The organism is Sphingomonas hengshuiensis (assembly GCF_000935025.1).
Classification (GTDB): Bacteria; Pseudomonadota; Alphaproteobacteria; order Sphingomonadales; family Sphingomonadaceae; genus Sphingomonas; species Sphingomonas hengshuiensis.
Map to the genome: position 1 here is coordinate 1482974 of NZ_CP010836.1, position 111474 is coordinate 1594447.

111 protein-coding genes and 2 tRNA genes (2 of these 113 only partly in view) are annotated in these 111474 nt (G+C 67.5%); 50 read left to right on the top strand and 63 right to left on the bottom strand.

Features of this window, described 5'->3' with window-relative positions; genetic code table 11:
- The 3 genes from TS85_RS06520 to TS85_RS06530 all read left to right on the top strand — a co-directional run.
- Positions 1–162 carry the 3' portion of an FtsB family cell division protein gene (locus TS85_RS06520; RefSeq protein ID WP_044331156.1) on the top strand. The gene continues 156 nt to the left of window position 1, outside the view, so the window shows 162 of its 318 coding nt (coding positions 157–318); its start codon lies off the left edge, out of view; the stop codon is at positions 160–162.
- A gap of 180 nt (positions 163–342) precedes the next feature.
- A complete protein-coding gene (pdhA, locus tag TS85_RS06525; protein WP_044331157.1) occupies positions 343–1392 on the top strand; it encodes a pyruvate dehydrogenase (acetyl-transferring) E1 component subunit alpha in 1050 nt (349 codons plus the stop codon).
- A gap of 1 nt (position 1393) precedes the next feature.
- Complete coding sequence (locus TS85_RS06530) at positions 1394–2788, top strand: pyruvate dehydrogenase complex E1 component subunit beta (protein WP_044331159.1); 1395 nt, start codon at positions 1394–1396, stop codon at positions 2786–2788.
- Between the two features lie 37 nt (positions 2789–2825).
- Here the strand turns inward: TS85_RS06530 and TS85_RS06535 are convergent, their stop codons facing one another.
- Genes TS85_RS06535 through TS85_RS06545 form a run of 3 tightly spaced genes read right to left on the bottom strand, consistent with a single transcriptional unit; the run spans position 2826 to position 5937 of the window.
- A complete protein-coding gene (locus TS85_RS06535; RefSeq protein WP_044331160.1) occupies positions 2826–3533 on the bottom strand; it encodes a TadE/TadG family type IV pilus assembly protein in 708 nt (235 codons plus the stop codon).
- Positions 3524–4105 (bottom strand): TadE/TadG family type IV pilus assembly protein, encoded by a 582-nt coding sequence (locus TS85_RS06540; RefSeq protein ID WP_044331161.1) that lies wholly within the window; start codon positions 4103–4105, stop codon positions 3524–3526. The genes TS85_RS06535 and TS85_RS06540 overlap by 10 nt, the downstream gene beginning before the upstream one ends.
- The gene (locus TS85_RS06545) at positions 4102–5937 is read right to left on the bottom strand and encodes a TadE/TadG family type IV pilus assembly protein (protein ID WP_052507789.1); all 1836 of its coding nucleotides are present in this window, start codon (positions 5935–5937) and stop codon (positions 4102–4104) included. The genes TS85_RS06540 and TS85_RS06545 overlap by 4 nt, the downstream gene beginning before the upstream one ends.
- Positions 5938–6050: 113 nt before the next feature.
- Here TS85_RS06545 and TS85_RS06550 point away from each other — a divergent pair, with 113 nt between their 5' ends.
- Both TS85_RS06550 and TS85_RS06555 read left to right on the top strand, forming a co-directional pair.
- On the top strand, positions 6051–6713 hold the full coding sequence (locus tag TS85_RS06550; protein WP_044331163.1) for a squalene/phytoene synthase family protein: 663 nt from the start codon (positions 6051–6053) through the stop codon (positions 6711–6713).
- A gap of 63 nt (positions 6714–6776) precedes the next feature.
- Positions 6777–7256 carry an EF-hand domain-containing protein gene (locus TS85_RS06555; protein ID WP_044331164.1) on the top strand — a complete coding sequence of 160 codons (480 nt, stop codon included), beginning with the start codon at positions 6777–6779 and terminating at the stop codon, positions 7254–7256.
- A gap of 327 nt (positions 7257–7583) precedes the next feature.
- On the opposite strand, the gene trmFO is transcribed toward TS85_RS06555, so the two are convergent.
- The 4 genes from trmFO to TS85_RS06575 all read right to left on the bottom strand — a co-directional run bounded on the left by trmFO (position 7584) and on the right by TS85_RS06575 (position 10353).
- The gene (gene trmFO / locus TS85_RS06560; RefSeq protein ID WP_044331165.1) at positions 7584–8912 is read right to left on the bottom strand and encodes a methylenetetrahydrofolate--tRNA-(uracil(54)-C(5))-methyltransferase (FADH(2)-oxidizing) TrmFO; all 1329 of its coding nucleotides are present in this window, start codon (positions 8910–8912) and stop codon (positions 7584–7586) included.
- Between the two features lie 7 nt (positions 8913–8919).
- Positions 8920–9357 (bottom strand): hypothetical protein, encoded by a 438-nt coding sequence (locus tag TS85_RS06565; protein ID WP_044331167.1) that lies wholly within the window; start codon positions 9355–9357, stop codon positions 8920–8922.
- 3 nt (positions 9358–9360) lie between these two features.
- A complete protein-coding gene (locus TS85_RS06570; RefSeq protein WP_044331169.1) occupies positions 9361–9741 on the bottom strand; it encodes a hypothetical protein in 381 nt (126 codons plus the stop codon).
- A 66-nt stretch (positions 9742–9807) separates the two neighbouring features.
- Positions 9808–10353 (bottom strand): GbsR/MarR family transcriptional regulator, encoded by a 546-nt coding sequence (locus TS85_RS06575; RefSeq protein ID WP_044331170.1) that lies wholly within the window; start codon positions 10351–10353, stop codon positions 9808–9810.
- Between the two features lie 113 nt (positions 10354–10466).
- On the opposite strand from TS85_RS06575, the gene TS85_RS06580 reads away from it, so the two are divergent.
- Both TS85_RS06580 and TS85_RS06585 read left to right on the top strand, forming a co-directional pair.
- Positions 10467–11102, top strand: a complete 636-nt coding sequence (locus tag TS85_RS06580) for a lysoplasmalogenase family protein (protein ID WP_044331171.1) — start codon at positions 10467–10469, stop codon at positions 11100–11102.
- On the top strand, positions 11099–11530 hold the full coding sequence (locus TS85_RS06585) for a DUF488 domain-containing protein (RefSeq protein WP_044331172.1): 432 nt from the start codon (positions 11099–11101) through the stop codon (positions 11528–11530). The genes TS85_RS06580 and TS85_RS06585 overlap by 4 nt, the downstream gene beginning before the upstream one ends.
- 180 nt (positions 11531–11710) lie before the next feature.
- Here TS85_RS06585 and TS85_RS06590 read toward each other — a convergent pair whose 3' ends face one another.
- Positions 11711–13297, bottom strand: a complete 1587-nt coding sequence (locus TS85_RS06590) for a class II 3-deoxy-7-phosphoheptulonate synthase (protein WP_044331173.1) — start codon at positions 13295–13297, stop codon at positions 11711–11713.
- Positions 13298–13657: 360 nt separating this feature from the next.
- Between TS85_RS06590 and TS85_RS06595 the strand changes: the two genes are divergently transcribed.
- Entirely contained in the window at positions 13658–14446 is a 789-nt protein-coding gene (locus TS85_RS06595; RefSeq protein WP_044335995.1) for a sulfite exporter TauE/SafE family protein, read from the top strand.
- Positions 14447–14840: 394 nt separating this feature from the next.
- Here TS85_RS06595 and TS85_RS06600 read toward each other — a convergent pair whose 3' ends face one another.
- The 4 genes from TS85_RS06600 to TS85_RS06615 form a co-directional block, all read right to left on the bottom strand.
- The gene (locus tag TS85_RS06600; RefSeq protein ID WP_044331174.1) at positions 14841–15776 is read right to left on the bottom strand and encodes a D-2-hydroxyacid dehydrogenase; all 936 of its coding nucleotides are present in this window, start codon (positions 15774–15776) and stop codon (positions 14841–14843) included.
- Between the two features lie 60 nt (positions 15777–15836).
- Positions 15837–16589 carry a hypothetical protein gene (locus TS85_RS06605; protein ID WP_044331175.1) on the bottom strand — a complete coding sequence of 251 codons (753 nt, stop codon included), beginning with the start codon at positions 16587–16589 and terminating at the stop codon, positions 15837–15839.
- A 77-nt stretch (positions 16590–16666) separates the two neighbouring features.
- Positions 16667–18097, bottom strand: coding sequence for a cysteine--tRNA ligase (gene cysS / locus TS85_RS06610; RefSeq protein WP_044331176.1), 1431 nt, complete (start codon positions 18095–18097; stop codon positions 16667–16669).
- Positions 18098–18175: 78 nt separating this feature from the next.
- Positions 18176–18391 (bottom strand): hypothetical protein, encoded by a 216-nt coding sequence (locus tag TS85_RS06615; RefSeq protein ID WP_044331178.1) that lies wholly within the window; start codon positions 18389–18391, stop codon positions 18176–18178.
- A gap of 244 nt (positions 18392–18635) precedes the next feature.
- Between TS85_RS06615 and TS85_RS06620 the strand changes: the two genes are divergently transcribed.
- Entirely contained in the window at positions 18636–19043 is a 408-nt protein-coding gene (locus tag TS85_RS06620; protein WP_044331180.1) for a glycine zipper 2TM domain-containing protein, read from the top strand.
- An 89-nt stretch (positions 19044–19132) separates the two neighbouring features.
- Here TS85_RS06620 and TS85_RS06625 read toward each other — a convergent pair.
- Positions 19133–19206 (bottom strand) — tRNA-Cys (locus TS85_RS06625).
- 165 nt (positions 19207–19371) lie between these two features.
- Here TS85_RS06625 and TS85_RS06630 point away from each other — a divergent pair.
- The 6 genes from TS85_RS06630 to TS85_RS06655 all read left to right on the top strand — a co-directional run bounded on the left by TS85_RS06630 (position 19372) and on the right by TS85_RS06655 (position 28570).
- Positions 19372–20055 carry a protein-L-isoaspartate O-methyltransferase family protein gene (locus TS85_RS06630; RefSeq protein WP_155006324.1) on the top strand — a complete coding sequence of 228 codons (684 nt, stop codon included), beginning with the start codon at positions 19372–19374 and terminating at the stop codon, positions 20053–20055.
- Positions 20056–20071: 16 nt separating this feature from the next.
- On the top strand, positions 20072–21646 hold the full coding sequence (locus TS85_RS06635) for a TolC family outer membrane protein (protein WP_044331181.1): 1575 nt from the start codon (positions 20072–20074) through the stop codon (positions 21644–21646).
- 37 nt (positions 21647–21683) lie between these two features.
- Complete coding sequence (locus tag TS85_RS06640; RefSeq protein ID WP_044331182.1) at positions 21684–22178, top strand: DUF2497 domain-containing protein; 495 nt, start codon at positions 21684–21686, stop codon at positions 22176–22178.
- Positions 22179–22234: 56 nt separating this feature from the next.
- Positions 22235–24265 (top strand): alpha/beta hydrolase family protein, encoded by a 2031-nt coding sequence (locus tag TS85_RS06645; protein ID WP_044331183.1) that lies wholly within the window; start codon positions 22235–22237, stop codon positions 24263–24265.
- Positions 24266–24508: 243 nt separating this feature from the next.
- Positions 24509–27439, top strand: a complete 2931-nt coding sequence (locus TS85_RS06650) for a valine--tRNA ligase (RefSeq protein ID WP_044331184.1) — start codon at positions 24509–24511, stop codon at positions 27437–27439.
- 84 nt (positions 27440–27523) lie between these two features.
- Positions 27524–28570, top strand: coding sequence for a choice-of-anchor A family protein (locus tag TS85_RS06655; protein ID WP_044331185.1), 1047 nt, complete (start codon positions 27524–27526; stop codon positions 28568–28570).
- Positions 28571–28729: 159 nt separating this feature from the next.
- Here TS85_RS06655 and TS85_RS06660 read toward each other — a convergent pair whose 3' ends face one another.
- On the bottom strand, positions 28730–29605 hold the full coding sequence (locus TS85_RS06660) for a diacylglycerol/lipid kinase family protein (protein WP_044331187.1): 876 nt from the start codon (positions 29603–29605) through the stop codon (positions 28730–28732).
- A gap of 96 nt (positions 29606–29701) precedes the next feature.
- On the opposite strand from TS85_RS06660, the gene TS85_RS06665 reads away from it, so the two are divergent.
- The 5 genes from TS85_RS06665 (at position 29702) to TS85_RS06685 (ending at position 35572) form a co-directional block, all read left to right on the top strand.
- Entirely contained in the window at positions 29702–31141 is a 1440-nt protein-coding gene (locus TS85_RS06665; RefSeq protein ID WP_044331188.1) for an MATE family efflux transporter, read from the top strand.
- 18 nt (positions 31142–31159) lie between these two features.
- Positions 31160–32146, top strand: a complete 987-nt coding sequence (hemB, locus tag TS85_RS06670; RefSeq protein WP_044331190.1) for a porphobilinogen synthase — start codon at positions 31160–31162, stop codon at positions 32144–32146.
- 11 nt (positions 32147–32157) lie between these two features.
- Positions 32158–32697, top strand: a complete 540-nt coding sequence (locus tag TS85_RS06675) for a GNAT family N-acetyltransferase (protein ID WP_044331191.1) — start codon at positions 32158–32160, stop codon at positions 32695–32697.
- On the top strand, positions 32694–33230 hold the full coding sequence (locus TS85_RS06680; protein WP_044331192.1) for a GNAT family N-acetyltransferase: 537 nt from the start codon (positions 32694–32696) through the stop codon (positions 33228–33230). Before TS85_RS06675 ends, TS85_RS06680 begins: the two co-directional genes overlap by 4 nt.
- 89 nt (positions 33231–33319) lie before the next feature.
- Positions 33320–35572: a spermidine synthase gene (locus TS85_RS06685; protein WP_044331193.1), complete on the top strand. Its 2253-nt coding sequence runs from the start codon at positions 33320–33322 to the stop codon at positions 35570–35572.
- Positions 35573–35597: 25 nt separating this feature from the next.
- Here the strand turns inward: TS85_RS06685 and TS85_RS06690 are convergent, their stop codons facing one another.
- Positions 35598–36089 carry a hypothetical protein gene (locus TS85_RS06690; RefSeq protein WP_044331194.1) on the bottom strand — a complete coding sequence of 164 codons (492 nt, stop codon included), beginning with the start codon at positions 36087–36089 and terminating at the stop codon, positions 35598–35600.
- A gap of 81 nt (positions 36090–36170) precedes the next feature.
- Here TS85_RS06690 and TS85_RS06695 point away from each other — a divergent pair.
- Positions 36171–36247 (top strand) — tRNA-Arg (locus TS85_RS06695).
- 72 nt (positions 36248–36319) lie between these two features.
- Here TS85_RS06695 and TS85_RS24030 read toward each other — a convergent pair.
- From TS85_RS24030 to TS85_RS06735, 8 genes are all read right to left on the bottom strand, one after another.
- Positions 36320–37639, bottom strand: coding sequence for a sensor histidine kinase (locus TS85_RS24030; RefSeq protein WP_155006325.1), 1320 nt, complete (start codon positions 37637–37639; stop codon positions 36320–36322).
- A gap of 67 nt (positions 37640–37706) precedes the next feature.
- On the bottom strand, positions 37707–37916 hold the full coding sequence (locus tag TS85_RS06705) for a hypothetical protein (protein ID WP_044331195.1): 210 nt from the start codon (positions 37914–37916) through the stop codon (positions 37707–37709).
- A 128-nt stretch (positions 37917–38044) separates the two neighbouring features.
- Entirely contained in the window at positions 38045–38497 is a 453-nt protein-coding gene (locus tag TS85_RS06710; protein WP_155006326.1) for a hypothetical protein, read from the bottom strand.
- 109 nt (positions 38498–38606) lie between these two features.
- Complete coding sequence (locus tag TS85_RS06715; RefSeq protein ID WP_044331198.1) at positions 38607–39854, bottom strand: N-succinylarginine dihydrolase; 1248 nt, start codon at positions 39852–39854, stop codon at positions 38607–38609.
- Complete coding sequence (locus TS85_RS06720; RefSeq protein WP_044331200.1) at positions 39854–40867, bottom strand: arginine N-succinyltransferase; 1014 nt, start codon at positions 40865–40867, stop codon at positions 39854–39856. The genes TS85_RS06715 and TS85_RS06720 overlap by 1 nt, the downstream gene beginning before the upstream one ends.
- Positions 40864–42072, bottom strand: a complete 1209-nt coding sequence (locus TS85_RS06725) for a hydrolase (RefSeq protein ID WP_077228501.1) — start codon at positions 42070–42072, stop codon at positions 40864–40866. Before TS85_RS06725 ends, TS85_RS06720 begins: the two co-directional genes overlap by 4 nt.
- Before the next feature lie 464 nt (positions 42073–42536).
- On the bottom strand, positions 42537–43424 hold the full coding sequence (locus tag TS85_RS06730; protein ID WP_044331201.1) for a DUF481 domain-containing protein: 888 nt from the start codon (positions 43422–43424) through the stop codon (positions 42537–42539).
- A 43-nt stretch (positions 43425–43467) separates the two neighbouring features.
- On the bottom strand, positions 43468–43947 hold the full coding sequence (locus TS85_RS06735) for an RNA pyrophosphohydrolase (protein ID WP_044331202.1): 480 nt from the start codon (positions 43945–43947) through the stop codon (positions 43468–43470).
- Positions 43948–44000: 53 nt separating this feature from the next.
- On the opposite strand from TS85_RS06735, the gene TS85_RS06740 reads away from it, so the two are divergent.
- The 6 genes from TS85_RS06740 (at position 44001) to TS85_RS06765 (ending at position 51280) form a co-directional block, all read left to right on the top strand.
- Positions 44001–44915 carry a histone deacetylase family protein gene (locus tag TS85_RS06740; protein WP_044331203.1) on the top strand — a complete coding sequence of 305 codons (915 nt, stop codon included), beginning with the start codon at positions 44001–44003 and terminating at the stop codon, positions 44913–44915.
- A 79-nt stretch (positions 44916–44994) separates the two neighbouring features.
- Positions 44995–46938 (top strand): 2-oxoacid:acceptor oxidoreductase subunit alpha, encoded by a 1944-nt coding sequence (locus TS85_RS06745; RefSeq protein ID WP_044331204.1) that lies wholly within the window; start codon positions 44995–44997, stop codon positions 46936–46938.
- A 136-nt stretch (positions 46939–47074) separates the two neighbouring features.
- Positions 47075–48103, top strand: a complete 1029-nt coding sequence (locus TS85_RS06750) for a 2-oxoacid:ferredoxin oxidoreductase subunit beta (protein ID WP_044331205.1) — start codon at positions 47075–47077, stop codon at positions 48101–48103.
- Positions 48104–48164: 61 nt separating this feature from the next.
- Positions 48165–48560: a GxxExxY protein gene (locus TS85_RS06755; protein ID WP_044331206.1), complete on the top strand. Its 396-nt coding sequence runs from the start codon at positions 48165–48167 to the stop codon at positions 48558–48560.
- A gap of 54 nt (positions 48561–48614) precedes the next feature.
- Positions 48615–49979 (top strand): cryptochrome/photolyase family protein, encoded by a 1365-nt coding sequence (locus TS85_RS06760; protein ID WP_044331207.1) that lies wholly within the window; start codon positions 48615–48617, stop codon positions 49977–49979.
- A 95-nt stretch (positions 49980–50074) separates the two neighbouring features.
- Entirely contained in the window at positions 50075–51280 is a 1206-nt protein-coding gene (locus TS85_RS06765) for a serine hydrolase domain-containing protein (RefSeq protein WP_227698702.1), read from the top strand.
- On the opposite strand, the gene TS85_RS06770 is transcribed toward TS85_RS06765, so the two are convergent.
- Both TS85_RS06770 and purF read right to left on the bottom strand, forming a co-directional pair.
- Positions 51277–51987 (bottom strand): SDR family NAD(P)-dependent oxidoreductase, encoded by a 711-nt coding sequence (locus tag TS85_RS06770; protein WP_044331208.1) that lies wholly within the window; start codon positions 51985–51987, stop codon positions 51277–51279. The two genes, TS85_RS06765 and TS85_RS06770, sit on opposite strands and share 4 nt — an antisense overlap.
- A gap of 22 nt (positions 51988–52009) precedes the next feature.
- Positions 52010–53467 carry an amidophosphoribosyltransferase gene (gene purF, locus TS85_RS06775; RefSeq protein ID WP_044331209.1) on the bottom strand — a complete coding sequence of 486 codons (1458 nt, stop codon included), beginning with the start codon at positions 53465–53467 and terminating at the stop codon, positions 52010–52012.
- 128 nt (positions 53468–53595) lie between these two features.
- On the opposite strand from purF, the gene TS85_RS06780 reads away from it, so the two are divergent.
- Positions 53596–53841 carry a Rho termination factor N-terminal domain-containing protein gene (locus tag TS85_RS06780; RefSeq protein WP_044331210.1) on the top strand — a complete coding sequence of 82 codons (246 nt, stop codon included), beginning with the start codon at positions 53596–53598 and terminating at the stop codon, positions 53839–53841.
- A gap of 46 nt (positions 53842–53887) precedes the next feature.
- Here TS85_RS06780 and TS85_RS06785 read toward each other — a convergent pair whose 3' ends face one another.
- From TS85_RS06785 to TS85_RS06825, 9 genes are all read right to left on the bottom strand, one after another.
- Positions 53888–55690: an acyl-CoA dehydrogenase C-terminal domain-containing protein gene (locus TS85_RS06785; protein ID WP_044331212.1), complete on the bottom strand. Its 1803-nt coding sequence runs from the start codon at positions 55688–55690 to the stop codon at positions 53888–53890.
- Between the two features lie 11 nt (positions 55691–55701).
- On the bottom strand, positions 55702–56124 hold the full coding sequence (locus TS85_RS06790) for a MerR family transcriptional regulator (RefSeq protein ID WP_044331214.1): 423 nt from the start codon (positions 56122–56124) through the stop codon (positions 55702–55704).
- Between the two features lie 40 nt (positions 56125–56164).
- The gene (locus tag TS85_RS06795; protein WP_227698703.1) at positions 56165–56656 is read right to left on the bottom strand and encodes a hypothetical protein; all 492 of its coding nucleotides are present in this window, start codon (positions 56654–56656) and stop codon (positions 56165–56167) included.
- Entirely contained in the window at positions 56653–57012 is a 360-nt protein-coding gene (gene hisI, locus TS85_RS06800; RefSeq protein WP_044331215.1) for a phosphoribosyl-AMP cyclohydrolase, read from the bottom strand. Before hisI ends, TS85_RS06795 begins: the two co-directional genes overlap by 4 nt.
- 42 nt (positions 57013–57054) lie before the next feature.
- Positions 57055–58464 (bottom strand): cell wall hydrolase, encoded by a 1410-nt coding sequence (locus TS85_RS06805; RefSeq protein WP_173426218.1) that lies wholly within the window; start codon positions 58462–58464, stop codon positions 57055–57057.
- A gap of 179 nt (positions 58465–58643) precedes the next feature.
- On the bottom strand, positions 58644–58955 hold the full coding sequence (locus TS85_RS06810) for a hypothetical protein (protein ID WP_155006327.1): 312 nt from the start codon (positions 58953–58955) through the stop codon (positions 58644–58646).
- An 87-nt stretch (positions 58956–59042) separates the two neighbouring features.
- Entirely contained in the window at positions 59043–59963 is a 921-nt protein-coding gene (cysK, locus tag TS85_RS06815) for a cysteine synthase A (RefSeq protein WP_044331217.1), read from the bottom strand.
- Complete coding sequence (locus tag TS85_RS06820) at positions 59960–61282, bottom strand: MFS transporter (protein WP_044331218.1); 1323 nt, start codon at positions 61280–61282, stop codon at positions 59960–59962. The genes cysK and TS85_RS06820 overlap by 4 nt, the downstream gene beginning before the upstream one ends.
- Before the next feature lie 83 nt (positions 61283–61365).
- A complete protein-coding gene (locus TS85_RS06825; protein ID WP_044331219.1) occupies positions 61366–62763 on the bottom strand; it encodes an MFS transporter in 1398 nt (465 codons plus the stop codon).
- Here TS85_RS06825 and TS85_RS25280 point away from each other — a divergent pair.
- From TS85_RS25280 to TS85_RS06835, 3 genes are all read left to right on the top strand, one after another.
- The gene (locus tag TS85_RS25280) at positions 62753–62944 is read left to right on the top strand and encodes a hypothetical protein (protein WP_155006328.1); all 192 of its coding nucleotides are present in this window, start codon (positions 62753–62755) and stop codon (positions 62942–62944) included. The two genes, TS85_RS06825 and TS85_RS25280, sit on opposite strands and share 11 nt — an antisense overlap.
- A 78-nt stretch (positions 62945–63022) precedes the next feature.
- The gene (locus tag TS85_RS06830; protein ID WP_044331220.1) at positions 63023–63385 is read left to right on the top strand and encodes a WYL domain-containing protein; all 363 of its coding nucleotides are present in this window, start codon (positions 63023–63025) and stop codon (positions 63383–63385) included.
- Positions 63386–63446: 61 nt separating this feature from the next.
- Positions 63447–63956 carry a hemerythrin domain-containing protein gene (locus TS85_RS06835; protein ID WP_044331222.1) on the top strand — a complete coding sequence of 170 codons (510 nt, stop codon included), beginning with the start codon at positions 63447–63449 and terminating at the stop codon, positions 63954–63956.
- A gap of 114 nt (positions 63957–64070) precedes the next feature.
- On the opposite strand, the gene TS85_RS06840 is transcribed toward TS85_RS06835, so the two are convergent.
- Positions 64071–64616 carry a glycine zipper 2TM domain-containing protein gene (locus tag TS85_RS06840; RefSeq protein ID WP_044331230.1) on the bottom strand — a complete coding sequence of 182 codons (546 nt, stop codon included), beginning with the start codon at positions 64614–64616 and terminating at the stop codon, positions 64071–64073.
- Positions 64617–64713: 97 nt separating this feature from the next.
- Positions 64714–66801, bottom strand: a complete 2088-nt coding sequence (locus TS85_RS06845; protein ID WP_227698704.1) for a TonB-dependent siderophore receptor — start codon at positions 66799–66801, stop codon at positions 64714–64716.
- A gap of 53 nt (positions 66802–66854) precedes the next feature.
- Between TS85_RS06845 and TS85_RS06850 the strand changes: the two genes are divergently transcribed.
- The gene (locus TS85_RS06850; RefSeq protein WP_155006329.1) at positions 66855–68012 is read left to right on the top strand and encodes a DUF1624 domain-containing protein; all 1158 of its coding nucleotides are present in this window, start codon (positions 66855–66857) and stop codon (positions 68010–68012) included.
- Between the two features lie 35 nt (positions 68013–68047).
- Here the strand turns inward: TS85_RS06850 and TS85_RS06855 are convergent, their stop codons facing one another.
- Positions 68048–68533 carry a hypothetical protein gene (locus TS85_RS06855; RefSeq protein ID WP_044331236.1) on the bottom strand — a complete coding sequence of 162 codons (486 nt, stop codon included), beginning with the start codon at positions 68531–68533 and terminating at the stop codon, positions 68048–68050.
- Positions 68530–70839 carry an ATP-dependent helicase gene (locus TS85_RS06860; protein WP_044331237.1) on the bottom strand — a complete coding sequence of 770 codons (2310 nt, stop codon included), beginning with the start codon at positions 70837–70839 and terminating at the stop codon, positions 68530–68532. Before TS85_RS06860 ends, TS85_RS06855 begins: the two co-directional genes overlap by 4 nt.
- An 87-nt stretch (positions 70840–70926) precedes the next feature.
- On the opposite strand from TS85_RS06860, the gene TS85_RS25285 reads away from it, so the two are divergent.
- From TS85_RS25285 to TS85_RS06870, 3 genes are all read left to right on the top strand, one after another.
- Complete coding sequence (locus tag TS85_RS25285) at positions 70927–71106, top strand: hypothetical protein (protein ID WP_155006330.1); 180 nt, start codon at positions 70927–70929, stop codon at positions 71104–71106.
- Between the two features lie 21 nt (positions 71107–71127).
- The gene (locus tag TS85_RS06865) at positions 71128–71790 is read left to right on the top strand and encodes a hypothetical protein (RefSeq protein ID WP_044331240.1); all 663 of its coding nucleotides are present in this window, start codon (positions 71128–71130) and stop codon (positions 71788–71790) included.
- Between the two features lie 69 nt (positions 71791–71859).
- Positions 71860–73494, top strand: a complete 1635-nt coding sequence (locus TS85_RS06870) for an inorganic phosphate transporter (RefSeq protein ID WP_044331242.1) — start codon at positions 71860–71862, stop codon at positions 73492–73494.
- 168 nt (positions 73495–73662) lie between these two features.
- Here TS85_RS06870 and TS85_RS06875 read toward each other — a convergent pair whose 3' ends face one another.
- Positions 73663–73848, bottom strand: a complete 186-nt coding sequence (locus tag TS85_RS06875) for a hypothetical protein (RefSeq protein WP_044331245.1) — start codon at positions 73846–73848, stop codon at positions 73663–73665.
- A gap of 137 nt (positions 73849–73985) precedes the next feature.
- On the opposite strand from TS85_RS06875, the gene TS85_RS06880 reads away from it, so the two are divergent.
- Entirely contained in the window at positions 73986–75251 is a 1266-nt protein-coding gene (locus TS85_RS06880) for an MFS transporter (protein ID WP_044331248.1), read from the top strand.
- Between the two features lie 57 nt (positions 75252–75308).
- Entirely contained in the window at positions 75309–76460 is a 1152-nt protein-coding gene (locus TS85_RS06885; RefSeq protein ID WP_044331250.1) for an aspartyl protease family protein, read from the top strand.
- A 160-nt stretch (positions 76461–76620) separates the two neighbouring features.
- Here TS85_RS06885 and rsmD read toward each other — a convergent pair whose 3' ends face one another.
- Positions 76621–77160, bottom strand: a complete 540-nt coding sequence (gene rsmD, locus TS85_RS06890; RefSeq protein ID WP_044331254.1) for a 16S rRNA (guanine(966)-N(2))-methyltransferase RsmD — start codon at positions 77158–77160, stop codon at positions 76621–76623.
- Positions 77160–78680: a pseudouridine synthase gene (locus tag TS85_RS25840; protein ID WP_044331255.1), complete on the bottom strand. Its 1521-nt coding sequence runs from the start codon at positions 78678–78680 to the stop codon at positions 77160–77162. The genes rsmD and TS85_RS25840 overlap by 1 nt, the downstream gene beginning before the upstream one ends.
- A gap of 120 nt (positions 78681–78800) precedes the next feature.
- Between TS85_RS25840 and TS85_RS06900 the strand changes: the two genes are divergently transcribed.
- Entirely contained in the window at positions 78801–79232 is a 432-nt protein-coding gene (locus TS85_RS06900; RefSeq protein ID WP_044331256.1) for a response regulator, read from the top strand.
- A 3-nt stretch (positions 79233–79235) separates the two neighbouring features.
- On the opposite strand, the gene TS85_RS25295 is transcribed toward TS85_RS06900, so the two are convergent.
- Positions 79236–79385, bottom strand: coding sequence for a hypothetical protein (locus TS85_RS25295; protein ID WP_155006331.1), 150 nt, complete (start codon positions 79383–79385; stop codon positions 79236–79238).
- Between the two features lie 228 nt (positions 79386–79613).
- Between TS85_RS25295 and TS85_RS06905 the strand changes: the two genes are divergently transcribed.
- The 3 genes from TS85_RS06905 to TS85_RS24035 are packed head-to-tail and all read left to right on the top strand — an operon-like array spanning position 79614 to position 82518.
- Positions 79614–81272, top strand: coding sequence for an AmpG family muropeptide MFS transporter (locus TS85_RS06905; RefSeq protein WP_044331257.1), 1659 nt, complete (start codon positions 79614–79616; stop codon positions 81270–81272).
- On the top strand, positions 81272–82033 hold the full coding sequence (locus tag TS85_RS06910; RefSeq protein ID WP_155006332.1) for a tetratricopeptide repeat protein: 762 nt from the start codon (positions 81272–81274) through the stop codon (positions 82031–82033). The genes TS85_RS06905 and TS85_RS06910 overlap by 1 nt, the downstream gene beginning before the upstream one ends.
- Positions 82030–82518 (top strand): DUF2939 domain-containing protein, encoded by a 489-nt coding sequence (locus TS85_RS24035; RefSeq protein ID WP_052507792.1) that lies wholly within the window; start codon positions 82030–82032, stop codon positions 82516–82518. The genes TS85_RS06910 and TS85_RS24035 overlap by 4 nt, the downstream gene beginning before the upstream one ends.
- Here TS85_RS24035 and TS85_RS06920 read toward each other — a convergent pair.
- The 14 genes from TS85_RS06920 to purM form a co-directional block, all read right to left on the bottom strand.
- On the bottom strand, positions 82515–82955 hold the full coding sequence (locus TS85_RS06920) for a DUF6628 family protein (protein WP_044331258.1): 441 nt from the start codon (positions 82953–82955) through the stop codon (positions 82515–82517). The genes TS85_RS24035 and TS85_RS06920 overlap by 4 nt on opposite strands.
- A 73-nt stretch (positions 82956–83028) precedes the next feature.
- Complete coding sequence (locus tag TS85_RS06925; RefSeq protein WP_044331260.1) at positions 83029–84354, bottom strand: bifunctional folylpolyglutamate synthase/dihydrofolate synthase; 1326 nt, start codon at positions 84352–84354, stop codon at positions 83029–83031.
- 112 nt (positions 84355–84466) lie between these two features.
- Positions 84467–85321, bottom strand: a complete 855-nt coding sequence (gene accD / locus TS85_RS06930; RefSeq protein WP_044331261.1) for an acetyl-CoA carboxylase, carboxyltransferase subunit beta — start codon at positions 85319–85321, stop codon at positions 84467–84469.
- The gene (trpA, locus tag TS85_RS06935; protein WP_044331262.1) at positions 85318–86115 is read right to left on the bottom strand and encodes a tryptophan synthase subunit alpha; all 798 of its coding nucleotides are present in this window, start codon (positions 86113–86115) and stop codon (positions 85318–85320) included. The genes accD and trpA overlap by 4 nt, the downstream gene beginning before the upstream one ends.
- A 130-nt stretch (positions 86116–86245) precedes the next feature.
- Positions 86246–87487, bottom strand: coding sequence for a tryptophan synthase subunit beta (trpB, locus tag TS85_RS06940; protein ID WP_044331263.1), 1242 nt, complete (start codon positions 87485–87487; stop codon positions 86246–86248).
- 101 nt (positions 87488–87588) lie between these two features.
- Positions 87589–88221: a phosphoribosylanthranilate isomerase gene (locus tag TS85_RS06945; RefSeq protein WP_044336010.1), complete on the bottom strand. Its 633-nt coding sequence runs from the start codon at positions 88219–88221 to the stop codon at positions 87589–87591.
- A gap of 17 nt (positions 88222–88238) precedes the next feature.
- Entirely contained in the window at positions 88239–88745 is a 507-nt protein-coding gene (locus TS85_RS06950) for a GNAT family N-acetyltransferase (protein ID WP_044331264.1), read from the bottom strand.
- Between the two features lie 131 nt (positions 88746–88876).
- Complete coding sequence (gene pyrF / locus TS85_RS06955) at positions 88877–89551, bottom strand: orotidine-5'-phosphate decarboxylase (protein WP_044331266.1); 675 nt, start codon at positions 89549–89551, stop codon at positions 88877–88879.
- Complete coding sequence (locus TS85_RS06960) at positions 89548–89868, bottom strand: lipopolysaccharide assembly protein LapA domain-containing protein (protein ID WP_044331267.1); 321 nt, start codon at positions 89866–89868, stop codon at positions 89548–89550. Before TS85_RS06960 ends, pyrF begins: the two co-directional genes overlap by 4 nt.
- A 217-nt stretch (positions 89869–90085) precedes the next feature.
- Positions 90086–92386: a patatin-like protein gene (locus TS85_RS06965; RefSeq protein ID WP_044331268.1), complete on the bottom strand. Its 2301-nt coding sequence runs from the start codon at positions 92384–92386 to the stop codon at positions 90086–90088.
- Positions 92383–93081 (bottom strand): endonuclease/exonuclease/phosphatase family protein, encoded by a 699-nt coding sequence (locus TS85_RS06970; protein ID WP_044331269.1) that lies wholly within the window; start codon positions 93079–93081, stop codon positions 92383–92385. Before TS85_RS06970 ends, TS85_RS06965 begins: the two co-directional genes overlap by 4 nt.
- 79 nt (positions 93082–93160) lie before the next feature.
- On the bottom strand, positions 93161–93529 hold the full coding sequence (locus TS85_RS06975) for an MmcQ/YjbR family DNA-binding protein (RefSeq protein WP_044331270.1): 369 nt from the start codon (positions 93527–93529) through the stop codon (positions 93161–93163).
- The gene (gene purN, locus TS85_RS06980) at positions 93514–94080 is read right to left on the bottom strand and encodes a phosphoribosylglycinamide formyltransferase (protein WP_044331272.1); all 567 of its coding nucleotides are present in this window, start codon (positions 94078–94080) and stop codon (positions 93514–93516) included. Before purN ends, TS85_RS06975 begins: the two co-directional genes overlap by 16 nt.
- A 12-nt stretch (positions 94081–94092) precedes the next feature.
- Entirely contained in the window at positions 94093–95187 is a 1095-nt protein-coding gene (purM, locus tag TS85_RS06985) for a phosphoribosylformylglycinamidine cyclo-ligase (RefSeq protein ID WP_044331274.1), read from the bottom strand.
- A gap of 103 nt (positions 95188–95290) precedes the next feature.
- Between purM and TS85_RS06990 the strand changes: the two genes are divergently transcribed.
- The 5 genes from TS85_RS06990 (at position 95291) to TS85_RS07010 (ending at position 101465) form a co-directional block, all read left to right on the top strand.
- The gene (locus TS85_RS06990; protein WP_044331276.1) at positions 95291–96532 is read left to right on the top strand and encodes a hypothetical protein; all 1242 of its coding nucleotides are present in this window, start codon (positions 95291–95293) and stop codon (positions 96530–96532) included.
- Positions 96529–97134, top strand: coding sequence for a P-loop NTPase family protein (locus tag TS85_RS06995; protein WP_044331278.1), 606 nt, complete (start codon positions 96529–96531; stop codon positions 97132–97134). The genes TS85_RS06990 and TS85_RS06995 overlap by 4 nt, the downstream gene beginning before the upstream one ends.
- Positions 97135–97138: 4 nt before the next feature.
- On the top strand, positions 97139–99325 hold the full coding sequence (locus tag TS85_RS07000) for an RNA degradosome polyphosphate kinase (RefSeq protein WP_044331280.1): 2187 nt from the start codon (positions 97139–97141) through the stop codon (positions 99323–99325).
- A 2-nt stretch (positions 99326–99327) separates the two neighbouring features.
- Positions 99328–100827, top strand: a complete 1500-nt coding sequence (locus tag TS85_RS07005) for a Ppx/GppA family phosphatase (protein WP_077228504.1) — start codon at positions 99328–99330, stop codon at positions 100825–100827.
- A gap of 116 nt (positions 100828–100943) precedes the next feature.
- Positions 100944–101465, top strand: a complete 522-nt coding sequence (locus TS85_RS07010; protein ID WP_155006333.1) for a GNAT family N-acetyltransferase — start codon at positions 100944–100946, stop codon at positions 101463–101465.
- A gap of 1 nt (position 101466) precedes the next feature.
- Here the strand turns inward: TS85_RS07010 and dcd are convergent, their stop codons facing one another.
- The 7 genes from dcd to TS85_RS07045 all read right to left on the bottom strand — a co-directional run bounded on the left by dcd (position 101467) and on the right by TS85_RS07045 (position 108179).
- Positions 101467–102021, bottom strand: a complete 555-nt coding sequence (dcd, locus tag TS85_RS07015; RefSeq protein WP_044331285.1) for a dCTP deaminase — start codon at positions 102019–102021, stop codon at positions 101467–101469.
- Positions 102022–102133: 112 nt separating this feature from the next.
- Positions 102134–103135, bottom strand: a complete 1002-nt coding sequence (locus tag TS85_RS24540; protein WP_077228505.1) for an IS30 family transposase — start codon at positions 103133–103135, stop codon at positions 102134–102136.
- A gap of 217 nt (positions 103136–103352) precedes the next feature.
- Complete coding sequence (locus tag TS85_RS07025) at positions 103353–104516, bottom strand: pyridoxal phosphate-dependent aminotransferase (protein ID WP_155006334.1); 1164 nt, start codon at positions 104514–104516, stop codon at positions 103353–103355.
- Between the two features lie 183 nt (positions 104517–104699).
- Positions 104700–105086: a DoxX family protein gene (locus TS85_RS07030; RefSeq protein ID WP_044331288.1), complete on the bottom strand. Its 387-nt coding sequence runs from the start codon at positions 105084–105086 to the stop codon at positions 104700–104702.
- 66 nt (positions 105087–105152) lie between these two features.
- Positions 105153–105431, bottom strand: a complete 279-nt coding sequence (locus tag TS85_RS07035) for an acylphosphatase (protein ID WP_044331291.1) — start codon at positions 105429–105431, stop codon at positions 105153–105155.
- 111 nt (positions 105432–105542) lie between these two features.
- On the bottom strand, positions 105543–106019 hold the full coding sequence (gene greB, locus TS85_RS07040; RefSeq protein ID WP_044331293.1) for a transcription elongation factor GreB: 477 nt from the start codon (positions 106017–106019) through the stop codon (positions 105543–105545).
- Positions 106020–106184: 165 nt separating this feature from the next.
- Complete coding sequence (locus TS85_RS07045) at positions 106185–108179, bottom strand: lytic transglycosylase domain-containing protein (RefSeq protein WP_044331295.1); 1995 nt, start codon at positions 108177–108179, stop codon at positions 106185–106187.
- A 93-nt stretch (positions 108180–108272) separates the two neighbouring features.
- On the opposite strand from TS85_RS07045, the gene dapA reads away from it, so the two are divergent.
- The 4 genes from dapA to TS85_RS07065 all read left to right on the top strand — a co-directional run.
- Positions 108273–109154: a 4-hydroxy-tetrahydrodipicolinate synthase gene (gene dapA / locus TS85_RS07050; RefSeq protein WP_044331297.1), complete on the top strand. Its 882-nt coding sequence runs from the start codon at positions 108273–108275 to the stop codon at positions 109152–109154.
- 671 nt (positions 109155–109825) lie between these two features.
- A complete protein-coding gene (gene smpB, locus TS85_RS07055) occupies positions 109826–110308 on the top strand; it encodes an SsrA-binding protein SmpB (protein WP_044331299.1) in 483 nt (160 codons plus the stop codon).
- 28 nt (positions 110309–110336) lie between these two features.
- Positions 110337–110867 (top strand): DUF2062 domain-containing protein, encoded by a 531-nt coding sequence (locus TS85_RS07060; RefSeq protein WP_044331301.1) that lies wholly within the window; start codon positions 110337–110339, stop codon positions 110865–110867.
- 42 nt (positions 110868–110909) lie between these two features.
- Positions 110910–111474, top strand: partial view of a M13 family metallopeptidase gene (locus TS85_RS07065; protein ID WP_044331302.1) — the 5' portion only. The gene runs 1508 nt beyond the window's last position; only the first 565 of its 2073 coding nucleotides appear in the window; its start codon is at positions 110910–110912; its stop codon lies off the right edge, out of view.

Consider the following 111474-nt stretch of genomic DNA (forward strand, 5'->3'; position numbering starts at 1 on the left):
ATCGAGCTTGCGGCGCTGACCAAGCGTCGCGCCGAGCTCAAGAACCGCGTCGATCTGCTCGATCCTCGGCGCGGAGTCGATCCGGACATGGCGGATGAGCTGACCCGGCGTCAGCTCAACGTCGTGCGTCCCGACGAAGTGATCATTCCGCTCGATCGCTGACGCCAAAGCGCGCTTTTCCGTAACGTCCGAAACTAGTCTGGCGCTAACGGCGCCGTTGTGCCCGCTTCTGCCGGGTGATCGGCGGTGAACGCCTTGCGTATCCGCGCGTTGGCGTTGCGTCCGGGCTCGAAACGCGCTTATAGGCTCGCCCCTGACCTCCCCCGGGCATGAGGATTTCCTGTGGCCAAAGCACCGGCACGTACCGCGACGACTCCCCCTGCAGTTCCCAACCGCGAGCGACCGGGCGAACCCGTCCGCTTCGATGCGACGAAGGAACAACTGCTCGCTTTCTACAAGCAGATGCTGCTGATCCGCCGTTTCGAGGAAAAGGCGGGCCAGCTCTATGGCCTCGGCTTCATCGGCGGCTTCTGCCATTTGTATATCGGCCAGGAAGCCGTTGCCGTCGGCCTGCAATCGGCGCTGGACGGCGAGAAGGACTCGGTCATCACCGGGTATCGCGACCATGGCCATATGCTGGCGTACGGAATCGACCCCAAGGTGATCATGGCCGAGCTGACCGGCCGCGGCGCGGGTATCTCGCGCGGCAAGGGCGGCTCGATGCACATGTTCTCGACCGAGAAGAAATTCTACGGCGGCCACGGCATCGTCGGCGCGCAGGTGTCGCTCGGCACCGGCCTGGCGTTCGCGCACAAATATAACGAGGATGGCGGCGTCGCCATGGCCTATTTCGGCGACGGCGCCGCGAACCAGGGCCAGGTGTACGAATCGTTCAACATGGCCGAGCTGTGGAAGCTCCCGATCATCTATGTGATCGAGAACAACCAATACGCCATGGGCACCAGCGTCAATCGCTCCTCGGCCGAGGACCAGCTCTACAAGCGCGGCGAGAGCTTCCGTATTCCCGGTATCCAGGTCGACGGCATGGACGTGCTGGCGTGCCGTGGCGCCGCCGAGGAAGCACTGGCCTGGGTCCGTGCGGGCAAGGGGCCGATCATCCTCGAGATGAAGACCTATCGCTATCGCGGCCATTCGATGTCCGACCCCGCCAAGTACCGCAGCCGCGAGGAAGTGCAGGCGGTGCGCGACAAGTCCGACCCGATCGAGGCGGTCAAGCGCGAGCTGGAAGCGATGGGCCTCACCGAAGCGGACCTGAAGCCGCTCGAGCAGGAAATTCGCAAGGTGGTGAACGAAGCAGCCGATTACGCCGAGCAGACGCCCGAGCCCGATCCGGCAGAGCTGTATACCGACGTGCTGGTGGAGTCCTACTGAGATGGCGATCGAACTGAAGATGCCGGCGCTTTCGCCCACGATGGAAGAGGGCACGCTGGCGAAGTGGCTCGTGAAGGAAGGCGATGTCGTCAAATCGGGCGATATCCTGGCCGAGATCGAGACCGACAAGGCGACGATGGAATTCGAAGCGGTGGACGAAGGCACGATCCAGTCGATCGTGATCGCCGAGGGCACCGATAATGTGAAGGTCGGCACCGTGATCGCGCTGATCGCGGGCGAGGGCGAAGAAGCCGCTCCGGCAGTCGCCGCAAAGGCGGAAGCCCCCGCGACTCAGATGAAGGCCGAGGAATCGGAAGCTCCCGCCGCCAAAAAGGCCGAGAGCGGCACCGAGAAACTGGCCAGCGACAAGGCTGCGACCGTCGCCGACCCCGATATCCCCGCCGGCACCGAAATGGTGAAGGTCACCGTCCGCGAAGCGCTGCGCGACGCGATGGCCGAGGAAATGCGCACCGATCCGCGCATCTTCGTGATGGGCGAGGAAGTCGCCGAATATCAGGGCGCGTACAAGGTGACGCAGGGCCTGCTCGAAGAGTTCGGGCCGAAGCGCGTCATCGACACGCCGATCACCGAATATGGCTTTGCCGGCATCGGCACCGGCGCCGCGATGGGCGGGCTGAAGCCGATCGTCGAGTTCATGACGTTCAACTTTGCCATGCAGGCGATCGACCACATCATCAATTCGGCGGCCAAGACCAATTACATGTCCGGCGGCCAGATGCGCTGCCCGATCGTGTTTCGCGGCCCCAACGGCGCCGCGAGCCGCGTCGGCGCGCAGCACAGCCAGAATTACGGCCCGTGGTACGCCAGCGTCCCCGGCCTGATCGTGATCGCGCCCTATGACGCCGCCGACGCCAAGGGGCTGTTGAAGGCCGCGATCCGCAGCGAAGACCCGGTCGTCTTCCTCGAGAACGAGTTGATGTACGGTCGCCACTTCGAAATCCCGAAGCTCGACGATTATGTCCTGCCGATCGGCAAGGCGCGGATCGTGCGGTCGGGCAAGGACGTGACGATCGTGTCCTATTCGATCGGTGTCGGCGTCGCGTTGGACGCGGCGGCGAAGCTGGCCGAGGAGGGGATCGACGCAGAGGTGATCGACCTGCGCACGCTGCGTCCGCTCGACACCGCCACCGTGCTGGAAAGCCTCAAGAAGACCAACCGCATGGTGGTGGTCGAGGAAGGCTGGCCGGTCTGCTCGATTTCGTCGGAGATCGTCGCGGTCGCGATGGAAAAGGGCTTTGACGATCTCGACGCCCCCGTGCTGCGCGTCACCAACGAGGACGTGCCGCTGCCCTACGCCGCCAACCTCGAGAAGCTCGCGCTGGTCGATGCAGCGCGCGTCGTGGCTGCGGTCAAGAAGGTGACGTACAAGGGCTGAAACGTACCCCGCGCGGCCTTAGGCCGCGCGGGGAGGTTCACGTCGTGTAGAGATTGCAGGTCATCCGCGTCGCGGTAGGCGTGGGATTGTAGATTTGCGCGAAGTCGCGCGTGTCTCGGACGATGAACGACGCGATATAGTGAATGCGCCGCGTGCTGGCGAACCAGCCGTTGCCGACGAGCGGTGTGTACAGATAGTTGACCTCCACGAACATCACGCCGGACCCCAGTGGCGCGTTCACCTTCGCGCCGGTATCGCCCATTCCGTCCGGCGCCAGCGTGCCCGCATTCGCGGTATCGGTATTGGTCCCGGCCGTCGTGGTGGTCGTCCCGTAATGCGAGTCGTAGTCGGCCCCGCTCTTCATCCCGAGGCAGCGCTGCCAGTGGATGCGCTGGGTACCGCTCGCGTTTTCCAGGCTCGAGAGGATCACCCGGCCATTGGTGGCCAGCCCGATGCTCTGGCCGTGGACCCGCACTGCCTGCATGACATCGTTGATGTCGGCCTCGCGTAGCTGGACCGTCGCTTGCCCGGTATAGAGGCCGACACGGGAGGCATTGTCCGCAAGCTCGAGCGCGATCTGGCTGATCCGCTGGTTCATGATCGCCAGATTGGTGAGTTCCACACCCCACATGCCCGCGACGAGCAGCAATGGCAGTCCCAGGGCAAATTCCAGCAGCGCGTTGCCTGATCGATCGCGGCGCAATGCGCGGGCGCGTGCGGCGATCCGGTGACGGTTCACGAGCATCGCGTCACCACCGCCGGAATCGCCTGAGTCGCATAGGGCTGATTCTTGAGCAGCGTCTTTGCCGTAGCAGTCTGGGTCGAAGACCAGCCGATCAGCCGAGTCATCGGAAACAGCCGGGGATAGGTGGCCGTCACGGTGTAGAGCGTCACGTCGTTGGCGCCGCCCTGGCCCGTGGTGCCTGGGTCAGCATCCCATTGCAGGTTGCCGTTCACGTCATCATAGCATTCGGTGCTGTCGCGCACGCCGTTGCCGTTGGTATCGGTGAAGCGTTCCGGGCTGACATAGCCGAACGTCTTGTAGCTCTTGCGCGTGAAGGTGAAGGTCGCGTTCTTCGCCACCGGATAGATTGCCGCCGAAACCCCATTGTCGATCGTCGAAGTCGTCGCGCCCTCGATCCCCGAATCGCGACCCGCCTTCTGGATGGCACCCTCCAGCAGCGCGCGGACATAGGCCTGATAGCCTATGTCCATGCTGCCCATCACCAACAGGAACAGGACCGGCGCCAGGAGCGCGAATTCGACGACCGCAGCCCCCCGTCGATCGGCGCGCAGACGGAAGAGGGGACTTGTCATTTGGAAATCCGCAACATTGCGACCCGCGATGCAATCGTCTGGAACGCAGTGTCCAGCGCGGTATCGCTGCTCGCGGTAAAGGCATTGCCCGAACTCGACGCGCATTGCGTCATCTCGGTCGTCAGCGACTGGCCGAAGGCAATGACCCAGACGGTGATGTTGAGATTCTTCGCCGCCTCGCATTCCGCGACGAAGCGGGCATTGTGCCGGGCGGTCTGCGTCGAGGTGTCGGTGCCGGTCACCCGGCGGTCCGTTTTCTCCAGCCCGTACAGACCGTAGATTTCGAGGCTGGGTGACATCTCGCCGTCGGTCATGAAGACGAGGTGCCGGATCGGCGTCTTCCGGCCCGGCCACGCCGCGGTATCCGCCGCGAAGGGGCCGTTGGGCGACAGGAAGCGCGTGCCCCAGATCATGCCGACATCGTGATAGGTGCCGCCCATCGGACGGAAATCTGGATCGTTGAGAAAGGACGAGACCTCGTCGCGCGTCATAACGGCCAGCCGCTGGGCTTCCTTGCCGCAACTGACATAGCCAAGCTTCAGTTTGGCGGCGCTGCCGACATTCTCATAGTTAGAACCCTGCGCAGTCGAATTGGTTACGTTGGTCGAACTGGTATTCGGGCGTTCGTAGATCTGGTCGGGCCACATCGGCCGCCATTTAGTTGCGTCGTTCGTCGCGGGCAGATTGGGATCCAGATCGCCGGGCAGGCTGCTCTGGCTGAACGAGGCGCTGGCAGTGGTATCGCGTTCCTCGATACAGCCTTGCCATTTGCTGGTGGTGCCATCGATCTTGCTGGGATCGGTCACCCATCCGCCCAGCACATATTGCGAAACATCGGTGTCGATGCTGCCGAAGGTCCACATCAACTGCACCGTCTGGCTCGTCACGGTGCATTTTTTGGTCGAAGAGTTCCACGAAACCGTCTTGTACACGGCGCGGCTGTTACTGTCATAGCCCGAGGTCGGATTTCGACCGGCATAGGCGTTGCAAGTAGCTTGGGTAGTATTACTGTAGACAGTGGACGACGAGCTTCCGTAATTCGCTTCATATGCCCTGCGCGTTGAATAGGCATAAGTGCCGATGTTCAGGAAGCTGCTCGGAATGATCTTCCCGACATTCACCGTTGAGGTGTAGGGGACGAAGCCATAGCGGATCTTGGTCGTCGAATCCGCGGTTGCCGCGAGCGTGTCGTAGAAGTTGAGCACCGCAGTCCGCAGCGCCTTGATCCGCGCGTTGCTCTTTTCGGTGGTGTAATAGCCCGTGGTCCCGTCGGAGCGGGTATAAGAGTAGACGGTTTGACCACTATACGACGTGTCGCTCGCGGCATACGCCATCGATCCGGTAGTATCGAGCACGAACATCACGTCGACATCGGCGATATCGAACCTTGCCTCGCAGGTGACGGTCAACTGGACGGGATCAAATCCCATCATGCCGGTCAGCGTCATCGGCACGGTGGCGACGGCGGTGCCCGCAACCTGGCTGTCGGTGGTCTTTCGCGGCGTGAACAACGCACCGGTGGAGGCGAACATCCCCGACTGGAAATTGGCGGCGAAGAAGTTCTGGGCCTTTGCCGCCGCGTTGTCGTCCAGGGTCGTAGACGTGCTCGACACCATGAACTTGCGCCCCGCAAGCACCCCGGCGTCGCACGCCTGTTGCAGCCGAACCTTGACCACATAGAGCCGCGCCGTATCGACAGAAGACCCGACCAGCGCGATCAGCGGGATCAGCGCCATCACCATCAGCGCGAGCGTGTTGCCGCGTTTGTCGCGCGCCAGCCGGGCGAGGAAGCCCCCCGCCTGGACCTTGTTGTTCGTAACCGACCCCGCCATTGTACCCGACTCTTTCATCTCGGGCGGTTCATGCGCGAGCCAGCGTTAATTTCGTCTCAATCCTGCCGGTAAATTGGGCTTGCGGGCGGGGCGCGCTGCGGTAGGGGAATGCCATGACACCCAACAGCCCCGAGCGCGGGCTTGTCCTGACCTATGCCCCGGCGCCCGCCCGTGCGGGCCTTGCCGCGCTGCTCGCGCTGGACGATGCGCTGGCGCAATTGCTGCGGACCACGCGCGAGCCGGCGCTGGGGCAGTTGCGGCTGGCGTGGTGGCGCGAGGCGCTGGAGAAGCTCGACAGCGCGCCTGCGCCTGCGGAGCCGGTGCTTCAGGCGCTGGCGGCGCAGGTGGTGCCGCATGCGGGCGGCGCGGCGCTGGTGCCGATCGTCCATGGCTGGGAAATACTGGTCGAGGAAGAGCGGTTGGACGCGGCGGGGCTGGTGCGGTTTGCGGAGGGGCGCGGGGCGCTGTTCGTCGCTGCCGGGCGCGTGCTGGGCGCTGGTCCGCGCGATCCGGTGATGCAGGCGGGGCAGGGTTGGGCGCTGTCCGACCTCGCGCGCCATCTGGCCGAACCCGCCGAGGCGGATGCGGCGCGGGCGCTGGCCCGGCCGCTTCTGGATGCGGCGACTGCCGTGCGGTGGAGCGCCAAGGGCCGCGCGCTGGGCGCGATGGCGCATCTGGCGCGGATGGACCTTTCGGTGCCCGCCGAGACGCCGGTGCCGGTGGGCGCGCCGCAGCGAGTGGCGCGGCTGTTATGGCACCGGATGAGCGGACGATAACGCTTGGCGTGACGCAATGACGTCATTACCCTGCCGGAACGACGTGTCGGCGGGAGAGGGGCGATGTGGCGCTATCTGGCGGGGATGGGGGCGGTGCTGCTGCTGGCGGTTGCCGGCATTTTCGCGTTTCGCGGCGGCGCCGCGACCAGGCCGCTGGTGCCACCGGTGCCCGCCGCGCGGGCTGCGGCTGCGGCGGATACCGCGCTACCCGACGAAGCGCCGCGCGCCAGTGACCGCACTCGCGAGCAGAAACGCTTCGACCGCTATGACAAGGACCGCAACGAACTGATCGCGCGCGAGGAGTATCTGGCGTCGCGGCGCAAGGCGTTCGGGAAGCTGGATGCCGATGGCGACGGGCGGCTGAGCTTCGGCGAATGGGCGGCAAAGACCACCGCGAAGTTCGTCGAGGCGGACCAGGACAAGTCCGGGACCATGACCCGTGCGGAGTTCCTGACGACTGCGCCGAAGCGGCGTACGGCGAAGGCGGCGTGCGCATGTGCGCCTGCTGCGCCGGTGGCGGCGCGCGATGAGGGGGAGGAATAGGGGGCGGGGGTTTAGAAGAAGTGAGAGGTTCGCGCAGAGGCGCGGAGGCGCAGAGAAGGATTTTTCAACGCGAAGGCGCGGAGCGCAAGAAACGGCTTCGCCGTGGGGGTTCCCGAGCCACGGATACTCAATTCTTCGCGGCTTCGCGCCTTCGCGTGAAACCCCCTTCTTCTCTGCGCCTCCGCGCCTCTGCGCGAACCCCTATCTTCTTTTCATAAAGAACGAGTTTCTCACACAAAGCCACCAAGGCACGAAGAAGCCCCCTTGTTTTCGTGTCTTCGCGGCTTTGTGTGAGAAAATTCTCAGGCGCTTCCGCGCGGACCCTTCTTACCCCGGCATCCATTCCGCAAACGCGGCACGCGCCCGCGCGGTGTACATCAGCTTGCGGTCGGCCTTCTTGCTGCGCCCCTCGATCGGCGGGAACAGCCCGAAATTGACGTTCATCGGCTGATAGGTTTCGACCTCCGCCTCACCGGTGATGTGCGCGAGCAGCGCGCCCAGCGCGGTCGCGCGCGGCGGCGTGGGCAGCGTGGTGCCCGACAGCTCGGCAATCGCGAAGCGCGCCGCCAGCATCCCGATCGCCGAACTCTCGACATAGCCTTCGCAGCCGGTGATCTGTCCGGCGAAGCGGATATTGGGGCGCGATTTCAACCGCAGCGTCGGGTCGAGCAGCTCGGGCGATCTGATGAACGTGTTACGATGCAGCCCGCCCAGCCGCGCGAACTCGGCCTTTTCCAGCCCCGGAATCGTGCGGAACAGCGCGACCTGGTCGGCATATTTGAGCTTGGTCTGGAAACCTACCATGTTCCACAGCGTGGCGCTCGCATTGTCCTGGCGGAGCTGGACGCACGCATAGGGCCAGCGCCCGGTGCTCGGCTGGTCGAGCCCGACGCCCTTCATCGGGCCATAGCGCAGCGTGTCGACGCCGCGCTCGGCCATCACTTCGATCGGCATACAGCCTTCGAAATAGGGGACATTCTCCCATTCGCGGAACTCGGTCTTCTCGCCCGCGAGGAGGCCGGCGTGGAAAGCGAGATACTGGTCCTTGGTCATCGGGCAGTTGATATAATCCTTGCCCGTGCCGCCGGGGCCGACCTTATCCCAGCGCGACTGCATCCACGCCACGTCCATGTCGATGCTGTCGCGGTGGACGATGGGGGCGATCGCGTCGAAAAAGGCGAGGCTGTCCTTGCCGGTGGCGGCGCCGATGCTCTCGGCGAGCGCGGGCGCGGTGAGCGGGCCGGTGGCGACGATGGCGAGGCCGTCGCTGGGGAGCGTGTCGACGCGCTCGCGCACGATCTCGATATTGGGGTGGGCGGCGAGCGCGGCGGTGACGCTGTCGGCGAAACCGTCGCGGTCGACCGCGAGCGCGGAGCCCGCCGGCACCTGATGCTTGTCCGCCTGCGCGAAGATCAGCGAGCCGAGCGCGCGCATCTCGGCATGGAGCAGGCCCACCGCGTTACGCTCGGCATCGTCGGAGCGGAAGCTGTTCGAGCAGACCAGCTCGGCGAGCCGGTCGCTCTGGTGCGCAGGCGTCATGCTGCCCGAGCCGCGCATCTCGGAGAGGCGGACCTTGCGCCCCGCCTGCGCAAGCTGCCACGCCGCCTCCGACCCGGCGAGGCCGCCGCCGATGATGTGGATGTCGTGGGTGGGCATGGGGTGTCTACTCTTCGAACTCGGGCCAGTGGACATAGCGACGGGCGAGCGCCGCGCAAGCCGCGCCGGTGAAGACGAGCGCCAGCGCGGGGGGTGAGTCGGCGCCACCGCCCGGGCCGAGTACGGCCCCGGCGCACATCGCCGCACCGGCGAGCGCCCATATCGCCGGATGTCGCAACCCCGGGCTCCAGCGCCCGACCGTCGCCATGAACGCAACCCCGCCCAATATCGGGATCGCGCTGAGGAGCATCCCGAAGATGGACGCTAGCGCAGCCGCGGCAAACAGTCCCAGCACGAATTCGATGGAGGGTAGTTCGACCGGGATCGTGTCGCCCGGCATGGTCTGTTGCGTGGCGAGCAGGCAGGCGAGGAGGAAGAAACTCCCTGCCCACGCCGCAGGGATCGCGACCGCTCGATGGCCCCATTCGGCGCGCGGGACCGGCATGGCTCAGGCCTCCAGCGCGGGGGCGTGGCGACGCTGGTTGTACCAGCCCTCCACGGTGCGTCCGAAATGCGCGACGGCGCCCATGTTGAAGAAGTGCATCGCGCCGAGGACGATCACCGCCAGCCCGACCTTGCTGCTGAGGAAGCGGATCGCCTCGGGCACCGTCTGCGGCTCGCGGCCCAGGCTGAGCGTCAGCGTGATGAAGCCGATATTTATGAGGTAGAAGCCGACCACCAGCAGATGATTGGTCGAGCGGGCGAGTGTCTCGTCATGGCCGAAGCAGCGGATCAGAAAGACTTCGCCGTTGCGGGACAGCGTGCGCGCCACCCAGATGGTGATTCCGAGCGTGATCGCGAGGTACAACGCATAGGCGGTTTCGACCATGGGAATTCTCCTTCTTCTGAAAAATGAGAAACTGAGAGGCGTGAAAAGGCATTGAGCGGGGGTGCCTCAGGGGTCTTTCGGCGCCTTCGGGCTGACGAAGCGGGCGATCTTGCCCCCCATCTTCATCAGCGTCACCAAAGTCGGTTTGGGCAGGCGGCGGACTTGGTCGTACCAGCCGCCCAGCGTGTCCATGAACTCGTGCATCCGGGTGATGCGTTCGCGCAGGTGCTTCGGCGCGCTCTCGTCGCGCGCCAGCCGTTCGGACAGTTCGGCGATCAGCGCGATCGTCGGGTCGATCTCGCGGCGTTTGCGCTCGGCGCTGATCCGCATGAGCATTTCCCACAGGTCGGTCTCGGCGACGAAATGGTCGCGGCGGTCGCCGTCGACATGGACGCGGCGGACGATGTTGTACGCCATCAGTTCCTTGAGCCCGGTCGAGATGTTCGAGCGGGCGAGGGTGAGCGCCTCGGCGATGTCCTCCGCGGTGATCGGGTCGGCGGAGAGATAGAGCAGCGCGTGGATCTGCGCGACCGAGCGGTTGACGCCCCAATGCGTGCCCATTTCCCCCCAATGGAGGATGAAGGCCTTTGCGTCGGGATGGTCGCTGATCATCGTCGTGTCCGTTGTTTCTGTAATTTCAGAAATAGCGGACGACGCGCCGCGCGTCAAGCCGGTTGCGGTGCGGGCTGCGCTGGCGTCTGATGCCGTAAACCGGGGAGAGGGCGATGGCGGACAGGAAGGACTGGGTGCTTGCGGCCGCGCTGGTCGCGGGGATGAGCTATTATGCCGATTATTGGCTGGCCATCGAAGGGCCCGCGGCCGTGTTGTGGAAAGGCTCCGGAGTCGCGCTGCTGGCATTATGGGCGGCGCTGCACGCGCGGGGCGCCGATGGGCGTGCCATCGCGGCGGTGCTCGGGCTGGGCGCGGCGGGGGATATGCTGCTGGAGACGCATGGGCTGACCGTCGGGGCGCTCGCGTTCCTCGCGGGGCATGTGCTGGCGGTGCGGCTGTATTTGCGCCACGGGGCGGGGCCCTTGCCGTTGCTGGCGGGCAATGCCGTGGGCATCGCGCTGCTGGCGGCATTGCTGTCGGGTGCGGGGGACGGCGCCCTGGGGATTGCGGTCTACGCGCTTGGGCTGGGGGCGATGGAGGGTGCGGCGTGGACCAGTCGCTTTCCCCGCCGCACCGTCGGGCTGGGGGCGGTGCTGTTCGTCGTCTCCGACCTGCTGATTTTCGCCCGGCAGGGCGCGCTTGCCGAGTCGGTGCTGCCGGGGCTGTTGATCTGGCCGACCTATTTCGCGGGTCAGGCGTTGATCGCCTGGGGCGTGGTCACCACGCTTGCTAAAGGACAGCGCGGATGAAGGTTTTCACGATCGGCTATGAAGCGACCACGATGGCGGAGTTCCTGGCGGCGCTCCAGCGCGCCGGCGTCGAGCGCGTGATCGACGTGCGCGCGCTGCCGCTCTCGCGCCGACCGGGTTTCTCGAAGAACATCCTCGCCGCCAGCCTGAACGACGCGGGCATCGAATATGTCCACCTCAAGGCCCTCGGCACCCCGAAGCGCGGGCGCGATGCCGCGAAGAAGGGAGACGTCGCCACGCTGGAGGCGGTGTATGAGGACCAGCTCGCGCTGCCAGAGGCGCAGGCACAGGCGGCGCGGATGCGCGCGCTGGCGGCGGAGAAGCCGAGCGCGCTGCTGTGCTTCGAACGCGATCCCCGGCATTGCCACCGCACGCTGCTGCTCGCCGCGGAAGGCGAGGGCGCCGAGGTGGTCGACCTGATGCCCTGATCGGGAAAAGGCCGGGGCCGCCCATGGGCGACCCCGTTTAGTTCGGGGAGAGTTGCCGGCGCGACAGAGGGATAGCGCGCCGACAACGACTGTTTCGGCCAGCGAGGTTACGCCTGTGTTGCGGCGTGTTGCGACGCGGCGTAAATCTTTGCCACGCCGCCGCCACAAACTGGCAGCGGCTTAGGCCGCCGCCTTGCGCCGCTCCGCCATTTCCTCGTTGAGCATCTCCGCGAGCAGGAACGCGAGTTCCAGGCTCTGCCCCGCATTGAGCCGGGGATCGCAATGCGTGTGGTAGCGATCGGCGAGCGACGTCTCGGTCACGTCCACTGCGCCGCCCGTGCATTCGGTGACGTTCTGTCCGGTCATCTCGGCATGGATGCCGCCGGCAAAGGTCCCTTCGGCCCGATGCACCGCGAAGAAGCCGCGCACTTCGGCCAGGATGCGATCGAACGGCCGCGTCTTGTAGCCGTTCGCCGCCTTGACGACATTGCCGTGCATCGGGTCGCAACTCCACACCACCGGATGCCCCTCGCGCTTCACCGCGCGGACGAGCTTGGGCAGCCCCGCCTCGATCTTGTCATGGCCGTATCGGGTGATCAGCGTCATCCGCCCCGCGGTGCGGTTCGGGTTGAGCGTGTCGAGCAGCCGCAGCAGCGCGTCGGGCTCGAGGCTGGGGCCGCATTTCATTCCGATCGGGTTGCCGATCCCGCGCAGGAACTCGACATGCGCCGAGCCGTCGAAGCGGGTGCGGTCGCCAATCCACAGCATATGCGCGCTGGTGTCGTACCAGTCGCCGGTCAGGCTGTCCTGCCGCGTCAGCGCCTGCTCATAGGGGAGCAGCAGCGCCTCATGGCTGGTATAGAATTGCGTGCCCTTCAACTGCGGCACCGTCTCCGGGTTGATCCCGCACGCCTCCATGAAGTCCAGCGCTTCACCGATCCGGTCGGCGACATCGGCGAACTTGGCGGCCCAGGGGCTCTTGCCCATGAAGTCGTGCGTCCATTTATGGACCTGGTGCAGGTTCGCATAGCCGCCCTGCGCAAAGGCGCGCAGCAGGTTGAGCGTCGCCGCCGATTGCGAATAGCCCTGGATCATCCGCTTGGGATCGGGGTTGCGCGCCTCCGGCGTGAACGCGATGTCGTTGACATTGTCGCCGCGATAGCTGGGCAGGGTGACGCCATCGATCGTCTCGGTATCCGCCGAGCGCGGCTTGGCGAACTGGCCCGCCATGCGGCCGAGCTTTACCGTCGGCAGCTTCGACGCGAAGGTGAGCACCACCGCCATCTGGAGCAGCACGCGGAAGGTGTCGCGGATGTTATTGGGGTGGAACTCGGCGAAGCTTTCCGCGCAGTCGCCACCTTGGAGCAGGAACGCCTCGCCGCGCGACACGCGGGCGAGTTCGGTGGTCAGCTCGCGCGCCTCGCCCGCGAACACCAAAGGGGGATAGGACGAAAGCTGCGTCGTCGCGGCATCGAGCGCGGCGGGATCGGGGTAATTGGGCAATTGCCGCGCCTCCGCGGCCTTCCAGCTTTCAGGCGACCAGCCCATGTCTTGCTCCAGGTTGCGGACATGGACGTACCAGTCCTGATGATGGGCGATGCCGTTGGCGGCGATCTGGTTGAGAACCGCGGGGGACGCGCGCTTTCCCTCTTCCTCCCAGCCCTGTACGGTCGAGCCGGGGGTGTCGAACCATGCCCCGAACGCCGCGCGGGAAAGCGCGCGGTCTTCGCGGAAACGGCGGATCTTGGAGCCTGCGAGTGTTGTCATGCGCGGCCTTTACCCGTGAGGGGTAAATCGATGCAAGCGGAAAATTTTCCCGTGCTGGGTAAACCGATGCGGCTTGCTGTACGGTCGAACAAGTAGCGCTTGTGCGCGCGCCGGGCACCCCATAAGCCTGTGTTGTCGCAGGGAATCGCAGACCCGACGATGGCGCGGCCATGCGCCGGAACGCACAAACCCGCGACATCGCGTCGATAGCCGACACGGCACGACCGGACGATCGCGGGAACCGGGGGAGGCAAGAAGCTCCAGACGGGAGAGTTTCGTGCCGGTTGTTCATTTGCGCGTATGTGAAATGTCGGGGATTCCCGCGTGACGGCGGTCGCGTGGATCGAGGCGCTGTCGGCGATGCTGGCGGCGGGGCTGCTCGCGGGCTTTGCCGGCGGGCTGTTCGGCATCGGGGGCGGGTTTGTCGTCGTCCCCGCGCTGTTCGCCGTGCTCCCGCTGCTGGGGGCGTCGCAGGCCGAACTGGCGCATGTCGCGATCGGCACCAGCGCCGCGACGATCATCGCCACCTCGCTGCGATCGGTGCATGCCCATGCCCGTCGCGGTGCAGTCGATTTCGATATCCTCAAGAGCTGGGCGCCGTGGATCGTCGCGGGCGTGGGCGCGGGGGTGCTGCTCGCTGCGCATGTGCCGGGGCCGGGGCTCGCGATCATCTTCGGGACGGGGGTGCTGATCATGGCGATCCATTTCCTGTTCCCGATCCTGTCGGGGCGGCAGGTGTCGGACGAGATGCCGGGGGGCATGGTTCGGATGGGGATTGCCGGGGGGCTGGGGACGTTCTCCTCGCTGCTCGGGATCGGCGGCGGCACGATCGCGATCATCGTGATGACGCTGTGCGGCAAATCGATCCACCGCGCGATCGCGACGGCTTCGGGGGTGGGCGTGATCATCGCGCTGCCGAGTGCGATCGGCTTTGCGATCATCGGCTTTCATGCGCCGGACCTGCCCTGGGGCTCGCTCGGCTATGTCAACGTGCCCGCCGCTTTGGTGATCACGTCAACCAGCCTGATCTCCGCGCCCTGGGGCGTCGCGGCCGCGCACGCGATGAGCCCGGCGCTGCTCAAGCGGGCGTTCGGGGTGTATCTGGTGGCGATCGGGGTGCTGATGATACGCAATGGGTTGGCGGGCTGAGGAAGTTGGCAAAGCGTTCATATCTTGCCATTCCGTATGTATGGCGACTGTGCGAACCAGCTTCACCTTGGAGACATAGATGGCACTGGATAGCTACTATCGGTCGGTCGTCGGAAGCTTCAACATCGGCTTGTCGTTGGCCGCAATTGTCGCTTGCGCCATGTGGCTTGCGACGGGAGCAGATCACCTATTCGGGTTGGGTTGGGGTTGGGATTCAGAGATACTCTGGATCGCGCCGATTATCGTCGGCGTTGCATTTATCGTTAGAGTGATCGGACACGCTATTTTTCGCGCTGTAGGAGCAACGCGAGGTTAAAGTGCCAGCTTTAACTCGTTCGCATACGTCGCTGACTGACAGCAAACATCATGCCCCTAGGTCCCGCCCGCGCGTACCCTAATACCCCGCCGCCAGATCCACCTCATTCCGCAACGGCCTGCCCTCCATAAACGCGTGGATATTCTCCACGAAAATCTCGGTCGCGCGCAGGAACATCCGCGTCTGGCTGCGGCCCGACAAATGCATCGAGTGGATGACGTTGGGCGTGGTCCATAGCGGGTGTTCGGGGGGTAGCGGTTCGGGGGTTACGGTGTCGAGGAAGGCGCCGCCGATCCGGCGTTTCTCGCACGCCTCGATCAGCGCATCCTGATCGATCAGCGCGCCGCGACCGACATTGACGATCCAGGCGGAGGACTTCATCGCCGCCAGCTCCGCCGCGCCGATCATCGCCGCGCTTTCGTGCGTCGCCGGGGCGGCCAGGACGATCCAGTCGAATTCGCTGAGGCGCGCGCGCCACGCATCCGGCCCGATCGTACCCGGCGCCCCCGAGCGGGTTACGCCGGTGACCGTCACGCCGAACGCCGCCAGCCGCTCGCCGACCAGCTTGCCGATCGTGCCATAGCCGATGACGAGCGCATGGCTTTCGTACAGCTCCAGCTTGCCCGGCGCGTCATAGGGCCAGACATGGGTGTCGGCGATCCGCACCACTTCGTCGAAGCGCTTGGCGGCGACCAGGCAGCCCATCACGGCATATTCGGCGACGGTGTGCGCGTTGACGCCGCTGCCATTGGTGACGCGGGTGCCGCGCGCGATCAGCGCCGGTTTGTCGAGCGGATCGAGCCCGGCATAGATGGTCGACAGCCATTTAAGCCGCTTCCCCGCCGCCACGGCCTGCGCCCAGGCCTCGGGCCGGTGGATGTCGACCCAGCCGATGTCGGCGTCTGCGACCATCGCTTCGGCCTCTTCGGGGGAAGTGAACCAATGGACGTCGATGCCATCGGGCAGATGGGGTTCGACCAGCGGACGCGCGAGCGCGGGGAGCACGGCTTTCATGGGCGGTACGCTAGCCCGGCGGGCGGGGCGGGATCAATCGCCGCGCCCGCCGGTATCGGCTCAGTTGCGCTCGGGGCGATCGGAGTCGCGATCGGGCCTGTCGCCACGGTCACGGGGCGTTGCCGAAGGCGTGGGTGTCGGCGTCGCGCGACCCCGCGGCTCGTCGCGGTCTTCGCGCCCGCCGCGATCGCGCGGATTGGCGTTGCCCGTTGCGGCGGGGGCAGGCCGCGCCGTCTCGCGCGCCCGCTCGGCGTGCTCGCGCTGGGTGCGGGCCTCGCGGCCCGCTTCTTCGGCCTCGCGGATGCGATCGGGGTCGGGCTTCTGGACGCGGCCCTCGCGGTCGAAGCTGCGCACCGGCTTGTCGCCCTGATAGGCAAAGGCGCGGTCGCCGCGCTGGATCAGGAACGGACGATCACTGTCGGGACGGAAATAGGCGATGTTGCCGCCGTCGCGATCGGCGGTGCGCACGACCTTGCCGCCGCGAGTCCATGCCCAGCCCTCTCCGTGGCGCACGCGCTGGATGCCGGTGCCGCTGCGAATCGCGGTTTCGATCTTGGCCGCGTCGGTCAGCGGAGCGGTTTCGGCGGCGGACGCGCTGGCCGCGGGCTTGGGCACTGCGGGCACCGCGACCGCTTCGGTCGTGTCGGCGTCGAGATTCTCGATCAGCGGCGTTTCGCTATTGTCGGGGGTGTCGCCCAGCCCGGCGGCATCGCCGACATTGACCATTGCATTGTCGGTGGAGTCGGGCGCGCCGCATGCGGCCAGCGCCAGGGCGGCGCACAGCGCGGCCAGCGGCAGGGTTTTCGAAATCATGCTTGTCTCCCGATGCCGCCCATAGGGGCGGGGAACGGAAACGCCCGGCGCGCGCGTTTTGCTCCGTCGCGTGCGGCTTACAGCGCCGGTTTCCAGTCCCAGCCGAGCGGATCGCCGTCCATCACCTCGACGCCTGCCGCCGCCAATTCGTCGCGGATCGTGTCGGACAGCGCAAAGTCCTTGGCGACCCGCGCCGCCTTGCGCTCGAACAGCCGGTCGTCGATCTGCTGGGGGGTGAGGGTGGCGCTGGCGGGGCGGAGGCGGAGGTCCTCGCGGGTCAGCGTCAGCAGGTTCAGCCCGAGCACCGCGTCGAATTCCGCCAATGCCGCCAGCCGGTCGGCAGGCGACGTGCGCTTGTCGGCGAGCAGTTCGTCGAGCACCGGCAGCGCCTTGGGCGTGTTGAGGTCGTCGGAAACCGCTTCGTCGAGCCGCGTCGTCCATCCAGCGGGCACGGCGCCATCGCCCTCCGCGCGCGCTTTCAGCGCCGTCACCGTCATCACCAGCCGCTTCAACCGCGTCAGCGCCGCCGCAAGGTTCTCCGCCGAAAATTCCAACTCGCTGCGATAGTGCGCCTGGAGGCAGAGCAGGCGATAGGCGAGCGGATGCACCCCCGCGTCGATCAGCGACTGGAGCGTGGTGAAGCCGCCCTTGGACTTCGACATCTTGCCACCGCGATCGACCAGGAAATTATTGTGCATCCAGAAATGGGCACCCGTGTCCGAGCAGCCGCAATAGGCCTGATTCTGCGCGATTTCGTTGGGGTGGTGGATCTCGCGATGGTCGATCCCGCCGGTGTGGATGTCGAACGGCGCGCCCAGATATTTGAGGCTCATCACCGAGCATTCGAGGTGCCAGCCGGGCGCGCCCATGCCCCAGGGCGAGTCCCATTCCATCTGGCGCTGTTCGCCCGGCGGCGATTTGCGCCAGATCGCGAAGTCCTGCGGGTGGCGCTTGCCCTCGACCGCCTCGATCCGCCCTTCGCGGGTGTCGTCCTGCGACCCGGCGAGCTTGCCGTAATCGGGCACGGTGCTGCTGTCGAAATACAGCCCCGTTTCCAGCTCATAGCAATGTTCGGGCGCGATCTTCTTCGCGAAGTCGATCATCTCGGCGATGTGATCGGTCGCGACCGACCAGCGCGAGGGTTCGCGGACGTTAAGGTCGGACAGGTTCGCCTTGAACGCCGCGGTATAATGCGCGGCGATATCCCAGATGCTGGTCGCCTGCGCGCGCGCCGCGGCCTCCATCTTGTCGTCGCCGGCGTCTGCGTCGCTGGTCAGATGCCCGACATCGGTGATGTTGATGACATGGGTGAGGGCGTACCCCTTCCATGTCAGCACCCGGCTCAGCGTGTCGGTGAACACATAGGCGCGCAGATTGCCGAGATGGGCGTAGTTATACACCGTCGGCCCGCACGAATAGACGCGGACGCCCTTGTCGGGATCGAGCGGCGCAAAGCCCTCGAGGCTGCGGGTGAGCGAATTATAGAGGGTGAGCGGGGCGCCAGACATGGCGGGGGAATAGCGCGGCCTGCGTCGAGTGCAACCTTGGCGATGCCGGCGTGCGCAGCCGGGATCGCTCGCCGATGGTCAGGCGGCGAGCGCGGTGTTGCGTGAGCGCAGCGCGCCCTGGCCCATCGAGCCGCCAGCGATCAGCGGCAGCGCGGTTCCGCAGAACGCGCACTCAGCGGTCAGTCGCCCGATCATCCAGTGCGACTTGCCGCACCCCGGACAGTGGTTCGTCTCCTGTGGCCGATAGGCCATACGGTATCCTGAAATCGCCTGGCGGATGCCGAAATCGTACATTCGTCGTCTCCCGGTAATGAACCCCATAACGATAGAGAATCGTGCTTTGTTCCGGACGCGGGTCGAAACGACGGCGACGAAAGGTGCCGATGCAGCGATCAGCCGTTAGAATCAATGGGATAGCCCGTCGCGCTTACGTGAACGGCAGCTAACGGATGCGTTCAGCCACGCTGCATCGCGACTCGGCCATAACGGTCTTCAGATGGAGGCGAGGCTTCGCCCCCCATGATCTGGAGGAAGACCGATGAAGACCTTGTTTCTCAACGCTGCTCTTGCCGCCGCTGTCACCATGGGTGGCGTTGCCGCAATCCCCGCTTCGGCGCAGGACTATGGCCGGGGCGGTTACCAGCAGGACCGCGGCTATTATCAGCAGGATCGCGGCTATCGCGGCGACTATCGCGACGCCCGCCAGTATCGCGGCGACTATCGTGACCAGCGCAATTATCGCCAGCGTTACTATGACGACCGCCGCTGCAGCAGCGGCACCACGGGCACCATCCTCGGCGCGATCGCCGGCGGGTTGCTGGGCGGTGAGATCGGGCGCGGCAGTTCGTATCGCGGGCGCAGCACCACGGGGACGATCATCGGCGCGGGTGTCGGCGCGCTGGCCGGTCGCGAGATCGATTCGGGCGATTGCCGCCGCCGCCGCTAAGCGCGGGGCCAAACCCGTCCAAAGGGCGTTTGCGGGAACCGCGGGCGCCCTTATCCTATGGGGCAGTCCTATGGTGCCGGAAAGGCAGATGGAGGCCCGACCGGGAATCGAACCCGGGTGCAAGGATTTGCAGTCCTCTGCGTCACCACTCCGCCATCGGGCCACCGACTGCGAGGCGCGCCGAATGCGCAGGCGAGGGGCCCGCTGTCAACATCGTTTCAAAATCGCACGTGGTTCGCTTGGCGTTCGGGTCGCGCCGCGATAGAAGCGCAGCGACGTCAACAAGTGTATTGCGCAACTAATACGGTTGTGCCACAACCCCGGAGTGATGATGGCCCTTTCGGTCGATCCTGCGCCCGTCGAAGCGAACCGTTTCGAAGCGATGCGCCATGCAATGGTAGCCAGTCAGCTGCGCACCAGCAACGTCAACGACCCGCGCGTGGTCGAGGTGATGGCGACGGTGCCGCGGGAGGCGTTCCTGCCGCCCGAGCATCGTGCGATGGCCTATCGCGACGGGTTGCTGCCGCTCGTCGGCGGTCGCCGCCACAATTCGCCGCTGGCGACGGGGCGGTTGCTGACCGAGGCGGCGGTTCAGCCCGGCGACCATGTCCTGCTGGTCGGTGCTGCCGGTGGCTATACTGCGGCGCTGCTCGCCCGGCTGGCCAAGTCGGTCGTCGCGCTCGAGGAAGAGGATTCGCTGGTCGCGATCGCGCGCGGCGGTCTGGCGGGTGAGGCGGGGGTTACGCTGGTCCAGGGCCCGCTCGACGCGGGCTGGGCGGATGCCGCGCCTTATGACCTGCTGCTGATCGACGGCGCCGTGGAGCAGGTGTCCGATGCGCTGCTCGCGCAGGTCAAGCCGGGCGGTCGTGTCGCCACCGGCGTGATCGATCGCGGTGTCACGCGCCTCGCACTCGGACGGCGGACCGAGGGCGGCTTCGGGCTGGTCGATTTCGCCGATATCGAATGTGCCATTCTACCCGGTTTCCGACGCCTACGGACCTTTCAATTCTGACGCGAAGAAGAATCTGATGCGATTTTCCACTCTGCTTCTGGGCGTGTGCCTGACGGCGCTCGCCGTGCCGGCTGTTGCGCAGACCCGAACGACGCGCGACGGCACGGCGGCGACGGTCCGGGTGCAGAGCGAATCGCCGGCGCCGGAGGCACCGCCGCAGCCCACGACCACGCTGGCCGAGGCGCTGTGGCAAACCTATAGCACCAACCCCAACCTCGCCGTCGAGCGCGCCAACCAGCGCGCGAACGACGAGAATGTGCCGATCGCCCGATCGAGCGCGCTTCCCGGCATAAGCGGCACCGGCTCGATCAACGACAGCGTGTACGACACCGATGCGACTTTCCTGCCGACGCGCAGCGCGCGGCTGGGGGTCAACCTGTCGGTTCCGCTCTATCAGGGCGGATCGGTGCGCAATTCGATCCGCGCCGCGGAAACCCGCGTCGATGCCGGCGTGGCCAATCTGCGCGGCACCGAATCGGACGTGTTCACCCAGGCAGTCACTGCCTATAGCGACGTGATCCGGGACGAGGCGATCGTCCGGCTGAACCAGCAGAATGTGCGCGTACTGGAGGTCAACCTCCAGGCGACGCGCGACCGGTTCGAGGTGGGCGACCTGACCCGCACCGATGTCGCCCAGTCCGAGGCGCGGCTGGCGCTGGCGCAGGGCCAGCTCCGCACCGTCGAGGCGCGGCTGATCGGCAGCCGGGAAAGCTATATCCGCGTGATCGGGGTCGCCCCCGGCGTGCTCGCGCCGCCGCCGCCGCTGCCCAATTTGCCCGAGGACCCGGTGAGCGCCGAGCAGATCGCGCTTGCCAACAACCCGTTTCTCGACGCCGCCGAAAAGGCGCGGATCGCATCGCGCTATGATGTCAGCGTCGCGCGCGCCGGTCGGCTGCCGACGGTCAGCCTCGGGGTGAACAACAGCTATTACAACAATCTGGGATCGGTCGGCGCCCAGGCGCGGGCGTTCGGCACGGCGGAGGATGGCTTTGCCAACAGCCTTACCGCACAGCTTACGCTGCCGATTTTCCAGGGCGGGCGCCCGGCGGCGCAGATCCGCCAGGCCCAGGCGCGGCAGGCGGCGGCGATCGAACAGGTGACCTTCACCGAACGCGGCGTGATCGCGCAGGTGCGCTCGGCGCTGGCCTCCTATCAATCGTCGCTGCGGGTGATCGAATCGTCGCGCGTGGCGGTGCAGGCCAACCAGTTGAGCCTTGAGGGCGTGCGTGCCGAGAACAGCGTCGGCACCCGCACCATCCTGGAAATCCTGAACGCCGAGCAGGAACTGCTCAATGCGCAGGTGACGTTGGTGACTGCCGAGCGCGACGCCTATGTCGCGGGGTTCACGCTGCTGGCGGCGATGGGCCGTGCGCAGGCGGACGCGCTCGACCTGGATGGCGGGCAGCTCTACGATCCCGAGGCCAATTACAAGCGCGTGCGCAATCGCTGGGGCGACTGGACGAACGATCCCGAACCGACCGCGGCGAGTACGCGCACCGCAGGAACGACACCGCAAAAGGCCGATGTCGCGCCGGGCCAACTGGATCCGCTGTTGCAACGATCAGTTGACACGACGGTAACAAATCCCTGAATGAACGCTGTGGGGCGGTAAGCGGAAAGGCGCTGCGATGGGGGACATCAGTATGGAGCCGTCGATGGAGGAGATTCTCTCGTCCATCAAACGCATCATCGCCGAGGAAGGCGATGTCGCCGTGTCTGCGCGCACGCGCAAGGGCGTCAGGGGTGCGACAGCGATGCCGCGCGCTGCCCGCTATGACGCGGATCGCATCGATGCCGACGAGATTCTCGAGCTGAGCGACCCGGTGGCCGACGCCCTGCCCGAGGAAAGGCCGATCCCGATGGGTGCCCCGACGCCGTCCGTAACCCCGCCGCCCGCCGAGCCGATCGTTTCCGAACGCGCCGCAGAGGCGACCCGCGGCCCGCTCGAGGCGCTGTCGCGGATCGTCGTCAAGCCCGAGGTTTCGGGATCGGACACGCTCGAGGGGCTCGTCCGCGCGATGCTGAAGCCGATGCTGCGCGACTGGCTCGACGCCAATCTGCCGCAGATGGTGGAATCGATGGTCGCGCGCGAAATCACCCGGATCACCGGCAATAACGGCTGATCGGGCCGGGCAGGGGCGGTTGTAACCCTCCTGTCCTTCTGCTCTATTCCGGCGTCATGAAGCATTTCCTGCTCGCGGGCATCGCGCTCGCCGTTGCCGCCCCCGCCACCGCCCGGGACCTCACCATCGAAGACGTCGCGACGCTCTCCCGCGTCGGCGCGCCTGCTGTTTCGCCCGATGGCCGCTGGCTGGTGTGGCAGCAGCGCGAGACCGATCTCGCCGCCAATCGCGGGCGCTATGACCTGTGGAAGCTCGACCTCAAGACCAAGGGCGCAGTGCCCGAGAAGCTGGTGGCAGAGGCGGAGGTGAACGAGACCAGCCCCGCCTTTGGCCCCGACGGCACGGTTTTCTTCCAGTCGGACAAGGGCGGCGAGGACAGCGTCCAGTCGATCGCGATCACCGGCGGCGCGGCGCAGAGCCGCTTCGCGCCGCAGGGCGGCTTTAGCGGGTTCAAGCTCTCGCCCGACGGCACGAAGCTGCTCGTCTGGGCCGATCGCAAGCCGGGCGCGCCGACGATCGAGCCCGCGATGGTCAAGAAGGACCCCAATGCCGGGTCGGGCCGCGTCTATGACAAGCTCTTCGTCCGACATTGGGACACATGGGCTAATGGCGAGCGCTCGCAGCTTTTCGTCGTGCCGCTGGACGGCGGCGCGGCGGCGGCGGTGCCGATCGCGGCGAGCCTGGACGGCGATACCCCCTCCAAGCCCTTTGGCGGGGCGGAGGAAGTCTCATGGAGCGCTGACGGCAAGACCGTCTATTTCGCGCTGCGCGAAGCGGGGCGGATCGAGCCGCTGTCGACCAATCTCGACATCTTCGCCGCGCCTGCCGACGGATCGGCGGCGCCGGTCAATCTCACGCCGGAAAATAAGGGCACCGACAACCTGCCCACGGTCTCGCCCGACGGCAAGTGGCTGGCATGGTTCGCGATGGCGCGCGCGGGCTATGAGGCCGATCGCCAGGTGCTGATGCTCCGCGACCTAGCGACAGGGCAGGTCCGCGCGCTGACGCAGGACTGGGATCGCTCGGTCGCGTCGATCGCCTGGGCGCCCGACAGCAGGACGATCTACGTTACCGCGCAGGACACGCAGGAAGAACCGATCTTCAGCGTCGATCCGGAAAACGGCAAGGTGAAGCGGCTGACCGAGCAGGGCGTCGTGTCGGCAGTGGTACCGACGGGCAAGGGCGTGGTGTTCGCGATGAACAGCCTGACCGCGCCCGATGATTTCTACCTGTTGCGCGGCAAGAAGGCCGAACGGCTGACCAGCGTCAACGCCGCGAAGCTGGCGGGGATCGACTTGCCCAAGGTCGATCGCTTTCGCTTCACCGGCGCCAATGGCGACGCGGTATGGGGCTATGCCGTCCGCCCCGCCTCGCTGGCGGCGGGGGCCAAGGCGCCGATCGCGTTCATCGTCCATGGCGGGCCGCAGGGATCGAGCAACAATAGCTGGTCCTATCGCTGGAACCCCGCGGTGTTCGCCGGCGCGGGCTATGCCGTGGTCTCGGTCGATTTCCACGGCAGCACGGGGTATGGCCAGTCCTTCACCGACGCGATCCGCAACAATTGGGGCGGATGGCCGCTGGAGGATTTGCAAAAGGGGCTGAAGGCCGCGACCGACAAGTTCGCGTATCTGGATGCCGACAATAGCTGCGCGCTGGGCGCCTCTTATGGCGGGTACATGATGAACTGGATCGAGGGGCAATGGCCCAATCGCTTCAAGTGCATCGTCCAGCATGACGGCGTGTTCGACGCCCGCGCCATGGCGTACGAGACCGAGGAACTGTGGTTCGACGAGTGGGAACATGGCGGCAAGGCCTATTATGAGGACCCGCAGGCGTTCGAGAAATGGAACCCGGTGAACCATGTCGCGGCGTGGAAGACGCCGCAGTTGGTCATCACCGGCGAGAAGGATTTCCGGATTCCCTATACCCAGGGGATCGCGGCGTTCACCGCGCTCCAGCGGCGGGGGATTCCGTCGAAGCTGCTCGTGTTCCCCGACGAGAACCATTGGGTGCTCAAGCCGAAAAACTCGATGCAATGGTATCGCGAAGTGCTGGGGTGGATGGGGAAATATACGAAGGGGGAGTGATCCGCTCCTAAAGTCCCCCTCCCGCCCGCGGGAGGGGTTAGGGGAGGGGGCGACGTAGCCGCTTCGCTATGCCGGTGCCGGCTCTCCCTCGCCAAGGCCCTCCCAGCATCGGGTGAAAAGCGCCCCGCGCTTTTCAGGCCATGCCGGGGGCATGGCCGACCCGATTGCTCCCTCCCGCAAGCGGGAGGGGAGTTTTAAGGCCGCCGCTTGTGCGAAGCCCGCGCGCGCCGCTAAGAGCCGCGCATGACCGAACTCCCCAAGACCTTCGACCCCGCCGAAATCGAATCCCGCTGGTACGCCCATTGGGAAAGCACTGGGCTGTTCGCCCCCGAGCGCCCCGGCGCCGATCCGTGGACCCTGGTCAATCCGCCGCCCAACGTGACGGGCAGCCTGCATATCGGCCATGCGCTCGACAATACGTTGCAGGATATCCTGGTCCGCCACGCCCGGCTGAAGGGCAAGGATGCGCGCTGGGTGGTGGGGACCGACCACGCCGGCATCGCGACGCAGATGGTGGTCGAGCGCCAGCTAAACGCGCGCCAGCAGAAGCGCACCGACTTCACCCGCGAGGAATTCGTCGCTAAGGTGTGGGAATGGAAGGAAGAGAGCGGCGGCGAGATCACGCAGCAACTCCGCCGGCTCGGCTGCTCGATGGACTGGGCGAACGAGCGCTTCACGATGGACGAGGGCTTTTCGAAGGCGGTCCTCAAGGTGTTCGTCGAACTGCACAAGCAGGGGCTGATCTATCGCGACAAGCGATTGGTTAACTGGGACCCGGGCCTGGGCACCGCGATTTCGGACCTTGAGGTCGAGACGCGCGAGATCAAGGGCAGCTTCTGGCACCTGCGCTATCCGCTGGAGGACGGCAGCGGGTTTATCCAGGTCGCGACGACGCGGCCCGAGACGATGCTGGCCGACATGGCGGTGGCGGTGAACGCCAGCGACGAACGCTATGCCGCGCTGGTGGGGAAGCGGGTGCGCCTGCCGATCACCGGGCGGCTGATCCCGATCATTACCGACGACCATGCCGATCCCGAACTGGGTTCGGGCGCGGTCAAGATCACGCCGGGGCACGACTTCAACGACTTCGAAGTCGGCCGCCGCGCGGGCATCGAGGCGCGCGACATGCTGAACATGCTGGATGCCAAGGCGATGATTTGCCAGACCAGCGACGGGCTGATCCCGGCGGAACTGCTGGGGCTCGACCGGTTCGAGGCGCGCAAGGCGATCGTCCAGCGGCTGAAGGACGAAGGCTTCCTCGTCGCCTGGGTCGACAAGGAAGGCGCCGAGCACGACGCCGAACCGCGCACGATCCAGACGCCCTATGGCGACCGCTCGGGCGTGGTGATCGAGCCGTGGCTGACCGACCAATGGTATGTCGACGCCGCGACGCTGGCCAAACCGGCGATCGAGGCGGTGCGTTCGGGCGCGACCAAGATCGTGCCGAAGAGCTGGGAAAAGACCTATTTCAACTGGATGGAGAACATCCAGCCATGGTGCGTGAGCCGGCAATTGTGGTGGGGGCATCGGATTCCGGCTTGGTTTGCCGAGGACGGCAGCATTTACGTCGCCGAGAGCCAGGCCGACGCGCAGGCGCAGGCGGGCGAGGGCGTAGCGTTGGTGCAGGACCCCGACGTCCTCGACACCTGGTTCTCCTCCGCGCTCTGGCCCTTCGCGACGCTGGGCTGGCCCGATTCTTCTCCCTCTCCCCGCTTGCGGGGAGAGGGTCGGGGAGAGGGGGAGTCTTTCTCGGGCGAATCGCCAGCCGAACCTGCCCCTCTCCCAACCAGTTCAGGGTCAACATCGCCCCGCGATGTTGAGGCTGTGCCGGGGGCACAGCCGACCCTGAACTCCCCGCAAGCGGGGAGAGGGCTTTTGGGCGGCCGTTATCCGAACGATGTCCTCATCTCCGGCTTCGACATCCTGTTCTTTTGGGACGCCCGCATGATGATGCAGGGTTTGCACTTCATGAAGGAAGTGCCGTTCAAGACCCTGTATCTCCACGGTCTTGTCCGCGCCGCCGATGGGCAGAAAATGTCCAAGTCCAAGGGCAATGTCGTCAATCCGCTGGGGCTGATCGACAAATATGGCGCCGATGCGCTGCGCTTTTTCATGGCGGCGATGGAGAGCCAGGGGCGCGACATCAAGATGGATGAGCGCCGGATCGAGGGTTATCGCAATTTCGCGACCAAGCTGTGGAACGCCGCGCGCTTCTGCCAGTCGAACGGGATCGGCGCGTCGGCGACGCCGGAGGCGCCATCTGCGGAACTGGCGGTGAACCGCTGGATTATCGCGGAAACCATCGCGATGGTACAGGCGCTTGACCTCGCGCTGGCGGACCTGCGCTTCGACGAGGCGGCGAACACGATCTATCAGTTCACCTGGAGCCGGTTCTGCGACTGGTATCTGGAACTGATCAAGCCGGTGATCCAGGGACCAACCCCCGTTCGGCCTGAGCTTGTCGAAGGCCAGGCTAGTGCCGATGCGGAGGCGGCCCTTCGACAGGCTCAGGGCGAACGGAGTGAGGATGGCCCCGAGGCCCAGGAAACCCGTGCCGTCGCGGGCTGGGTGCTCGACCAGATCCTGGTGACGCTCCACCCGTTCATGCCCTTCATCACCGAAGAATTATGGTCGAAGATGGGGCCGCGCGACCATGAACTGATTGTCGCGCACTGGCCGATGGCGGATGCCCGCGCGCTCGATCCGGAGGCGGCGAAGGAGATCGACTGGCTGATCCGGCTGGTGAGCGAAATCCGCGCCGCGCGGACCGAACTCAATGTGCCGCCTGGCGCCCGGCTGCCGCTGCACATCCGCGATGGCTCGGCGGAAACCTCGGCGCGGCTCGTCCGGCAGGCGGCGGCGCTGGGGCGGCTGGCGCGGGTCGATCAGGCGAGCGGCGAGGCGCCGGAGGGCGGCGCGCTCCAGTTGGTCGTGGACGAGGCGACTTTCGTCCTGCCGATCGGCGGCGTCATCGATCTCGACGCCGAACGCACCCGCCTGACCAAGGCGATCGCCGCCGCGGAGAAGGAGCGCGACGGCCTCGCCGGTCGCCTCAACAACCCCAGCTTCGTCGAGCGCGCGAAGCCCGAGGCGGTCGAGAAGGCGCGCGCCGATCATGCCGAAAAGGCAGCCGAGGCCGAGCGGTTGGCCGCGGCACTGGCGCGGCTGGGCTAACCAGCCCGAATTGAGACAGAAAATGCAATTTGTTAACCACAGAAACCGATCGGCGGGGGAGGCCGATCGGCATATCTGATAGGAATGCGAAACCTCACGATCCTGCTCGCCGCCACCGCGCTTACGATCGCGCTGGCCGTCCCCGCCCGGGCTCAGTCGGTGACGAGCACCGATGCGCTCCGCCAGTGGAACCTGATCGTGCTGGGCGACCTCCAATCCTCGTCGGAAGTCGAGGGGCGGACGTTCGTCGGCGGCGACCTGACCGGCAATTCGTCCAACTATCAGATCGGGACCCCCGCGACCTCGTCGCTCGGCATCCCCGGGCTGACGGTGGTCGGCGATGTCGTGGGCGGCACCAAGAACCTCAACAACGGATCGGGCGCGATCGTCGGCGGCAATGTCAGCTCGGGGTTCAACCTGAACGGCGCGGCGCAGACGGTGCAGGTGGGCGGGACGATCAGCAACACCAACGTCAACCAGAACACCGTCCAGTCCGGGCTCGGCACGTCCGACCCCGCGTTCCTGACCAACCTCAACCAGCAGAAGAGCCTGTTGACCAGCAGCCTGACCGACCTGTCGGCGACGCTGAAGGGGCTCGACGCGAACAGCAATGTCACGATCAGCGGCAATCGCGCCACGTTCAACGCCACGCCCGACGCATCGGGCGTGGCAGTGTTCAACCTGACCGCGGCGCAGCTCGACTCCATCGGCGAGGTCCAGTTCAACCTCAACGGGGCCGACACCGCGATCGTCAACGTCAGCGGCACGGCGATCACGCTCAACGACAATTTCCTCGGCGGCACGTCCAATCTGGGCGAGCACGTCATCTGGAATTTCCCCGATGCCAAGACGCTGGACCTGAGCACGGCATGGGGCGGTTCGGTGCTGGCGCCTGGCGCCGACGCGACCACGTCCAACTATATCCAGGGTTCGGCGGTGTTCGGCAATCTGGTGCAGAATGGCGAGATGCACATGGGCACCTATACCGGCAGCTATTACCCGCCGACCACGCCCCCCGGCGGCGATACGCCCACGCCGATCCCTGAAGAGGCACTGGGGCTGTTCGCGGTCGGGGCGCTGGGGCTGCTCTATGCCCGGCGCAGGCGGCGGCAGGCGGCCCTCGCGGGCTGAGAGTCTGTTTGGAAATTCGCGAAAGAGCGAATTTCGAGGCGGCACCGGCCCGCTCCCCCACCCGGCCACCCATAGAATACTGCCGTTGGGTGGCCGGGTGGGGGAGCGGGCCGGTGCCGCATGCGCCGACAGGCGCATCTGCAAACAGACTCTGAGAGTTTACGCGGGCACCATCACTTCGATCACCCCCGCCGCGATCCGCGCGGTCACCGGGGTTCGGGCGAGCACTTCTCCGTCGATCGAGACCGGCAGCGGAGGCTCGGTGGCGACGCGGAGCGACTGGCCGCTAAAGGTGACGGTGTCGTCGTGGCGCGCGTCGAGCTTCAGGATAGAAGCGGCCCAATTGTGGATCAGCCGCCGTTTGACATGGCCCTTCACCGCCTGGACGACGATCTCGCCGCTGTCGACGCGGGCTTCGTCGACCAGTTCGGTGCCACCGTGGAACGGGCCGTTCGAGATCCGGACCTCGACCGCGCGCATCCGCTTCGCGTCGGGCCCTTCGCCGATGATCAGCGTGAACGGCTTGAACCGTGCAAACTCCAGCGCCGCCCAGGCGAGATAGCCGGCGCGACCGAAATATTTCTTGGCGGCATGCGGCACGGTCTCGGCGATCTGCGGGGAGAGGCCGATCGCGGCCGTGTTTGCGAAATAATCGTCGCCGATCATGCCCAGGTCGATCCGGCGCGGCTGGCCATGGACGATCGTATCGACCGCGCCGTCGACGTCGAGCGGGATGCCGAGCGATCGCGCGAAGCTGTTCGCGGTGCCCAGCGGCAGCACGCCCAGCCGCACGCCCTTGCCCACGATCCGGTCGACCAGCCCGCTGATCGTCCCGTCGCCGCCGCCCAGGATCAACAGCCCTGGACCCGCCGCCAGCACCTTGTCCACGGTCGCTTCCAGACGGTCCGGCTCCTCGACCGGGTGGGCGTCGACGTCGAACCCCAGCTCGGCGAAGCGGGCACAGGCGCGTTCGAACCATGCCTGTCCGTGGCGGGAACGCGTGTTGACGATCATCGCCGCCGGTTTTTCGGGCATCGTCTGCTTTCTTGCTACGTCGGAAACGCCTAACGCTCGCCCGACCCGGGCGATCCGGCGAGCGGCGCAACCGTATCCGAAAGAGTCCAACGCGCAATGGCGAGTCCCACTCCACGTCACGACCTGATCAACGGGCCGATCGGCCCTACGCTCCTGCTCTTCGCACTGCCGACGCTGGGATCGAATATCCTCCAGTCGCTCAACGGCTCGATCAACACGATCTGGGTCGGGCGTTTCCTGGGCGAGAATGCGCTGGCCGCGACGTCGAACGCGAACATCATCATGTTCCTGATCTTCGGCGCGGTGTTCGGGTTCGGCATGGCGGCGACGGTGTTGATCGGCCAGTCCATCGGGCGGGGCGACCCCGACGGAGCGAGGCGCGCATTCGGGGCGGCGACGGGGCTCGTACTAGGGGGTGCCATAGTGATGGCGGCGTTCGGCTGGTTCCTCGCGCCGGCGATCCTGCGCGTGCTCGCCACGCCGCCCGAGGCGATGCCGCTGGCGCTGGCCTATCTGCGCGTCACCTTTCTCGGCGTGCCCGCGTCGATGCTGCTCGTGCTGCTGATGATGTCGCTGCGCGGCGTGGGGGATGCGATGACGCCGCTGTGGTTCATGATCCTCAGCGTGGCGCTGGATGCCGGGCTCAACCCGGTGTTCATCCTGGGGCTGGGGCCGGCGCCGCAGATGGGGATTGCCGGGTCGGCGACCGCGACGCTGATCGCCAATCATGTCGCGGCATTGGGCCTGCTGGCGACGATCTATGCCCGGCGCCTGCCGATCCGGCTTTCGGGCAAGGAACTGCGCTATCTGCTGCCCGGACGCGCGTTGATCGGTGCGATCGTCGGCAAGGGGCTGCCGATGGGCGCGCAGATGCTGGTGATGTCGTTCGGGGGGCTGACCATGGTCGGGCTGGTCAACCGGCTGGGGGTGGATACCGTTGCCGCCTATGGCGTGTCGCAGCAGCTTTGGACCTATATCCAGATGCCGGCGATGGCGATCGGCGCTGCGGTGAGCGCGATGGCGGCGCAGAATATCGGTGCCGGCGCTTGGGATCGTGTCGGCGGGATCACCCGCGCCGGGCTGCTCTGCACGCTGCTGATCACGGGCGTGATGGTCGGGGCGGTGCTGGCGTTCGACCGGCCGGTGATGGCGCTGTTCCTGGGCGGCGAGAGCGCCGCCTTGCCGATCGCGCGGCACATCCAGTTGATCGCGACCTGGAACTTCGCAGTGTTCGGGCTGACCATGGTGCTGTTTGCGACCGTGCGGGCGAATGGCGCGGTGCTGGTGCCGCTGGCTATCCTGCTCGTTGCATTTTATCCGGCGCGGCTCGGCTTTGCGATCGGGATGCAGCCCGTGCTCGGCGCCGATGCGCTGTGGTGGAGCTTCCCGGTCGGGTCGCTGACGTCGCTGGCGCTGGCTACGGCCTATTATCGCTGGGGCGGATGGCGGCGGGGCGCGATGATGCGGCCGCGTGAGGCGCAGGAACATGCGCTATCGGGCGGCGAGCCCGCTGGGCGCTTGCAACCCAATGGCTGAGGGCGCATTTCGCGCGGCATGACTCACTATCCCGCGCTTCGCCTTCGCCGCACCCGCGCCGCCGCCTGGAGCCGGCGGATGGTGGCGGAGAATGTCCTGACCCCCGCCGACCTGATCTGGCCGCTGTTCGTGACCGGGGGGGAGGCCGAGGAGCCGATCGCCTCGCTGCCCGGCGTGTCGCGCTGGTCGCTGGCGGGGATCGTCGATCGGGCGCGGGAGGCGCGCGACCTCGGCATCCCGTGCATCGCCTTGTTCCCCAACACGCCGGCGGGGCTGCGCACCGATGACGGGCGCGAGGCGGTGAACCCCGACAATCTGATGTGCCGCGCTATCCGCGCGATCAAGGATGCGGTGCCCGAAGTGGGGGTGCTGACCGATGTCGCGCTCGACCCCTATACCAGCCACGGGCATGACGGGATCGTCGATGGCGCGGGCTATGTGCTCAACGACATCACGTCCGAGATCCTGACCCGGCAGGCGCTAGTCCAGGCAGAGGCGGGGGCGGACATCGTTGCGCCCAGCGACATGATGGATGGGCGCGTCGGCCAGATCCGCGAAGCGCTGGAAGCGGGCGGGCATGTCAACGTGCAGATCATGGCCTATGCCGCCAAATATGCGAGCGGCTTTTACGGTCCGTTCCGCGACGCGGTGGGCTCGCGCGGGCTGCTCAAGGGCGACAAGAAGACCTATCAGATGGACCCCGCCAATGCCGAGGAGGCGCTGCGCGAAGTCGCGCTCGACCTGGCCGAGGGGGCGGACAGCGTGATGGTGAAGCCGGGTCTGCCCTATCTCGACATCATAGTGCGTGTGAAGAATGCGTTCGAAGTACCTGTTTTTGCGTATCAGGTGTCGGGCGAATATGCGATGATCGAGGCCGCGGCGGCGGTCGGCGCGGGCGACCGCGACACGCTGGTGCTGGAGACGCTGATGGCGTTCAAGCGCGCCGGCACCTCGGGGGTGCTGACCTATCACGCCCCGCTCGCCGCGCGGCTGATGGGCGCCTGAGCGGGGCGGCTATGATCGAGACTGCACGCCTGCGGCTGCGCCCCTGGCGCGAGGCGGACAAGCCCGGCTTCCACGCGCTGGTCAACACGCCCGCGATGATGGAGCATTTCGGCGGCCCGAGGCCACAGGCGCGGCACGACGCGATCCTCGACGCGCAGATGGCGCAACAGGCACGCCACGGCCATTGCATGTGGGCAGTCGAGATCGCCGCCACCGGCGAGCTTGCCGGGGTGTGCGGGCTGCGCATCGGCGGGCATCCGGGGACGCCGGTGCCCGAGGAGCTGGAGATCGGCTGGCGGATCGGCGAGGCGCATTGGGGGCAGGGGATTGCCCGCGAGGCGGCGGAGGCAAGCATCGCCTGGGGCTGGGCCAATACTCATCGTCCGCGCATCGCCGCATGGACGACGATCGGGAATTTTCGCTCCTGGGGGCTGATGGAGCGGCTGGGGATGCGGCGCCGCGCCGATCTGGACTTTCGCCACCCTGACTTCGCCGTGGACGACCCATTCGGCGCGATGATCGTCTACGCCATCGATCGCCCGTCCCGATGATCGCGATCGATCGCCTGCTGCTCCGCCGCTGGGAGGATCGCGACCGCGCGCCGTTCCACGCGATGTGCGTCGATCCCGAGGTGATGGCGCACCTTGGCCCACCGCTCAGCCGCGCCGAATCGGATGCCGCGATCGATCGCCAGAATGGCTTGTACGACAGCATCGGCCATTGTTTCTGGGCAGTGGAGCGCCGCGACGATGGCGCGTTCCTGGGCTTTTGCGGGCTCAAGCCCGGCGCGGAGGCGACGCCGATCGAGGGGGAGATCGAAATCGGCTGGCGGCTGGCGCGCGCGCATTGGGGCAGGGGCTATGCCCGAGAGGCGGCGCAGGCGAGCCTCGCCTGGGGCTGGGCGAATCTCGACGTGCCGCGCATCGCGGCGATCACGACCCCCGGCAACACGCGCAGCTGGGGGCTGATGGAGCGGATCGGCATGGTTCGCGCGCCGCACGACGATTTCGACCATCCCGCCGCGATCGCCGCGTTGCGCGCGCACATCACCTATCGGATAGCGCGCCCGGCTTCGTCCGGCTGACGCTTTACTTGTCGGGGGCATTCTGCTTGCCTCCGAACGATGTATTTACCGTCCTTTCCCGCCCGTTTCCGCGCGTTTTGCGCTGCGCAATGTCTTCCGCAGTGAGCCGGGTGGAGGGGGGCGTCGATGCGTCGCCGCACGTCGCGCGCGGGCTGTTCGTGGTGGCGATCCTGTCGGGGTCGTTCCTGCTGTTCCTTGTCCAGCCGATGGTCGCGCGCATGGCGCTGCCCAAGCTGGGTGGTGCGCCGGCCGTGTGGAATTCGGCGATGCTGGTCTATCAGGCGCTGCTGCTCGGCGGTTATGCCTATGCGCATTGGCTGGGGCGGGTGCCCCCGCGCATGCAGGCGGCGATCCATCTGGGCGTGCTGGCGGTCGCGGCGCTGTGGCTTCCGATCGGGCTGTTCGCGATGGACCTGCCCGCCAATGCCGAGCCCGCCTTCTGGGTGCCCTGGCTGTTCGGCGCGTCGATCGGACCGCTGTTCTTCGCGATTTCGGCGCAGGCCCCGTTGCTCCAGCGCTGGTACAGCGCGGCGACCGGCGGGCGCGACCCCTATGCGCTGTATGCCGCATCGAACATCGGCAGCTTTGGCGGGCTGCTCGCCTATCCGCTGGTGGTCGAGCCCTTGCTCGCGCTGAAAGGACAGAGCCTGTTGTGGACGAGCGGCTATGCGCTGGTCTTCGTGCTGGTCGCTGCCTGCGCGACGTTGCTCCCGCGCAAGGCCGCCGAGACGCCGCACATCGTTCACCACAGCCCGCCAGCGGGCGCGCGGCGGGTGGCGCACTGGATCCTGCTCGCCTTCGTCCCCTCTGGCCTGATGCTCGCGACGACGACCTTCCTGACGACGGACATCGTCGCGGTGCCGATGCTGTGGGTGTTGCCGCTGGGGCTGTATCTGCTCAGCTTCTCGGTCGCGTTCCTGAACGACCGCTCGTTGCCCGACGTGCTCACAAAGTTCGTGCCCGTGACGCTGTTGCTGTTCGGCGCGACGCTGATCGCGGGGCATCAGGCGCTGGCCTATGTCAACGCGTTGATCGGGTTGTTGCTGTTGTTCCTGGTATCGGTGGCGCTGCACGGGCGGATGTACGCGCTTCGGCCCGCGCCCGATCGGCTGACGGGCTTTTATCTCGCCATGTCGGTGGGGGGCGCGCTGGGCGGGGTGTTTTCCGGGTTGCTCGCGCCGGTGCTGTTCGACTGGACCTATGAATATCCGCTGCTGATTCTCGCGGCGGGGGCGTTGGTGCCGCAAGCCTTCCTGCTGCCGGCAATTGGGCGGCTTTGGAGCGGCGCGGCGCAGGTGTACCGGATCAAGGTGCTCGCGGTGGCGCTGGCGGTTTCGGTCGTGGTGCTGGTCGGGATCGCGAACCCGGGCGGCGTGCTGGGCGAGATGCACGAGCAGATCGCGTTCCTGCTGGTCGCGATCATCGGGCTCCTCGCAATCGGCCGGCGCGTGCCGTTCCTGATCGCGCTGGCAGGCGGGCTGTTCATTTTCGGGGGCTATCGCTCGATCCAGATGTCGATCGCCGATGCCCGCACGCGGAGCTATTTCGGCGTCTATACCGTGACCGAGACCGACAGCGAGCGGCGGCTGGCGCATGGCACGACGCTGCACGGCATCCAGTTGCTCGGCGCGCGGTCGCGGCTGCCGACGACCTATTATGTCGCGGGATCGGGCGTGGGGCAGGCGATGCTGGCGCTGCCGCGGCTATACGGCCCCGGAGCGCGCGTGGGGGTCGTCGGGCTCGGTTCGGGGACGCTCGCCTGCTATGCGCGGCCCGGCCAGCAGTGGCGCTTCTACGAGATCGACCCGGCGGTGGTGAAGCTGTCGCGCGATTCGGGACCGTTTACCTTCCTGCCCCAATGCCTGCCGGGCGCAGACATCGCGATCGGCGATGCGCGGCTGCGGCTGGGAGAGGCGCCCGCCGCCAGCCTGGACCTGCTTGCGCTCGACGCTTTCTCTTCGGACGCAGTGCCGATGCATTTGATGACGTCCGAGGCATTCGATACCTATGGCCGGGTGCTCGCCCCCAACGGGCTGTTGCTCGTCCATATCTCGAATCGCTTCCTCGCGCTTTCGCCGGTAGTCGCTGCCGCCGCAGAAAAGGGCGGGTGGCACGCTGCGCGGCTGATCTACGAGCCCAGCGCGCTGGAGAAGCATGACGAGGCGAGCGTATCGGACTGGATCGCGCTCTCGCGCAGCCTGCCGACGCTCATCGCGCTGACCCAGGGCCATCCAGGGTGGCGGACGCTGACGCCGCGCGCGGGCTTTACGGGGTGGACCGACGATTATGCGTCGGTCGTGCCGGTGATGCGCGCGTTCAATCCTTCGCTCGCGGAGGAATAGCCAGGCCGACCTCGCGCGCGGGGGTTCAGGCTCCGGCGAGCGCGGCTTCGAGCGCGCCGATGCGATCTCCCTGCGCGGTAACCGTCGCGTCGACCTTCGCGACGGTCGAATCGAGCGCCGGATAGGCGGGCAACCCCGCCTGGCCCCGATCGAGCACCATGCGCTCCAGGTCAGAGAGCGTCGTCAGCGTCGGCGCGCGCAGCGTCTCGAGCCGGCTGAGCGCCGCCTGTGCGTCGAGCCACGGACCCGAACCGGCGGGGAGACCGCGCGCGACGGCGATTTTCGCCTCGGCCTCTCCAGCGGCGACTGCGAAGGCCCGGTCGGCGGTCTCCACTTCCGCCAGGATCTGGGGCAGCCGCGATTCCAGCGCCGCATCGGGTGTCGCCACCGCGGGCGTCCGCACGGGTTCCGCCATGCTCTGCGATTCGATCGGTCGCGGGAGCAGCGACGGGTATCGCGTGGGGTTTTGGGTGCAGCCCGTCAGGGCGATACCGGCGAAAATCACGAGGCTGCGCATGACGATCGCTCTATGCCCGCAGAAAACTATGCGCAACGGGGTTGCGCTTCCGAATTTCGCCGTCTAACAGCGCGTCTCCCGGCGCCCGTAGCTCAGCTGGATAGAGCATCAGACTACGAATCTGAGGGTCGGACGTTCGAATCGTTCCGGGCGCACCAACATCCCCCGCCGCAGTCGCAAGACTCGGCGGGGGTTTGTTTTTCCAGCTAGTTTTATGCCGCGACCGTCGCTCAGGCTGTGGGCGGATTCGCCGGCAGGACCACCGTGACGCGCAAACCCCCGATCGGCGAGTTGCTCGCTTCGATCCGGCCATGATGCGCTTCGACGATCGCCCGCGCCGTCGCCAGCCCCAGCCCCGAGGCCGCCGATTCGTCGGTGCGATCCGAACTCCGGTAAAAGGGTTCGAACAGGCGCTGTGCGAGCATGACGTCGATACCGGGCGCGCTGTCGTCGATGATCAGCCGCCACGCGTCGCGCGAGCTTTCCAGCCCGAGCACAATCCGGCCGCTACGGGGCGTGTAGCGCAACGAATTGTCGATCAGCGCCCCGAACAGCTGCTCGATCCGGTTGCCGTCCCATTTCACCAGGATCGTGTATCCGGGCAGCGTGCTCGTCTCCAGCCGCACGCCCTGGCCCTCTGCGCGCTTGCGATGGGCATAGACGGCGTTGTGGATCAGCGCGCGGGGATCGACGGGGTGGAAGCGCACCGGAAGCCGGCCCAGATCGGCGAGCGCCACCGCGCTCAGATCCTCGGCCATGTGGATCAGCCGGTGGGTATCCTCCTCGATCGCGCCGAGCAGCGCAGCGGGGAGGGCGGGCTGGACCGCGCAAAGCTGGATGAAATGCTCGCCCATATTCTCGGTCGGGCGCTTCAGCTCGTCGGCGATCGACACGAGCCAGGTACGGCGCGCGGTCTCCAGCCGGCTGAACTGGCTCGCGATCCGGCGCAGGTTCCGCATCGTCGCGAGCGTCTCCGCCGGCACGTTCTCGTCGAACGTTACGTCATGATCGCCATGCACCACTTCGCGGCTGATCCGGAACAGCTCGATCTGCGGTCGCGACCATCGCCGGGCAAAGAAATAGCCGGCGACCAGAAGCCCCACGAACAGCCCCAGGACGACCGCGGCGATCCCGATATACAGTGTCGACAGGTAACGGCGCTCGCTGTCGGTGAGTATGGGCGGGCCGATGATCCGGGCTAGCGCGATAACGTGGCCGTTCAGTTCGACGGCACGTTCGGCGCGGGCGGGACCGGTTGCGGTCGGGCCCGCAATCCATTGTCCGCCCGGCGAGATCAGCGAGACCCGACCGCGCAATCGCGAATCGCGCGCGTCCAGTTCGTTGACGAACGCATCGAGGTGCCGCCCGGCGCGCGCGCCCTCGACCACGGTCGCGACGAACCCGTCGAGCCGTTCGCGATCGCGCGAGGCGGTTTCCAACGCCTTGCCCTGATAGGTCAGCGCGACCAGCAACCCGCCGGATACGACCGACGCCAGCAGCGCCTGCGCCGCCAAAGTAGAAAAAATCCCCGCAAACAGCCGCACGATCACCCCCCAAGCTCGCGCGTCGAGCCAGCGAGCCGTAGCGCTCCGGCGCCTTCAGTTCAATTGCGGGTGATTACAGTACGTCGAAGCTGTCCAGTATCCTGGCCCCGGCCATGAATACGGCGACGGGGCAGAGCAGGAACAGCATCTGCCCCGCCCAGCCGGGATATTGCTCGAGATAGTGCATGCCCCGCTCCACCGCGCCGGTGCCGAGCCCGTAAATGACGAGATACGCCTCGAACTTGGACTTGATCGTGAAGAGGCGGCGGGCGCGAGTGAGCATGGGCGGTGACTAGCAAAGGGCGGGCCAAGCGCGGCATTCCGCCATTTTCGTGATGGCGGCTATGGTTAACTGTAAATTAACCCGACAGCGCGGTGTGCGCCGGTCTGAACCCACGTAGCGAGGCTTTCCTATCGCGACGGCTTCTTGCCGGATTCTGCGCGAAGGGCGATGAAGAGCTTGTAAAACGGCATCGGGCTCGGCCCCTTGTAGGGATCGAAGCCGAGGTCGAGCGTGCCCCCCGAGCACGCATATTGGAGTGCCGTGCGCATTCCCGACGGCTCGCTGCCGAGTGTTTTCCAGCCCAGCAGGGACGATTCGATGCCATCGGGCATGCCTGCGCTAACGAGTCGGAACCGCGACCCCTTGCAATCGAACTGCATGCGCGGGCGGATTTCGTTCTCGCCTTTTATCAACGATATCGTGGCACTGGCTTCGTCGGGCGTCTGCGAAATGCTGGCGCGGTCGACAAAGATTACCGAGATTCCGTCGGCACCATTGTCGGTCAGTCCAACCATCATCCACTCAGGTGTCCCAGCCTGTATGGGCGCGATTGCCGCCATCAATGCGAATATCAGCGTCATGCGATCGACCTGCTTCCTTCAACGATGGGAGCGGCGCGGATTGCCCCGCCAGACACGGCCTTATAGGCGGCGCGTCTGATGTGTGCCATCGGGATCGGAGAAACCGATCCTACAGCAGTTCAATGAGGTTCAGCGCCGCATGGAGCCGCCCGCGCGCGCCCTCGATCTCCGCGATCAGCTTCGGATTTCCGATATCGCTGCCGTCGATCGACTCCGGCCAGTGGGCTTCCACCAGCGCCGCCAGCCGGTCGAGCGTCTCTACGTCCACCAGGAATCGCGGGTCGATCGTCGCCGGATCGGCCACCACGCGCAGCCGGAGGCAGGCCGGGCCGCCGCCATTCGCCATCGATTGACGCACGTCGACGACCTCCAGCCGGCGAATCGGGCCGTTGCCCGCGACATGCTGTTCCAGCCAGCGCCACACGCTGGGCGTGTCGCGCGCTTCGCTGGGCAGGATCAGCGCCATCCCGCCATCGGCGAGCGTCACGAGCTGCGCATTGAAAAGATAGGAGGCGATGGCGTCGGCGAGGCTGACCTGCGCGGCGGGCACCTCGACGATCTCGAGCTGCGGCATCACCTGGCGCAGCGCCTCGTAGAAGCCGTCACGGTCGGCAAAGGCGTGCTCATGGGCGAACAGCACATTGCCGTTCGCCACGGCGACGACATCGTTGTGAAACGCCCCCGCCGCGATCGCTTCCTCCGATTGCTGGACGAACAAGGTGCGCGCCGGGTCCAGCCCGTGGCGGCGTGCGATCGCGCGGCTGGCATCTGCGTGCTGGCGGGCGGGGAAGGGGCCGCCGCCGACACCATAGACGAAGACCTCGACTCCGGGGGCGTCGTGCGCCGGGGCAAGCCGCATATGGTTCGCCGCGCCTTCGTCGCCGAACGGCGGGGGCACCGGCGCATGGACTGCAAATTGCGCATCGGCAAAGGCGAGGCGGAGCTGCGCCAGCGTGCCCGGCCATTCGTGGCTGCGGTGCGGCAGCGTCGCGAGGTTGGCGACGGTGAGGTGGCAGCGCCCGTCGGCGGTATCGGGCGCGGGCGAGACCGTGGCGGCGTTGGCTGCCCACATCGCCGACGCCGACAGCGCCTGCGCCTGGAGATGCGGAGGCGCATCGGCATAGCTCGTGGCGAGCTGGGCCAGCCAGCGATGGTCGGGGCGGGCAAGCGGCACGAACACGCCCTGCCGCAGCCCGAGCGCGAGATTCGCGCGCATCTTGGCGATGCCCTGGAGCGCGGCGGCGCGGGGATGCGAGGTCAGCCCGCGGTTGCGCGTCGCGGCGAGATTGCCCGGGCTCAGCCCTGCGAGGTTGTGGCTGGGGCCGATGATCCCGTCGAAGTTGATTTCCTCGAGCATCAGCGGGCGATGTGCGTGATTTCGGCGCCCTCGCCGATGCCCAGTGTCGCCGCCGCGATCGGATCGACGGTAACGGCGCCGTCCGCCTCGCCGCATTTACCCATCGTCACGCGGAAATCGGCGAGCAGGCCGGTGGCGATGATCGAATCGACGCCCTCGTCCGCGATCCGCCCCAGCGTACAGGTGCGCGCGTCGCGGATGGTGCGCACCTGGTCGGTGCGCGCAGTCATGGTCGGGCCGCCATCGAAAATGTCGATATAATGTTCGAAGGCAAAGCCCTCATGCTCCAGCATCCGCATCGCCGCGCGGCCCGAGGGGTGCGGCAGGCCGATCACCGATCGTGCGCTTTCCTGGAGCATCGCGGTGTAGATCGGGTGTTTGGGCATCAGATCGGCGATGAACTGGTTGCCATGCGTCGCGTTGAATTCGTCCGCCTGCTGGAAGTTCATCCCGAAAAAGCGTCCCGCGACGCCGTCCCAGAAGGGCGATCCCCCCGCCTCGTCGATCACCCCGCGCAGTTCCGCTAGCACCCGGTCGGCGAAGCGCGCGCGGTTGCGCGCCATGAACAGATAGCGGCTGCGCGCGAGCAGCATCCCCAGCCCCCCGGCGCGTTCGGCGGGGTGGAGGAACAGCCCGCCGACTTCGCTGCTGCCCTCCAGATCGTTGACCAGGCTGAGTATCTCCGCCCGGAAGGTGCGGGCCAGTTCGCGGCTGTGCTTGGTCACGGTGCCGATGCGATAGCTGTAAAAGGGCCAGGTCTGGCCGACGCGCGTGAAGATCTGGCAGGTGCCGCGCACCTCGCCGGTCTTCACATTTTCCAGGATCAGCACGAACAGGTCGTCATGCTCGCCGCCATCGTCGGGCCGGGCAAAGGCCGCGTGGCTGCGCGCGAGCTTGGCGCGGAGCGCGTCGCGCTCGGGCGGCAAATTGGTGAAGCCGCCGCCGGTCAGCTTCGCCATCTCGTACAGATGCTGGAGGTCCTCGTCGCGGGCGGCTCGGATCACGAAGCTCATAGCGTGCCTTTCTCGGCGATTCGCAGGAGGGTCAGCGCGGAGAGCGCGGCGCGTTCGGGCAGGCTTTCGGGGATCAGAAATTCCTCCACGGAATGAATGGCGCCGCCGCGGGCGCCCATGGTGTCGACCACGGGCACGCCGCACGCGGCGATGTTGTTGCCGTCGCATACCCCGCCGGTCGCTCGCCACGACACCGGGATGCCGAGATCGGCGCCGACGCTGCGGACGAGTTCGAAAAGCCGCGCGGCGCCGGCGTCGATCGGCTTGGGCGGGCGATTGAAGCTGCCATGCACCGTGACGCGCACGTCACGGTCGGCGGCGACTGCTGCGGCTGCCGCATCGAGCGCGGCCTGCGCGGCGGCAATGGCATCCGCATCGTGCGGGCGGAAATTGATGCGGAGCACGGCCATGTCGGGGACGACATTGTTCGGCCCGCCGCCATCGATCCGCGCGGGGTTCACCGACAGCCCCGGCGTCTTCGCCGCCGCCAGCCGCACCGCGAGATCCGCGGCGGCGACCAGCGCGTTGCGCCCCTCGTCGGGGTTGCGCCCGGCATGCGCGCTGCGGCCCTGCACGACGAGCGAGAAATTGCCGGTGCCGCCCCGCGCGCCCGCCAGCGTCCCGTCGGGAAGCGCGGGCTCATAGGTCAGCGCCGCGATCTTGCCGCGCGCGACACGCTCGATCAGCGCGCGCGACGAGAGCGAGCCGGTCTCCTCGTCGGAGTTGATCAGCACCGTATAGCCGATCCGGCCCGCCAGCGGGCTCGCCTCGACTGCACGGAGGGCCGCCAGCATCAGCGCGAGCCCGCCCTTCATATCCGCCGCGCCGGGGGCGTTCAGCGTCCCGTCGGGCAGCCAGCGGCCCTGCTGGAACGGATGATCGGCTCCGTACACCGTGTCCATGTGCCCGGTGAGCAGGAGTTGTACCGGCGCCTCCGGGCGCACCGCCAGATGCAGGTGGCGGCCATGGCCGATCGGTTCGGCCAGGCCATCGGCAGCGACGGCATCGACGGGTTCCGGCTCGATCAGCGCGACTGCGCCGGGCAGGACGGCGAAGGCATCGGCCAACAGATCGGCCATCGCCGCCAGCCCGGCCAGGTTGCGCGTGCCGCTGTTCACGGCGACCCATGCCTCGGTCTGGGCAAGGATCGGCGCATCGGCAATGCGATCAATCGCCGCGCGTTCGATGGGGGACAGAGCGGTCATCGGGACGTGGTAGCGCGGATAAGCCGGGGGGTGAACACCCGGCGCCCTTATCGGGCGTTGTGCGCGGCATAACCTGCGGGATTGGGGCAGACTGGGGCTTTTGGAGCGGAGTCAGGAAGTGCCCACTAGCGGACTTCGGCGTGGGCGGGCATTGTGCGACTGATGATCTCGCGAACTAAACTCATGCTGGCCCTTGCGGGCGCGGTGTTCGTTGCTGCCTGCGTCTATGTCGGTTACGCAAATGAGCTGCTGAAAGGTGTCGTTTCGCCTTGGAACCGCGTCACCTTGCTTTGTGGCTTTCTCTTGGGCGCCGGAGCTGTTTCGTGGTGGATCATGGCTCTCGACCTACGACAAAAGATGAAGCGGATTAAGCGTGCAAGGGCCGCGCGAGGGGAAGGTCGCTAACCAACCCGTCTCCGACATTCGGTCCCGCGAGAGAAGCCCCCGCTCCCAGCTTCACACCCCTAAAAATCGATGACCAAAGCCGCGCGGCTCGTGGTGTCGGTCATCTCGCGGCCAATCGGCGGGCGGCTTTCATACTGCATCGTATAGGAAAATTGCGCCGACAGCGGGCCGATCAGCCGTGCCTGGAGCGCCGATTTGGACGACACGGTGCTGTTCGCATCCTGCACATAGGCGGAGGCGTTCTGCGTCACGGTGATCCCGCGCGACAGCTTCCAGTTGAAATCGACCGATCCGCGCGCGGCGAGATTATTCTCATTCTCCGAATCGATGAACCGCGTCAGCCGATATGCGGGCCCCAATTCCAGGTCGAGCTTCACGTCCTTGTTCTTGATCGCGCTGTAGCCGGCGCCGGACGAGATCGACACGCGATCGGTAAAGCCCGAGAACCGGTCGCTTTCATATTGCGCCGCGCCGTACAGATAGGCGCGGTCGTCGAATTTCCAGTTGGGCTCATAGGCGGCGAGATAGCGTTCGCGCGTCACCACGCCGAGGCTCTCCTGGTAATCCGCCTGGAGCCGCAGCTTGTGCCGCCATGCCAGCGCCTCGCGCCGGATCTCGATATTGGTCGAGAATCCGGTATTTTCGGTATTGCCGCTGGTGAGATAGGCGGCCAATTCGGCGCGGCCCTTTACGAGATCGAAGAAATCGGCCTCGCGGAGCTTGCGCTGCGTTTTCGCCAGCCGCTCCATCCGCCAGTCGGTCGCCAGCTTGGCGACCAGATCGGCGCTTTCCGGCGCCGCGCTGCGCGCATATTTGACGATGACCGCGACGTCGCTCTCGCTGCCCGAGTCCATCGCCGCCTCCAGCATCGCCTTCAGCGTCGGCGGGATCGTGGGGTCCTCCGCATTGGCGAGCAGGAGGGGCAGGGCGATCAATAGGGCGCGCATAAGCCGAGCGTTACGCAGCGGAATCGGGCAGGATAAGGGCGGATCAGACGAGATGATCCGCAAAGACGTCGAGCAGTTGCCGGTACAGCGCGCGCTTGAACGGGACGATCAGCTCGGGAAGCGCGCGCGGCTCGACCCAGCGCCAGGCGCGGAACTCGGGTTCGGCGGTGGCGATGTTCACGTCGGCATCCTGCCCTGCAAAGTCGAACAGGAACCAGCGCTGGCGCTGGCCGCGCCATTTGCCCTTCCACACCTTACCGACCAGATCGTCCGGAAGGTCGTACCACAGCTCTTCGGGCGCCTCTGCGACAAGGGTGACGAGGCGGCGTTCGACGCCGGTCTCCTCCCATAGCTCGCGATAGGCGGCCTCGAGCGGGTCTTCGCCGGGATCGATCCCGCCCTGCGGCATCTGCCACGCCTCCAGCGTCGAATCGAGCCGCTGGCCGACGAACACGCGGCCCTCGCGGTTACGGAGCATGACCCCGGCACAGGGGCGGTACGGAAGCGAGGCGATGTCGGTCATGCGGACCCTATGCCCCTCCCGCAGCGGCAGGGAAATGCCTATGTTGGCGGTGCATGATCGCGGTCGTCCACCATCCCGCCTATGTCGCGCCCGCCCCGGCGCGCAGCCAATATCAGTGGAACAAGAACGGGCTGGTCCGCGACCTTCTCCTGGAGCTGGGCGGCGCGCTGACATGGCACGAGCCCGAGGCGATGCCGCGCGACTGGCTGGAGGCGGTGCACGACCCCGAGTACGTGGCGGAAGTGACCGAGGCGCGGGTGCCGCCGCACAAGGAACGGCGGATCGGGTTTCCCGTGACGGCGGCGGTGGCGCGGCGCGCGGCGATGGTGCCCGGCGGGACCTATCTCGCGGCGCGGCTGGCGCTCGAACTGGGGTTCGCGGCGAATACCGCGGGGGGCAGCCACCACGCGCTGGCCGATACCGGCGCGGGGTTCTGCGTGTTCAACGATCTGGCGGTGGCGGCGGTGCGGCTGACCGAAGAGGGCACAGCGCGGCGGGTGCTGATCGTCGATTGCGACGTGCATCAGGGCGACGGCACCGCCGCGCTGACCGCCGGGCGGGCGGACATCGCGACCTATTCGATCCATGCCGAGAAGAATTTCCCGGTGCGCAAGGCGCGCTCGACTGTCGATGTCGCGCTGGCTGACGGCACCGGCGATGCGGAGTATCTGGAGACGCTTGCCGACACGCTCGTCCCGTTGCTGGACGGGTTCGCGCCCGATCTGGTGCTGTATCAGGCCGGAGTCGATCCGCTCGCCGGGGATCGGCTGGGGCGGCTGGGGCTCAGCCATGACGGGCTGGTCGCGCGGGATCGCTGGATCGGCGGGCAAATGGCTGCGCGCGGCGTGCCCTTGGCCAGTGCGCTGGGCGGCGGTTATGGCATCGACGCGCTGGAGGTTTCGCGCCGCCATGTCGCGTCGATCCTTGCGCTTGGCGAAGCAACGGCAAAGCAACCGTTGCAGCGATAGGGGGATTTTCTACCTTGGGTCCGGCGAACACCGGGCGTAGACCCGCGCCAACGATTGATTGATTGCAGGAATCCCGGCCATGGCAACTGCCGCGCATCAGGTCACGCCCGCAGAGGCATCGGCCCAACCTTCGCCAGAGGCGATCGTCGTCCGCTTCGCCGGCGATTCCGGGGACGGGATGCAGTTGACCGGGGGGCAGTTCACGCTGTCGACGGCGCTGGCGGGCAACGACCTGGCGACCTTCCCTGACTTTCCCGCCGAGATCCGCGCGCCGCAGGGGACCTTGTTCGGCGTCTCCGCCTTCCAGATCAATTTCGGTTCGACCGATATCGAGACTGCGGGCGACCAGCCCGACGTGCTCGTCGCGATGAACCCGGCGGCGCTCAAGACCAATGTCGAGGCGCTCAAGCCCGGTGGGCTGATCATCGCCGACGAAGGCGAGTTCGGGAAGCGCAACCTCGACAAGGCGAAGTACGCCGCCAATCCGCTCGACGACGGCAGCCTGGGCAAGTGGCAGCTGCTCCGGCTCAACATCTCGCAGCTTACCGTCGATGCGGTGAAGCCGTTCGGGCTGGGCAACAAGGATGCGCTCCGCTGCAAGAACATGTGGACGCTGGGGCTGGCGCTGTGGATGTTCGACCGTGATCGCCAGCCGATCGTCGACTGGCTGAAGGCCAAGTTCGCGAAGAAGCCCGAACTGGCCGATGCCAATATCGCGGCGCTGAACGCGGGGCACGCCTATGGCGAGACCGCCGAGCTGGGCGCGATGGGGATTTCGCAGCGCCACGTCTCCGCTGTGCCCGCCGAGGCGGGGCTGTACCGCACCGTCACGGGGGCGGACTCGATCTCGCTGGGGCTGGTCGCGGGGGCACAGTTGGCGGGGCTGAAGATGTTCTTCGGCGGCTATCCGATCACCCCGGCCTCGGCGATCCTGCACAATCTGTCGCGCTTCAAGGAATATGGGGTCACGACCTTCCAGGCCGAGGACGAGATTGCCGCGATCGCATCGGCGATCGGCGCGTCTTATGCCGGGTCGCTCGGGGTCACCTCCTCCTCCGGCCCCGGCATCGCGCTGAAGGGCGAGGCGATGGGGCTGGCGATCATGACCGAGCTGCCGCTGGTGATCGTCAACTCGCAGCGTGGCGGCCCCTCCACCGGGCTGCCGACCAAGACCGAGCAGTCGGACCTCTACCAGGCAGTCTATGGCCGCAACGGCGACGCGCCGATGCCGGTGATCGCCGCGCGCTCCGCCGCCGATTGCTTCGACGTGGCGATCGAGGCGGTGCGGATCGCGGTCCAGTATATGACGCCGGTGATGATCCTGACCGACGGCTATATCGCCAATGCCGCCGAGCCGTGGAAGGTGCCCGACATGAGCACCTACACGCCGTTTCCGGTCGAGTTCCACACCGAGCTTCCGGCCGAGGGCGAGAAATTCCTGCCCTATGCCCGCGACGAGAAGCTCAAGCGGCCCTGGGTCAAGCCGGGCACGCCCGGCCTGCTCCACCGCATCGGCGGGATCGAGAAGGCGCAAGGGACCGGCAACCTCGATTATTCGCCCGCCAACCACCAGGCGATGACCGATATTCGCCGCGACAAAGTGGCGAACATCGCCATAGCGGACCAGATCGTCGAGTGCGGTAACGATCGCGGCAAGCTGGTCGTGGTCGGCTGGGGATCGACCTATGGCCCGATCGCGACCGCCGTGCGCCGCGCGCGGGCAAGGGGGCTCGACGTGGCGCATGTCCATATCCGCCACATCTGGCCGATGCCGGAGAATTTAGGCTCACTGTTAAAGGGTTATGAGCATATCCTCGTTCCCGAAATGAACACCGGCCAGCTCAAGACGGTGCTGCGCGACCAGTATCTCGTCGATGCCAAGCCGCTCAACAAGGTGTCGGGCCAGCCCTTCACCATCGCCGAAATCGAAGCCGCGATCGTCCGCCATCTGGGCGGTGCGGGGGCCGAGGACCTCGGCGCGGACGCAACGCAACTGCCCAGCCTGGAGGCTGTGAATCCTTAACTCCCTCTCCCCTTGTGGGAGAGGGAAGGGGCCCGCCGCGAAGCGGTGGGAAGGGTGAGGGGGAATTGGCCCCCATGTCCGTCCCCCTCACCCTTCCCTCTCCCACAAGGGGAGAGGGGCAGAAGGTAAGAACCCGATGAACGAACTCACCACCATCCGCCCCAGCACCCCCAAGGACTGGGAAACCGATCAGGAAGTCCGCTGGTGCCCCGGTTGCGGCGACTATGCGATCCTGAAGGCTATGCAGCGCACGATGCCCGAGATCGGCGGCACGCCCGAGAATACGGTGTTCGTCAGCGGCATCGGCTGTTCGTCGCGCTTTCCGTACTACATGGAAACCTATGGCTTCCACACCATCCATGGCCGCGCGCCGGCGGTGGCGACGGGGGTGAAACTCGCCAATCCGGAACTCGACGTGTGGATCATCACCGGCGACGGCGACGCGCTGTCGATCGGTGGCAACCACACGATGCACCTGTTGCGGCGGAACCTGAACTGCCAGATGCTGCTGTTCAACAACGAGATTTACGGGCTGACCAAGGGCCAGTACTCGCCGACCAGCCGCGAGGGGACGCGCAGCCCCTCGACGCCGTTCGGGTCGGTCGATCACCCGGCCAAGCCGTGCGCGTTCGCGCTGGGTTCGGGCGGGCGCTTCGTCGCGCGTGGGATCGACATCCACAAGAACCTGCCGAGCGTGCTCAAGGCCGCGCACGCGCATCAGGGCGCGGCGTTCGTCGAGATTTTCCAGAACTGCATCGTCTATAACGACGAGGTGTTCGAACCCTTCACCGCCAAGCCCAATGCGGTCGCGAACCAGATGTGGGTCGAGCATGGCAAGCCGTTGCTCTTCGCGGGCGGCACCAAGGGGCTGGCGCTGGATATCGAGCGGCTGGCGCTGAAGGTGGTCGACGTCGTGGACGGCGATGTTTCGGGCGTGCTGGTGCATGACGTGACCAACCGGACGATCGCGCATCTGCTGGTGGAGATGCCGTTCGGGCCGTTCCCGATGGCGCTGGGCGTGCTGTATGACGATCCGGCGCCGACGTTCGAAAGCGCGGTGGTCGCGCAGAACAAGGCGGTCAGCGAGGGCAAGACGCCGGACCTGCAAAAGCTGGTCGCGACGGGGCAGACCTGGATGGTGGACAAGCAGCCGCATTCGATGTGAGGTTTGGCGAAGAAGAAGAGATTTTTCGCGCAAAGACGCAAAGGCGCAAAGAGGAGGGGCATTGACCCGCGACGTGGAAGCCCTTGCGCGCATTGCAGTCGATTGCGGCTTCAAGCTTCACGAGGCGCTAGGCCCCGGGCTTCTCGAATCGGTTTACGAAGCCTGTATGGCGCACAGTCTTGCGGCGCGAGGATTGGCAGTAGATCGGCAGAAGCCGATCCCGATCCTGTTCGATGGCGTCACCTTGCAGGAAGGGTTTCGAGTCGATTTGCTGGTCGAAGGGCGGCTGCTGATCGAACTCAAATCGACGGAAGCGCACGCGCCGGTTCATGCCAAGCAGCTCCTGACCTATCTGCGTCTGATGAATCTGCCGCTTGGACTGCTAATGAATTTCGGCGCGCCGACCTTCAAACAGGGTGTGCGGCGGCTTGCCAACAACTACAGGCCTGCCGAATGACCCGCACCTCTTTGCGCCTTTGCGTCTTTGCGCGAACCAAAAACTTCTTCTGAGATGGAATCGCCACCCACCCTGCTCTGGTTCCGCCGCGACCTCCGTCTCTCCTATCAGGCGGCGCTGGTCGCTGCCGTCGGCGAGGGGCCGGTGGTGCCGGTGTATGTGCTGGACGACGAGACGCCCAAGCACCGCCGCATGGGTGCTGCGTCGCGATGGTGGTTGCACCATAGCCTGACCCGCCTCGACGCCGCGCTGCGTGAAAAGGGGTCGCGGCTGATCCTGCGGCGGGGGCGGGCGGACGCGGTGCTGGCGGAGCTGGCGGCGGAGACCGGCGCGCGGCGTGTCCATGCCATTCGCCACTATGAGCCCTGGTGGCGCAATGCTGAGCGCGCCGTGGCGAAGCGGATCGAGCTGGTGTGCCATGACGGGAATTACCTCGCGCCGCCCGGAAGCGTGACGACGGGCGGGGGCACGCCGTACAAGATCTTCACGCCCTTCTGGCGCGCGTTGCGCGAGCGCATGCCGCCTGCGGTGCCCGTTGCCGCTCCCGACGCGATCCCGGGCCCTGCGCAGTGGCCGCAGTCGGATGCGCTTGCCGATTGGAACCTGCTGCCGACCCGCCCGAACTGGGCAAGCGGGTTCGACGACTGGACTCCGGGCGAGGGCGGGGCGCGGGAACGGGTCGCCGCGTTCGTCGACCACGCCTCTCGCTATGACGAGCAGCGCAACCTGCCGTCGATCGAGGGCAGCTCGCGCCTGTCGCCGCATCTGCACTTCGGCGAAGTGTCGCCCGCGACCGTCTGGCACTGCGTCGCCGACGCCGGCGGGTCGGTCGAGACCTTTCTCGGCGAGCTGGGGTGGCGGGACTATGCGCAGAACGTCATCCTGCAATTTCCGGACTATGCCGCACGCAACGCCCGCGACCGGTTCGACGCGCTGCCGTGGCGATCGAGCCCGAGCGAGCTCAAGGCGTGGCAGCAGGGCCGCACCGGCTACCCGATCGTCGATGCCGGGATGCGCCAGCTCTGGGCGACCGGGTGGATGCACAATCGCGTGCGGATGATCGCCGCGAGCTTCCTGATCAAGCATCTGCTGATCGACTGGCGCGAGGGCGAGCGCTGGTTCTGGGACACGCTGGTCGATGCCGATTACGGATCGAACGCCGTCAACTGGCAGTGGACGAGCGGGACGGGGATCGATTCGAACCTGTTCGTGCGGATCATGGCGCCGCTGAGCCAGTCGGAGAAATTCGACGCCGCGGGCTATATCCGGCGCTGGGTGCCCGAGCTTGCCGGGCTGTCCGACACGGCGATCCACGATCCCGACGCCGCCGGGTGCCGTCCGCGCGGCTATCCCGCCAAGATCATCGGCCACCGTGAGGCACGCGAGCGCGCGCTGGCTGCCGTACGCTCGATCGGCTGACCACCGCGCGCGACACGAAGGGTGTTGCGCTGTGGCGCTATTACCTGATGTATTGCGAAGGCGGCTTTCGGGGCGGCAGCATCGACGTAGCGCGAGTGACGCTCGTGAAGGAGGGGATGATGGCGAAGGCATGGATAGTGGCGGGTGCGCTGGCGCTCGGGATGGCCGGTCCCGCAGCGGGGCAGGCGGTCGTGTCGCCCGACGTGCAGATCAAACCCGGCGATACCGCTGGGCTGCGCAAGGTCGGCGCCGAAGTGCTGTTCTGGAGCCAGGCACAGCGCGACGCCAACTTCCCGGCGATGGAAAAGATCTTCCCCGGCCATATCGTCAAGGCCGGCGGCAAGGTCCGCGCGCTTCCGGCGGGCAAGCCGCTGGCGGTGCCCGAGGCGGAGATCGACGCCTTTATCGCGGCACAGAATGTGTCGGGGCTGATCGTGCTCCAGGACGGCAAGGTGCGGCTGGAACGCTATGCGCGCGGCTATGGCCCGCAGGGGCGCTGGACCAGCTTCTCGGTGGCCAAGTCGTTTACGTCGGCGCTGGTCGGCGCGGCGATCCGTGATGGCTATATCAAGTCGGTGGGCGAGCCCGTGACCAAGTACATCCCCGAGCTGGCGGGCAGCGGCTATGACGGGGTGACGATCGCGCAACTGCTGACGATGACCTCGGGCGTGCGCTGGAACGAGGATTATACCGACGTGAAGTCGGACGTGGCGCGGATGTTTCTCGAGCCGGTGCCCGCGGGGGAGGACCCGACCGTCTTCTACATGAAGAAGCTCCCGCGCGAGACCGCCCCGGGCAGCAAATGGGTGTACAAGACCGGCGAGACCAATTTGATCGGCGTGCTGGTGATGCGCGCGACGGGCAAGCCGCTGGCGACCTATCTGAGCGACAAGATCTGGAAGCCGTTCGGCATGGAGCGCGATGCCTTCTGGATGGTCGATCCGTCGGGGCATGAAGTCAGCGGATGCTGCCTGTCGGTCAGCCTGCGCGACTATGCGCGGATGGGGCAGTTTGCGCTGGAAGGCGGCAAGGGCGTGGTGCCCGCGGACTGGATCGCCGAATCGACGCGCGCGCAGGCGGCGTTCGCGCGCCCCGGCTTTGGCTATGGCTATCAATGGTGGGTCTATCCCGAGGGCCGTTTCGGCGCGATCGGGATATTCGGGCAGACGATCGGGATCGACCCGAAGACGCGTACGGTGATCGCGATTTCCGCCGCCGCGCCGAAAGCGACCGACTCGGCCTATGGCGCGGCGCGGATGGCGTTCGTCGACCGGCTGTTCGCGTCAACGGCGGCGCGTTAACCCACCCGCTCGAAATGGCCGGGCGCGAAGCCCGCGATCATCAGCGCTGCGATCCGTTCTGCGACGACTTCGGGCGGCTTGACGGTCTGCGCGTCTTCGCCGGGGAAGGCGCGGGCGCGCATTTTCGTCCGGGTGGCGCCGGGATCGAGGATCGCGGTGCGGATTCCAGAGATGTGGCGGACTTCTTCGCCATAGCTGAGCAGCAGATTGTCGAACGCCGCCTTCGACGCGCCGTACATCCCCCAATAGGCGCGCGGGATGCGGCCCACGCTGGAGGTGACGCCGATCACCCGCGCCTGTGTCGCCTTGCGCAGCATCGGGTCGAACGCCGCGAGGATCGCCGCCTGTGCGGTGACGTTGAGCGTCAGCACCTTGGCGAATTCCTTGAAGTCGATCGCGGTGACCGCGCTCAGCGTCCCCAGCGACGCGGCGTTGAGCAGCAGCATGTCGAGCGCGGTCCAACGCTCGGACACTGCGGCGGCGAGCCGGGAGATGCTCTCATTCTCGGTCAGGTCCATCGGCGCGATCGTCGCGCTGCCGCCTGCGGCGTGGATCGCCTCCTCGACCTGCTCGAGCCCGCCGGCGGTGCGCGCCGTAAGGATCACATGCGCGCCCGCGGCGCCGAGCGCGAGCGCCGACGCGGCGCCGATCCCGCGGCTGGCGCCGGTGACGAGGGCCGTCTGGCCGGCAAGAGGTTTTGTGGTCACGCGAGTCTCCGAAGCGACGGGATCAACCAACCCGTTCTTCCAGAAGCGCGAATTGGTCAACCGGAGTCAGCTCGTCCTGGTCGGTCAGCGACGTCGGATAATCGCCGGTGAAGCAGGCATCGCAATATTTGGGATTGATGTCGGCACGCCGCGCCTCGCCCAGCGCCTTGTACAGCCCGTCGATCGAAATAAAGGCGAGGCTGTTGGCGTGGATGAAGTCGGTCATCCCGCCCACGTCGAGCTTGGCCGCGAGCAGCTTGGCGCGTTCGGGGGTGTCGACGCCGTAGAAGCAGCTATGGCGGGTGGGGGGCGAGGCAATGCGCATATGCACCTCCGCCGCGCCCGCCTCGTGCATCATCTGCACGATCTTGAGGCTGGTTGTGCCGCGCACGATCGAATCGTCGATCAGCACGACGCGCTTGCCCTTGATCAGCTCGCGATTCGCATTGTGCTTCAGCTTGACGCCGAGATGGCGGACCTTGTCGCCCGGCTGGATGAAGGTGCGGCCGACATAGTGCGAGCGGATGATCCCCAGCTCGAACGGAATGCCGCTTTGCTGGGCATAGCCGATCGCGGCGGGGACGCCCGAATCGGGGACTGGGACGACGAGGTCGGCCTCGACCGGCGATTCGATCGCCAGCTGCGCGCCGATCGCCTTGCGCACCGAATAGACCGAGCGATCGTCGCTGATCGAATCGGGGCGCGAGAAATAGACATATTCGAAGATGCAGGGGCGCGGCGATTGCGGCGCGAACGGCTTGTGCGACGACAGCTCGGTGCCCTTGACGATCACCAGTTCGCCCGGCTCCACGTCACGGACATAGTCGGCGCCGACCACGTCGAGCGCGACGGTTTCGGACGCGAAGACGATCGTGTCGTCCAACCGGCCCATCACCAGTGGGCGGATGCCCAGCGGATCGCGGCAGGCGATCATGCCCTCCGGCGTCATCACGATCAGCGAATAGGCGCCCTCGACGCGCTTCAGCGCATCGATGAAGCGATCGATCAGCGTGCGATATTGCGACGTCGCGACCAGATGGATGATGACTTCGGTGTCCGAGGTCGACTGGAAGATCGCGCCGCGCCGGACGAGGTCGCGCCGCAGCCGCATCGCGTTCGAGATATTGCCGTTATGCGCCACCGCAAAGCCGCCGCTCGCCAGCTCGGCATAGAGCGGCTGGACGTTGCGGATCGCGGTCTCGCCGGTGGTGGAGTAGCGGACATGGCCGGCGGCGGTGGTCCCGACCAGCGCGCGAATGACCTCGTCGCGGTCGAAATTGCCCGCGACATGGCCCATTGCGCGATGGGTGTGGAACTGATTCCCGTCCCAGCTGGTTATCCCCGCCGCTTCCTGACCGCGGTGCTGGAGAGCATGGAGCCCCAGCGCAACCAGCGCGGCGGCGCCCTCCGCGCCGGAAACACCAAAGATGCCGCACTCTTCGCGCAGCTTGTCGTCGTCAAACGGATGTGTGGTAAGCATCGGCCCTCATGGGGTTCGTAACTCGCGCCCGGCATATAGGGCGTCCGTGCGGCTTTGTCGCCGCTTCGTCACAAAGAAATGAACCCGGGCAATTTTCGGTGGTTTTCAGCCTCCTGAGGAGATTGGAAATGCCCAAAAACCACGGACCCCAGGTAAAAAACGACAAGTTGTATGAGGATTTGCGCCGGGACGGCGCCTCCAAGGAGAAGGCCGCGCGGATCGCGAATGCCAAGGCGGCGGGCACGCTCGACCATAAGGGGCGGCTCGATTCGCGGAGCAAGGACGACCTTTACGCCGAGGCGAAGGAGATCGGAATCGAGGGCCGGTCGAAGATGTCGAAGGGCGAACTGATCGAGGCGATTCGCGGTCGGTGACGGCGAAGTTGCGGGCAGGGTTGCCCCGCCCGCAACGTGCAGTCCTTTACGCCGCGCGGAACATCTCGGGGTCGAGCGCCATCACGGCATCGCTGCCGCTCTCGATCTTGCGCCGCAATCCGCCGGCATCCGGCAGGAAGCGTTCGAAATAGAAGCGCGCGGTGACCAGCTTCGCCTCGAGGAACTTGGCGTCGGCGGCACCGGCTGCGAGCCCCTCGGCAGCGGCCTTCGCCATGCGCAGCCACATCATGCCCAGCGCCACGGTGCCGGTGAGCTGCATATAGGGATAGGCGCCCGCGCCGACATGGTTCGGGTTCTTGAAGCCATTGGCGGCGAGCCACATCGTCGCGCCCTGGAGATGCCCGAGGCCCTTTTCGAGCGATTCAGCAAAGCCATTGAGCTGCTCGTCGCCCTTGGCTGCGGCGATGTCCTCGCTCACGAGCTTGAAGAACGCCTGCACCGCGCGCCCGCCGTTCAGCGCGAGCTTGCGACCGACAAGGTCCATCGCCTGGACGCCATTGGTGCCTTCATAGATCATCGCGATCCGGGCATCGCGGACATATTGCTCCATGCCCCATTCAGCGATGTAGCCATGGCCGCCATAGACCTGCTGGCTGTCGGTCGCGACCTTATAGCCGATATCGGTCCCGACGCCCTTGATGACCGGGGTGAGCAGCCCGATCAGGTCGGCGGCGAGCTGGCGCTCTTCCTCGGTGGCGGCGGCGTGTTCGAGGTCGACCTGGAGCGCGGCCCACAGGCACAAAGCGCGCAGCCCCTCGGTCTGGGCCTTGGCCTCCATCAGCATGCGGCGGACATCGGGGTGGACGAACAGCGTGTCGGCTTTCTCGCCCGGCTCCTGCGGCCCGGTCAGTGCGCGGCCCTGGCGGCGATCGCCGGCATATTGCACTGCGTTCTGATAGGCGGTCTCGCCGACGCCAAGCCCCTGGAGCCCGACGCCCAGCCGCGCGGCGTTCATCATGATGAACATCGCGGCGAGGCCCTTCATCTCCTCGCCGACGAGCCAGCCCTTGGCGCCGTCATAGTTCATGACGCAGGTCGAATTGCCGTGGATGCCCATCTTGTGCTCGATCGAGCCGCACGACACCGCGTTGCGTTCGCCCAGCGATCCGTCGTCGTTGACGATGACCTTCGGCACCACGAACAGCGAGATGCCCTTGCTGCTCTCCGGCGCGCCGGGGGTCTTGGCGAGCACCAGATGGATGATGTTGCTGGTCAGGTCATGGTCGCCCGACGAAATGAAGATCTTCGTGCCGGTGATGCTGTAGCTGCCGTCCGCATTCGGCTCGGCGCGGGTGCGGATCAGGCCCAGGTCGGTGCCGCATTGCGGCTCGGTCAGGTTCATGGTGCCGCCCCATTCGCCCGACGCCATCTTGGGGATGTACATCGCCTGCTGCTCGCGCGACCCCTTGACCAGCAGCGACGAGATCGCGCCGTGAGTGAGCCCGAAATACATGGCGAACGCCATGTTGGCGGAGATCATATATTCCTGAAACGCCGTCGAGATGATGTGCGGCATTGCCTGTCCGCCGAATTCCTCCGGCGTGCTCAGCGTGCCCCAACCCGCCTCGACGAACTGGGCATAGGCTTCCTTGAAGCCGTCGGGCGTGGTGACGCTGCCGTCGGCGTGGCGGGTGCAGCCCTGCTGGTCGCCGACCTGGTTGAGCGGGAACAGCACTTCGGCGACGAATTGGCCGCCCTGTTCGAGCACCGCCTCGACGGTATCGGGGGTCGCGTTCTGGAAGCCGGGCAGGTTGGCATAGCGATCCAGCCCGATCACCTTGTCGAGAACGAAGCGCGTATCGCGGATAGGGGGGGTATATTGCGGCATTTCAGGGTTCCTCAGTCGGCGTCTCTGCTTTCGAGCAGTTCGACGAATTCTTGCAATTCGGAGATATGCGCATCGATGTCGCGCTTCTGGCTTTCGAGCAGCGCGATCCGGTCGCGGCAGCGGGCCAGCGTCACCTGGCGCTGGACGCGGCGGCCGTCGCCGATATCGTACAGGTCGATCATCTCGCGGATCTCGGCGAGGCTGAAGCCGACGCGCTTGCCGCGCAATATCCAGGCGAGTCGCGCGCGATCGCGCTGCGAATAGATGCGCTGGGTGCCGCGCCGCTCGGGGGCGATCAGCCCCTCATCCTCGTAGAAGCGCAGCGCGCGCGGCGTAACGCCGAATTCGGCGCACAGGTCGGTGATCGAAAAGGATTCGCGATCGGCGGGCTCGATCGGCGCCAGGCCTGCGACGGAGAGTGCGGCTACAGACATGATGCGTACCTACCTTCCCCTTACGTGAACGTCAACTCCGTCAGTCCCCGCAGAGCCGCCGCCCGGCGGCATCGCGCATCGCCGCGGCCTCCGCCGACGACTCGCTCATCCGCGTGACTTCGAGCCCGGCATAGGAGGCGCGGCGCGCGCACAGCGCTTCGCACGCCTCGGGCAAGGCTCCTGGAAAGCTGATCTTGTCGCCGTCGAAGCGCGCGTCGAAACTGCACCCCCGGTCGCCCAGCGCGATCCGCAGCGTTTCGCCCACGCGGCCGACCGTTCCCGACCCGCTACAGGTGATCCGGTCGCCATAATCGACAAAGGCGCCGACGCGGTACGCCATCCCCGATTTGACGATGCACAGCCGGTCGGTGTCGCGCGCGTAGAGGCCGACAATCTCGGTATCGGCGGGATCGCGCACCAGCCCGCGCGCGATCGCGGCGCTTTCCAGATCCTGTGATTGCGCGCCATTCTGTGCCGGTGCCCCGCCGCCCGAGCAGCCCGCGAGCACTAGCAGCAGCGCCAGCGCCCTCACGCGTCGCGGACCAGCGCGCCATCCTCGATCCGGCGGTAGAAGCAGCTTCGCTCGCCGGTATGGCAGGCCGGCCCCATCGGCTCGCACCGCAGCCAGATCGCGTCCTGATCGCAGTCGATCCGCGCCTCGACCAGCTTCAGCACATGCCCCGAGGTCTCGCCCTTTTTCCAAAGGCGCGCGCGGCTCCGCGACCAGAAGGTCGCCTCGCCGGTCTCCAGCGTCTTCGCCAGTGCCTCGGCATTCATATGCGCGACCATCAGCAGCGCCCCCGACAGATCGGTGGCGACGGCGGTGATCAGCCCGGAGGCATCATAGCGGGGGTCGAGCGTTGCGCCCGTTTCACGGTCATTGGTCACGCCGCCAGTCTAGCGCGGTTCGCGCGCAGCGTCACCCCGATGCTAGGGCGCAGACGGCCTTGGGGTCGGGCTCGGCGCCGGGGTGGGCCGCGCGCCGGGAAGCGTCAGGTTGAGCTGCGGTCGCGCCGCGGCGGGCGCGGTCTCGCTTTTGCGGCGGACGCCGGGCAGCGCACCCGGCAGCGGCGCCGCCACTCTTGGATCGGGGACGGCACCGGGCGTCGGGGTGGCCGTGGGCGCGGGCGCGGGGAGCAGCGCAGGGGGCTGGGCGCGCATGCACTGGATCGGGCTGGGGCGGCGATATTGCGCGCAGTTCCACAGCGCCTTGGCAAAACCCTGATCATAGTCGCGCAGATAGCTGAACGACATCGACGCGACCTGTGCGCTGGTGAGCGGCAGCTTGGACGGCGTCTGTTTCGGGTCGGCCCAGGCCATGAACTTGCAATAGGCGCGCTGGCCGCAGGTGCGCACCGCGAGCGCGGCGAAGTCGTCGGGGCGCATCGCTCGGTCGAGCGTCACGAGGAAGTTGTTCGCATCCGCCCCCGTGGTTGCCATCGCCGCCGGGATCGCGCCTTCGGGGATCGCAGCGGGATCGAGCGGCGCGCCATCGGGGCCGAGCGCGCCCGGAAGCGGGGTATCGGCGCTCGCCTGATGCGCGGGCGAGAGTCGTGCCATCTGGGCGATATTGGGCTCGATTCCGGCATAGCCGCGGTTGAACGCGGGCGGGGTGCCCCACCATCCGGCCCAGCGGAAGAACAGATGCGTGTGGACCTCGCTGATCTTCTCGAGGCTGGCGCTCCAATAGGGGACGACCCAGTCGGTGTGGTAATGCGTCGCGTGGCCGACCGGCTTGTACACGGTGCCGCTCAGTGCCTTTTGCGCGATGTCGCGCGCGCGCGCCCATGCCGCCGGGGTCGGCATGTAGCGCTGCATCGCGCCGTCGCAGGTGAAGGTGAACTGGCAGCCGGTGGTGCGCTCTTCGCCCTGGAACACCACGCCGCAGATCGTCTTGGGGAAGGCGGGGTGGCGCATCCGGTTGACGATCACCTGCGCCACCGCCCGCTCGCCGACGGCGTCGTCGCCGGCTTCGTAATAGACCGCGGCGGCTAGGCAATCGACTGCGCGCGTCTGGCTGTCGAGCGCGCCGACGAGCTTGAACGCGCGTGCGGCGGGGTTGGGGAGGGTGGAAAAGGGAACCGACGCGTTGATCGCGCGGGCGTCGTCGGGGTCGACCGCCTGCAGCGCGACCGGCTCGACGGGGGGGAGCTCGGCCTTGGGAACCACGCGGTTCGAGACGATCACGGGCGGGTGCTTCGGCACGACGACACGCGGCGTTACCAGCACGAGCAGCAGCGGGACCGCGATCGCCACGAGCGCGACCAGCGCGAGGATCGCCTGGAGCGTGAGCGGCACGGCGGGGCGCGACGCGACCGCGGGCGGCGTTGGCGAAGCCATCAGCATCGGGCGCAGGTCAGCCTTGCGCCGCGGGGATGCGGCGGGGCGTGCGGAGGACGAAACGGGCTTCGGGCAAGGGCTGCTCCATGGCGGTGGGGCCCTTAACGCAGAAGCGTGCCACATGGAACCATATCGCCGCCGAAACGCCGCGTCGCGCGCGTTCCTCAGACCCGGCTAGATCATTTCGGCCAGAAGCCGGTCGCCTCGCACATGTCCCAATGGTCGGCGGCGCCCAGCCTGCATGCCGCACCGCTGGCGCCGTCGCACAGGTTCACTTCGCGGCGATAGCGTTTGTAGCACGTCTCCGGCTTGGCGGCCCGGACCGTCTCCAGCGCGGAAGCCAGCGCCGCGGCGACCGAAAGGCCGGGCTGGGGCGCCACCGTCGCGCCGACCCCGCGCGCCTCCGCCGGCGTCTCTACGACTCGATTGGGGCCGCCGAAAGCCAGCGGCCACCCGAGATACAGGGCCAGCATCACGCTGACCACGATCATTGCGTTTCGCACGATTTCCCCCCGGAACATCGTATTCTACCCCGACTCGAGTAAAATACGATGATCGAAGGGCTTACGCCAGTGTGTTCAGCTCTCCGGAAGGAAGTCCGGGACGCTCAAATAGCGTTCACCTGTATCATAATTGAACCCCAGCACCCGGACGCCCTCGGGCAGGTCGGGAAGCTTCTGGAGAATCGCGGCGAGCGTCGCGCCCGAGCTGATGCCCACGAGCATGCCTTCCTCGCGGGCGGCGCGGCGGGCCATGTCCTTGGCGACGGCGGCGTCGACCTTGATCACGCCGTCGATCGAGTCGGTGTGGAGGTTGCGCGGCACGAAGCCCGCGCCGATGCCCTGGATCGGATGCGGCCCCGGCGTCCCGCCCGAAATGACCGGCGAAAGCTCGGGCTCGACCGCATAGACCTTGAGCCCCGGCCAGCTCTTCTTGAGCGTCTCGGCGACGCCGGTGATGTGACCGCCGGTGCCGACGCCGGTGATGATCACGTCGATCGGCGTATCGGCGAAGTCGGCAAGGATTTCCTGGGCAGTGGTGCGGACATGGACGTCGATGTTCGCGGCATTCTCGAACTGTTGCGGCATCCACGCGCCCGGCGTCTCCGACACCAGTTCCATCGCGCGCTCGATCGCGCCCTTCATCCCCTTTTCGCGCGGGGTGAGGTCGAAGGTCGCGCCATAAGCGAGCATCAGCCGGCGGCGTTCGAGCGACATGCTCTCGGGCATCACCAGCACGAGCTTATAGCCCTTGACCGCCGCGACCATCGCGAGCCCGACGCCGGTGTTGCCGCTGGTCGGCTCGATGATCGTACCGCCGGGCAGCAGGTCGCCCGACGCCTCCGCCGCCTCGACCATCGCGAGTGCGATTCGGTCCTTGATCGATCCGCCGGGGTTCGATCGCTCGGACTTGATCCACACTTCGGCGTCGGGGAACAGCTTCGGCACGCGGATGTGCGGGGTGTTCCCGATCGTTTCCAGGATCGTATGGGCCTTCATGTCGTCATCTCCTTGGGAGGGATTTCCAGATTGGCCGGAGGATCGAAGGTACGCGCCCGCCTCAGCTCCGGGAATAGCCTGGCCCATAACGCCGTGACAAGGATCGCGCCCACGCCGCCACCCACCACTGCGGCGACCGGACCGATCAGCGCGGCGAGAAAGCCCGACTCGGCCTCGCCCAGCTCGTTCGATCCGGATACGAACAGCGTCGATACCGCGCCCACCCGCCCGCGCATCGCATCGGGGGTATAGAGCTGGATCAGTGACTGGCGGACATAGACCGAGACCATGTCGGCGGCGCCGAGCACGAACAGCGCGACCAGCGCGACAATCACCGCGGGGGCGAAATCATGCCCGATCGCGGCGGGGCCGAAGATCGGAAGGAGCAAAGGCGCCGACAGGCCGAATACGACGGTCGCCGCGCCGAACAGCGCGACCGCGCCGAGCATCTTGAGCCCCACTTCGGTGCGCAGCGGCCGCCACGAGAACAGGATCGCCGTCAGCACCGCCCCCAGCGCAGGTGCCGCGCGCAAATGGCCGAGACCGGCCGATCCGACCTGGAGAATGTCGCGGGCATAGACCGGCAGCATCGCCGTGGCGCCGCCCAGCAGCACCGCGAACAAATCGAGCGAAATCGCGCCGAGCACCAGCCGGTTGCGGCGGACATAATGCAGCCCGTCGACCATCTGCGCCCAGGGGCTGCCGGTGAATTTGGCTGTGCTGCGCGGCACCGGCCCGATCAGCATCAGCATCAGGAACGAGAGCAGGAACAGCCCGCCCGACACCGTATAGGGCAGCCAGTCGGTCGCGGCGTAGAGATAGCCGCCCAGCGCCGGGCCGATGACGGTCCCGACCTGCCAGGATACCGAGCTCAGCGCGATCGCGGTGGGCAGGCTCGCCTTGGGCACGAGGTTGGGCGACAGCGCGCCGAGCGCCGGCCCGGCAAAGGCGCGCGCGACGCCGAGCAGCGCGGCGATCCCGAACAAAGCAGGCAGCGTTACCGCATGGCTATAGGTCAGCCACGCCAGGCTGAGCGCGCAGAATGCCTCAAGCGACAGCGCGGCGCGGGCGATCCAGCGCCGGTCGAGCCGATCGGCGACCCATCCGGCGAACAGCGACAGGCAGAGCAACGGCAGGAATTGCGCCACGCCGATCAGGCCAAGCTGGAACGCCGCTTCCTTGATCGTCATCGTCTCGCGCGCGATGTCGTATACCTGCCACCCGATGACGATGACCATCGCCATCTGCCCCAGCGTCGCCGAGAGCCGCGCTACCCAGTAGAAGCGGAAATTGGGGATGGTGAAGGGATGCGGTGCCATGCCCCGCTATTGGCGCGTCGCTCGCGGCCGTGCAACGAAGCATTGCCGGGGGGTGGCCATCATTCTGCTTTCGCCTTGTCGGCTCAGCGCACCTGTGCGGGCTGGACCGCGGCGGTCTCGTCGCCCGGCGGGTTGCGGAGCGAGGGATTGAGCCGCGCGAGGCTGCACAGCCCGGCGATCAGCGCCAGCCCCGCGGCGGTCAGCGGGGGAACGATGCCGCCGCCGATCCCCATCGCCAGAAGTGCGGCTACCAGCGTTGCGCCCGTGGTCTGCCCCACCATCCGCGTCGTGGAGATCAGCCCGCCCGCGGCGGCGGCGCGGTCGATCGGCGCCGAGCCGATGATCAGCCGTGCATTCGGCGACAGGAACAGCCCGAATCCGGCGCCGGCCAGCGACATCCGCCACGCAATGTCGAACCAGCCGGGGTCTGCCGGAAGGAAGGCGAGCGCGACGAGCCCGGCCACCGCAATCGTCATCCCGATCCCGCCCAGCGCGCCCGCCGGATAGCGATCGGACAACGCCCCCGCGAGCGGCGCGACGATCATCGTCGTCAGCGGCCAGGGCGCGAGCACCGCGCCGACTTCGGACGGCGCGAAGCCATATTCGTGCTGGAGGCGGAAGGGCAGCGAGAGCAAGGTCGTCATCGTCGCGATGAACGCCGTGAACGCCCCGATCGTCGACAGCGCGAGCACCGGGCGCGTGAGCAGATCGACCGGCAGGATCGGCTTGGCCTCGCCGCGCTCGCGCCGGACGAACAGCACGCCGATGAAAACGCCCGCAGCAACCACCGCCGCGGATACCACCGGGCTGTCGCCATGGACTGCGCTTTCGAGCCCGCCGATCACCAGCCCGAACATCGCCGCGCACAGTATCGCGCCCACGATGTCGAACGGCTCGGTGCCGGGCCTGGTTTCGGGCAGCGCCCGGCCGAGCAACAGGCTGGCGACGGCGAAGGGCACTGCCGAGGCGAAGACCCAGGGCCAGGGGCCGATCGCGAGCACCAACCCGCCCAGCGTCGGCGCAAGCGCCGCCGAGCTGGACACCACCACCGAATTGATCCCGAGTCCCCGACCCAGTTGCTGCGGCGGATAGATCTGGCGGAGCAGCGCCGAGGACACGCTGAGCGCCGCCGCCGCGCCGCCGGCCTGGACCGCGCGGACGATGAGCAGGAACGGCAGGCTCTTGGCGAAGAAGCAGAGCAACGTGGCTGCGGCGAAGACGAGCTGGCCGATCTGATAGACTCGCTTGAGCCCGAAGCGGTCGCCGAGCCCCGAAAAGGGCAGCAACAGCATCACCAGCACGAGCTGATACACCGTCACCACCGCCACCGCCGCAGCGCTGTCGACCGCAAGATCGCGCGCGATCGTCGGCAGCGCGACAGTGGCGATCGCGCCGTCGATCACGACCAGCGCAGTGCCGAACGAAATCGCGGCGATCGCCTGGACCCGGCGGCGCAAGGGAAGGGAAGGCGTGTCGGTCACGCGCCGCTCAGTGCCCGAAGCGCGCCTTGGTTCCAAGCCCGATGGAACGCGCGCAGGACCCGGCGGTTCTCAAGGACGCGAATTCACGCGTCAGGAGGTTGGAATGGGTAAAGGCATTTTGTTGTGGCTGGTGGGCATCCCCATTCCGATCATCCTTTTGCTGCTGATCTTCTGGCACTGAGCAAAAGTCGCTATAGCTAGTGTGGGGGCGGGGTGTCGCCCCCTTGCTGCGGCGCAGCAATGCGCGATATGAAGGGGTATGAAACTGACTCTCGAAGCCGAGCGCCCCGATGGGCCGAGCGGTGCGACACCGACCGTGCTCGAAGCGATCGTCCGCCAGCTTTGCCTCTCTGCGACGTATAATCGCACGCGGATGATCCTTGCGCCGCACATCCTCTATACCCGCAACGCGGCGCTCTACGTCGACGCCTTCGTCGTGTCGCGCGAAGGGATGCTGCCCCGCGAGCCGAAGATGGGGGTGTTCAAGCTCGATGGGCTCAACGACCTGCAGCTGCTCCAGCGCCCGTTCGAGGCGAGCGATATGTTCCAGCCCGAGGCGGCCAAATATGCCGGTGTGACGCTGATGGCGATCGAGCCTCCCGCGAACGACTCGCAACTGTAAAGCCCGTGGAACGAAGCGCCGGGTGATCGGCTTATGCCTCTGGAACAAGGAGGCATTTTCCATGGCTGATACCAAGCAGGACGCGATTGCGCTTTTAAAGGCGGACCACCGCACCGTCGAAGATCTGTTCGAGCAATTCGAAAAGGCGAGCGGCGACGGTCGCAAGGCCAAGATCGCGCGGCAGATCTGCCTCGAGCTGACCGTCCACGCCAAGATCGAGGAAGAGATTTTCTACCCGGCGTGCGAAGGCAAGATCGACGACGATATGCTCAAGGAAGCCTATGTCGAGCATGACGGCGCCAAGGTGCTGATCGCCGAGATCGAGGCGGGCGGCCCCGACGACGCGTTTTACGAAGCCAAGGTGAGCGTGCTCTCCGAGCAGATCGAGCACCATGTCGGCGAAGAGGAAATGCGCATGGAGGGCATGTTCTCCCAGGCGCGGCGTGCCGGGCTCGACATGGACGCGCTGGGCGATCAGCTCCGCGCGCGCAAGGAAGAGCTGGTGGCCGAATATACTGCCAATGGCCTGCCCAAGCCCGAGACTATTTCCTTCCGCGAAGCCACGGTCTGAAGGCCGTGGCGCCGCCGCCCCCGAAAGGGCGGCGGCGTCGGTGCCGTTAGTCTTGGTTGCCGCATTTTCCGAGTCGTTGACCGTGAGCGGTCAACTCGAAAATGCTTCGGCCGATCAGCGGCAGCGGACTTCCTGGTTGTTGCGGTCGATCGAGTTGCCGAGCGCGCCGCCGGCAATTGCACCGAGCAACGTGCCGACGGTGCGCGACCCGCGCCCGGCGATGACATTGCCGAACAGCCCGCCGGCTGCCGCGCCGACAACGAGGCCCGCGGTGCCATCGGGACGGCGGCAATAATAGCGGCCATCCTCACCGCGATAGACTCGGTCCTCACGCGTCAGCACGCGTTCCTGGTAATTGCCCTGGCGATAATAGCGCTGGGCATCCCAGTCCTCCTGCGCAGCATCGCGGGGATCTACGCGCGGCGGGGGCGGCGGCGGGCCACCGTTCCAGCCGGTGTTGGTCGCGCGGAAGCGGCGATAGCGCTCGATCGCCTGCTGAAACGCCTCATATTCGCTGTCGAAGCGACGCTGCGCAGCGTCGAACCGCGCCTCCTCGTCCTGGCTCGCGCTATAGCGTGCGCCTCCGGTCTGTGCCGTCGCCGGGGTGGCGACCGACAGAGTGGCGACGGCGATCGCTGCCAGGCAGGTGAAATGCTTCATTGGATTCTCCTCTTATCCGCGCCCTTACGGCTGACGACGTGGAAACGTTCCAGCAATATGCCTGAAGGCGTAATGAACGGGCGTGAAATCTTGCACCTCAAACGCGAATCTTCAGGCTGGCGCGCACCGTCCGCGGCGCGCCCGGGAACACCCATACCGGGCTGTACGAGCTTTGCGCATAGTGCGCGTCGAACAGGTTGTCCGCTTCCAGCCGGACCGACACGCGCGGCGAGAACGCATATTCGGCCGCGGCCTTCGCCTTCGCATAGGCCGGCAGCACGAGGCCGCTGGTGTCGATGGCGCCCGCACGATCACCGACATAGGTGACGCCGCCGCTGAGCGAGGGGCCGCGCCCGTCGGCGTCGAGATAGCGTCCCACGAGGAACAGCGTGCCGCTGTGCGTCGGGACGTCGAGCACCCGATCGGTCGCGAAGGTCGCGTCGTCGGTGCGGGCATGCGTCCAGGCATAGTTTGCGACGACCTGCCAGTGGCGGTCGAGATTTGCCGACGCGTCGAATTCGATTCCGTGGCTGGTCAGCTTGCCCACCGGCGCGAGATAGCCCGGATCGGTCGGGTCGTTGGTGAGGATCCCCTGTTTCGTGATGTCGAACCACGTCGCCGCGAGGTTGACGCCGCGCCACGCCGCGCTGGCGCCGATCTCATAGCCATGCCCGCGCTCGGGCGCGAAGCCGTCGCCGTTGCGGTCGGTGCCCGAATTGAGCAGGAAGCTCTCGCCCCAGTTCGCATGGAGGGCCAGCACGTCGCTGACGCGATAGCGCGCCCCGACACGCCCGTTGACCGGCGCATCGACATTGCGCCCGGTGACGCCGGTCAGGTTGTTGCGCAGCCGCTGGCGATACGGGTCGATGCGCAGGCCGCCGAGCAGCGTCAGCCGCCCGGTGACGTCCCACATGTCCTGCACATAGACGGTGCCCGCCCAGCGCTTCTCGCGGTTGTCGACGAAGGGGACCGGGGTCGGCGCGGTGCCGCCATAGACCGGCGCATAGACATCGATCGCATAGGGGGCAGAGGCGTTGGGGCTGCGGCGGAGATATTTGTCGTGATAGTCGAGATAATAGCCCTTCACGCCGATCGCGATCTGGTGCGCGCCGACGCTGCCCGACAATTCCGCGCGCGCCGACAGATCGTCCACCGAATAGTCGCGCAGCCGGCGCTGGCGCCACAGCGTCCGCCCGTCGGCGCGCAGCGATGTGTGGTCGGACGAATAGCCCTGAAGCGTGCCCGTGCGATAGGCGATGCCGGTGTTGAGCGTCCATCCGTCGCCCAGGCCGAACACCCCCGTCAGCTGATGTCGCTGGTTCCTGAAGCGCGTCACCCCGTCGCCCGGCTCGCCATAGAAAAGGTTGCGCGGCACGGCGTTGGCGTCGCCGGCGATCGCGGGGACGCCGCGGTCGAACGGCGCATCGAATTGCGTGATCTCGCCGATATAGGTCACCCGCGCGCCGTCCGAGGGTGCCCAGGTGAGCGAGGGGGCGACGACGCGGCGGCGCAGCGTCACGAAATCGCGCCAGCCGTCGCTATCCTCCGCCGCGAACACGATGCGCGCGGCGAGCGTCGAGGAAAGCGGTCCGGTGGCGTCCAGCTCGACGCGCTTCGTGTCGAAGGATCCATAGGTGAAGGTCGCGGAGGCGGCGCGTTCGAACCTGGGGGTCTTGCTGACGAGGTTCACGCGGCCGCCGGGATCGATGTCGCCGAACAGGGCGCCCGATGGCCCCTTCAGCAATTCGATCCGTTCGGCGGTGGCGGGGTCGCGCGGCGGGGCCATGCCGCGGTTGGCGAGGAATCCGTCGACATAATATTCGGCGCCGCCATCGGGCGTGCCCAGGAAGCCGCGGATCGCGAAATTGTCCATGATTCCGCCGCGATTATTCTGGTTGCTGACTCCGCTCACCAGTTCCAGCGCGTCCGCCAGCCGATACGCGCCCGCCGCCGCGAGCAGATCGCGCTCGATCGAGCGGCTCGATTGCGACATGCGCTCGGTCGTCTTGCCCGAGGAAAGCGTGGGATCGGCGGGGGTTTCGCGGGTGCCGAGGACGACGATCTCGCTGTCCCAGCCCTCCGCCCCGACCTTGGCGTCGTCGGTTGGAACGTGGCGATCATTGCCCAGAGCGGGGCCGGCGATGGCAAGGGAGGTCGTGGCGGCGAACAGGATCGATGCGCGCAAGGGGTTGCCTTTCGTGTGATGATGTAACATCCCAATTTCCTATGATTGCCGGTATGTCAAGCACCTCCGCCACCCCAATTCCCTCCGCGCGAATCGCGTCGATCGACGCGCTGCGGGGCGTCGTCATGCTGTTGATGCTGGTCGATCACAGCCGCGAATTCTTTTACCTGCACGCGCAGGTCCGCGACCCCATGGACCTGGCGACCACGCCGCCGGAACTGTTCTTCACACGGCTGCTCGCGCATCTGTGCGCGCCGGTGTTCGTGCTCCTCACCGGGCTTGCCGCCGCGCTGTACGGCGATGCGCGGGGCGGGCGGGGGGCGGCGGCGGGGTTCCTGCTGAAGCGGGGGCTGTTCCTGATCGTGCTCGAATGGACCGTGGTGAACTTCGCCTGGACCTTCGATCCGACCCCTTCGGTCATATACCTGCAGGTCATCTGGGCGATCGGGCTGTCGATGGTCGCGCTCGCGGCGCTGCTATACCTGCCCAGGCCGGCGCTGATCGGTATCGGCGTGCTGCTGGCATTCGGGCATAATCTGCTCGACGGGATCGCCGCCCCGCCCGGCGGGCCGGGGCACGTCCTGTGGTCGGTGCTGCACGAGCGCGGATTTATCGAGCTTCCCGGGGGCGCGCGTGCCCGCACGTCCTATCCCGTCTTGCCGTGGGTCGGAGTCATCGCGCTGGGCTATGCGCTCGGCCCGTGGTTCGCGCGGCAGGTGGCGCCCGTTGCGCGGCAACGGCGGCTGGCAGCCACCGGCGCCGGCGCATTGCTGCTGTTCGCGCTGCTGCGGGCGCTGAACGGCTATGGCGAGCCCGTGCCATGGCAGGTGCAGGGCGACGCGCTGACGACGGCGATGCGCCTGCTCAACCTGACCAAATATCCGCCGTCCGCCGATTTCCTGCTGCTGACGCTGGGCATCGGCTTGCTGCTATTGGCCGCGTTGGAGCGATGGGGCGGCGGGCTGGTCCGCATGCTGGCGGTATTCGGCGCGGCTCCGCTGTTTTTCTACCTGCTCCATCTGTACCTGCTCCACGCGATAAACCGGGTTGCCGGGCTGGCGACGCACAGCGGGCCGGCGCTGGTCAGCGTGCCCAATGTCGCGAGCCTGTGGCTGTTAGCGGGGGCTGTCGCTGTGCCGTGCTGGTTCCTGTGCCGCCGGTTCGCCGCGGTGAAACGCAGAAGCGGTGCCGCATGGATGCGGTATCTGTAGGAGGGGGCGGTGGCGCTCCGGCAACGCCAACGCGCCTAGTGGAGCGTGGGCAGGCGGGGCGTGAAGCGGGCGAGGCGTTCCTCCAGGCCATCGACATCGACGCCGTCCTCAAGCCGGACATCGACATGCGATCCATAGGGGCGCAGCTTGCCCTGCAGGATGATCGACACGCCCTTGTCGTCGGGCACTGCGCTGATCGTGCGAATCCGTGACCAGGGGATGCGCGTCGGGCGCCACCGCAGATCGCCGCGCAGGCTTATGCCGAAATCGTCGATGACAAGCTGGGGCTCGCCATTGCGGCGGGCATCCGCCACGCGCTGGGCCGCGCGGTGGCACGCCCCGGCGAGGCACGCGCACAGCGTCGCCGCCACCGCGCAGCCCAGTTTCCAGCCCAGCGGATCGTTGCCCGAGCGCAGCGCCATCCACAGCAACGCCAGTGCCGCCGCGCCGCCCGCAACCGCCAGCATGCGCCGCGTCTGCACCGCGGAGGCGTTGGGATAGAAGACGAGCGGCGCGTTCAACCCAGGCTCACAAAGCTGTCCATCACGCGTTTCCGGCCCGCCGTCTCGAAATCGACCTCCAGCTTGTTGCCCTCGATCTCGGCGATCAGGCCATAGCCGAATTTCTGGTGGAACACCCGCATCCCGAGCGACAGGTCGCCGCGCGGCTTCGCGCCGAAGCTGACGGCACTGGCGCGGCTCTCCAGCACCCGCGGCGCCTCGCGCGTAAAGGTGCGCGCGGTGAAGCCGCCGCCGGGGTTCTTCGCATCGACGCCCGCCGCGCGCTGCCAGCCCGGGCCGCGCCCGGTGCCGCGCCCGACATCCTCGAACGGATCGGCGCGGTCGCTCCAGTTGGCGCGCCACAGCGATGCGCCGCCCGACATGCTGCTTTCCTCGTTCACATGCTCGGGCGGGAGCTCGGCGATGAAGCGGCTGGGCAGGCTGCTCGTCCATTGGCCATAGATGCGGCGATTGGCGGCGTGGAGGATCGTCGCCTGTCGCCGCGCGCGGGTGATCGCGACATAGGCGAGGCGGCGTTCCTCCTCGAGGCTGGCGAGCCCGCCTTCGTCGAGCGCGCGCTGCGAGGGGAAGATGCCTTCCTCCCACCCGACGAGGAATGCCGTGTCGAATTCGAGCCCCTTGGCGGCGTGGATCGTCATGATCGTGACCTTGGGCTCCTCGGCATTGCTCTCATTGTCCATGACGAGGCTGACATGTTCGAGGAATGCCGTCAGCGATTCATATTCCTCCATCGCGCGGACGAGTTCGTTGAGGTTTTCCAGCCGCCCCGCCGCCTCGGCGGTGCGATCGGCCTGCCACATCGCAGTATAGCCGCTCTCGTCGAGCACGATCCGCGCGAGATCGGGGTGTTGCAGCGTGTCGCCCATGCTGCGCCAGCGCGCGATGTCGCCGATCAGGTTGCCGAGCGCGCGGCGGGCCTGCGGCGTCAGCTCGTCGGTGTCGAGGATACGCGCCGCCGCACTCATCAGCGGCAACCCCGCGCCGCGCGCGAATTGATGGACCTTGGCCAGCGCCTTGTCGCCAAGCCCGCGCTTGGGCGTGTTGACGATCCGTTCGAAGGCGAGGTCGTCGGCGGGCTGCGCGACGACGCGCAGATAGGCGAGCGCGTCGCGGATTTCCTGCCGCTCGTAGAAGCGGAAGCCGCCGATGATGCGATAGGGCAGGCCGATCGCGATGAAGCGATCCTCGAACTCGCGAGTCTGGTGCTGCGCGCGCACCAGGATCGCGGTGTCGTCGAGGCTGGTGCCGCCGCGCTGGAGCGCCTCGATCTCGTCGCCGACTCGGCGCGCTTCCTCGGGGCCGTCCCAGATGCCGAGGACCTTGACCTTTTCGCCCGCGTCCTTCTCGGTCCACAAGGTCTTGCCCAGCCGCCCGCCATTATTGGCGATGACGCCCGACGCGGCGGCCAGGATGTGCGGAGTCGAGCGGTAATTCTGTTCGAGCCGGATCACCTTGGCGCCGGGGAAGTCCTTCTCGAACTTCAGGATATTCTCGACCTGCGCGCCGCGCCATGAATAGATCGACTGGTCGTCGTCGCCGACGCAGCACAGGTTGCGCCGCTCCTGCGCGAGCAGGCGGAGCCAGAGATATTGGACGCTGTTGGTGTCCTGATATTCGTCGACCATGATGTAGCGGAAGCGCTGCTGATAGAGCTGGAGCACCTCGCGGTCGGTGCGCAGGATCGTCAGCATGTGGAGCAGCAGGTCGCCGAAATCGCAGGCGTTGAGCGTGCGCAGCCGGTCCTGGTACAGCGCGTACAGCGCCTGTCCCTTGCCATTGGCGTAGAGCTCGGACTGGCCGGCGTCGATGTCCTTCGGGGTCAGCCCCTTGTTCTTCCACTGATCGATCAGCCCCGCCAGCGCGCGGGCGGGCCAGCGCTTTTCGTCGAGGTCGGCGGCGGTGATGAGCTGTTTGAGCAGGCGCAACTGGTCGTCGGTGTCGAGGATGGTGAAGTTGCTCTGCAATCCCACCAGCTCGGCATGGCGGCGCAGCATCTTGGCGCCGATCGCGTGGAAGGTGCCGAGCCACGGCATCCCCTCGACCGCGTCGCCCACCAGCCGCCCGACCCGCTCGCGCATCTCGCGCGCCGCCTTGTTGGTGAAGGTGACCGACAGGATCTCCGACGGATAGGCCTTCCGGGTATAGAGCAGGTGCGCGAGCCGCGCAGTGAGTGCCGCGGTCTTGCCCGTGCCCGCACCCGCGAGCACGAGCACCGGCCCCTCGGTCGTCAGCACGGCATCGCGCTGGGGATCGTTCAGGCCCCGCAGATAGGGGGCATCGTCGGGGGCGGGGGCAGGAAGACTCATCGGCGAACAGGTAGGGAACGCGAAGCGCGCGGGCAAGTTGCTTCCGATCGCGCCTGGGCGCTAGAGGGGCGGCGAAGGAGACAGGCAATGCGTTTGCGGGACCGGAAGCTGCGGTTGGGGATCGTGCTGGCGATCGCAGTGACGGCGGCGGTGTTCGCGTGGCGGACCGGCCAGAACGGCGCGACTCCGAAATGCGAGCCCGGGCGCGTCGAGGAACGCGATGCCGCGGGCACGGTGACCAAGGTTGTCCGCACGACCTGTCTCTGAGGATCGTCTATAAGGAGGGGCATGCGCCCGCTCCTCTACTGCATCGCCCTGATGCTCGCCACGCCCGCGCTGGCGCAGGTGGAGCAGCTCGAGCAGATCGAGCCAAGCGCGGGCGAGATGCAGGCCGAGATATTTGGCGGCCCCGGCGGGCAATCGATCGAGGCGCTGGCGGGAATTTCCGATCGGCTCGCGCTGGGCGGCGAAGTCGAGTTCGAGGACGGGCGCATCGAATCCGCCGGGCTGGCCGCGCTGGTCCGGTTTTCCGATCCGGAGACGCGGCCCATCGGGCTCGGCGTGGAGGCGCAGGCCTCGCTGGGCGCCGGGGGGCGACTGCACGAGATCGAGGTGCGCGGGCTTTTCGAGAGTCGCGGCGCGAAGTGGTGGCTCCAGGTCAATCCGATCGTCCGCACCGTTCGCGAAGATGGGGCAAGCGGGACGGGGATCGCCTATGCCGCGTCGATCCAGCGCCGGATCGGCGGCGTCTGGCTGGGGGGCGAGGCGTCGGGGCGGCTGGCGCGGATCGGCGGCGATCCGATGCTCGCGCCCCGCGGGGAGCAGTATCTAGGCCCCAGTATCACGCTCCAGCCGCGCGGGGGCGCCGAGATCGGGCTTGCGTGGCTGGAGCGGATCGCGGGACGCGGCACGCGATCGGGGCCCAGGGCGTTCCTCCAGTTCGAGTTCTGACCGGGCGCGCCGGGGCTGTAACGCCTCTGTCATCACATTGTCACAGACCGCGCCCAGAGGCGCGACATCATGGCCACTCTCGCACTGGACCAGGCCCCGCAGGCTGACACGCCACGGGGTCCCCGATTCGACTATCGGACCCCTCCGCTCGCCAAGGCGCTGTTCGCAGCGATCCTGCTGGGCGGGCTGGCTTTTGCCGGATGGAGCGTGCTGACCGACACGCGGGGAGTGGGCGAGGAGCTGGCGATCGGCGCCTTCGCGTTCCTTGTCCTCGCGCTGGTGATTGCGCTCGGGTTCGAGTTCGTCAACGGCTTCCACGACACGGCGAACGCGGTCGCGACGGTGATCTACACCAATGCGATGCCGGCGAATTTTGCGGTGATCTGGTCGGGTTTCTTCAACTTTCTGGGTGTGATGGTGTCGTCGGGCGCGGTCGCCTATTCGATCATCACGCTGTTGCCGGTCGACCTGATCCTGAACGTCGGCAGCACCGGCGGGTTCGCGATGATCTTCGCGCTGCTGCTCGCGGCGGTGCTGTGGAACCTCGGCACCTGGTATTTCGGACTGCCCAATTCTTCGTCGCACACGCTGATCGGCTCGGTCCTCGGCGTCGGGCTTGCCAACCAGCTGATCATGGCGGGTTCGCGTGGCGGCACCGCAGGCGTCGACTGGGCGCAGGTCCAGAAGGTGATGACCGGGCTGTGGATGGCGCCGCTGATCGGGTTCGGCGCGGCGCTGCTGCTGCTGCTCACGATGCGGATGGTGATCCGCAAGCCCGAGCTGTACAGCCCGCCCAAGGGCGATACCCCCCCGCCGCGCGGCATCCGCGCGCTGCTGATCTTCACTTGCACCGCGGTATCGTTCAGCCATGGCTCGAACGACGGGCAGAAGGGGATGGGGCTGATCATGCTCATCTTGATCGGCTGCGCGCCGACCGCCTATGCGCTCAACCGCACGGCGCCGGCCAGCGCGACGCCGGCGTTCATCCAGACCGCCAATGTCGCGACCGCGGCGTTCGATGCGAAGGGTGGCCCGGACATGACGCCCGAGGCGGCCCGGGTGACGCTGACCGACGCGCTCCAGCATCGCAAGGCGGACACGCCCGAGGTGTTCGGCGCGCTGGAGAGCCTGTCGAAGGACCTGAGCGCGCGCGTCGCCGGCTATGGCTCGCTGGGCGCAGTCCCCGCCGAGGCGACGTCGAACGTCCGCAACGACATGTATCTGGTGCTCGACACCACCAAGCTGGCAGCGAAGCAGCCCGGCGTGTTCACCGAGGCCGAGGGCGCGGCGATCAAGGACTATCAGTCCAAGCTGGAGGCCGGCACGCGCTTCATTCCGCTATGGGTGAAGATCGTCGTCGCGATCGCGCTGGGGCTGGGAACGATGATCGGCTGGAAGCGGATCGTGGTCACGGTCGGCGAGCGGATCGGCAAGACCCACATGACCTATGGCATGGGCGCGACCGCCGAGCTGGTCGCGGCGGGGACGATCCTGGCGGCCGATCGCTTCGGGTTGCCGGTGTCGACGACGCACATCCTGTCGTCGGGCGTCGCGGGCGCTTCGGTGGCGAGCGGCGCGGGGCTCCAGAGCCGCACCATCATGCAGCTCGCCGCGGCATGGCTGCTGACGCTGCCCGCCGCGATGGCGCTGTCGGGTGGGCTCTACTGGCTGATGCTCAACGCAGTGAAGATGTTCGGGCTCTGAGCCTGTTAGGCTGACCGCGTCACCCTCACCCTTCCGCGCCTTTGGCGCTCCCTCCCTCTCCCGATGGGAGAGGGATGCGGACACTCAAACTCCCTCTCCCCTCGGGAGAGGGAAGGGGCCCGCCGCCGCAGGCGGTGGGAAGGGTGAGGGGGACGCCATAACCCCGCGTCACACCCGGTCGGTGCAGCTTTCCAGCGCGCGTTCGGCGACCTGAAGGCTGACTTTGATCCCGTGCGTGTCGGCGCGAAGGTCGGCCTTGACGTGGTCCATCGGGTTCCAGTGCGCCACCAGAACGCCCATTGCGAGCGCGAAGATCGCCGAGGTCAGATAGCGGCGTGCGATCGAATCCTGCATTGCCCGACTCCCATTTTCGGTGCTTTGAAGGTGATGTTTTGGTACCCAGCCGAAACTGTCGCGGCGATGAACGGGACGCGCGAAACAGGTTGACCCGAGCCTCCGCAGGTTCGACCAGAGCCGCGGAGGGGATCCACATGACCACAGCAAGCGCCGCACCGGCATCGCACCGCCGCATCCTGTTCGCCAGCCTGGTGGGCACGTCGGTCGAGTTTTACGATTTCTATATCTACGCGACTGCCGCCGCGCTCGTGTTCCCGACGCTCTTCTTCCCTTCGCAGGACCCCGCGCTCCAGCAGCTTTTGTCCTATGCCAGCTTCAGCGTCGCCTTTTTCGCGCGGCCGCTGGGCGGGCTGGTGTTCGGCCATTTCGGCGACCGGATGGGGCGCAAGTCGACCCTGGTCGCGTCGCTGATGCTGATGGGGCTCTCGACGGTGCTCATCGCGTTCCTGCCGGGCTACGCGGTGCTTGGCTGGGTCGCGCCCGCTTTGCTGTGCCTGTTGCGCTTCGGGCAGGGGCTGGGGCTGGGCGGCGAATGGGGCGGGGCGTCGCTGCTCGCGGTCGAGAATGCGCCGCCGGGATGGGCCAATCGCTACGGCGCCTTCCCGCCGATGGGCGCGCCGGTCGGTTTCATCTTCGCCAATGGCTTTTTCCTGATCCTCGGCGCGCTGCTCACCGACGAGCAGTTTCGCGAATGGGGCTGGCGGCTGCCCTTCCTCGCCAGCGCGCTGCTCGTCGCGCTCGGGCTGTGGGTGCGCGTGACGCTCACCGAGACCCCCGCCTTCGTCGAGGCGCAACATGCCGCGCCGCCGCCCAAAGTGCCGCTGGGCGAGTTGCTCCGCGCGCATTGGCTGCCGACGATCGCCGGCACGGTGGGGACCGTGGCGTGTTTCGCGCTGTTCTACATCTCGACGGTGTTCGTGATCGGCTATGGGACCAAGACGCTGGGCTATGGCCGCGAGACCTTCCTCGCGATCGAGCTGGCGGCAATCCTGTTCATGGCGGCGGGGATCGTCGCCGCAGTCGTGCTGGCCGATCGGACCAGCGCCGCGCGCGTGCTGGTGCTCGGGTGCATCGCGACGCTGCCCGTGGGCATGGCGATGGCGGCGCTGGTCACCGCCAACGCGCTGCTCGGCGTTTTCGCATGGCTGGCGCTGGCGCTGTTCGTGATGGGGTTCGTCTATGGCCCGCTTGGCGGCTGGCTGCCCAGCCTGTTCCCGGCGCGGGTGCGCTATACCGGCGTGTCGGTGACGTTCAACCTGGGCGGGATCATCGGCGGCGGGCTGACGCCGTTCATCGCGGAGACGCTGGTGAAGCAGGGCGGGCTCTGGCTGGTCGGCGCCTATCTGGCGGGCGCGGGGGCGCTAAGCCTGGCGGGGCTGGCGCTGACTCGGCGCAGATAGCGGCTTCATTCCGTAATCGCGTTTGATTATCGTTGGTTACCTAAAGGAGTTCGGACGATGCGAATCAGCAGGCGCGGTATCATGGCAGGGGGCGCTGCGGTCGTCGCGGCAGCGGTTCCGGTGTCGCGCGCACTGGCGGCGGGGCGTCCGCCGATCGTCAACAGCATCGCGCTCGAAAAGGGCCGCGTGTGGATCGCCGCGCTGATCGAAGGCAAGGGGCCGCATTTCTTCCTGATCGACACCGGCAGCGCGCTGAGCTTCATAACCGATGACTTCGCCAAGTCGATCGGACTGGAAAAGACCAAGGGCCAGCCGCGCTACGGGATCGGCGGCGGCGTCAGCGATTATGGCTGGTACATCGCCAAGGAAGTCCGGCTGGCCAGCGGGACGCGCTTTGCCGACATGGTCTTCGCCGGCGCGCGCTCGATCGATGGCGAGGGCGTCGGCGGCTTTGGCTCGGGCATGTTCACCAGCTATGACAGCGACTTCGACTTCGTGAAGGGCGAGTGGCGGGTCTATCCCGACGGGCGGGGCGACTTTGCCGGGCTGAAGAAGCTCCCGTCGCATTTCACCAAGGAACGGATCGCGCCGCGGATCGAAATCGACGTGTCGATCGACGGCTTCGCGACCGAATTGGTGCTCGATACCGGCGCGTCGATGGATGCGCTGCTGTCGGGCCGCGCGGCGGCGCGCAGCGGGTTGTGGGACGACAGCAAGCCCTATGCCCCGACCCAGGCCAAGGGGTTCGGGCGCGAGGGCATCCCGTCGCGCTATGTGCGCGGCACGACGCTGAGCGTGGGCGAGTTCACGTTCGAGCGCCCGCTGGTCATGGTCAACGCGCCGGGCACGGTTTCCCGCCAGAATGGCCTGCTGGGGCTGGGCGTCCTCCAGCGGCTGAATCTAACGACCCAGGCGTCGAGCGGGACGGTGTGGGCGGCGCGCAACGGCGTGACCAAGGGATGGAATAGCTACCCATTGTCGGGGCTGTGGCTGGACCAGCGCAAGGACGGCGGCGCGACGATCGCCGATGTCGGCACCGGGAGCCCCGCGGCGGCGGCGGGGCTGAAAAAGGGCGATGTGGTCACCGGCGCCTTCCCCGAACTGCTCCGCGCGATCGCGGGCGGGCCGGGCAAGCAGGTGACGCTGACCGTCGCGAGCGGCGGCGGCGCGCCGCGCGCGGTGCAATATACGCTGGCGCCCTGGCTATAGGGCGGGGCGCTCGCGGTCAGGGGCGGGGGTGTCGCATTGCACCGTCGTCACCCTCACCCTTCCGCGGCTTCGCCGCTCCCTCCCTCTCCCAACGGGAGAGGGAAGGGGCCCGCCGCCGAAGGCGGTGGGAAGGGTGAGGGCGACGCGCTCAGATCTGCGGTCAGGCCGGGCGGAGCAGGGTCAGCCGGGCCTTGCCGTGGACGCGGGTGGCGTCGGCGACATAGCCCGCGATGTCGAGTTCCTCGGCCTTGGCCGTCTCGATGCTGATCCAGGTCGCGGGGCCGACCCAGCCGAGCCGTCCCAGCTTGTCGAGCGCGACGGCGCCCGCGCCGGTGCCATAGGGCGGGTCCATCAGGATGACGTCGAGCGGCTTGGGCGCCGCGCCGAGCGCCAGCACCGAGGTCGGGCGGACATCGGCGCCGGTCGCGCCCAGCTTGGCGATATTGGCCTTGAGCGCGTCGATCGCGGCGCGGTCCTGCTCGACGAACAGGCAGGTCGCGGCACCGCGCGACAATGCTTCCAGCCCCAGCGCGCCCGACCCGGCGAACAGATCGGCGACGGCGAGCCCCTCGAAACTGCCCAGCCGGCTGGTGAGCATCGAGAACAGCGCCTCGCGCATGCGATCCGCCGTGGGGCGCGTGACCTCGCCCTTTGGCGCGATGAGCGGACGGCCGCGCCAGGTGCCGGAGATGATGCGCATTATTTACGGGTCCGGGTTGGGCGGGGAGGACGCGCGGGGCGCCCGCGACCATCGGCGGGACCGCCGCTGCGCGGCTTGCCGCCGGGTTTCGGCTTGGGGCCGGTGCCGGGCGGACCGCTTCGCGGGGGACGCGTCGTGCGCGGACGATCGGCGATCTCGCCGGCGCGCGGCTCCAGCGTATCGCGGTGCGCGCGGGCGCGGGCAGCGCGGGCGGGCTTGGCGACGTCGCCGGCGGTCTCGCGCGGGGCATAGGGCTTGGCGCCGGGGGTCTGGCGCGGCGTGAACTGCGGCGCGCGGGGCGTACGCTCGGGACGCGCCGCCTCGCGCTGGTCGGGCCGGGTGCGGGGCGCGGCGGCGGGGCCGTCGCGGCGCGGGCGATCATCCCCAGGCCGAACCGGGCGCGCGCGGACGCCGGGGCCAGGGGCGTCGCGGCGAGGCTGTGGCGCGTCCCGGCGAGGCTGATCGGCGTCCCTGCGGGGCTGGGGCGCATCACGGCGGGGCCGTTCGCTGTCGCGGGGAGGCCGTTCGGTTCCTGGCGGCAGGGTGCGGCCACGCCCGCGCGCGGCGCCGGGGGGCGGGCCTTCCTCCCGAGGACGCTCGGCCACGGGTGCGGGGCGGGGGCGCGGGGCGGCGGGTGCCGCAGGCCGCGAGCGCGGACGCTCGGGCTCGACGGCATTGGCGCGGGCGCGCTGCGGCGCGTCGGAGTCGGCACGTGGGCGCGGCTCGGCCACGCGGGCACGGACCGAGAATTGCAGGTTCGACGCCGCCTTGCCGCCGCCCGGCTTCGCCAGCACGGTGCGGAAGGTGGTGAGGTCGCTCTGGCGGATCTCGTCGACATCGCCCGGCGGCAGGTCGCCCAGGTAGAAGGGGCCATAGCGGGTGCGGATCAGCCGGCTGACCTGGAGCCCGAGATGTTCGAGCACGCGCCGCACTTCGCGGTTCTTGCCCTCGGTCAGCGTCATTTCGATCCACAGGTTCGCGCCCGTGCGCCGTTCGATATTGGCGTTGATCGATCCGTAGCGCACGCCCTCGATCTCGATGCCGAGCATCAGGTCTTCGAGCTGCTCCTGGCTGACCTGGCCGTAAGCGCGGGCGCGATAGCTGCGCTCGACTCCGACCGAGGGCAGTTCGAGCGCGCGCTTCAGCTCGCCATCGGTGGTGAGGAGCAACAGCCCCTCGGTGTTCAGGTCGAGCCGGCCGACGGGCATGACGCGCGGGAGGCCCGGCGGCAGATTGTCGTAGATCGTCGGGCGCCCGGTAAAGTCGCGCTCCGCCGTCAGCAGCCCGGCGGGCTTGTGATAGCGGAACAGCCGGGCCGGGGCCGGGGCCGCGACCGGATCGCCGTCGACGGTCACGCCGTCGAGCGAGGCCAGCAACGTCGCCGGGGTATCTAGAGGGACGCCGTTCAGGGCGATACGCCCCTCGGCAATCATGCGCTCGATCTCACGACGCGACGCGATTCCGGCACGGGCGAGCAGCTTTGCGATGCGCTGGGTTTCGGGGGGGCTGGTTGGGGACACTCGCGCGATATAGCGATAATGTCGGGTCGAGCAAAAAATATTGCGGCGCTGAAAGGGTTTTCGCGCGTTACGGAGGTGTCGGGGGGCGTTTCTGCGCTGCCCCGGGTGAAGGCGGGGCTTATGTTGTTCGGTAAGAAGAAGCGTCTGATCGAGCGGGTCTTGATCGTGGAGGACGAACCTTTGGTTGCGTTCGATACCGAGCATTTCCTGGGGGCCGAGGGTTTTCAGATCGTGGCGACGGTCGATTCGGTCGTCGATGCGCTGGCCGCGATCGGCAGCGGCGCCGCGATCGAGCTTGTGCTGGTCGACGTCAACCTGTCCGACGGAAGCGGGGTCGATGTCGCCCGTGCGGCGCATGCCGCGGGCATCCAGGTGTTGTTCGTGACGGGCAATTGCCCGGGCGAGGCGAAGTCGCTGGCGGCGGGATGCCTGTCCAAACCCTATTCGCCGCGCGACCTGCTGGCCGCGATCGGCGCAATCGAGGCAGTGACCGGCGGGATGGACCCGAAGCGGCTGCCGACCGGATTCAGCCTGTTCCGCTCGGCGGCGTAGCGATCAGCGGAGCAGCACCACCGCGATAATCGCCGCCCAGAAGATCGACGACAGCCCCAGCGCGATGAGGAGTCCCATCATCGGGGGAAGACGTTCCGGCGGCGCGCCCGCGGACTGGGCGTGGATCGGGTGGTGCGGACGACGGAGCGGCATGGCGGGCGATCCTGTTGAGCTTGCTCCTTTATAGCCCACCCGCGGGCGCGGCGGCATTGGGGGAAACCCCGATCCGCATTCCCCCGAGGGTGCGCGCCCGCGCGCGTCGGGCGCCCTCCGGCGTACCCCTGTGCGACGCGCCGCATACGCACACCGCCGGGCGCATTCATGGCTATCCTTCCCCCAGCTTTTCGCTAGTTTCCACGCCATTGAAGCGAGGGTGCAAGGTTGAGCGACAGACTAAAGGGGTGGGCGCTGCTGCGCGCTGCGTTGCGCAATCGCAAGACGGGCGCGATGCTCGTGCTGGGTTTTGCATCGGGGCTGCCGTTCGTGCTGCTGATCGGGACGCTCAACGCGTGGCTGGGCGAGCTCAAGGTGAGCCTGGCGACGATCGGCGTGCTGTCGTGGATCGGGCTGGCCTATGCCTTCAAATTCCTGTGGTCGCCGGTGGTCGACCGACTGCGCCTGCCGCTGCTCGGGCGGCTAGGGCGGCGGCGATCGTGGCTGGTGCTGTGCCAGGGCGCGCTGGCGGCGTTGCTGTGGATGCTCGCCGCGACCGATCCCGTGACGGCGATCGGCAGCTTCGCCGTGCTGGCGGTGATCGCGGCGTTCCTTTCGGCGACGCAGGACGTGGTGATCGACGCCTGGCGGATCGAAGTCGCCGACGAAGCCGCGACGGTCGAGCTGCTCTCGGCGATCTACCAGCTCGGCAACCGGTTCGCGGCGCTCACCGGGGGGGCGCTCGCGCTGGTGCTGGCGGCGCGGGTGAGCTGGCCGACGGTCTATGTCGGGTTCGGCTTCGTGATGCTCGCGGCACTCGCGATGACGCTGTTCATCCCCGAGGCGAAGCGCGATGCCGCCGACGAAACCTCGCCGCTGGCGGGGCATTCGGTGCCCGCGCGGCAACAGCGCGGGATCGCGCTGGGGATCGTGGCGCTGTGCTGGACCTGGGCGATCTTCATGCTCGGCAGCTTCATGGTAGCGGCGCTCACGCCCCCCGCGCCAGGCGCGACCGCACCGTCCGCCGGGGCGTTCACCCAGACCTGGGGGCCGTGGATCATCGTCGCCACGGTGATCCTGCCCGCAATGGTTGCGGGATGGACCAACCGGCTGCCGCGCGCGGCCGGTGCGGAGCCGGGCGCGGGCGCACTCCAGGCCTTTGCCAATCATAGCTATCGCGCGCTGATCCTGCCGCTGGCCGAGATCGTCCAGCGGCTGCGCTGGGGCGCGTTGCTCGTGCTCGCGGTGATCCTGCTCTATCGCATCGCCGACTCGATCTGGGCGCCGTTCGCCTTTCCCTTCTATCTCGGCGAGCTGCGCTATTCGAACGACGAAGTCGCGTTCGCGTCGAAGATATTCGGGGTGGTGATGACGATCGTCGGGGTTGCGCTGGGCGGGGTGATGCTCGCGGCATGGGGGCGGATGCCGACGCTGCTGGTCGGCGGGATCGTCGCGGCGATCTCGAACCTGCTCTATGCCGACCTCGCGCTGGGCGGGGCGGGGATCGACGGGTTCAGCCATTTGCTGATGCTGCACCAGACGGGGGTGGAGCCGCGGATGCTGCGGCTGATGGTCGCGATCTCGGGCGAGAACATCGCCGGCGGGCTCGCGGGGACGGCGTTCGTCGCCTATATTTCCTCGATCACCGCGCGCGAATATAGCGCGGTCCAATATGCCCTGCTCTCGTCGATGACCTTCCTGGTCGGGGCGCTGGGCCGCGCCGCGACGGGCGAGGCGATCGAGCAGTTCGGCTATGCCAGCATCTTCTTCCTGACCGCCGGGCTGGGCGGCGTGGCGGTGGTGCTGGTGCTCGCCGAATGGTGGCGCGAGGCGGCGTCGGCGCGGGCGGTGGCGGACCGGGTGCGTGCCGAGGAAGCTGCGGCCTGATGCATTACCTGCTCGTCATCGGGTTGCAGGTCCTCTGCATCGTCCATCTGATGCGCAACAGCCGCAACCCGCTGTGGCTGAGTGCGTTGATCTTCCTGCCTGTCGTGAGCGCGCTCGCCTATTTCGTGGTCGAGATCCTGCCGACAATGGGGAGTAACCGCCATGTCCGCACCGCCCGTGCCGTCGCCGTCGCAAAGCTCGATCCCGAGCGCGACCTTCGCGCGGCGCGCGATGCGCTCGACCTCGCCGATACCGCGGGCAACCGGCTTCGTGTCGCCGAAGCGCTCGCCGCGCTGGGGCGGCATGCCGAGGCCGTGCCCCTGTACCGCGAGAGCATCAGCATGACCGCGGGCGACCCCGACGTGCCCACCCAGGTCAAGCTCGCCGCATCCTTGTTCGACCTGGGGCAGGGGGCCGAGGCGCTCGCGCTGCTCGACAGTTTGGAGGAAGCCTCGGGACAGAGCGAGCGTGACCGCCGCGCGCTGCTCCGCGCTCGGGCACTCGACCATCAGGGGCGCAAGGACGAGGCGCTGGCGCTCTATGCCGATATCGTGACGCGGATGCCGGGCGAGGAGGCGCGGTGCCGCTATGCCGCGCTGCTGATCGAGCAGGGCTGGGACCGCAAGGCGCTGAAAGTGCTGGAAGAAGTCGAGGCGCGGATGAAGCGGCTCGACCGGCAGCAGCGTGCCGCCGATGCGGGCATGTATCGCTGGGCGACCGAGGCGCTCGCGGGGTTGCGCGCGCGCGGGGTTTCGGCATGAAGCGCTGGATCGCGCTTGCGGCGGTGGTCATGGCCGCGCTGGCCGCGTGGTTCTGGTTCTCGCCGCAGGTCACGCTGTGGCAGCTCAAGCGCGCAGCAGACGCCGGCGATGTCGCCGCGCTGTCGGCGCATATCGATTATCCCGCGTTGCGCGAAAGCGTGAAGGGCGAGGTGCGCGGCAAGCTCGACGCGCGCGGCGGCGGGCTGGAGGCGCTGGCCGGGGCGCTCGTCGAGCGGCTCGGCGATCCGCTGGTCGATGCGATGGTGACGCCGCAGGGAATGCGGATGGTCTTCGCAAGCGCGACCACGCCTCGCGCCGACGGCACCCGCCAGGGCCCGCCGCTGGGGATGAAGGCCGAGGCGATGCGCATTCGCCGCGAGTCGCTGTCTCAGTTCGCGCTCGTCGACCCCGCGCGGCCGGGCGCCGAACTGATGTTCGGCTATCGCGGCCTGGGGTGGAAGCTGGTGGGCGTCCGCCTGCCCTAGCTGTCCTCCCGGCCCTCTAGCGGAAGCGCGAGGTCGGCAAAGGCGTTGGCGAGCGCGTGCGCGGTGAGCGCGACCCCCGTCGCGTCGCGCACCCCGAGCAGGTCGGCGAGCAGCATCCCCGCGCTGCCCGGATTGGTCCGCACCCGCGCCAATATGTCGAGCAGGATCGCCTCTGATCCCGTCATCCGCGCGCAGCACCACGGTGCGATCTGGATCGGCCCGGCGGCCACCGCCGACATCTCCGCCATCAGCGCGCGGAGCAGCACCAGCGGACGCTGGAACCCCCGCCCGAACGCCGTGACAAAGGCGTGCGCGGCGCAGGCGTCGTTCAGCCCGTGCGCGCCCATCTGGCGAATTCCGAACAGCACCAGCCGGGCGGCGGGATCATCGGGTTGCAGCGCCGGAAGCGCGGCGGACAGGGTATTGGTAGCGGACATGCTCTCGACTCCCGCGGTTGCGATCCGCCGAGTGTCACCAGTTCGCTATTGCAAGTCAATCGCAATAAAGCGGTCAGTCGGGCAGTTCGTCGTTCGCCTGGAGTACCGTGCCGGCCAGATAGAGCGAGCCGAGGACGAGCAGCCGCACCGGCCCCGGTCCACCCAGTGTCGCCGCCTGGCGCACCGCTGCGGATACATCGGGCGCGGTCGCGACCTGCGGAATCCCGATCGCGGTCGCGTGCGCCGCGATCGCCTCGGGCGCGTGATGCTCATGCCCCGGCACCGGCACCGCGATCAGTCCCTCGGCAAGCGCCGCGAACGGGCCGAGCAATCCCGCCATATCCTTGTTCGCGAGCATGCCCAGCACCAGCCATACGCGCGCGCCGCGAAGCTGTTCGGCCAGCGCCGCGCTCACGGCGGCAGCGGCGGCTTCGTTATGCCCCCCGTCGAGCCAGATCGTGCTCCCCTCGGGAAGCAGGCCGGTCAGCGGACCCGGCGCCAGCCGCTGCATCCGCGCCGGCCAGCGCGCCCCGCGCGACGCCGCCTGGAGCGCGGCGAGCGGCAGCGACAGCGCGCGCTGGTGGCGCAGCATCGCGATGGCGAGCGCGAGATTGGTGCGTTGATGCTTGCCCACCAAAGCGGGTGCAGGCGCGGCGACCATCCCCTGCGCGTCGCGATAGGCGATGCCGTCATGCAGTTCGGCGAGCGACCACTCCTGCGCCTTGCGGTACAGCGGGGCACCCGCGGCGGCGGCGACATCCGCGATCCGCGCCGCTACCGGCTCGGGGTATTGCAGCGTCACCAGCGGCACGCCACGCTTGGCGATCCCCGCCTTCTCGCCGGCAATGTCGAGGAGCGTATCGCCGAGGAACGACTGGTGGTCGATGCCCAGCTGCGCGATTCCCGTCACCGCGGGCGCCGGAATGACGTTGGTCGCGTCGAGCCGCCCGCCCAGTCCGACTTCGATGATGCAGGCATCCGCCGGGGTCCGCGCAAAGGCGAGGAACGCGGCGGCGGTGGTGACTTCGAAAAAGCTTGCGCCGATATCGCCGCCCGCATCGAGCACTTCGGCGAGCAAAGGCGCCAGCGCGGCATCCTCGATCAGGCGACCGGCGATCCGGATACGCTCGTTGAAGCGCACCAGATGCGGGCTCGAATAGACATGCGCGGTCAGCCCCGCCGCCTCGATCGCGGCACGCAGGAACGCACAGGTCGATCCCTTGCCGTTGGTCCCCGCGACATGGAACACCGGGGGCAGGCGCAGATGCGGATCGCCGACGCGCGCGAGCAACCGGGTGATGCGCTCCAGCCCGAGAATGTCGGCACCCGGCGACAGCGCGGCCAGCCGGTCGAGCTGGCGCTGTACCGCGGGATCGGTGGAAACGGCGAAATCAGCCACTACGCCCTCTCCCCGCTTGCGGGGAGAGGGTCGGGGAGAGGGGCCTGGAGGGAGGGCGTTGCGCATGCCCCTCTCCCCGACCCTCTCCCCTGAAGGGGAGAGGGAGCAGGTTTCACGCCGCCAAAGTCCCCGGACACAACAGCCCGATCACCCGGCCCAGCACTTCGCGCAGATCCTTGCGGTGCTCGACGCGGTCGACCAGCCCGTGCTCGCGATAATATTCGCTCGTCTGGAAATCGTCGGGCAGCTTCTCGCGGATCGTGTTCTCGATCACGCGGCGCCCGGTGAACGCCAGCGTCGCGCGCGGCTCGGCGATCTGGATGTCGCCCAGCATCGCATAGGCCGCCATCACCCCGCCCGAGGTCGGATCGGTCAGCACGACGATATAGGGCAGCCCGGCATCGTGGAGCATTTCGATCGCGACGGTCGTCCGCGGCATCTGCATCAGGCTGAGAATGCCCTCCTGCATCCGCGCACCGCCCGATGCGGTGAAGACGATATACGGCGCCCGCGCGCCGATCGCCGCCTCGACCCCCGCGATGAATGCCTCGCCCACGGCCTGGCCCATCGATCCGCCCATGAACGCGAAGTCCTGGACGCCGATCACGGCGCGGTGCCCCAGGATCGTGCCCGACGCATTGAGGAACGCATCGCTTTCGCCCGTCGCGGCGCGCGCCGCCTTCAGCCGGGCAGGATAGGGCTTCTGGTCGCGGAACTTGAGCGGGTCGTCGAGCGTGCGCGGGCTTTGCAGGACGGTGTAGCTGCCCTGGTCGAACAGATAGCGAAAGCGCAGTGCCGGCCCGATGCGCTCATGATGGTCGCAATGCGGGCAGACATATTGATTGTCTTCCAGCTCCTTGGTGAACACCATCGTCCCGCATCCCTTGCACTTGTGCCAGAGATTGTCGGGGGTTTCCTTGCGCGGGGCGAGCGCGAGGACGTTGCGGACGCGGCTGATCCAGCTCATGCGGGTTCCTTGGCGGCGCAGATCGCCGTCTTTAGCGATTGGATATAGGCGCGCACCGGCTCGGGCGCAGCGGCGCCGTGCTGCGCGATCAGTTCGACGATCGCCGATCCGACGACGACGCCGTCCGCGACGCGCGCGATCGACGCGGCCTGTTCGGGGGTGCGCACGCCGAAGCCGACCGCGATCGGCAGCGCGGTCGATGCCTTGAGCCGCGCCACGGCCTCCTCGATCGACGCCTGCGCCGCCTGTTGCAGCCCGGTGATTCCCGCGACCGACACATAATAGAGGAAGCCCGATGCGCCCTCCAGCACGGCGGGCAGCCGCGCGGCATCGGTGGTGGGAGTGGCGAGGCGGATCACGTCGAGGCCCTGCGCGCCGAACGGGGCGAGCGTGTCGGCTTCCTCGGGCGGGATGTCGACGCAGATGATGCCGTCAACGCCCGCCGCCTGCGCGCGCTCGGCGAAAATCTGCGGGTCGGGGCGCGTCATCGTGTTGGCATAGCCCATCAGCACCAGCGGCACCTGCGGATGCCGCGCGCGGAACGCCGTGGCGAGGGCGAACACATCGGCGGTGCGCGTGCCGAGCGCGAGGCTGCGCAGGTTCGCCGCCTGGATCGCGGGGCCGTCCGCCATCGGATCGGTAAAGGGCATGCCCAGTTCGATCACATCGGCACCCCCCGCGACGAGCGCGTCGAGGATCGCAGGCGTGGGGCCGTCGCCCGCAGTGACGAAGGTGACGAGCGCGGCGCGGCGCTGGGCGGCGGCAGCGGCGAAGGCGGAGGAGAGGCGAGTCATCGCGCGGACTCCTGCGGCGCCGATGCCCCGGCCACACCCGTCACCCCGGCGAAAGCCGGGGCCTCAGGCCGCAGCAGGACTCCCCGCCCGAGATCCCGGCTTTCGCCGGGAAGACGGCAATGCGCCACGCTCATATCGCCACCCCCAGCGCGTCCGCCACCGTGAAGATGTCCTTGTCGCCGCGCCCGCACAGATTCGCCAGCACCACCTTGTCGCGCGGCATTTCGCGGGCGACCTTGGCCACTGCCGCAATCGCGTGCGAAGGCTCCAGCGCGGGGATGATTCCCTCGGTGCGGCACAGCAACTGGAAGGCGTCGAGCGCCTCGGTGTCGGTGACCGACGTATATTCGACACGCCCGATGTCGCGCAGCCAGGCGTGTTCGGGTCCGATCCCCGGATAGTCGAGCCCCGCCGAGATCGAATGCGCCTCGGTGATCTGGCCGTCTTCGTCCTGGAGCAGATAGGTGCGGTTGCCGTGCAGGATGCCCGGCTCGCCCCCGGCGAGGCTCGCGGCATGGCGCTTGTCCAGCCCTTCGCCCGCTGCCTCGACGCCGAGCATCTTGACGTCGGCGTCGTCGAGGAACGGGTGGAACAGCCCGATCGCGTTGCTGCCCCCGCCGATCGCCGCGACGAGCAGGTCGGGCAGCTTGCCGGTGCGCGCGAGCATCTGGGCGCGGGCTTCCTTGCCGATCACCGACTGGAAATCGCGGACCAGCTCGGGATAGGGGTGCGGACCCGCCGCGGTGCCGATGATGTAGAACGTGTCATGGACATTCGCGACCCAGTCGCGCAGCCCTTCGTTCATCGCATCCTTCAGCGTCGCGGCGCCGCTCGTCACCGGGATCACTTCGGCGCCGAGCAGCTTCATGCGGAACACATTGGGCTGCTGCCGCGCCACGTCGGTCGCGCCCATATAGATGACGCAAGGGAGGCCGAAGCGTGCGCAGACGGTAGCGGTCGCCACGCCGTGCTGCCCCGCGCCGGTCTCCGCGATGATCCGCGTCTTGCCCATCCGCATCGCCAGCAGGATCTGGCCGATGCAATTGTTGATCTTGTGCGCGCCGGTATGGTTCAGCTCGTCGCGCTTGAACCACACCTCCGCCCCCATACCCTCGGGCGCCGACGCGCGCAGCGCCTCGGTCAGCCGCTCGGCATAATAAAGCGGGCTGGGGCGCCCGACATAATGTTCGAGCAGGTCGTCGAACTGCGCCTTGAACGCGGGGTCGGCCTGCGCGGCGCGATAATGGCGCTCGAGGTCGAGGACGAGGGGCATCAGCGTCTCGGCGACGAAGCGTCCGCCGAACTGGCCGAAATGGCCGCGTTCGTCGGGCTGGGCACGATAGCTGTTGGGCAGGGTCTGGGATTCGCTCATGATCGCTTCCGTCTCTCGATTAGGGGGCTGTTCGCGTCGACAATCGTCGTCAGGCGATCAGCGCCATCGCGCTACGATGCGGTCGGGAGTCTGGGGCAGCGTCAGCATTGCGCCACCGCTTTAAGGAATGCGGCGATCTTGTCCACATCCTTGGTGCCCGGCGCGCTTTCGACGCCCGAGGAAATGTCCACGAGCGGGGCGCCGGTGATGCGGACGGCTTCGGCGACGCTGGTCGAATCGAGACCGCCCGACAGTGCCCAGGGCATGGCCAGGCGATGCCCGCGCAGCAATTCCCAGTCGAAGCGCAACCCCATGCCCCCGGGCAGCGCCGCGCCCTCGGGGGTCTTGGCGTCGTAGAGGATGCGATCGGCGGCCCCGGCAAAGGCGGCTGCGGCGTTCAGATCGGCGCGGGTCTTCACCGCGATCGCCACCCATACCGGCACGCGCGCCCGGATCGCCGCCGCGCGCTCGGGCGTGGTCTTGTGGAGCTGTACCGCGTCGAGCCGCCCGGCGGCGATCGCCGCGTCGAGCAGCGCGTCGTCGGGGTTCACGAACACCCCGACCTTGGCAACATGCCCCGGCACCTGCGCCGCCAGCGCCGCCGCCTGCTCGAAGCCGAGGTTGCGCGGGGAGGGCGGGAAGAACACGAAGCCGACATGGCTCGCGCCGCCCGCGACGGCGGCATCGAGCGTTTCGGGCGTGGACAGGCCACAGATTTTTGCGGTTGTCGGCATGGCCCCGCCCATAGGCGCTACCGCAGCGGCTTGGCCAGCACCGTCATGTAGAGCGGCGGATCGACCGGTACGGGAAAGTCGCGCGTCTCGCCGGTGCGGACATAGCCGCGCCGCTCGTAATAGGCGATCAGCTCGACGCGGCGATCGATCACCGTCATCTCGATCATGGTCGCGCCGAACGCCGTGCGCGCCGTCTCCTCCGCCGCCGCGATCAACTGGCGCCCGAGCCCGCCGGCCTGCCGCATCGGCTCGATGCACAGCAGCCCGAGATAGGCGCGCCCGCCGCCGCGATCGCTGACCTGGACGCAGCCGAGGATCGCGTTGTCCTCCACCGCGATGAGCAGCCGTTCGGCGGGATCGGCGAGGATCGCGACGAGCGCCCCGGCGTCGGTGCGCGTGTCGTCGAGCAGATCGGCCTCGTGCGTCCAGCCCTGCCGCGCGCTGTCGCCGCGATAGGCGCGCTCGATGACCGGGTGGAGCGCGGGGAGGTCGGCGGGAGTGGCGGGGCGGAGGGTGAGGGGCATGGGTTTCCGCTTATTGATGTGCGGTCACCCTCACCCTTCCGGCGCTTCGCGCCTCCTTCCCTGTCCCCTTGGGAGAGGGAGGGACCCGCTGCCGAAGGCAGTGGGAGGGTGAGGGTGCGCCGATGGCTATCCTACAGCGTCGCCTCGATCGCGCGTGCGGCCTGGTCGGGGTCGGCGGCCTGGGTGATCGGGCGGCCGATGACGAGGATCGACGCGCCCGAATCGAGCGCCTTGCGCGGCGTCACCACGCGCTTCTGGTCGCCGACCGCGCCGTCTGCCGGGCGCACGCCCGGAACCACGAAGAACCCATGCGGCCACAGCTTCTTGGCCGCCGCGACTTCTTCGCCCGAACAGACGATCCCGTCGACGCCCGCCGATTTTGCGAGCTCGGTCAGCCGCAGCACCTGTTCGTGCGGATCGCCGGACAGGCCGATCGACACCAGGTCGCTGTCGTCGAGGCTGGTCAGCATCGTCACCGCGACGACCTTGGTGCCCTGCGGCGCCGCCGCCTTGGCGTCTTCCAGCATCGCGCGGCCCCCCGCAGCGTGGACCGTGATGATCGCCGGCTCCAGCGGGCGCAGCGCTTGTACTGCCTTAGCCACGGTATTCGGGATGTCGTGGAATTTCAGGTCGAGGAAGATCGGCAGGCCGATCTCGGCCATTTCATGGACGCCGTGGCGGCCATTGGCCATGAAGAACTCGAGCCCCAGCTTGATCCCGCCGACATGGTGATGGACGCGCGTCGCCAGCGCCTTGGCTTTTTCGAGGTCGGGGGTGTCGAGCGCGACGAAGATACGCGAACTCATACGTGCGAATCCCCCAGCAGCGGCAGCCCGGCGGTCTCGGGGCCCGCGCCCGCCGGCGGGTTGACCGCGCGCAGATCGGCGAGCGCACGCTCCAGCCCCGCAAAACGCTGTCGCATCCGCCAGCGCAGCGCCTGATACGCGACCAAAGCCGGCAACAGCCCCGCGAGGAAGACCAGCAGCAGCAGCAACGGCAGGCTGAAATCGGCGACCAGCCCGCTCCACAAATGGATGCTCACGCGCTCGCTGCCGTTATAGATGACGAAGCCCGCGGCGAGGCCGCCCAGCAGCAGCCAGAACAGAACTTTCAGAAACCGCATCCCGTTCCCCTTGTGGCTGGACAGCGGGCGACTCTAGGACGAGCCGCCGCGATATTCCAGTGTCAGCGGTTGTTTGGAAATGCGCCATGGCGCATTTGGCGGCACCAGCCCGCTCCCCCGCCCGGCCACCCGACGACAGCATTCTAGGGGTGGCCGGGCGGGGGAGCGGGCTGGTGCCGCCTCGAAATTCGCTCTTTCGCGAATTTCCAAACAGCTCTCACCCGATTTCGCTGCGCAGCTCGGCGAACAGCCCCGGAATCGCCGCCAGCCGCGGTTCCTCCTCGTCGAGGATCGCGAGGAACGCGTCGCGCTTGATCGCCGCGGTGCGCGCGGCATCGGGCCGCGCCTCGGGCGGGAGTGTCGACAGCGTGATGTCGATCAGCCGTTCGGCGCCGTGCAGCCGGCCCCAGAGATAGTCGTTCTCGCGATAGGCGCGGCTGAAGAACGCGCCGAAGCTGTTGAACTGAATACCTTTCAGCGTCGCCTCCGCCCCGCCGCTGCGGATCGAGCTCGCGTCATCGGGGGCGATGCGATCGACGCGGATCGGGTCGAATTCGTCGAGCCCCTCGCCCTGGAGCAGCGGCAGCGTCGCAATGTCGAAAAACGGGAACCCCAGATGCGCGAGCAGCATCGGGCGGCGAAGCTCCCGCGACAATTGGCTGAATCCCTCGGACAGCCGCACGTCGGTCGCCGCGTCGAGCGCCTTGAGGTTCATCCGCCCGGCCACGCGGTCCAGCAGCGGCCCGGCATCGTCGGTCATCTGCCGCACTTCGTCGCGCAGATCGGCAAAGGTGTCCGATCGCTTGAGCTCGAGATAGGCGGCGAGCGATTCGTAGATCGCCTCGCGCATCGGCATCAATTCGGCATGGCTGGCGGGCAAGTCGATCTCGGTCAGCCGCCGCGCGAGCAGCCGCAGCCGGCGGATGCGAAAGCCCAAATCGTGCGCGCGGAGAAACTCCAGCGTCTGGGGCGCCGCGCCGTTGGATATCGTCGCGCCGAAGCGATCGGCGCCGCGCGCCTGGACGACATGCGCGATGGCATCGCGGATTTCGCGCAACCGCTCCGGTCCCCTGCTGTCGGCGATCGCATAGAGCAGCCGCGCGGTTCGCTCGATCGCGCCCTCCACCTTGAGCAGGCCATAAGCGGTATGGCCATAGCCGGCCTTGGCCGCCGCGGCGATCTGCGCGCGCCGGCGCCAGGTCGCGAGCCGCTTGGGCGTTGGATAGTCGAGCCACAGCGTATAGCCGAACAGCGCCTCGACCTGCGTCTCCACTTCGGCGCGGATCTCGGCGACGATCGCCAGCATCCGCTCGATCCGCGCCGATCGCTCGGCAATCGCCTCCAGATTGTCGCGAATCGGCTGTTCGCGCGGCAGTTCGGAAAGCGATCCGATGATCGTCTCGAAAAAGCCCGGCGTCCCCTGCGGGCTGCCATAGAAATCGAAGCGGAAGCTGGGGAAGGGATCGATGAACACGAAGCGCCGGTCGACCTGTCGACGCGCCGGGCGCTCGCGCAGCGCCTCCATCGCGGGGCGGAACGGCGCGTTGGCGAGGACCGATCCGTCGATCAGCACGGCCTTCTCGGCGCCGTTGTCCGCCCATTGCTGGGGCAGGGCATGCGCGAGGAAGCTGTCGCGCGAGGGCCAGGCATCGCCGCGCTCGGCGAGCAGTTCGTCCATCTCCGCCACGGTGAATGGCGGGAAGGCGCCCGGAAAGCTCGACGTCGCCCGCGCCGCAAAGGCGAGGTCGGCGGGTTCGGCGAACGACTCCCCCGCCGCGCCATGATCGCTGAACCCGAAGACCAGCCGATGCTCGTTCTCGGTGACTTCGGGCGGCGAATTGAGCCGCAGCACCTCGGGGTGCCCGCGAAAATCGGTGACGGTGATGAACAGGTCGAGCGGCTGGCCGGCCGGCAGCAGCCTTTTGCCCGAAGGCCCGCGCGCCATCGCGGCAAAGGCGTCGAGCAGCGTGTTGAGCAGCCGCTTTCCCCCGAACGGCGGCTCGAACCAGCGCGAGCGCACGAACCGCTCGAGCTTGAGCCGCACTTCCTCGCGCGCGCCGGCCTCGACGGTCTCGTCGATCGACTTGCTGCGATTGGCGACCATCCATGCGATCGGCGTCGCCCACATCTTGGCGAAGCGGTGTTGCGGTCCCTGCGCGGGGTCGATCAGCGCATCGACATCGGCATATTCCATCCACAAAGCGGTGAGCGGGTCGAGCGACTGGCCGGTGGCGATCGCCTGCGCGAGGAACACCGCGTTGATCCCGCCCGCGCTGGCCCCCGACACGATATCGACCAGCACGCGCAGGTGCAGGCCCTCGCTCTCGCGCACCGCGTCGAGCAGCGCGCGGTACACGCCCTGGCTTCCCCCCAGCGGCGCATCGCCGTCGCGCGCACCCCGGCTGGCGCAGGCGAGGTGCCAGATCTCCTTGGTGATGCCGTGCATGTAGACGGCAAGGCTGATCCCGCCATAGCAGACGAGCGCGAGCCGCAGTTCCTTTTCGCGCGCCGCGGTCATCCGGTCGGCTGGAGCGTCGCCCAGACGGGCAGATGGTCCGACGCGGTCCGCGCGCTCGGGCTGTCATGCGCGCCCGCGTCGAGGATGCGCAGCTCGGGGGACGCCATGATCCGGTCCAGCCGCGCCATCGGGCGGCGCGCGTGGAAGCTCTTGCCGGTCTCGGCGAAATGGAAATGCTGGGCGAAATCGCGCAGGCATCCGCTCTGCGCGCTCCATTCGTTGAGGTCGCCCATCAGCACGGTCGGCGGCTGGGTGGTGCTCGCCTGAAGATGGGTGATGATCGCATGCGCCTGCCGCCGTCGCCATAGCCCCGACAAGTCGAGGTGCATCCCCACGACGCGCAGGACCTGCCCGCGGATCACGACATCCGCCATCACCGCGCCGCGCGGCTCCAGCGTCGGCAGGTGGATCGCCTCGCAATCGACGATGCGCGCATCCTTGCGCACCAGCAACGCGTTGCCATGCCACCCCATCGATCGCGCGCGCATCCCGAACGGCACCGATTGCCAGTCCGAATGCTCGGCCAGAAGCCGCCCGGTAAGCACCGCCTCGCGCAACCCGAAGCGGCGATCGGCCTCCTGCAACGCGATGACATCGGCGTCGATCTCGCGCAACACCTCCAGCGTCCGCTCGGGGAGGCGGCGGCGATCGGTACCGATCGACTTGCGCATATTGTAACTGGCGACCTTGATCATCGGCGGGCCTTATCGTGCGCCATCGGGCAACGGCGCAAGGGTGCTTCACGCTTTATAGCATGGCCCCGCGGGGCAAGGGTCACCGTCCGCCGGCTTCCAGCAGCCGGCGCGGCGCGGCGAGTTCCCAGCTTGCCGCGATCCTGTCGCCGACATGCGCCCAGTCGGTATCGGCCCGATCCAGCGCGATCCCGACCCATTCGGCGCGGAAATAGGCGACGCGCGAATAGAGTGCGGGCGCGGCGTCGAGCAGCATCCGGGCCTCCTCGGCATCGGCGGTCTTCACCGCGACGATGGTGCGGCCGTCGCCGTGATGGTTGTCTCGAAACTGGGCGAACATCTTGCCGCCCACGAAGAAGGTCGGCTGGCCGTGGCTCGGGCGCTCCTCGGCTTCCGGAAGGTCCATCGCGAGCGCGCGGACCTGGTCGAGGGGGATCAGCGGTTCAGCCATTCCGCGACAACCCGGGGATAGAGCCGATGTTCCTCGACCAGCACCCGCGCCGCCAGCGCATCGGCGGTGTCGCCGGGCAGGATCGGCACCTCGACCTGACCCAACAGTTCGCCGCCGTCCAGTTCCTCGGTGACGATATGGACCGAACAGCCCGCGCTGGCGTCGCCCGCGTCGATCGCGCGCTGGTGGGTGTCGAGGCCCTTGTACTTGGGGAGCAGCGAGGGGTGGATGTTGACGATCCGCCCGCGCCACGCCGCGACGAAGCCGTCCGACAACAGCCGCATATAACCCGCCAGCGCAATCGCCTCGACTCCGGCATCGCGCAGCGCGGCGTCGATCCGGGCTTCATAGTCGGCCTTGGCCATGCCCTTGGGCGATTGCGCGAAGGTGGCGATGCCCTGTCCTTCGGCCCAGCCGAGGCCGGGGGCGTCGGGCTTGTCGCTCGCGACGAGGACGACGGCATAGGGGCAATCCGGCGCCCGCGCGGCCTCGACGAGCGACGCCATGTTCGAGCCCCGGCCCGAAATCAGGATGCCGAGTTTCTTCTTCATCTGTTCCCGAGCTCAGTCATTATGCGTCGCGCTCCAATCGGCGCGCGCGCTCCACGTCTCGACCTTGCCGAACACCGTGCAGCCGCGCTGCCCCGCCTCGACAATGCCGATGCGGAACACCGTCTCGCCCGCATCCGCCAGTTCGGCGGCCACTGTGTCGGCAAGCTCGGGGGCCACCGCCGCGACCATGCCAACCCCGCAGTTGAAGGTCCGTGCCATCTCCTCGGGCTCGATATTGCCCTGTGCCTGAAGGAACGCCATCAGCCGGGGCAGCGGCCACGCATCGGCGTCGATCCGGGCGTGACACCCCTCGGGCAGCACGCGCGGGACATTCTCCAGCAGCCCGCCGCCGGTGATATGGGCAAGGCCCCGGATGCTGCCCTTACGGAGCTGGGGCAGAAGGCTGGCGACATAGATGCGCGTCGGTGCCATCAGCGCGTCGATCAGGATACGCTCCTGGTCGAACACCGCCGGGCGATCCATCTTCCAGCCGCGATCGGCGGCGAGGCGGCGGACCAGCGAGAAGCCGTTCGAATGCACCCCCGTCGAGCCGAGGCCGAGCAGCACGTCGCCGGGCCGGATCGCGCTGCCGTCCAGCAACCGCTCGCGCTCGACCGCGCCGACGCAGAAGCCGGCAAGGTCGTAATCGCCGTCCGCATACATGCCCGGCATCTCCGCGGTCTCGCCGCCGATCAGCGCGCAGCCCGCCTGGCGGCAGCCTTCCGCGATCGAGGCGATAACGCGCTCGGCAACCTGCGGGACCAGCTTGCCGCTGGCGTAGTAATCGAGGAAGAACAGCGGCTCGGCACCCTGCACGATCAGGTCGTTGGCGCACATCGCGACCAGGTCGATGCCGACGCCGTCATGATGGTCATGGTCGATCGCGAGCTTCAGCTTGGTGCCCACCCCGTCATTGGCGGCGACCAGCAGCGGATCGGTGAACCCCGCCGCCTTCAGGTCGAACAGCCCGCCAAAACCGCCCAGCGCGGCATCGGCGCCCGGACGGCGGGTGGACTTGGCCAGCGGGCCGATCGCGCGGACCAGCGCGTTGCCTGCGGCGATCGATACGCCGGCCTGGGCGTAGGTATAGGTTTCGGGGTCGCTCATCCGCACGCGCTTAGCGCCGAGTTGGCGGTTCGTCACCCGTCCGTCGCCTCCACCGACGAAGATGCTTGGATTTCCCCGCCCGCTTCGCCAAAAGGGCGCCCGCATGCAGTTTTCGCGCCCCTTGCTGTCGATCACCCTTGTCGGCGCGCTCGCACTTGCGGGGGCGGGCGGCGCCGTGCTGGCGCAAGGCGGCGGTGGCAGCGCGGTCCCGGTCGACGCATCGGGCAGCTTCGAAGTCTCCGGCGTGCTGGTCGATGTGAAGGGCAAGGATACCGACGCCGCGCGCACCGGCGGCTGGCGGATCGCCCAGCGCAAGGGCTGGGAAATCTTGTCGCAGCGGCTGACCGGCACCAAGTCGACGCTGTCCGATTCGGCGCTCGATTCGCTCGTCACGGGGGTCATCGTCGAGCGCGAGCAGATCGGCCCGACGCGCTATGTCGCGCGGCTCGGCGTGCTGTTCGATCGCAACAAGGCGGGCGCGATCCTCGGCGTCTCGACCCAAGTCACGCAATCGCCGCCGATGCTGCTGGTCCCGCTCGAGTTTTCGGGCGGGGTCGGTCGCGTGTTCGAGCGTGAGACCGCCTGGGCGCGCGCGTGGAACCGCTTCCGCAGCGGCGGCAGCACGATCGATTATCTCCGCCTGCGCGGCACCGGTCCCGACGCGCTGCTCGTCAATGCCGGGCAGACGCTACGCCGCGGGCGCAATTGGTGGCGCGGCATCCTCGATCAATATGGCGCGTCCGACGTGCTGATCGCCGAGGTGCAGCTGCGTCGCGACTATCCGGGCGGGCCGATCGTCGGCACCTTCGCCGCGAGCCATGGGCCCGATCGCGTGCCGGTCACGCGCTTTGCGCTGCGCGTCGACAATGGCGATTCGCTCGATGCGCTGCTCGATGCCGGTATCGAGCGGATCGACCGCGCCTATCAGGCCGCGCTCGCCAGCGGGGCGCTGCGCACCGATCGCCTGCTCGCCGCGCGCCCGCCCGCGCCGAAGGTCGAGGAGACCCCCGAAGAGGAAGCCGCCGACGCGACCCCAACGCCGACTCCGGTCGCGACCAGCGCGGCGACCACGACGCTCTCGATCCAGTTCGACACCCCTAGCGCAGGGTCAGTCACCGCTTCCGAAGCGCAGCTCCGCGGCGTGCCCGGCGTGCGTTCGGCGACCACCACGTCGCTCGCGCTTGGCGGCGTGTCGGTGATGCGCGTCGCCTATGACGGCCCGATCGGCAGCCTGCGGGCCGCGTTGGAGGGCCGGGGCTGGCAGGTGCAGGAAGGCGTCGGGGTGCTCCGCATCCGCCGCCCGGCACCGCCGCCGCCCCCCACGGACGCGCCGAAGGGCGAATGACTCAGCTTCGCCTGCCGCTCGGCATGCCCGAGGCGCGCGAGACGGAGTTCCTGGTGGGCGAATCGAACGTCCGCGCGGTCCACCAGCTCGAACGCTGGGCGACCTGGCCGGTCCGCTCCGCGCTGCTTGTCGGCCCGCGCAAATCGGGGCGCAGCCTGCTCGCACGCGTCTTCGCGGCGAAGAGCGGCGGGCGAATCTTCGACGATGCCGATCGCGCGAAGGAGGCCGATGTCTTCCACGCCTGGAACGAAGCGCAGCAGGAGCGCCGCCCGCTGCTGATCGTCGCCGAGGCCGCGCCGCCGCACTGGCCGGTCAAGCTCCCCGACCTGCGCTCGCGCCTCGCCGCGTCGCCGCTGCTCGAACTGGGGCCGCCCGACGACGTGCTGATCCCGCAATTGATCGAGCGCGCGTTCGAGCGCCATCTGATCCATGCGCGCCCCGATGTCATCGCGTGGCTGGCCAAGCGCGTCGAGCGTAGCCATATCGCGATCCTGCGCGTCGCCGATGCGCTGGAGGCCGAGGCCGGGCACCGCCTGTCGATCCCCGTCGTTAAGGCGGCGTTGGCGGCATCGGGTCTTCTAACCGACACGGACGAAAGCTAGTCGCATGGCAACCGCAGCACCCAGGCGCGCCGCAGAGGGAAACACCGTGAGCGATACTCCCGCCGACACCGGCAAACGCTATTTCAACCGCGAGCTGTCCTGGCTCGCGTTCAATCGCCGGGTGATGGAGGAGGCGTGCAACCCCGCGCATCCGCTGCTGGAGCGGCTGCGCTTCCTGTCGATCTCCGGCAGCAATTTCGACGAGTTCTTCATGGTCCGCGTCGCCGGGCTGATGGGGCAGCAGCTCCAGCAGGTCGAAGCCTATTCGGACGACGGCATGACCGTCGCGCAGCAACTCGCCGCAATCCAGACCGAGGCGGAGATACTGGCGGACCGGCAGCAGGGCGTGTGGAACGACATCCGCGCGACGATGGCCGAAGCCGGGATCACCGTGCTGGGCGCCGACGCGATCGAAGGCGAGACCCGCCAGTGGCTCGAGGGGCATTTCCGCGAGCAGATCTTCCCGATCCTGACTCCGCAGGCGCTCGACCCCGCGCATCCGTTCCCGTTCATCCCCAACCAGGGATCGAGCGTGATCTTCGACCTTGTCCGCCGCTCCGACCATGAGCCGATCCGCGAGCTGGTGCTGCTGCCGACCACGCTGCCGCGCTTCGTCCGGGTGCCGGGCGAACCGGCGCGCTATGTCGCGGTCGATACGATGCTCAAGGCGTTCTCGCACTTGCTCTTCCCCGGCTATGACGTGCTCGCCTCGGCGGCGTTCCGCGTGCTGCGCGACAGTGATATCGAGATCGAGGAAGAGGCCGAGGACCTCGTCCTCACCTTCCGCTCGGCGATCAAGCGGCGCCGTCGGGGCCGCGTCATCCGGCTCGAGATGGAGGAATCGATCTCGCCCGCGCTTGAGGCGGTGCTCAAGGAGGAACTGGGCGGCAGCGCGGCGCTGTTGACCGAGACCGGCGGGTTCCTCGGGATCGGCGACCTCGCCTCGCTGGTCGAGGAGGATCGCCCCGACCTCAAATTCTCGCCCTATTCGGCGCGGTTCCCGGAGCGGGTGCGCGAATATGGCGGCGATTGCTTCGCGGCGATCCGCGCCAAGGACATTGTCGTCCACCATCCCTATGAGAGCTTCGACGTCGTCCTGACCTTCCTGGGGCAGGCCGCGGCCGATCCCGACGTCGTCGCGATCAAGCAGACGCTCTACCGCGCCGGTAAGCAGCCTGCGGTGATCAACGCGCTGATCGCCGCGGCGGAGGCGGGCAAGTCGGTCACCGCGGTCGTCGAGCTGAAGGCGCGCTTCGACGAGGAACAGAATCTGTACTGGGCGACTGCGCTGGAGCGCGCCGGGGTCCAGGTCGTCTATGGCTTTATCGACTGGAAGACGCATGCCAAGGTGTCGATGGTCGTCCGCCGCGAAGGCGGAGTCTATCGCACCTACTGCCATTTCGGGACGGGCAATTATCACCCCGTCACTGCGCGCATCTACACCGATCTCAGCTTCTTCACTGCCGATCCGCGGATCGGGCGCGATGCCGCACAGATCTTCAACTATGTCACCGGCTATGTCGAACCTGCGGCGCTGGAGCTGCTCGCCATTTCGCCGCGCACGCTGCGCGATTCGCTGATGGCGCTGATCGACGATGAGATCGCCCATGCCCGCGCCGGGCGCCCCGGTGCGATCTGGGCGAAGATGAATTCGCTGGTCGACGCCGCGATCATCGAGAAACTGTACGAGGCGAGCGGCGCCGGGGTCGAGGTCGATCTGATCCTCCGCGGCATCTGCTGCCTGCGCCCCGGCGTCCCCGGCCTGTCCGATCGCATCCGCGTCAAGTCGATCGTCGGCCGTTTCCTCGAGCACAGCCGGATCTGGGCGTTCGGCAACGGCAAGGGCCTGCCGAGCGACGCCGCAAAACTCTATATTTCGTCCGCCGACTGGATGCCGCGCAACTTCGATCGCCGCGTCGAGTTCATGTTACCGATCCTCAACAAGACGGTGCATGATCAGGTGCTCGATCAGGTGATGGTGGCAAACCTGCTCGACAATGAGCAAAGCTGGCAGCTTCAGCCCGATGGCCGTTATGTCCGGATGGTGCCGGGCGAGGAGGGGGCGTTCAATCTCCACCGCTATTTCATGACCAATCCCTCGCTGTCGGGGCGCGGCGCCGCGCTCGAATCGCGCCGTCCGGTCCCCAAATTGTCGCTGCGCCGCCGCCGCGCGCCCAAGGCGGAGAGCTGACCATGGCAACGGTGTTGCAGCGCAGGCCGCCCGCGCCGCTCGGGGCGGCGAACGGGCGCGTTGCGATCATCGATATCGGCTCCAATTCGGTCCGGCTGGTGGTGTATGACGGCGCGGCGCGGCTGCCCGCGATCCTGTTCAATGAAAAGGTGATGGCGGGGCTGGGCCGCGGGCTGAGCGCCACCGGCGCGATCGAGCGCTCCAGCCTGGGCATGGCACGCGCCGCGCTGGCCCGCTTCGCGCTGCTCGCGCGCGAGATGCAGGTCGGCGAGCTGCGCACCGTCGCGACCGCCGCGGTCCGCGATGCGTCGAACGGCGCCGAGCTGATCGGCGCGGCGGAGGCGCTGGGGCTCCACGTCGAGTTGCTGACCGGCGAGGAGGAGGCGATGGCCTCCGGCATGGGCGTTCTGTCGGGAATCCCCGATGCCGACGGCATTGTCGGCGATCTCGGCGGGGGCAGCCTGGAGCTGGTGCGCGTCGTCGCGGGCACCGTCACCGATCGCGTGTCGTTCCCGCTCGGCGTGCTGCGGCTCGCCGCGATCCGTGCGCAGGGCAGGGGCGCGCTCGACCTCACCGTCGCCCGGCTGATCGAAGAGGCGGGGTGGCGCGGGCGCGGCGTCGACTTGCCCTTTTACCTCGTCGGCGGGTCGTGGCGCTCGCTCGCCAAGCTCGACATGCATCTCTCCGGCTATCCGCTCCCCGTCGTCCACCAATATCCGCTGGCTATCGAGCGCATCGCCGAACTCGCGCGCGCCGTGGGGGGTATCTCCAAGGCCGAGCTGAAGGCGATTCCCGACTTGTCGAGCGCGCGGCTGCCGACGCTGTCCGACGCCACGGTGCTCCTCTCCGCCGTCGTGCGGAGCCTGGGGAGCAACGGCACGATCGTCTCGGCCTATGGCCTGCGCGAGGGGCTGTTGTTCCAGCGGCTGACGCTGGAACAGCGCCGCGAGGACCCGCTGATCGCCGCGGCGCGCGACGAGGGCCGGCGGCTGGGGCGCTTCCCCGAACATGGCGACTTGCTCGATGCGTGGATCGCGCCGGTGTTTGCCGTCGAGGCGCCGGGGCTGGCGCGGTTGCGCCATGCGGCATGCCTGCTCGCCGATGTCGGCTGGCGCGCCAACCCCGAATTTCGCGCCGAACGCGGCATGGAGATCGGGCTCCACGGCAATTGGGTCGGGATCGACGCCACCGGGCGCGCGCTGGTGGCGCAGGCGCTGCACACCTCGCTGGGTGGCGCGATGGTCACGCCCGATCCGCTGGCACGGCTTGCCGGGCCCGAGGCGCTCCAGCGCGCCAAGCTCTGGGGGCTGGCGATGCGGCTGGGCCAGCGGCTCAGCGGTGGCGTCGCCGCCCCGCTGCGCCGCTCGCGGCTGACGCTCCAGGGCAATGCGCTGCTCCTCGAACTGGAGCCGGAGGATGCCGCGCTGTACGGCGAGGCCGTCGAGAAGCGCCACAAGGCGCTGGCCTCGGCGCTGGGGCGCGAGGCCCGGCTGCGCGGCTGATCGGACGGGGGCGGGTCAATAGGTACATTCCGACGCTGGCCACGGGGCGGCCATGCGCTCAGGAATGCGCCCGCACCGCCACCGCCGCGCGTGGCGACAGAATGGAAGAAATGTCCATGCCCGACTCGAGCCCCATGCTGACGACCCGCACCGGCTTCCGCTTCCGGGTCCGCCCCGCAACCCCCGCCGACGAAGCCGCGCTCGCCGAATTCTTCACGCATGTGACGCACGAGGATCTGCGCTTCCGCTTCCTGACCGGGCTCAACGAAGTGGGGCATGATCGCCTCGCGGCGATGACGACCGTCGATCACCACCAGACCGAGAGCTTCATCGCTTTCGACGAGGGCGCGACGCTGATCGCCACCGCCATGCTCGCCTGCGACGCCGCGCTCGACCGCGGCGAAGTCGCGATCTCGATCCGCGACGATTTCAAGCAGCGCGGGGTCAGTTGGGAGCTGCTCGCCTATGTCGCCCGCGTCGCCGAGGCGAAGGGGGTGAAGACGCTCGAATCGATCGAGAGCCGCGAAAACCATGCGGCGATCGAGCTGGAGCGCGAGATGGGCTTCACTGCCGAGCCCTATCCCGACGATTCGACGCTCGTGCTGGTGCGCAGGACGCTGGCGCCCGCGCAGGCGTGAGTCACAGCCGCGGCAAAGTGACTCCGCGCTGCCCCATATATTTGCCCGCACGATCGGCATAGCTGGTCTCGCACGGCTCACTGCCCTTCAGGAACAGGAACTGGCACGCGCCTTCATTGGCGTAGATCTTGGCGGGCAGGGGCGTGGTGTTCGAGAATTCGAGCGTCACATGCCCCTCCCATTCGGGCTCCAGCGGGGTGACGTTGACGATGATCCCGCACCGCGCATAGGTCGACTTGCCGAGGCAGATCACCAGCACGTCGCGCGGCACCCGGAAATATTCCACCGTCCGCGCCAGTGCGAAGCTGTTGGGCGGGATGATGCACACATCGGTCTTGCGATCGACGAAGCTGTTCGCCGAGAAATCCTTGGGATCGACGATCGCGCTGTCGATATTGGTGAAGATCTTGAACTCGTCGGCGACGCGCGCGTCATAGCCATAGGAGGACAGGCCATAGCTGATGCACCCTTCGCGCCGCTGCGCCTCGACGAACGGCTCGATCATCGCATGGTCCTGCGCCTGTTCGCGAATCCAGCGGTCGGACAATATGGACATGAAACCCCCTGAAACTGGCGCCCGCTTTCGCGCGAAGCGCGCGGAAGGGCAAGCGGGTTGCGTAAGGGGGACGGGAACACATTGTCATCCTGACGAAAGTCAGGATGTGGACTCACGGTTGAAGTGCACCGGTTGAGATTTTGGAGAATGCCTCGGCGGGTGTGAGGAAGCCAAGGCATTTTCTGGGGATGTTGTTGAGCCGGTCGGCACAGGCACGGAGTTGTCTGTGGCTGACGGTGTCGAGGTCGGTTTTGCGAGGCAGGCTTCGGCGCAGTCGGCCGATGGTGTTTTCGACACCGCCCTTTTGCCATGGGGCTCGGACATCGCAGAAGAAGGTCTGGATGCCGAGGCTGTCGTGAAGGCGGTGATGTTCGGCGAACTCGGTGCCGTTGTCGAAGCTGATGGTCCTGCGCAGATCCTGGGGGATATGGCGCAGTCTGCGGGTGATCCGGCGTGCGGTCAGCTCGGCTCTGCGGTGGGGTGGCTTGTCGAGGATGGTGTAGCGTGTGTGGCGCTCGTGCAGGACGAGGACATTGTGCCCATATCGGGCGAACAGCATATAGTCGGCTTCCCAATGGCCCGGCTGTGCGCGATCCCGGGCTTCGAGGGGGCGTTCGCCGATCGGCCTGCGCTGTTTGATGAAGCTGGCCGGGCTTCCGCCCTGGCGGCCATAGCGGCCGCGCCTTGCCTTGCAGCGGGGCAGAAGGCGGTGCCAGTAGTCCTTCTGGGCCGAGCGATGATAGACGTATCGATAGATTGACTCGTGGCTGACCATGGTGCGACCGTGCTCAAGCGCCAGTCGGCCGGCGATCTGTTCGGGAGAGCATCCCATCGCAAGGCCGTTCTTCACGATATCTCGCAGGTCCGGCTGGCGCGCCAGCTTGAAACGGCAGTCCCATCGTCGTCGTCTGATCGCGAGCCTATGGGCACGCCCGGGCGCATAGCCGCCGGGCCAGACCTTGGTCGGCTTGCTATTGCGCCTGAGTTCCCGACCGACCGTCGTGTGATCACGCCCGATCGCGGTGGCAATCTGTCGGCAAGATATACCGCCTTCATGAAGGCGGTATATCTCGATCCGCTCGTCGAGGCTGAGTTGCCTGTAATGTCGTCCCATCGCGCAATCACCTTAGCAGGTGGTGCACTTGTTCCGTGAGTCCGGGGGATCCATTCGGTGCTCGGCCTGCGCTTCTTCGTCCAGCGGAGTGGCTGAATGGATCCCAGCCCGCGCTGGGATGACGGCGTTTGTGTTTGCTCGCTGCCATATGCGACAGCCTTGGGTTACGCAGGGGGAGTACAGCGGGGCCGCCCGGTCGGGGGCGGCCCCGCCGGCGTCAGGCGGTCAGCACCTTGTCGACCGCGACGCAGAACGCCTTCATCTCGTCGGCCGAACCCACGGTGACGCGCCCGACGGTCGGCCAGATCGCCCAGCTCCGCCCGATCTGCACGCCATTGGCAAGCAGCGCGGCCTGCACCTCCTTGGCCGGCTTCTGCCAGTCGACCATGAACATGTTGCCCTCGCTGCCCGGCAGCACCTTGACGCCCCGCTTGGTGAGCCAGGCGATCGTCGCCTCGCGCGTCGCGACCATCTCGGCGCGGCGCGCCTTGATGTCGGCGGTCTGGGTATAGGCGGCGGCGCCGCACGCAACGGCGGTCATCGGCAGCGTGCCGGTGACCTGGAACCCGTCATAGCGCATCATCCGCTGTTGCAGCGCGGGGTCGGAGAAGGTCAGCCCCAGCCGCATCCCCGCCATGCCGAACAGCTTGGAGAAGGTGCGCATGACGATCACGTCCTTGCGCGTCGCCGCCAGATACGCCGCGCTCGGCGCCTCGGAGAAGTGCAGATAGGCCTCGTCGACCAGCAGCACCGCATCGGCGGGCTTGTTCGCGGCCAGCCACTCGATGTCGGCCAGCGGCGTGACGGTCCCCGTCGGGTTGTTCGGCGAGCAGATGTAATAGAGCCCGGCGTTCGGATTGGCGGCGAGCATCGCCTTGACGTCGGCGCCCTTGCCCTGCGCCATCGGCACCTTGGCGAGCGGCGCGCCCAGCCATGCGGCGGCGCGCCATGCCGCTTCGAACGTCGGATCGGGCGTCACCAGTCCCTTGGTCGGCGAGCAGAACGAGATCACCGTGCGGACGAGCGGGTCGCCCGATCCGGGCCAGGCCAGGATATGGCTCTCGGGCAGCTTCTCGACCATCGCGACGGTCTTGATCAGCTTCTCGCGCTCGCCGTCGGGGTCGTAGCGATTGCCCTGCGCGACGATCTTGGCCGCCGCAGCCTGGCCGGCGGGGAAGGGGCCGGTCCAGCATTCATTGGCGCCGATCTGGATCGCGCCGGCGACGGCCTTTGCCGCCTGGCTCTGCCCGAATGCCGGGGCTGCGCCCGATGCGACGGCAGCACCCGTCCCGAGCAGCGCCGCGACCCGCCCCAGCTGGCGGCGCGAATATCCACGTTCGAGTAATTCTTCCTGTACGCCCCTGTTCAGCATGATCGTCACCCCTGTTGCTATCGGACAAGTCCGACCCCGCTGCGAGCAAACCGCTCGCAAGTGCCGGCATCCCTCCAGGCGGAACGACATGCGTGTCGCGCGCACCGCGCGCCGCAGGTCTTGTGACACATACTTTACTATCGGCGGGGCGCTGGCAACCGGCCCGTCACCGATTCTCGCAGCTGATTCGATTCAGTTCCCGCCGCGCCGCGCGTCGATGCTCCACGGCCCCGCGCCCGCTGCCGCCAGATACAGGAAGATGAACGTAAACAGCAGGATGGGCTCACCGCCATTCACTGCGGGAAAGAAGCCCTTCGACGCGTGCGCCATGAAATATCCGACCGCGCACATCCCCGATGCGATGAACGCCACCGGGCGCGTGAACAGCCCGATCAGCAGCAGCGCGCCCCCGGCCAGCTCGATCGCGCCCGCCGCCAGCAGCAGCGGCGGCAGCGGGGCGGGCATCGGGAAGGGCGGCACCCCGAAATATTTGGAAAGCCCGTGCTGGAGAAAGCTCAGCGCGGCGACGATCCGCAGCACGCTGAGCAATGGTCCGGACCAGCTTGGCGGTATCGGCATCGTGTCTCTTCCCGTCTTGTTACGGGGGCGATGCTTTCATAGCGCCGGTCGCGCGTCAATCGCCGCTCAGGCAGTGAAGCGCTTGGTAAAGCCCTTGTTCGGCTTTTCGTCATCGGCGGCGAATGCCTCGACATTGGCGACCCGCGCCTGTCCCGGCCCGGTCTGCGCGCCCTCGATCAGCGCGGCCAGCGCCTCGTCTTCGCCCGCCGCCAGGATCTCGACGCGCCCGTCCTTGGTATTGCGCACCCATCCCGTCAGCCCGGTGCGCTGCGCCGTGCGCACCACCCAGTCGCGATAGCCGACGCCCTGAACGCGCCCCGAAACGATGATCCTCTTGGTCGTCATAAACCCCACGCTCACTCGGCCCCGCCACTTCAGGCCTGTCGTGCCTGTCTAGCACGGCGCGGGGCTTGGCAAGCGGCGCGTCGCAGCACTTCGCCGCAACGGCTGCACGGGTCAGGGGTAGGAAATCGCTAGGATTTCATATTCGCGCTCGCCGCCGGGCAAAGTCACGCGACGCACATCGCCCAGCGTCGCCCCGCGCAGCGCGCGCGCGAAGGGCGAATTCCACCCGACATGCCCGGTGCCCGCCTCGGCCTCGTCATCGCCGACCAGCGTCAGCACGCGCTGGTTGTCGTCTTCATCGGCCACCGTGACGGTCGCCCCGAAATAGACGCGGCTGCGGTCGGGCTGCTGCGCCGGATCGACGACCTTGGCCGCCTTCATCCGCCGCGACAGCCAGCCCAGCCGCCGGTCGATCTCGCGCAATCGCTTGCGGCCATAGATGTAATCGCCATTCTCCGATCGGTCGCCATTGCCCGCGGCCCAGGAGATCGTCTCGACCAGCTTCGGGCGCTCGCCGCCGAACAGCGCGTCATATTCGGCCTTGAGCGCCGAATAGCCCGACGGAGTGATATAGTTGGGGCGGTCCATTGCGGAGTGCCTCGTCGGATTGGTTGGAACATGCGCGCGGGGGTGTTTCAGCGCGGCCTCGGCTCGCTCCCCCACCCGGCCACCCAACGCCAGTATTTTATGGGTGGCCGGGTGGGGGAGCGGGCCGGGGCCGCAATGCGCCGCGAGGCGCATCAAAAACAACCATTAACCTGGGCGGTTCTTGCCCAGATACCAGCTCAGATTCGCCGGGCCCCGGCTGCGCGCCACCTCGGGGTTGAGCAGGTCATAGACCACGGCATTCTCCAGCACGCGCTGGACATAGTTCTTGGTCTCGAAGATCGGAATTTCCTCGACCCATTTGACGATGTCGCCGCCCGGCATGCGCGGATCGCCGTTCGCGCGGATCCATTTGTTCACATTGCCCGGCCCGGCATTATACGCCGCCACCGCGAGCGGATAGCTGCCGTACAGCGTGTACATCCGCTGGAAATAGCTCGACCCGAGCTGGATGTTGTAATCGGTATCGACCGTCAGCGAATCGCGGTTGTAGCCAAGCCCCAGCTTGCCCGCGGTCTCGCGCGCGGTGCCCGGCATCAGCTGCATCAGCCCGCGCGCGCCGGCATGGCTGACGGCGGCGCGATCGAACTGGCTTTCCTGCCGCGCGATCGCATGGATCATCGTCCAGTAATCGCGCTGCCCCTCCGGCACCCGCACCGAGGGATAGCCCGCGGCGGTATAGTCCGACAGCCCGTTGAGCAGCGCACTGCGCCCCACCATCACCCCCAGATCGGGGCGACCGATCGTGCGCGACAGCTCGGCGGCGAGGATATGGTCGGTGTCGCTCGTGGCGGCTAGCGCGATCTGACGCACGAACAGGCCCTGGTCCGGACGGTTGCCCAGCGTCCCGAGCAGTTGCGCGGCGCGCACCGTCTCCTGGCGGAAGAATGCCTCGCGCGTCGCGGCGGGAACCGCGCCTGCGTTGAAATCGGGCGGACGGCGCAGCGGGCGGCTGGTCCGCTCGAGCGCAAGCTGGCCGTAATAAAGATCGGGGAACCCCGCCGCGCGCGCGAAATAGGCTCCGGCGCTGGCCTGGTCGCCCGCCGCCTCGGCGGCGCGGCCTGCCCAATACAGCCCCTTGGACTGAGTCTGCGGCGTCTTCGATCCGCGCGAATAGCGGTCGAACATGCCCACGGCGTCGCGCGCGCGCCCGAGGCTGTAATAGGCCGTGGTGCCCGCCAGCCAGGTCAGGCTGGTATAGTCGTCGCGCTCGCCCAGCGGCAGGTCGCTGATGTCGGTGCCCGCAGGGAATGCGTCGTCGACCTGGCTCGCGATGCGATAGGCGAGGCTGAACTGCCCGTCCGCCGCCGCGCCGCGCGCCGCGATCAGCAGCACTTCATACCAGGCCTCGCCGTCGCCGGGATAGCTGGCGAGCGCCGGGCGCTGCGCCAGATAGTCGCGCATCTCCGGGCTCCGCCCCGTGTCGCGCAGCCAGCGCGCGCGATCGGCGATATAGCCCGGATCGGCGCGCCCGAACGCCATCGCCGCGGCGCCGCGCGCATCGGCATCGGGCGCCTTGGTGCGATAAGCGAGCCGCGCGTCGAACACCGGGCGCTTCGCCGCGGAGACGAAGCCGAGCTGGCGCTGGGCGAGAGTCAGCGCGCCCTGCCACAACAGCATGTCCATCCGCGCGTCATGGTCCGCCGGAGTCAGCGCGCTCAGAAACCCGCCGAGCAGCCTGGTCTCGTCGGCGGTCCGCAACTGGCCCGCGCGCCATGCCCGACGCGCCTGCTCCTCGGCCTCGGCCTGGCGCCCCGATGCCGCCAGCGCCTCGGCATAGCGAAGGCGCCCGGCGGGGGTGAGCGGCGCGTACCGCTCGAAAAAGCGCGTGACCAGCCCCGGCGACGCGGCGCCGCTGTCGAGCACCGTCTCGGCGGCGGCGCGGCGGCTCGTCTCGCCGGGCCAGCCGGGATGGACGAGCAGGAAGTTGGCGTAATCGGAAAACGGCCAGTTATCCGACTGTTGCAGCCGCTTCCACTCGACCAGCGCGGCGTCCAGCGCATTCGCCTGGATATAGGGCGGCGCGACGCGCGGCACCCCGCTTTCCAGTGCCATGCGATACCATTCAATCTGGCCCTGCGTAAGTTGCGAGGAAGCCGCCAGCCCGGAAACACCCGCCAGCAGCAGCGCACTTTTGATCATCGGCTGATCATCGGCCCCAGCATGCTGGACATGATACGCATGCGCCGACTATCTGCCACCCCCTGAATCGCCTGATTGAGGAAGATTTTCGATATGTTCTCGGGCTCTATCCCGGCGCTGGTCACGCCGTTCCGCGATGGCGCCTTCGCCGAAGAGGATTTCCGCGCGCTGGTCGATTGGCAGATCGATCAGGGTTCGGCGGCGCTCGTGCCCTGCGGCACCACCGGCGAAGCCGCGACGCTGAGCAAGGACGAGCATTTCGAAGTGGTCCGGGTCTGCGTCGATCAGGCGCGGGGCCGCGTGCCGATCCTCGCCGGGGCCGGATCGAACGACACCCGCGTGGCGATCGGCAATGTCCGCGCCGCGCAGGAATCGGGCGCCGATGCCGCGCTGATGGTCCCGCCTTATTATAACCGCCCGAGCCAGGAGGGCATTTTCCGCCATTTCGCCGCGGTGGCCGAGGCGACCGAGCTGCCGATCATCCTCTACAACGTCCCCGGCCGTACCGTCACCGATATCCAGCCCGCGACGATGGCGCGGATCGTCGCGGCGTTCCCCGATACGTTCCTCGGCGTGAAGGACGCGACCGGCCAGCTTGGCCGCGTCTCCGAACAGCGCAGCGGCTGCGGCGCCGGCTTCGTCCAGCTTTCGGGCAATGACGAAACCGCGCTGGCGTTCAACGCGATGGGCGGGACGGGCTGCATCTCGGTCACCGCCAACGTCGCGCCGGGCCTGTGCGCCGAGTTCCAGGCGGCCTGGGCGGCGGGCGACAGGGCAGGGGCGCTGGCGCTGCACGACCGGCTCTATCCGCTCCACCTCGCCATGTTCACCGACGCCTCGCCGGGCCCGGTGAAATACGCGATGTCGCGCGTGGTGCCGGGCTTCCCGACCGAACTGCGCCTGCCAATGACCGAAGCGAGCGACGCCAGCCGCGCGGCGGTGGATGCGGCGCTGGCGCATGCCGGGCTGGTTTAGGGCGTAGCGGATCGTCGGGGGCGAGGTCGATGATTTTCACACAAAGCCACGAAGCCACAAAGCATAAGGTCGCTACGACGACTTCGTGCCTTTGTGGCTTCGTGTGAGAACCCCACTTCTTCAGCGCCGCGACGCAATAAGTTTTGTTTCGCGCAAAGACGCAAAGGCGCAAAGAGAAGGTTCCAAAGCGCAGCTTCGCCTGCGAAGCACGCCTCCTGCGCCGGCGGGCGGTTGAAAAGAAAAGTGGCTCACACAAAGCCACGAAGCCACCAAGAATGCAGTCGCACCACCACTTCGTGCCTTTGTGGCTTTGTGTGAGAACACTCCTTCTTCCACTGTTCGCGTGCGCGCAAAGGCGCAACAGCCCCAAAGCGAAGCTCAGCCCGCGCAGCGCTTCTTCTTCTGCTTTGCGCCTTTGCGTCTTTGCGCGAAAAAGAACGTCTGCCCCGGGTACCCGGTCGAAAAAGGGCGGCTCACACAAAGCCACGAAGCCACCAGGAATGCGGTCGAAACCACGACTTCGTGGCTTTGTGGCTTTGTGTGAGAACCCCGCTTCTTAACCTCGACCGTGCTGCCGCCCGTCGCCCCGCCACGCCTCCGCACCACCACGTCGCCGCCGCACCACAAGCCACTGGCGTTCGCGGCATATCGCCCCTACATGCCCACCTCCCATGGCCCGCCCACGTCCCGCCACCTTCGACAAAGTAAAGATCGTCGCCGAGAACCGGCGCGCGCGGTATGATTATTTTATCGACCAGGTGTTCGAAGCCGGGCTCGCGCTCACCGGCACCGAGGTCAAGTCGCTGCGCTTCGGCGAGGGGTCGATCGCGGAGAGCTATGCCGAGGTCAACGATACCGGCGTCTGGCTGATCAATGCCAACATCCCCGAATTCAGCCACGGCAACCGCTATAATCACGAGCCCAAGCGCGCTCGTAAATTGCTCCTTCATGAGCGTGAAATAAACAAGCTCCACGGCGCCGTTGCACGCGAAGGCATGACGCTCGTTCCGCTTTCCGTCTATTTCAACGGAAAGGGGCGGGCGAAAGTCGAGCTGGCGCTCGCAAAGGGCAAAAAGACGCATGACAAGCGCGATTCGATCAAGGAGCGGGACTGGAAGCGTGAACAGGGAAGGCTCTTGCGCGATCGCGGATGATCGGCCTGCAAAGGGGCGCCTTGGCCGCATGGTCGCCAAGGCGACGCCCAGCCGCGAGTCGATCGCGGGCAATCGCTGGCTGAAGCCGTTTGCGCATCGCGTGATGCATTCGTCGCTGTGGCGCTTCACCCGGCGCTCGGTGCCGCGCGGCGTCGCGCTGGGCATGGTCACCGGCATCCTGGTGCCGATGGGCCAGATTCCCGCCTCCGCGGTACTCGCGCTGCCGCTCCGCGCGAACATCCCCGCCGCGGCGGCCACGACCTTCTTCACCAATCCGCTGACTACGCCGCCGCTCTGGGGGCTGGCCTATTGGCTGGGCAGCCATTTGATCGGCCCGCGCGCGGCGCAGGCGACGGCGTCGGTCACCCCCGGCTGGGCCGACTGGCTGCTGCATCAGGTGGGCCCGGCGCTGCTCGTCGGGCTGGTCACGCTCACGGCGATACTGACGCTGATCGGCTATTTCGGCTCGGCGCTGGCGTGGCGGCTGTGGATCGCGCGCAAATGGCGGCGGCGTTCGGCGGAGCGCGCGGCCCGGCCCCCGATTGACGCGGCGTGCTAGCGGACTAAGACGGCGCCTTCACTTCGCTCGAAGGGCCGTTCCATGCGTATCGCGCTACTCGCCACCACTCTCCTTGCCGCTCCCGCGCTGCTCGCCGGCTGCACCCATGCCGAAGCGCCGCCGGCGCCGGTCGAAGTCACCCCGCTGCCCGAGGACAGCCCGACCCCCGCCGCGCCCAAGCCGACCTTCGGCAGCTATGGCTTCGACGCCGCCGGCATGGACAAGAGCGTCGCCCCCGGCGACGACTTCTACACCTACGCCAATGGCAGCTGGGCAAAGAACACCCCGATCCCCGCCGACAAATCCAATTACGGCGCGTTCAACCTGCTGTCCGACCTGTCGCAGGAGCGCACCCAGGCGATCCTCAAGGAAGCGCAGGCCGACCCGAATTCGAAGATCGGCGTCGCCTATGCGACCTATCTCGACACCGCGACGATCGATGCCAAGGGGCTCGCCCCGATCCAGCCCTGGCTGGACCAGATCAAGGGCGTGAAGGCCAAGTCCGGGCTCGCCGCGCTCTATGCCCAGGCGAACCGCAACGGCGTCGGCACCCCGTTCCGCGCGGGCGTGGGACAGGATGACAAGGATCCCGAAATCTATGCGCTGT

Bases quoted from the DNA above. Each gene is read 5' to 3' on its own strand.
- TS85_RS06555 (WP_044331164.1), top strand. From the start codon at position 6,777: ATGTGGCGCTATCTGGCGGGGATGGGGGCGGTGCTGCTGCTGGCGGTT.
- TS85_RS07045 (WP_044331295.1), bottom strand. From the start codon at position 108,179: ATGATCAAAAGTGCGCTGCTGCTGGCGGGTGTTTCCGGGCTGGCGGCT.
- TS85_RS06530 (WP_044331159.1), top strand. From the start codon at position 1,394: ATGGCGATCGAACTGAAGATGCCGGCGCTTTCGCCCACGATGGAAGAG.
- TS85_RS06575 (WP_044331170.1), bottom strand. From the start codon at position 10,353: ATGATCAGCGACCATCCCGACGCAAAGGCCTTCATCCTCCATTGGGGG.
- TS85_RS06720 (WP_044331200.1), bottom strand. From the start codon at position 40,867: ATGAGCTTCGTGATCCGAGCCGCCCGCGACGAGGACCTCCAGCATCTG.
- TS85_RS06725 (WP_077228501.1), bottom strand. From the start codon at position 42,072: ATGACCGCTCTGTCCCCCATCGAACGCGCGGCGATTGATCGCATTGCC.
- cysS (WP_044331176.1), bottom strand. From the start codon at position 18,097: ATGTCTGGCGCCCCGCTCACCCTCTATAATTCGCTCACCCGCAGCCTC.
- TS85_RS06715 (WP_044331198.1), bottom strand. From the start codon at position 39,854: ATGCTCGAGGAAATCAACTTCGACGGGATCATCGGCCCCAGCCACAAC.
- TS85_RS06750 (WP_044331205.1), top strand. From the start codon at position 47,075: ATGAACGAACTCACCACCATCCGCCCCAGCACCCCCAAGGACTGGGAA.
- TS85_RS06535 (WP_044331160.1), bottom strand. From the start codon at position 3,533: ATGCTCGTGAACCGTCACCGGATCGCCGCACGCGCCCGCGCATTGCGC.
- TS85_RS06675 (WP_044331191.1), top strand. From the start codon at position 32,158: ATGATCGAGACTGCACGCCTGCGGCTGCGCCCCTGGCGCGAGGCGGAC.
- TS85_RS07000 (WP_044331280.1), top strand. From the start codon at position 97,139: ATGGCAACCGCAGCACCCAGGCGCGCCGCAGAGGGAAACACCGTGAGC.
- TS85_RS06545 (WP_052507789.1), bottom strand. From the start codon at position 5,937: ATGGCGGGGTCGGTTACGAACAACAAGGTCCAGGCGGGGGGCTTCCTC.
- rsmD (WP_044331254.1), bottom strand. From the start codon at position 77,160: ATGCGCATCATCTCCGGCACCTGGCGCGGCCGTCCGCTCATCGCGCCA.
- TS85_RS06760 (WP_044331207.1), top strand. From the start codon at position 48,615: ATGGAATCGCCACCCACCCTGCTCTGGTTCCGCCGCGACCTCCGTCTC.
- TS85_RS07060 (WP_044331301.1), top strand. From the start codon at position 110,337: ATGGTCGCCAAGGCGACGCCCAGCCGCGAGTCGATCGCGGGCAATCGC.
- TS85_RS06540 (WP_044331161.1), bottom strand. From the start codon at position 4,105: ATGACAAGTCCCCTCTTCCGTCTGCGCGCCGATCGACGGGGGGCTGCG.
- purN (WP_044331272.1), bottom strand. From the start codon at position 94,080: ATGAAGAAGAAACTCGGCATCCTGATTTCGGGCCGGGGCTCGAACATG.
- TS85_RS06780 (WP_044331210.1), top strand. From the start codon at position 53,596: ATGCCCAAAAACCACGGACCCCAGGTAAAAAACGACAAGTTGTATGAG.
- TS85_RS07010 (WP_155006333.1), top strand. From the start codon at position 100,944: ATGCCCGACTCGAGCCCCATGCTGACGACCCGCACCGGCTTCCGCTTC.
- TS85_RS06595 (WP_044335995.1), top strand. From the start codon at position 13,658: ATGCTGGCGGCGGGGCTGCTCGCGGGCTTTGCCGGCGGGCTGTTCGGC.
- TS85_RS06970 (WP_044331269.1), bottom strand. From the start codon at position 93,081: ATGATCAAGGTCGCCAGTTACAATATGCGCAAGTCGATCGGTACCGAT.
- dapA (WP_044331297.1), top strand. From the start codon at position 108,273: ATGTTCTCGGGCTCTATCCCGGCGCTGGTCACGCCGTTCCGCGATGGC.
- TS85_RS24035 (WP_052507792.1), top strand. From the start codon at position 82,030: ATGAAGCGCTGGATCGCGCTTGCGGCGGTGGTCATGGCCGCGCTGGCC.
- purF (WP_044331209.1), bottom strand. From the start codon at position 53,467: ATGCTTACCACACATCCGTTTGACGACGACAAGCTGCGCGAAGAGTGC.
- TS85_RS06655 (WP_044331185.1), top strand. From the start codon at position 27,524: ATGCGAAACCTCACGATCCTGCTCGCCGCCACCGCGCTTACGATCGCG.
- TS85_RS25285 (WP_155006330.1), top strand. From the start codon at position 70,927: ATGCGTTTGCGGGACCGGAAGCTGCGGTTGGGGATCGTGCTGGCGATC.
- purM (WP_044331274.1), bottom strand. From the start codon at position 95,187: ATGAGCGACCCCGAAACCTATACCTACGCCCAGGCCGGCGTATCGATC.
- TS85_RS06620 (WP_044331180.1), top strand. From the start codon at position 18,636: ATGAAGACCTTGTTTCTCAACGCTGCTCTTGCCGCCGCTGTCACCATG.
- TS85_RS06790 (WP_044331214.1), bottom strand. From the start codon at position 56,124: ATGTCTGTAGCCGCACTCTCCGTCGCAGGCCTGGCGCCGATCGAGCCC.
- TS85_RS06840 (WP_044331230.1), bottom strand. From the start codon at position 64,616: ATGAAGCATTTCACCTGCCTGGCAGCGATCGCCGTCGCCACTCTGTCG.
- TS85_RS06590 (WP_044331173.1), bottom strand. From the start codon at position 13,297: ATGACAACACTCGCAGGCTCCAAGATCCGCCGTTTCCGCGAAGACCGC.
- TS85_RS06570 (WP_044331169.1), bottom strand. From the start codon at position 9,741: ATGGTCGAAACCGCCTATGCGTTGTACCTCGCGATCACGCTCGGAATC.
- TS85_RS07005 (WP_077228504.1), top strand. From the start codon at position 99,328: ATGGCAACGGTGTTGCAGCGCAGGCCGCCCGCGCCGCTCGGGGCGGCG.
- TS85_RS06615 (WP_044331178.1), bottom strand. From the start codon at position 18,391: ATGTACGATTTCGGCATCCGCCAGGCGATTTCAGGATACCGTATGGCC.
- trmFO (WP_044331165.1), bottom strand. From the start codon at position 8,912: ATGCCCACCCACGACATCCACATCATCGGCGGCGGCCTCGCCGGGTCG.
- TS85_RS06850 (WP_155006329.1), top strand. From the start codon at position 66,855: ATGTCAAGCACCTCCGCCACCCCAATTCCCTCCGCGCGAATCGCGTCG.
- TS85_RS06705 (WP_044331195.1), bottom strand. From the start codon at position 37,916: ATGCTCACTCGCGCCCGCCGCCTCTTCACGATCAAGTCCAAGTTCGAG.
- TS85_RS06635 (WP_044331181.1), top strand. From the start codon at position 20,072: ATGCGATTTTCCACTCTGCTTCTGGGCGTGTGCCTGACGGCGCTCGCC.
- dcd (WP_044331285.1), bottom strand. From the start codon at position 102,021: ATGTCCATATTGTCCGACCGCTGGATTCGCGAACAGGCGCAGGACCAT.
- TS85_RS06945 (WP_044336010.1), bottom strand. From the start codon at position 88,221: ATGCCGACAACCGCAAAAATCTGTGGCCTGTCCACGCCCGAAACGCTC.
- TS85_RS06870 (WP_044331242.1), top strand. From the start codon at position 71,860: ATGGCCACTCTCGCACTGGACCAGGCCCCGCAGGCTGACACGCCACGG.
- TS85_RS06990 (WP_044331276.1), top strand. From the start codon at position 95,291: ATGCAGTTTTCGCGCCCCTTGCTGTCGATCACCCTTGTCGGCGCGCTC.
- TS85_RS24540 (WP_077228505.1), bottom strand. From the start codon at position 103,135: ATGGGACGACATTACAGGCAACTCAGCCTCGACGAGCGGATCGAGATA.
- TS85_RS06630 (WP_155006324.1), top strand. From the start codon at position 19,372: ATGATGGCCCTTTCGGTCGATCCTGCGCCCGTCGAAGCGAACCGTTTC.
- TS85_RS06640 (WP_044331182.1), top strand. From the start codon at position 21,684: ATGGGGGACATCAGTATGGAGCCGTCGATGGAGGAGATTCTCTCGTCC.
- TS85_RS06830 (WP_044331220.1), top strand. From the start codon at position 63,023: ATGAAACTGACTCTCGAAGCCGAGCGCCCCGATGGGCCGAGCGGTGCG.
- TS85_RS06710 (WP_155006326.1), bottom strand. From the start codon at position 38,497: ATGACGCTGATATTCGCATTGATGGCGGCAATCGCGCCCATACAGGCT.
- TS85_RS07035 (WP_044331291.1), bottom strand. From the start codon at position 105,431: ATGACGACCAAGAGGATCATCGTTTCGGGGCGCGTTCAGGGCGTCGGC.
- trpA (WP_044331262.1), bottom strand. From the start codon at position 86,115: ATGACTCGCCTCTCCTCCGCCTTCGCCGCTGCCGCCGCCCAGCGCCGC.
- TS85_RS06900 (WP_044331256.1), top strand. From the start codon at position 78,801: ATGTTGTTCGGTAAGAAGAAGCGTCTGATCGAGCGGGTCTTGATCGTG.
- TS85_RS06875 (WP_044331245.1), bottom strand. From the start codon at position 73,848: ATGCAGGATTCGATCGCACGCCGCTATCTGACCTCGGCGATCTTCGCG.
- TS85_RS06580 (WP_044331171.1), top strand. From the start codon at position 10,467: ATGGCGGACAGGAAGGACTGGGTGCTTGCGGCCGCGCTGGTCGCGGGG.
- TS85_RS06650 (WP_044331184.1), top strand. From the start codon at position 24,509: ATGACCGAACTCCCCAAGACCTTCGACCCCGCCGAAATCGAATCCCGC.
- TS85_RS06805 (WP_173426218.1), bottom strand. From the start codon at position 58,464: ATGGCTTCGCCAACGCCGCCCGCGGTCGCGTCGCGCCCCGCCGTGCCG.
- TS85_RS06605 (WP_044331175.1), bottom strand. From the start codon at position 16,589: ATGATTTCGAAAACCCTGCCGCTGGCCGCGCTGTGCGCCGCCCTGGCG.
- smpB (WP_044331299.1), top strand. From the start codon at position 109,826: ATGGCCCGCCCACGTCCCGCCACCTTCGACAAAGTAAAGATCGTCGCC.
- TS85_RS06965 (WP_044331268.1), bottom strand. From the start codon at position 92,386: ATGACCGCGGCGCGCGAAAAGGAACTGCGGCTCGCGCTCGTCTGCTAT.
- TS85_RS25295 (WP_155006331.1), bottom strand. From the start codon at position 79,385: ATGCCGCTCCGTCGTCCGCACCACCCGATCCACGCCCAGTCCGCGGGC.
- TS85_RS06690 (WP_044331194.1), bottom strand. From the start codon at position 36,089: ATGCGCAGCCTCGTGATTTTCGCCGGTATCGCCCTGACGGGCTGCACC.
- TS85_RS07030 (WP_044331288.1), bottom strand. From the start codon at position 105,086: ATGCCGATACCGCCAAGCTGGTCCGGACCATTGCTCAGCGTGCTGCGG.
- TS85_RS06910 (WP_155006332.1), top strand. From the start codon at position 81,272: ATGCATTACCTGCTCGTCATCGGGTTGCAGGTCCTCTGCATCGTCCAT.
- TS85_RS06740 (WP_044331203.1), top strand. From the start codon at position 44,001: ATGATCGCGGTCGTCCACCATCCCGCCTATGTCGCGCCCGCCCCGGCG.
- TS85_RS06685 (WP_044331193.1), top strand. From the start codon at position 33,320: ATGTCTTCCGCAGTGAGCCGGGTGGAGGGGGGCGTCGATGCGTCGCCG.
- TS85_RS06810 (WP_155006327.1), bottom strand. From the start codon at position 58,955: ATGATCGTGGTCAGCGTGATGCTGGCCCTGTATCTCGGGTGGCCGCTG.
- TS85_RS06745 (WP_044331204.1), top strand. From the start codon at position 44,995: ATGGCAACTGCCGCGCATCAGGTCACGCCCGCAGAGGCATCGGCCCAA.
- pyrF (WP_044331266.1), bottom strand. From the start codon at position 89,551: ATGAGTTCGCGTATCTTCGTCGCGCTCGACACCCCCGACCTCGAAAAA.
- TS85_RS06880 (WP_044331248.1), top strand. From the start codon at position 73,986: ATGACCACAGCAAGCGCCGCACCGGCATCGCACCGCCGCATCCTGTTC.
- TS85_RS06785 (WP_044331212.1), bottom strand. From the start codon at position 55,690: ATGCCGCAATATACCCCCCCTATCCGCGATACGCGCTTCGTTCTCGAC.
- TS85_RS06920 (WP_044331258.1), bottom strand. From the start codon at position 82,955: ATGTCCGCTACCAATACCCTGTCCGCCGCGCTTCCGGCGCTGCAACCC.
- TS85_RS06680 (WP_044331192.1), top strand. From the start codon at position 32,694: ATGATCGCGATCGATCGCCTGCTGCTCCGCCGCTGGGAGGATCGCGAC.
- TS85_RS06600 (WP_044331174.1), bottom strand. From the start codon at position 15,776: ATGAAAGCCGTGCTCCCCGCGCTCGCGCGTCCGCTGGTCGAACCCCAT.
- TS85_RS06735 (WP_044331202.1), bottom strand. From the start codon at position 43,947: ATGACCGACATCGCCTCGCTTCCGTACCGCCCCTGTGCCGGGGTCATG.
- TS85_RS06995 (WP_044331278.1), top strand. From the start codon at position 96,529: ATGACTCAGCTTCGCCTGCCGCTCGGCATGCCCGAGGCGCGCGAGACG.
- trpB (WP_044331263.1), bottom strand. From the start codon at position 87,487: ATGAGCGAATCCCAGACCCTGCCCAACAGCTATCGTGCCCAGCCCGAC.
- cysK (WP_044331217.1), bottom strand. From the start codon at position 59,963: ATGAAGGCCCATACGATCCTGGAAACGATCGGGAACACCCCGCACATC.
- hemB (WP_044331190.1), top strand. From the start codon at position 31,160: ATGACTCACTATCCCGCGCTTCGCCTTCGCCGCACCCGCGCCGCCGCC.
- TS85_RS06885 (WP_044331250.1), top strand. From the start codon at position 75,309: ATGCGAATCAGCAGGCGCGGTATCATGGCAGGGGGCGCTGCGGTCGTC.
- greB (WP_044331293.1), bottom strand. From the start codon at position 106,019: ATGGACCGCCCCAACTATATCACTCCGTCGGGCTATTCGGCGCTCAAG.
- TS85_RS06565 (WP_044331167.1), bottom strand. From the start codon at position 9,357: ATGCCGGTCCCGCGCGCCGAATGGGGCCATCGAGCGGTCGCGATCCCT.
- TS85_RS06550 (WP_044331163.1), top strand. From the start codon at position 6,051: ATGACACCCAACAGCCCCGAGCGCGGGCTTGTCCTGACCTATGCCCCG.
- TS85_RS06730 (WP_044331201.1), bottom strand. From the start codon at position 43,424: ATGCGCGCCCTATTGATCGCCCTGCCCCTCCTGCTCGCCAATGCGGAG.
- TS85_RS06960 (WP_044331267.1), bottom strand. From the start codon at position 89,868: ATGCGGTTTCTGAAAGTTCTGTTCTGGCTGCTGCTGGGCGGCCTCGCC.
- TS85_RS06645 (WP_044331183.1), top strand. From the start codon at position 22,235: ATGAAGCATTTCCTGCTCGCGGGCATCGCGCTCGCCGTTGCCGCCCCC.
- TS85_RS06860 (WP_044331237.1), bottom strand. From the start codon at position 70,839: ATGAGTCTTCCTGCCCCCGCCCCCGACGATGCCCCCTATCTGCGGGGC.
- TS85_RS06660 (WP_044331187.1), bottom strand. From the start codon at position 29,605: ATGCCCGAAAAACCGGCGGCGATGATCGTCAACACGCGTTCCCGCCAC.
- accD (WP_044331261.1), bottom strand. From the start codon at position 85,321: ATGAGCTGGATCAGCCGCGTCCGCAACGTCCTCGCGCTCGCCCCGCGC.
- TS85_RS06820 (WP_044331218.1), bottom strand. From the start codon at position 61,282: ATGGCACCGCATCCCTTCACCATCCCCAATTTCCGCTTCTACTGGGTA.
- TS85_RS06835 (WP_044331222.1), top strand. From the start codon at position 63,447: ATGGCTGATACCAAGCAGGACGCGATTGCGCTTTTAAAGGCGGACCAC.
- TS85_RS06950 (WP_044331264.1), bottom strand. From the start codon at position 88,745: ATGCCCCTCACCCTCCGCCCCGCCACTCCCGCCGACCTCCCCGCGCTC.
- TS85_RS06975 (WP_044331270.1), bottom strand. From the start codon at position 93,529: ATGGCTGAACCGCTGATCCCCCTCGACCAGGTCCGCGCGCTCGCGATG.
- TS85_RS06665 (WP_044331188.1), top strand. From the start codon at position 29,702: ATGGCGAGTCCCACTCCACGTCACGACCTGATCAACGGGCCGATCGGC.
- TS85_RS06865 (WP_044331240.1), top strand. From the start codon at position 71,128: ATGCGCCCGCTCCTCTACTGCATCGCCCTGATGCTCGCCACGCCCGCG.
- TS85_RS06585 (WP_044331172.1), top strand. From the start codon at position 11,099: ATGAAGGTTTTCACGATCGGCTATGAAGCGACCACGATGGCGGAGTTC.